The sequence below is a fragment of the Mesorhizobium sp. WSM4310 genome, from assembly GCF_007003935.1.
In the GTDB taxonomy this organism is placed as follows: Bacteria; Pseudomonadota; Alphaproteobacteria; order Rhizobiales; family Rhizobiaceae; genus Mesorhizobium.
This window is the reverse complement of the sequence record NZ_VFTA01000016.1, coordinates 1-115,343: the sequence shown is the minus strand read 5'-3', so window position 1 is coordinate 115,343 and position 115,343 is coordinate 1. Positions and strand designations below refer to the sequence as shown.

Here is a 115,343-nt window from a genome sequence, read left to right as displayed (position 1 = left end):
ACTGTTGAGGATGCGACAGTATAGGCCGCTTACCATTGTAGCAGGAACATATCGGTCGAACTCACCTGGCGGCAAGGTGAGGATCGACACTTTAGCGCCCGCCGGCCGACTTTGATATTGACAGCGGAACGCCCGGCCGGAATCTGGATGCGCTTGTGGGGCAATGATCCCGCTGGTGTGCGGCGACCACCCCTGATCGTCACGAGCAGGGCCGTCGCGGCCTCCAATAATGTTGCAGGAGACTTAGAAGCGGGATGTCCCGCATTGGCAATTGCTCTGCCTTGGGGCCATAGGGAAGAGGGGTAAGGTGCTGGCCCGACCACCGGAGAGCGCGTCTGTTACTACAAGGCTCGATCGCGGCCGCATCACGGCCCTCGGCGGCTGCCGATAACGCGCGCTTCGGGCGCTACCAGTACGCATTGGCGATAATCGCATCTGCTGTAGGAGAGCACTTGATTCGAGACTGACAGTGCGACGGTCAACAGGGTTCGCTATCATTGTCGAGCCGAGTTCAAGAATGGACACATACCTCAGGGAGGACCTTTCAGGGGGCAGACCATTGTCTGTCTCCTCATCCGAGAAACAAGCTAACCTCGCAGAGAGTGGCATCAGGGCAACACGTCATTGTCCTTCGATGCGACTGAATATCGACGACTTCAACGCGGCTTGCCGCCTTCGCGTATAGCCGCAGGACCTTGAATGCCGGGAACCAGCCGAGAAATGTTGGCGGTGGGTGAGCGCCTTTCATTTTTCAAGTCCGCTACATTCTGTCTGTCATATACCCGAAGGCGGCGATGCTTGTTGCCCGCCCGATGTGGTTAGCAGTTGACGTGCCTTCTTATGTATCTTCATTCAGCCTGCGGTGGCACGCTGGCCGTTTCGTTGAATGGCGGGGGAAAAAAGGCGTTGATGACTCAGGCTTGCGTGGAGCACTCGTGGGGCGCTCGATTGACAATGTTATTCGTGGAGAATGCTTTCCTTTGTGGAGGAGGATGATTCTCTCGTCCAGTTCCTTGTCGGCCTCGGTAAGGCGATGATTCAGGCGAAGGTAGTCGGTCCAGGTCGGCGTACGGAATGTCTCCGTCCATAGCACAGGCTCCTGAAGGTTGCGCTGGAGAGTCCAGTGCCGAGCACCAACGCGACTCTGTACATGCCGGCACCCGCGCATGGCGAGGAATTCTTCTAGATTTTCCACGAGTATGAGGTACTCGACTTTGACCACGATGGGGCCGCTTCTCGGCTTGAGACTGAGGGCGACTGCCGGCGCGTCGAATTCCTCCAAAGGGTCGGGCTCGGCCTCGCGACCCTCGCGAAGGGGAAACAGGACGCCGCTCGCAATGGAAGAGGCAGTGCCAGAAAAAGGGAGCACGCCGCACAGGCGACGCATGCCAGCGTCATTAGTTGCTCTTCTGACAAGCTCCGTCTTAATAGGCTGTTGGCGACGCCAGCCATGACGGCGCCTGTGCCGAAGCCGGCGATGATGGTGCCATAGGCGAGCGGTCCTTCGCCCAGCTGATCGCGGACAACCAATGGCAGCAGTGCGAGTATGGCGATGCCCGACAGGCCAAAGAAGGTTCCGCGGGCGATCGCCGTCTTGATTTCCGATGACATCGCTGTGAAGCGCAGCCTGTCATAGATGGCCGTCCTCATTGACTCACGTGGGAGAAGTGAGGAGCGAACCTTCCATTTGCATCGCCATATGGTGACCAAAGGGATCATATAGGTGAGTGTAAACATAGCGAAAGCCGTCATAAGTCCGAACGACGCAATCATGATGCCGCGAGCGCCGGTCCCACGGTCCGTGCAGTGTTGAAGCCAATGGAGAGGAGGGTGACGGCAGCGGGAACTTCGCGTCGGTCCACAATATCGCCAACAGAAGCCTGCCAGGCGGTATCGTTGAGCGCGGCACCACTTGCGATCAAGAAGCTGAAGCCGAAGATCATCCACGGGGCGATAAAGCCCAGCACCACTGAAGCCGTAGCATCGCGGATGCTATTACCATTAGGCATCGGCCGGCGAACATGACTCTTCGACGGCTGAAGTTGTCGGCGAGAACCCCTAGCGAAAATGGACAAAATGAAAGCGGGCAGGTTAGACGAAGCCTGCTCGAGCGCAACCATCAGATCGGAGGTCGGAACCGTTGCCATTAGCCAGCTGATAGCAACGGTCTGCATCAGCCAGCCAAGGGAAGAGACTTGAGAGGCTAAACCAGATTGAGCGAAATGTCGTATTCCTGAGCGGCGCAAACGTCTTCGGCGAAACTACATCCGCATCTGCGCCCGCCGCTTTGCTCATTGCTCCGACCGATTCGGTTCCGCCAAGCTTAACCACTTCGCGCGACACGATCCTCTTACACGTCGGATGCGCCAAATGCAGTCTTTGTATTAGTGTCATCTGGTAGCGAGATGCGGAGGTGGCGGCGGAGAGCCGTCGCTGGTGTCGCAGCGGCCTTACATCAGTGCAAACATGCTGTTGCGTGGCGCCGGCACAGTTCCCCCGGCGTCGGCGGCTTCGCCGGCAAGAATGCGAAGGCGCGCCGACTCGCTGCCAAGCTCAAGGTCGTCAGCATGGTTCTTCTGGCCGAGGCTGACGAGCTTGCCGAGCAACTCGGCGCCTTTGTCGGCGATCCTCTGGCGAGAACAAAGCTGTCGGAGACCAGCGTTGCCTGCATTGAGCGGCCGATGAAGGCACTATGCGCATCTCGCTGCGAGATGCAGCCGATATAAAAACAGCATTTGACGCTAGCCGCCAGGAAAGGGGATTGTCACCCCGCATGAGCCGGCGAAGCTTTTGTTCAATTTCGAACATGGACGCGATCGCGCGTTTTGCGCAACCAAACCACGACACACTGATTGAGGTGAGATATGGCGACGACACGCTCCGCAATTCCTCTGACTGGTGTACCGTTTCCGATATCAGAGTATGAGCGCCGGCAAAACAATGTGCTGGATGCGGTTGCTACGGCAGGCTTGGACGCAATCGTAGTAACGGCGCACGGCCACTTGAAGTATCTCAGCGGCTACGATGGGAGCGGTGGATATTTCGCGCCTTTCCCTCTTATTCTGATGCCGGGTCGGGTCCCGATATTTGTTGTCCGAGAATATGACGAGCAGGCAGTACGTTCATATAGCTGCATCGAGGAAATTGAAACCTATACACATCAGCCTGATTTTGGCAGGGTCTGCGCCGATGTATTGCGTCGACTCGGACTGGACAATAAGCGAGTCGGTTTCGAGCTTGGCTGCTGGAATCTCGCGCCCGCCGACGTGCGCGCAGTCCAAGACCAGCTCCCGGATCTGAAGATTACTGACGTCACCCGACTGGTCTCGTCAGTGTCAGCAGTGAAAGGAGAACTTGAGTTGGCGTGTATGCGCGATGCTGTTCGACTCACTGACGTGGCAATTCGAACCTTTCAGCAATCGCTTCGTCCCGGCATTACGGAGATCGAAATGGCAGCGGCCCTAGCTGCGGCGGTAACAAACGACCCCAGCAACGCCGCTGGGGATATCGGGCTTGCGCCGGGTACCATTTTGTTTGGAGAGCGAGTGAAGTTGCCCCATGCGCCAGCGACCCATCATCCTCTCAGCAACAACGAACCTGCCTTTCTGGAGATAGGGGCTTCGAAACACGGGTATACAGTGGGAATGGTTCGATGCGCAGTCCTTGGCAAACATCCCGAAACCGAATCTTTGCACGGCTTGGCTGAAGAGGTCATTGCGGCCCTTGTCTCCTCGATTCGACCAGGTGCTACGCCGGCGGACGTTCACGCTGCTGGGGGCGAGGTGTTGAAGCGATCTGGACGCAAGGGCGTCTTCCGCCAACGAACAGGATACCAAACTGGCATCAATTGGACTGAGCGCGGCGACCTAAGCCTGGAGCCCGATGTAAATGAACCACTCCGAGCTGGCATGACCCTGCACATGCCAAACATTTTGTGCAGCGAAAGTGGCTACCTATTTGGTGCCGGCGCACACGTGCTCGTGACAGAGCGCGGCGCGGAACTCCTGAGCGAAATCCCGCCAACACTTTATCGGGCGTGATGCTAGGCGGCGTGGACAAATTTGAGCCAGTATCTGGCGGTGGCTAGGTAGACCATTCCGAGGAAGCTATTGGCCAATTGATCGTAGCGGGTGGCAATGGCCCGGTTGATTTTGAGGTGGCCGAACATGCGCTCGATTCGGTTCCGCTGCTTGTAGAGCGCCCGGTCATACTCGATCTTCACGCGGCGGTTTGATCGGCCGGGTATGACGGGTTTAATCTTCCGCTCGGCGAGATCGGCGCGAATGGTATCGGCATCGTAGCCCTTGTCCGCAAGGAAGGCGTCCGGTGCACGAGTCCCCCTTTTCCGCCCGCTGCCGAGACATGGGCGCGAACTGTGGTGCTGTCGATGCTGTAGTGGCCGCTGTCCGCCATGACCTCGGCGAGCATTACCGCCACGGTCTCCCAGACCCCGGCCTCGCTCCAGCGTCGGAACCGACGATAGATGGTGTTCCAACTGCCGTATTTGGGCGGGACATCCCGCCATGGAGCGCCGCAGCGGAGCCGCCAGAGAATGCCGTTGATGATCGAACGATTCTGCTTGGGAGGTCTACCTCGGCCGCGTTTGTCAGGGTCGATGGGCAGCAAGCCCTTGAGAACACGCCATTCTGCTTCGGTGAGATCGCCCCTGCTCAAACCTGCCTCCAAAAAGCAGCCTTGAATCAATCCTCTTGGGCTACGTCAATCGCATCGACGTCCGAAATTCCGTAAGGCGGATATACTATTCCGCCAAGGTGATGGACAGTTCGAGAGGGCTGTCGCTATCCGCGAAAAATCGGCTGCCATCCTCAAACTCGATCACCACCTCTCCATCGCGGTGGCGCATGACACGGCGAACAACCTTGCCAATCAGCATCGACGTAGCTCGTTCGCTCTCTTCTTCCAGTGTCATTCCCAATGCTAACAACCCGATCGCAGGAAAGCGACCCTGCTAACATCGAATTTGTCCACGCCGCCTAGGGTCTGCGGTTTGCGGATTGAGTGGCAAAGCGCATGCAGTCCTGGAAAGTAGGTCGTGGGAGGGGGAGGAGTGTCGCGATGGTGACAGCTCTTCCTACTCAGACCTTTGCCATTGGCCGTTGCCAGCAGAGCCAGAGTTTATGATTGCCAGCACTTCGCAGCTGGTCCTCTAAGGCCGAAGCTTATCCATTTGAGGGCAAACGGCTTGTTATCGGGTCGCAGTCGCCGGCGCCAACACCGAGGCCTGAACGCGGGGCTATCTCGGTTCTAGATGGTTACGATATCCAAACTGCATTTGACGAAAACACCGGTGGCATCGATCATTAATTACGCACCGGCGCCTGATCCAAATTACTCAAATGCGGGAACGTGCCTATGGTTGGCGTTGACAGGTTCAAGGAGATCGAGATCGAAGCGATGACTTGGCGCCGGTACCTGCACGAGAATCCGGAGCTTGACTATCGGGTGAATGACACAGCGGCATTTGTGGCGGAAAAGCTGGCTTCCTTCGGGATTAACCACATCGAGTGCAGGATAGCTGAAACCGGCGTGGTTGCGTTGATCCAAGGTCAACTCGGAGATGGGCCCACTATCGGGTTGCGGGCCGACATGGACGCTCTGCCTATACTCGAAGCTTCAGGCAAACCTTGGACGTCGAAAAGGTCCGGACAGATGCACGCGTGTGGTCACGACGGGCATACTGCAATGCTCCTTGGCGCCGCGAAATACCTCGCCGCGACCCGGAACTTCAAAGGGTCCGTTGCCCTGATCTTCCAACCTGCCGAGGAAGATGGCCGCGGCGGCCAAAGAATGGTCCAGGAGGGGATCATGGACCGTTTCGGGATATCTCAGGTCTTTGGCATGCACAATTGGCCAGGCATGGAGGTTGGTGCGTTCGGCATTTGCGAAGGTTCGATTTTTGCCGCGCTCGACGAGTTCGATATTGTGGTCAAAGGCAGAGGGGGTCACGCGGCCGCTCCCCATCTGACAATTGACCCCGTCGTTGTTGCAGCTCAGATCATTTTAGGCTTGCAGACACTAGTCTCACGCAACACGGACCCCACCGAGTCCCTGGTGATCTCCGTCACAAAGCTGAACGCCGGACAAGCTTACAACATCATTCCCGAACGCGCGGAGATTGCCGGAACAGTCAGGACACTGTCACCGATTTTGCGCGACTTCGCTGAAAAACAGATTGAGGCGTGCGCGGAAAATATTGCACGCGCTTCCGGGGCGAAGGTCGAGTTTCAGCATCGCCGCCTGGAGCCCCTCACTGTCAATCATCCCGATCAAACGCGTCGGGCAACAGAGGTGGCGCGTGCTCTGGTCGGCCATTCATCGGTGAACCCCAAAGTCAAACCTAGTTTGGGGTCAGAGGACTTCGCGTACATGCTAGAGGCGCGGCCGGGGGCATGTATACTGCTTGGAAATGGATCGACTGCTGCTCTCCATAATCCAACCTACGACTTTAACGATGAAGCACTGCCATACGGCATTGGATACTGGGTCAACTTGGCCGAGGCTGCTCTAGCACCATGACATTGTCCAAGCAAAACAACCTTGGCTAATCAAGGCTGAGATCACAAGAAGAGGGTAACGACATGAAATACGAAATAAATCGCCGACGATTGCTGCAGGCGACATCGACCGCCATGGCGGCTGGCGCTCTGTCTTCAATTGCGGGCCGCGTTGCGGCCCAAACACCCAACCAGATCAACGTAGTGCTAGGCGGCGGCGATTGGGGAAAGGCTAACATTGAGGCTTACGCTAAGCCATTTGAAGCTGAGACCGGTATCAAGGTCAACCCAATCACCGACGACATGGGTATGGGACAGGTCGAGTTGATGGTAAAATCGGGCAATGTCACGGTAGATGTCGGGGCGCTTACGCAAGGGTCCGGCTTGGTCGCAGCTAAGAAAGGAATTCTTGAAGAAATTGATTACTCCTTGTTCAGGAAAGAAGAGCTAGACGGAATTTATGAATTTGCCAAGCAACCGTTTGGCGTGGCAAATTTGATTTACTCATATAATATGGTATATAGCACAGACGTATTCCCAGCTGATAAACCCCGGCCGACAAACTGGGCTGAATTCTGGGATGCTGATAAGTTTCCCGGCGTTCGCACCTTGGTGTCCGGCCAGTTTGGTTCAGAAGGACCCTGGGAAGAGGCCCTGTTAGCGGACGGTGTATCTCCCGATAAGCTCTACCCGATGGATATCGACCGGGTGTTTGCCAGTTTGGACAAAATAAAGCCGCACATCCGTAAGTGGTGGAGCAGCGGATCAGAGATTCAACAGATGTTGCATGATAAGGTCGTTGACATCGCTCAATCGTATGACGGAAGAGCTCTACTGTTGATCGATCAGGGCGCCGCGACGGAGATCAATCGAAACCAGGCGAAGCTGCAGTGGGATTATTGGGTCATTCCAAAGGGTTCACCCAACGCGAAGGCTGCGCAGAAGTTTATCGAATTCGCCACTCGCGCGGAACGTCAGGCAGCATTTTGCCAATTGTTTCCTGAGGGACCAAGCAACGGCAATGCGTTCAAACTTCTTCCCGAGAAAGTTGCGCGCAAGCTCCCTACCCACCCAGATTACATCAAGAGCAGCGTTTCCATCAACGGCAAATGGTACAATGAGGTAGGCCCCAGCGGTGTTTCCAACACTGAGATGCTTATCCAGCGGTGGAATGAGTGGATCCTGCAGTAGGGTTGGTTGAAGTGCGAAAGTCCGGTCGGGGTAACTCCATACCGGGCTAAAGTCGAAACTGATGCTGAAAATGTGACGGGGAGCGGGGTAGCCCACTAGCCTCTCCGCTCACGGCATCGGGTACGACGGCAGAAGGTACGGCAAATGCCTGCTAATGCACGCCAGCGATGGTGGAGGAGCCACAGTGAACATGCACGCAATGAATACCGCCCCCCGTTCGGAAGTTGACGCTGCAGATGTGAACCAATCGGTGCCACAAATTCAGTTCAGCAGTGTTACCAAGATGTACGGGAGTGTTCCGGCGGTCAGGGATCTGTCGCTGACCGTGCGTCGCGGCGAGTTCTTGACGATTCTCGGCCCGAGCGGCTCGGGTAAGACCACTACCCTGATGCTCTTGGCCGGCTTTGAGGCCCCGAGTTCGGGTGATATTATGATCGCCGGCCATTCAGTGGCTTCGGTCCCGTCCTACCGGCGCGATCAAGGAATTGTGTTCCAGAGCTATGCGCTGTTCCCGCATCTCACAGTGGCTCGAAACCTGGAATTCCCTCTCGAAATGCGGGGCATGGCTCCCGATCAGAGGAAGGTTCGGGTAGCCCGTATGCTTGAGCGCGTGCATCTAGGGGAATTCGGCGGTCGCATGCCATCCCAATTGAGTGGCGGTCAGCAGCAGCGCGTGGCGCTAGCCCGCGCGCTGATTGCCGATCCACCCTTCCTATTACTTGATGAACCGCTTGGCGCACTCGACCGTAACCTGCGTGAGCAGATGCAGATCGAGATGAAGAGCTTGCACAAGGAGTTCGGTATCACGACGGTGTGCGTTACGCATGACCAGGAGGAGGCGCTTACTCTGTCAGACCGGATTGTTGTAATGCGCGCAGGACGTGTCGAGCAAATCGATACACCAGAGGCCCTCTATGATCGGCCATCATCGTGCTTTGTCGCTAAATTTCTGGGTGAGGCGAACATTCTCGAGGATGCCTTGTTGCTGGCCAGAGGGGGCAACGCGCCGCAAATCGGCACCGTTGCGATGATAAGGCCAGAGCGCATCAGTGTACTTCCGAAGACTGCGGAGTGGGCTCAAACGGACCAGCGGCAATATGTTGCCGGTGCGGTCGACGATATGATTTTTGCCGGCCCTCTGCGAAAATACCATGTTCGCGTTGGCAACAATGTTCTCATCGTCCGGGAACATGTCGCGGCAGACCAACCTGTTTTCCAGCCAGGCGAGGAGGTTTGCCTCACGTGGCTGCGGTCAGACATTCGCTTCGTTTCGCCATAAGCGATTGATAAGGGATATCCATGAAGCTTTTGCGCAGAATGGCCAAGGTGCCACTTGGGTTAACCGCGCCCGCGTTCGCGCTTTTGCTTGTGGTTTTCGGTGCCCCTATAACCTTGCTTTTCCTAAGCAGTGTCAATGCCCCCGATTTCTCGTTCCAATACTACGGAGCGTTTTTCGCCCAGCCAGCTAATGTGCGGGTGCTCTTTCAAACGATAGAAATAAGTCTGGTCGCAACTGCCATCTGCTTAATCGTAGGCTATCCAACCGCGTATCTGATCGTCACGGCATCCAAGACTCTGCGCATGACGCTCATCGCTCTCGTGATCATCCCCTATTTGACCAGTGGGCTGGCGCGTACCTACGCATGGATTGTTATTCTTGGGGATCGCGGGGTCATCAACAACATCTTGCTGGACGTCGGATTGATCGATCGACCTCTGCAACTCATCTATAACCGAACCGCGGTCTATATTGGCATGGTCCACATCATGCTGCCGATGATGATACTTCCCTTGGTTAGTGCGATGATGGGGATCGATCGGTCCTTGATGGCTGCTGCACGCAGTATGGGAGCGGGACCTTTCACCGCTTTCAGGCGTGTATTTCTCCCCCTTAGCATTCCAGGCGCACGGAGTGGCTCGCTCCTAGTTTTTGTGTTCTGCCTAGGATTCTATATCACGCCGGCGGCACTTGGGGGATTGCGCGATGCCATGCTTTCAACCTTCATTGCGGCCGAGGTGAATAGCTCGTTCGATATTCCGCGCATTGCCGCTGCGTCCTTCATCCTTCTCGGGTTTGCCATTGTGGTGCTTTCCATGGTCGGGCTTGACCTCTCCGGCAAACAAGAGCAAAGCCAAACTCGAGCTCCGAAGGGCTCGATGTCCCGACTACCCATTGTTCTTGTTATCAAACGAAACTTCAGCGAAATTCTGCGTCCCTATCGTGTCAAACGGTGGACGGGACGGCGCTACGTGCCTGGGGCGGAAAGGCGATGGCCTAAAGTCGTCGCGATCGTTTTTATCGTTTTGGTGATGGCCTTTCTTTTATTCCCAGGGATAATCGTTGTCATCATGTCGTTCAGTTCCGGGGCATTTTTGCAATTTCCGCCTTCGGGCCTGTCGCTTCAATGGTATCGCTCGTTTTTCGGCGATGCATCTTGGAGCGGAGCAGCTTGGACCAGCGTCGAGATTGGTGTCGAGGTAGCTGTTATTTCTACTCTATTGGGAACACTTGCTGCTTTCGGATTGAGCCGAATAAGCGCAAGACTTCGCGGCGTGCTGACAATGATCATAATCACGCCTATCACCTTTCCAGTTATCGTGGTCGGTATCGCGACTTATCTGGGTCTCATCCAGATTGGTCTAATCGGCACAAAGGGTGGTATCGCCCTCGCTCACAGTATCGGCGCTGTTGGAATTGTGGTGGTGATCGTTTCTGCGACGTTGGCCAACTTCGATCGGACGTTAGAGCAGGCGGCCAAGAGTATGCGTGCCGGACCACTGCAAACGTTTTTTCGCGTAACACTGCCGTTAATCAGGCCGGGAGTGATCGGCGGCGCCATGTTCGCATTCCTCCAGTCATTCGATGAAGCGGTCATAACGTCTTTGGTCGGCGGTCTGTCGGTGCGGACGTTGCCCTTGAAGATGCTGGAGAATATCCGCCACCAAATCGACCCGACGATTGCTGCAGTCGCTTCTCTTTTGATGCTTCTGCCTTTAATCTGGATGCTTGTCCTCTATGCCGTCTGGTGGCGTTCTCGACCGAGCATGCAGCGAACATTACAGGAAGCCGCTGCCTAACTGGCGTGGCAGATCCACTTCCTGATGATGCGTCCGACCTATTCCTACGGACTGGCGACAAGCATCTGTTCGGGGCTTCAACGGGCGGATAAAATGGCCACCTGGTCCAAAACGGAAACCAGTAAAGCTCTTGCAATTATCATCTGGCACATGCGGATCAAGGATTCGGACTATGTCTGGGATCGGCCGGCCTTGCTCGCCAGCAAGCTCAGACCTGCCGATCCTCTTGCTGCGCGCCAGGATGGAATTCGAGGTCAACGGCGCTGACCGGATCGCACAGATCCTTCGCCCGTCTGAACAACGAACAGCTAGCCAACGTCAACCGGCTGATCGCGCGATTTCTGAAATCGGCTACCCACCGCGACTTTGACCTTCCTCCTCCCTTAGTGCACCGGGATCAAGGTGACGAACCAAGGGACAGGTCAGCAGAGCGAGCCCTGGTCATCTGAAAACGCGATGGTGCCGTCTCGGACATTATATTGGCGAAGTGGTGACCGCGTGTGCATAGTTCCAGGCGAAAAAAATAGCCGTGTACAAGACCATATGCCCGGTCAAAGTCGCCAGATCACCCGCAATAGGTTAAGCAATGAACGAAGCACCACATCTTACGTTTGATCTCGATGCGCATGGCGTGAGCAGAGGACACCTCGTTGTGCCGGGAGGCGCCGACCATGAAGAGTTCTCGCTTCCGGTTTTTAGTCTTAATAAGGGCGATGGACCGCGCCTTCTTATCACCGGTGGGAATCATGGCAATGAAATGGAGGGGCCATTAGTCGCGCGGCGGCTTATCGAGTGGCTGCCACAAGCGCAAACCAGTGGTAGGATCATCGTGCTGCCAGTGCTTAATCCATTGGCAGTTCAAGCATGGAGCCGCAATACTCCGCTTGATGGTTTGAATCTGAACCGCGTGTTTCCGGGCCGTGCCGACGGGTCTGTTACGGAACGAATCGCGGATGCGGTTTCACGCGTATTGTTGCCAAATGCCGACATCGTTTTCGATCTGCACAGCTTCGGCCCAACGTGGGATTTTCCCCCGGCGGTCATCACGCATCCAATTGCTGATGCGGATCTCATGGCTAAGACGCTCGCAATGGCAGCGGCATTTAAGCTGCCCGTAACATTGCTCTGGCAACATGACGACACGGCTGGGATGTTCGACAGTTGGGCACATAGCCTAGGGAAGGTATTCGTTTGCGCGGAATTCGGCGGTGGTACGGTTAGCGCAGAAGCTCTAGCGATTTATGAAGCTGGAGTTCGCAACGCGCTCGTTATGCTTGGACTCGTCGAAGGAAAAGTCGAGGACGTGTCTTTCCGTAACAAAAGGTCCAGTCAGACCCTTGAGACGCTGATATCAGACGAGTTGAAATCGCCCGCGCAGGGTATCTTCGAACCTCGCTGCTCTGTGTTGGATGAAGTGAGGTCGGGAGATCTTATAGGTATCCTACACTCTATGGATTCTGTTTCCGCTCCGTCCATTGACATCCGAGCGCCTGGGCCATCAATCGTCCTAGCCATAGGATCGGGCGCGCATGTCGACCGCAATGAAGGGGTAGCCATCCTTGCGCGGCCGCTGCATAACTAGAGGTACAGATTAGCCGCGCCTTGGCCAGCTGTAGTAACTCCGGTATGAAGGCACTGGCCTCGACTGGAGCTTATAGGCCAGCTCCTCGGATCGATCAGCGGCTGATCCTGTCTTCCAAAATCATGCCAAAAAGATTGCTTGATCCTTGATCGCTTGGTTTATACTAACCATGGTTGAAAGTGGCGGTCCGAGATGGGAGCTGGCCGGACGGATTGATCGCCTAGCTTCTGTTATGGAAGCAGGGGCGACGATCCGGCGCACCGCGACCAAGAGGGGAGGCGGACGGTGCCGTCCCCGCTGACGCCCGTAAAACAACTTTATCGTATCTTAAAACGAGATGGGCACGTTCGGGGCTTTATATTGGCAAAACCGATTCCGAACGGGGCATAACTTAGGACAGAGCGCGCAAATCCGGCCGCAGCTCATAGCTTGGCCAAACTCGAGTATAATTCAGTGCAGATCAAAGACGTCATTCTCACGCCCGGCAACGGCGCCTTCTTTTATGACGATCAAGCTGCCATTAGGGCAGGGGTTGGCCAGGACGGTTTTGTTTACGTCGGCGAGCCATTGACGCCCGGCTTCCGTGATATCCGTGTTCCGGCAGCTTGCTTAAGCGTCGGGCTTGTCCTGGAAGACGATATGGTCGCCTGGGGCGATATGATGGGAGTGCAATACTCAGGGGCTGGCGGGCGTGACCCCCTGTTTGACGTCGGAGCCATCATGGATCTCACGTCACGTGTTGTTGTCCCGCGGCTCTTAAACATTGATGCGTCCAGCTTTTTGACAGCCTGCTCCAGTGTCTTCGATCTCCATACTGGGAAACGACTCCCACTATGCATCGAATATGGGGTCAGCCAAGCCCTTTTAAGCGCTGCTGCCCATGCTGCGCGTCGTACCATGGCGGAGGTGGTTTGTTCGGAATTTTGCCTATCCATGCCGCATCGTCGTGTCCCAATTTATTGCCAGAGCGGTGATGCGCGCGAAATCAATGTCGATAAAATGATCCTGAAGGGGGTGGATGTGATCCCGCATGGCCTCATCAACTCGCGTAGCAAATTCGGCGTTGGGGGAGAAACCTTTCTGGATTTCGTCAAATGGGTGGCGCACCGCGTCAAGCAAATCGGCCAACCAGACTATTCTCCGGTGCTGCATTTCGATGTGTACGGCTGGATCGGTATGGAGATCGGGCTCGACGTCCAGCGCATCGCCGACTTCATCAGTAAGGTTGCTGACGCGGTTCCGGAGTTCACGGTGAATATCGAATCGCCAGCCGACTTCGGGTCTACGCCGGCGCAGGTCGAAAATTACGGGCAGATCGTCGGCATTCTGAATGCGCGCGCGTCACGTGCGCGCATCGTTGTCGATGAACGCTGCAACACCTTAGAGGATGTGCGTCTGTTTGCGGAGGCTAAGGCGACCCATCTCGTGCAGATCAAGACGCCGGACGTGGGCTCGATCGCCGACAGCGCCCGTGCGGTGCTTCTGTGCAAAGAGAACAACGTGGACGCCTATGTGGGAGGCAGCTGCAGCGAGACGGATCTCTCCGCGCGAGCGACGGTTCACATTTCGGTGGCAACACAGGCGGACATGATGCTCGCGAAGCCTGGCATGGGCATCGACGAAGGTCTTTCCATTGTAGGCAACGAACAAAATCGGTTGCTCGCCATGCTTGATCGGCGTCGGGCACAAAACCTGAAAGCCGCGTAGGAAGCGCCCTGATGCTAAACAGTCTCAAGGACATCACGGTTGTGGCGGTCGAACAGGCCGTTGCAGCTCCCTACGCATCGTCTCGCCTTGCTGACGCAGGCGCCCGGGTGATCAAGGTCGAAAGGCCCGAAGGGGACTTTGCCCGAAACTACGACAAGCTGGTGCGGGGGCAGAGCGCGTACTTCGTCTGGCTCAACCGGGGTAAGGAGTCGGTCTGTCTAGACCTGAGGTTGGAGGCGGATCGCGCCGTCCTCGACACGCTCATTGCCAGTGCTGATGTCTTCATCCAGAATCTAAAGCCGGGCAGCATAGAAAAACTGGGGTTCGCGTCCGCTGATCTGCGTCGACGATATCCGCGGCTGATCACCTGCGACATTTCTGGTTTCGGGGAGTCAGGGCCGTATTCCCATTTGAAGGCCTACGATCTGATCGTCCAGGCCGAAACAGGTCTATGCGCTATCACCGGCAACCAACAGGGGCCTGCGCGTGTAGGGGTCTCGGTTTGCGATATCTCGGCGGGCATGACAGCGCACAGCGCCATTCTTCAGGCACTGTACCACCGCGAGGTCACCGGCGAAGGGACCAGCATCCAGGTGTCACTGTTTGATGCCGTCGCCGACTGGATGAACGTGCCGGTTTTGCAAAATGATTACAGCGGCTACCAGACGGTACGCGCAGGCGTGAAACACCCGTCGCTCGCGCCGTATGGTGCCTATCGCTGTGCCGACGGCAAAGAGGTCATCTTTTCGGTTCAGAATGACCGCGAATGGGTGAATTTCTGCGAGAAATTCCTGAAGCAGTCCGGGCTCACACGCGCACCTGGTTTTGCTGACAATATGGAGCGCCTCGCTCATCGTGCGCAACTTGATGAGATCATTGAACAGCGGTTTTTTGAACTATCCTGCCACGATGCGATGCAGGAGCTCGAGGCGGCCGGCCTGGCATATGGCCGACTGAACGAAGTGGTGGATGTTTCAAAGCATCCACACATTCGCAGGGTGCAGGTTGGAACACCCGATGGAGCCGTCGAGACGATAGCGCCGGCGGCGATTTTCAACTCGGAGCTCCCCTCGCTTCGCCCAGTCCCGGCTCTTGGCTCTCATACCGAGGCTGTCCGCGAGGAGGTGCGGGCGCTTTTGCGCGAAAGAGCCGCGTCAGCGTGAGCGCGCGTTTCAGTAAGGTGAGACTGCTCGCGGTTTACAAAATGCCTGTGTACCTCGGATCATTTCAGCGCACCGGCCGCCTAGAAAGCTCACTGGCAGCGCCCGCGCTAAAATCGGCCGCAAAGGCGTCTCCATGATCAAGGACACCTTTGCGGCCGTTGAAGGCGCGATGTCTGTACCGCGCTGGAGATCCCTGCTCTTCGTTCCTGTTCACGTTCCGCGCTTTGTAGAGACGGCCCATGAGCGGGGCGCAGATGGCGTCATTCTCGACCTGGAGGATTCCGTGCCCCAGGATCGGAAAGGAGAGTCACGGCAGCAGCTTCCTGAATGCGTGGCAGAGGTGGGCCGGAAAGGCGCATCTGTTTTGGTCCGCGTGAATCATGGTCTGCGCGCCTTGGCGGCCGATCTCGATGCAGCCGTGATGGCGGGTGTTGACGCACTGGTTCTTCCGAAGACGGATTCGGCAGAGTGGGTTATAGAGATCGCGAATGCGGTTTCGGAACTAGAACGTGAAAGAAATCTTCCGCAGGGAGGCATCCGGTTCCTTGCCCAGATTGAGACCCCGGGCGCCTTGCAAAGGCTTGCGGCCATTGCGTCGGCGCATCCAAGGATGGTCGCAATGGCGCTTGGCCCTGAAGACTTCAGCGCCGCTGTTGGCGGCGCCCCAGGATTCGACCTTCTTTTGACGCCGAACCTTTCTGTTCTGTTTGCCGCCCGCGCGGCCGGCTTGCTCCCGCTGGGCTTCATAGGAAGCATCGGCGAGTTCTCGGACACGCATAAACTTCGTGAGGCCGCGGTGCGGGCGCGGCGGCTTGGCTTTGCCGGAGCTTTGGCGATCCATCCGACACAGGTGGCCATATTCAATGAGGCTTTCTCGCCAAGCGCCCAGGAGCTCGAGTGGGCCCATAAAGTTGTCGCGGCGGCAAATGATGCCGCCACGCGTGGACTGTCCGCATTCTCGTTGAATGGCAAAATGATAGATCCGCCAGTGGTGCGGCGCGCCCACGAGATCCTGATTCTTGTGGGCAACAACTGACTGGCCTGTTATCAGCGGCTGAACAGGAGCGAATGGCACTACACCGCGCCGGGCAAGCCGATGCAAAATGGCTACGCGATTCCCTCAACGGCCGAATGCGAGACGAGCTGTTGAACGATGGCCTGTTCTTCGGCCTCGACCACGCCCGCAGTGCCACTGCCGAATGGAGGCAGGACCTAAATCCTGTTCATAACACTCATCTGTCTATGTCATTTGAGTGAATAGGTTTTGCTGATCTGGATGCGATCCCATGGGGTATTTTGGGTTTTGCCGCGCGCGATGAACGATGCGCTGAGCCGCCGGTTCGTCAAGCGTTGATCGGCTGAAGACCCATGGACCGTCCGGCAGAGGATGAACGCCTTCGATCGACGCGAGTCCACCGAAGGCGATGCAACGCGGCTCGCCATTGTCAAGCAGACCACGCCAGCAGGAATAGCGCGGAATGTTGTGCTTGGTTCCCGTGTAGCGGACCGTCAGCTCGCGGCCGCAGCGCCGGCAGCGGACAAGGTCGGCGAGCAGAGCGTCGCCATGCTTGGGCGCCCCGTGATGCCGGCTCGTGGGCACGTGGTCGCTCACCATCTTGCGGATCGCTTCCGCCTTTCCCAGCCGACGTAGCCTTCGTGTGCACCCGGAATCAGCGCCAGCATCTCGCGCCTTACGGCGGCTGCGCGAGCGAATGGCGGCATCTGCGCGGTCTGCGCGTCGTGCGGGTTGGAGAAGATCGAACTGATATGTCGTAGGCTGGCGCGGTATGGACCTCTCCCCGGTTCGCTTCGTGAGGACCCGATGCTGCGCCCGAATCCTCCAATTGCGATGGGGTGTGGGAATTGGCCGTCGGGTCCTGCAGCAGTGTCACCAAGACGCCAAGCGTTCTGGGATCGATATGTGGGGCAGGGCAATGCGCCACGCGGTGCAGACCGCGATCAAACATCCAGGCCGGAACTTCCAGCCACCGATCGGAGGCGTGGCGGGAGAGACTGCAGCGGAAAACCTCCCGGTCGGCGTTCTCGATCACCTCATGAACGTGAACACAACGCCCGGCCCAAGGATGCCACGGATAAAGAAACTTGCGTTCCTCGGTCCTGTGGGTGTTCTTTCCTGGTGTTGTTCAACACCGTGAGGCCGCATTCCTCGCTCGCTATTTGACCCCGGCGGTCTTCGCCGGAACCCTCGCCGCAACCGGCTCCGACGCTGCACTCAATGAAGGCTTCGCGCCTCCGCCCGTTGCTCAAACCGCGCCATAACAGAAACGGCCGAGGCTAATCGCCACTGGTTGAAAGTTCAGTGGCAGGTCAGAGGGTCTGGCTCGACGGCCTTAGCTTCAGGCTATCCGGCCAATCCCGGCGATCACCCAGCGACACGATGACTGACCAGTGCTCAGCGCCACCGCCGGAGCTGCAAAAAGAGTTGCGTATGATTGAGCGTTCGACCACGTTGCTGTCGATCTTGATATGGCCTCGTCCAGGATGCGCGAGAGGCGCTTCCCAGCGCGAGAGCGTGTAGGGGATCGCCGCTGTGAGCTTGGTCTTCTGACTGATTTGGCCGAGCTTCTCTAGCCGCCCTGGGTCCAGTGCCGTGATGGTTGAGCACTTTTTGCCTGCGTGCAGCAAGGCCTCGTTGGCCTCGGCTACGGATGTCATCCTCGATCTTTTAGAGTTCGCGGATCCTTCTTAGCGCCTCGATCGGGCGCGGCATGGCAGAAGGCGAGCGTGAAGCCGCTTTTCGTCGGCCAGCAAGCGATGGCCCGCTATAGCCGTCGACCTGCAAGTTCCGGTAGAGAGCCTGCGAGATGAGCGATCGCACGCTGGGCCTTTTCGGTCCGGCGCATAGACATAAGACGCCCGGCGGTCCGCTCCCTCCCTAATCAGTCATCGCGGGCATAAATCCAGAGTAGGCCTGTCTTCGTCTTGCCGACCCCGGAACGAGCACCGGCGCGGTCGTCGCACGTCGGCGAAGAGTTTTGGCGAGGACTTCGGTTTTGCTAAAGCAACCGTTCATGGACCAGACGTAGGTGCCAGTCCGGCGCGGCCGACTACCGGCGCTGCCAGCAGCCTGGGCAAGCGAACCAAATTGTAGCCCGCCAAGTTATGCCGCGCCCGCGGTGGCACATCCTCGCAGCTTGACCTTGGCCATGCCGTCTGAGGTCTTGACTGACCGAACCCTCCTCTGACCCCTTAGGGCAGTGCTGACTGAGATCATAGCCCGGATGGCGCTTCGTGCGGTCATCGATCGCTATACGCGAGGCTTGTTGCTTTCTGCTCAAATGGGCGTTGAAGGCAACGCGCGGCGTGATCTTGCTCTTTGCAGGTCCTTGACTGGCGCGTCCTAGGCTTCGCCAGCGCCAGTCGATGCGCCGTCGCGGCGTCTGCGGTCCAACATAGCGAGAGCGGCATCACGCTCGCCTGTGCCAGGCCTGGGTATGAAACTTTCCAGTCAAGCCGGATTGGCCAGCACCTGGGTGCATAACCAACCTGTTGTCGCGGCTTCATTAGCATGAGGTGCCCGGAAACGAAGATACGTATGGACCCCGCCCCGCTTTCCAATTGAGCCTAGGGGCTGCTGATTCCTTCTTCGCCAAGGGTCGTGAACGGCGTGATCGACCAATGGATTAGGTTGATGGGACGATGAGTGTCGCCTCGGTCGAGCAATGGTGGATGAAACTGCGATGACATGTCCGATAGGATCTCTGTAATCGCCCTGCCTGACGCCCTGCCTTCAGGTTTTCGACATAAAATTTCACCTCGGTCACACCTGATCTTAATGTCGCCAGCGATCTAATCCAGTGTGCCAGGAATGAGGTACCGTACGGCCGCACTGCGAGAATGCCTTCTTCGCAAATCCCAGTCCTCGCCGTGACTGCTAGGTGCAATACTGCAAGCCAGCTGAACCAATTGAGGATCTGTCCCCTCATCGAGGCGCGGATTGACTTGGATGACGACGGGTCCAGGCTTCGTCCACGGAGTTCAATGTTCGTTGGCCCAGCTGAGGCCGTGAGCTTGCAAGCAATTCTGTGACACGTTGACGATACGATCATGCTCGTCATTAGTCAGCAGGGTTGGTTGGACAATTCACCTCTCGGAAGAGGAAATGGGGTGGCCGGCCGAAGTCCGCCAGCGGCAATAGCAATGACCTCCTTTCCCATCTTGTTAGCGCCGCTGGTTGCAATGGCGCTTGGTACTGAAGACTTCAGTGCAGCTGTTGGCGGTGCCCCAGAACTCGACCTGCTTTTGACGCCGAACCTTTCCGTTCTGTTCCCCATGCGGCAGTCTCGGCTCGATAGGAAGCATCGGCGATTCTTAGACAATGATAACTTCGTGGGGCCGCAGGCGATCCATTTAAACATCGATGGGGCTTTTCACCAAGCGCACAAGAACTCGAGGGACCCGTCGTGTCCTCGCGGCGAAAAAGATGCGACGGCGCAAGGCAAAGGCGCGTTCACATTGGACGGGAAGATGGTCGATCTACCGGTTATTCGAAGGGTCCGAGAAATCATCTCCATGGATCAGGGCGCCGAGTTGGCCGGTTGAAGCCTCGGCGGGTTGGGTCCATTCTGGACACATAGGTTACGGTTTTGGTCAAACCACACTGAGATGACACGACAGTTAGGCGTCATGTCGCTCTGCAATTATTGCTGTCGCGCCATCACATTTCGAGATAGATTACATCATTGCAGTCCGCCCTCGGAAGAGTACCCGTGGAAATCAGGCAGTTAAGATACTTTGTTGGCGTGGTCGAAGCAGGCAGTTTCACGAAGGCCGCTGGCTTTCTGAATGTCGCCCAGAGTGCGCTGAGTCTGCATGTGCGCCAATTGGAGGAAGGCTTCGGCACTCAGCTGCTGATACGCGACAGGACCGGCGTGAGCGTGACGGCGTCAGGAGCCAAACTCCTGGAGCGGGCGCGGGCGATTCTCAAAGAAATTCGAATTACCGAGGTGGAATTGACCAACACAGCCGCTTCCCCCGCCGGGGAGGTGACTATTGGCATTCCGTCTGGAGCTGCTCGCGTCCTGAGCGGTCCGCTGCTTGAGACGGTAAGACACGAACTGCCCAAGGTGTCCCTCAAGATGGTCGAGGGTATGACGGGACCGCTAGAGGAATGGATGGCGGCTGGACGCTTCAATCTGGCGGTTCTGTACCGCACTGCGGACAGTGTGGGGCGAATGACTGTGCTAGCGCGCGAAGACCTTTGTCTGGTGGTTCCGTCCGGCGAGCCACCGTTTGAAGATGCGATATCTCTGGCCGACCTGCATGCATTCCCCCTGGCGGTTCCCATGCGCAACAACAATGTCAGGCGTTCGGTGGCTGATGTCGTCGCACAACACGGTTGCGCGATGGACGTCAAGTTTGAAGTGGACTCGCTCTCAACGATCATCAACATGGTCGTAGAGGGAAAAGCGCATTCTATTCTCGCCCCGTCTGCCGTTCAGAAAGAAGCCTCTCAAGGGCTGGTCCGGACGGTCAAGATAGTCGATCCGGTAATTACCCGCTCCGTGGTGCTTGCTGTAAATCCCAAAGATGAGCGTTCTGCGGCCGTTTCTGCGGTCCGCAAGCTCATTCCGAAGGTCGCCAGAGAATTGATTGAGAGCCGGGGCTGGGTAGCATCGGCTCCTGACGCGACCTGAGAACCATCGATCTGTAAACAACGGCATGACTTCCTTCCTGTCGGAACAGATCGATCTGGATTCCAGATGGATTTAGGCACTAATCGATATTTGACCCGCTGCGACCATCGCGATGAAACTGGCTCAAGCGAGCTCAGCGGCTTCGAAAATTGAAACGGCGCTCGCATGGCCAGAATCACAAGTGGAGCCCGCGATGTCCCACGCCAGGAGCTACGAGCTCTTCATTAATGGCAAATGGCGAGCCGGTGGTAGCCGAGCCACTTTGCCGGTGATCAACCCGGCGACGGAGAAGGTATTTGCCTCAGTGGCCTCGGCTACGGTTCCAGACTTGGATGAAGCTCTTGCTTCGGCAGAACGCAGCCGCAAGGCGTGGTCCTCACGCCCCGCCAAAGAGCGTGGCGAGATCCTCGTCTCTGCCGCCAGCAATCTGGCTGAGAAAGCTGGCGCCGCAGCCAGGGACCTGTCGTCCGAACAGGGAAAGACGATTGCCGAAGCAACAGGAGAGTACGCGCGCGCAGTCGAAACGCTGGAATGGAATGGCCGGCATGCCGATGAGTTGTCGACCCCGATTCCGTTGGGTCCGAACAGGATGATCGTCCCGGAGGCCCTCGGTGTCGTCGCTGCCTTTACGCCGTGGAACTATCCAGCCGTTCTCATCGCCCGCAAGCTCGCCCCCGCGCTGGCGGCAGGCTGCCCGGTGATCCTCAAAGGGGCCGAAGAGACGCCAAGCGTGGCTGTCCATGTCGTGGAATCTTTGCGTCAAGCAGGGATACCGGAAGGCGTGGTCAACCTGGTGTTCGGTGTTCCTGTGCATATATCACGGCATCTGCTCAGTTCGCCAATTGTCAAAGTCTTGACGTTCACGGGGTCGACCGCTGTTGGGAAACAGCTGGCCACACTGGCCGCGAATAATCTGCAGCGCTGCATCCTTGAGCTCGGTGGACATTCCCCGGTTATTGTGTGCGAAGATGCCGACCTGGCAACGGCGATACCGGCTATTTCGGAATACAAATTCGAGTGCGCGGGCCAGAGTTGTAATGCGCCCAGCAGGATTCTTGTCGCCCGATCCCGCTATGAGGAATTCCTGTTCCGGATGACGGAGGCGGTCCGAAAAATCAGGATCGGTCCACCGGATGACCCTGCAACGCAGATGGGTCCCATGGCAAACGCGCGGCGAATCGAGGCCATGCAACGCCTGACCAAAGATGCGGTAGAGGGCGGCGCCCAAATCGAGACCGGTGGCATCCCCCTTGACCGACCGGGGTTTTACTGGCCGCCAACCATCCTGACTGGCGTACCGAAGGAAGCGAGAGTGCTTCATGAAGAGCCGTTCGGACCAATTCTCACCGTGGCTCCTTTCGATACGATCGAAGAGGCGATCGATGAAGCCAACGCCACGGAGTACGGTCTGGCCGCCTACTTGTTTACTGGCGCGGCCGATACGCAACAGAGGCTTGTGGGCGGTCTTTCTGCGGGCGCTGTTAGTGTGAATTACCTGAAAGGGGTTTCCGCTGATGCCCCTTATGGAGGAGTCAAACAAAGCGGCTATGGATATGAAGGCGGCGAGCAGGGGGTGCGAAGCTTCCAGATTCTGAAAATGGTCAATGGCCTCGGTTCATTTGGATAAAATCCGGTGGGAAACAGAACACGGACCATGGCCGGTAGCGACATCACAAGGAGCGTCGCCGACGCCCTTCAGTACATCTCGTACTATCATCCTCCAGATTATATCCGGTCTCTTTCTCACGCATACACGCGAGAACAGAGCCCGTCGGCGAAGAATGCCATAGGTCAGATTCTGCTGAACTCCCGCATGGCGGCCTTTGGGCGGCGCCCGATTTGTCAGGACACCGGACTTGTGGTTGTCTTCGCAAAGGTCGGCATGGATGCCCGCATTAAGTCAACAGCCAGTTTCGCGGATCTTGTGAATGAGGGCGTACGTCAAGCCTATCTCGATCCGGACAATCCCCTTCGGGCATCGATCGTTGCGGATCCCCTCGCTAGACGGGTCAACACCCGCGACAACACACCGGCAGTTGTCCATGTCGACCTGGTGCAAGGTAACCAGATTGAGATCACCATCGCCGCGAAAGGCGGCGGGTCGGAGAACAAGGCACGTTTTACCACCCTCAATCCCACCGCCTCCGTTTCCGACTGGGTGGTCAATACCGTTTCGACCCTTGGCAGCGGGTGGTGTCCACCTGGACTGATCTCTGTCGGCATCGGTGGTAGCGCTGAAAAGGCGATGCTGCTGGCCAAGGAGGCCATGAACGAGCCCATAGATATGGCGGAACTGATCGCAAGGGGGGCGTCAAGCGCAGAAGAGGGGCTGCGGATTGAGCTTTATGAGCGGATCAACGCGCTTGGTATCGGCGCCCAAGGCCTTGGTGGTCTGACGACAGTCGTTGACGTCAAGGTTGCGACCTATCCTACTCATGCAGCGTCCAAGCCTGTGGCGCTCATCCCGCAATGCGCCGCCAACCGGCACCTGAAGTTTACTTTGGACGGCTCTGGACCCATCAGCCTCCAGCCGCCCGATTTGCGCGAATGGCCCGACATCGGAGCCGACGAATTGAACCCAGCCGGCGTCCGGCGGGTCAATTTAGATACGCTTACGAAGGAAGAGACGGCATCGTGGCGCTGCGGTGAAACGCTCCTGCTTTCTGGAAAGATGCTGACGGGCCGTGACGCTGCCCACAAACGAATGGTCGAACTGATTGATGCCGGCAAGCCGCTCCCAGTCGATCTGAGGGGCCGCGTGATCTACTACGTCGGTCCCGTCCGGGCAGTGAGGAATGAAGTCGTTGGACCCGCCGGTCCAACAACCTCCAGCCGCTTGGACGATTTTACGGACAAGGTGCTCGCCGAAACCGGCCTTTTCGCGATGGTGGGCAAAGCGGAGAGGGGACCGGCGGCCATCGCGTCGATTGTAAGACACAGAACGCCATACCTTGCTGCAGTGGGTGGCGCTGCGTACCTGATTTCAAAGTCGATTAAGGCGGCGCGGATTGTCGCCTTTGAAGACCTGGGCATGGAAGCCATCTATGAATTCGATGTGCAGGACATGCCCGTCGTCATGGCTGTCGATGTTGAGGGAAACTCCATTCACAATTCCGGGCCTCTTGAGTGGCGTAAGCGTATGGCAGCCGACAGCATCGCACGCAACATCGGTGTTTGAGTCTTTCCGGTTGGGCGATTTCGGCCAGACCCGAGCGCCAAATTATCGGGCAAGCCATAAGACGAGCGGCATTTGCGGTGCCCTGCGCCTCGGCGAGCCGGCCAAGCAAGGCCTTCAATTCACCCTAATAGTTGAATGTGCGAGTGAATACTGCATTGAGTATGCCGTCCATGCGATCGAGGGTCGAATGCAGTCGCGCGTCTATCAAGTACGGCAGCGAGATTCAAGAAAATCGGTTATCTATTTATCATGGTCTCCGCCGCCGCCGACTATTCTCTCCAGCTGCACCATTGCCCCGTTGGGCGTTGGGGCGATAGCCAAATTACTTCTGCAGCTTTTCTCAGCGGATCGCTCACCCTCAGCTGATTTTCGTACCCCATTCTGGCACATCTCGGGCCTGGAACGGATGCCTTCCACTGCTACATTCGCTCGTTTCAATTGATGATAGAATTGATCGGCACACAACGCGATGTCATCGCTGAGAGCATAGGTTATGAAGTCGAAACCCGATCCCGTGCAACTCGACAGTTGGGACCTGCGGATCCTCTCCGAAATTCAGGCAGACGGTCGGATTTCAAAAAGTGAGCTTGCAAAACGAGTTCATCTTTCGGCGTCCGCCTGTTCGGAGCGGCTCCGAGCACTCAAGGCCGCGGGGATTATTGAGGGATTTTATGCGCGGCTGAGTCCTGCCCTCATCGGCGGCATGATCTTTGTGATGGTGGAGGTCGTGCTGGATCGTCATCGTCTTGAGGACCAACGACACTTCGAAACTGCTATCCAAGACATTCCGGAAATCCTGGACTGCTGGGCAATTGGGGGGCGCGTGGATTATCTGATGCGGGTCGCATCTCGTTCTATGGCCGCCTATCAGGATTTCATGGAGGGACTGCTGCAGGCAGGCTTGGGGATTGATCAATACTATAGCCTTGTCGTCACGAAACCAGTGAAGTCCAATTCACCGATACCTTTGTCCGCCCTGAGGCAACGGTAACCCAAAAGCTAAGTTTCAACGGCGTTTGGCACGGATCCCGTAGATTCGTCGGCAAAAGGCACCCATTCCGACGAAACTCAAGGGACATTTGCGGTATACTAATTGCTGGAAAAAGGTGGCCGAGCGCTATCCGCCAGTTGATCGCGAGCAAGGACGATGCGCTTGAGCAATCTGGAACCGATCTATTCCAGGAGAGGATCGAAGCAGCCATCGGACGCACTTGCCCAGCACGGTTACGGCGAGAAGCCAAACCGGATCGTGCCTGGTTGAGGAGGCGTCCATATCTAAGATGCGAAGTGCCGAAAAATGCCTCTACCGCTACTTCAAGGGGGGAACTTTCGCCCTGGATTGGCGATCAGTGGCGATTGAGCTTAGTCGCGGTCAGCGCATCCGTGTAGGGGGCGAAATCTACAGCGAGGGTTTGGCAAGCCGACGGGTAGCGGGAGTGCAAGCTGGCCCGCTCGGCCTTGGCGACCAACCCGGCCCTCGACGCCTGCGGACATTCGGAGATCGCGTTTTTACGTCCTAAGTTCGTTGCTGTTCGAGATTAGGAGATCGTCTGTCCTGTTTGACATTGCTGGTCTCCGCAGCCTTCTAAGCGAGGAGCATGGCTGTGCCGGGATCGCGTAGGTGGGTGACAAGGCCGGTCACTCCTGCCACCCGACGTGGTCTTTGAGAAGGTGGAGGTTGCGCTACCGGCTGGAGAGCATGGTGCCAGTTTTCACAAGACAAGGGTCGCTTAATCGAATGGGCGTCAAGTTCATAGATTGCGAACAGATCATGGGGGGATTTGAATAGTGCTACTGACCGAGGCAGAGCTGAAAAGAGTTGCGAATGCCAGTCGAGGACATAGAGCCGCATCGATCGTTCTAAAGGAAGAGACGGCCGCAGCTACAGCCAGATCGTCATTCGACGTTTTTCTGTCACATTCTTTCAAGGACGCAGAGATCGTTCTCGGTGTGAAGCGAATTTTCGAGGAGCTTGGGTTCACTGCTTACGTAGATTGGGTCGAAGATTCACAACTGGACCGCACAAAAGTCTCCTCGGCCACCGCCGAGTTGCTGCGGACCCGTATGAGGCAGTCAAAGACGCTAATCTATGTGCATTCAAACAATTCTCCAGGATCCAGATGGATGCCTTGGGAGCTTGGCTTTTTCGATGGGTTTCGGACCGCGGTAGCGGTTCTGCCCGTGGCAAAAAATTCTTCGGAAACATTCTCCGGGCAAGAATTTTTGGGCCTATACCCTTACATTGATGGGACAGGACCTGCATTCCTGTTTATGAACAGAGGGACCGCGCCTCGCTCAAGAATAGGCTCTGTAAGCTCGACTGCTAACCTCACGTTTGCCAAATCCTGGCTTAAAGAATTTACCGCCACAAAATAGACTGGTGTGCTTCAAAAATGAAATATCCTGGACTCTATAATAGCGCCGACGTGGCATCCAACGAGCAGCAGGCGACGTTTCTGCGCCTGATCCGGGCAGAGTACGTTCTTCTTTTTTTAGCGTCGGTGCTCTCTTTGGACTTGTCGCCATCAAAAGCCTATTTCGGTGTCTATGCTGCGGTATTTCTTTGCTCAATGGGAGTCCTCATTTTCCGGTCGGTCACAAAGCCCGAGCAGGTCTGGTATCAGGCTCGAGCTCTGGCAGAGTCGGTGAAGACATTGACTTGGCGCTTCGCGATGCGAGCACAGCCGTTCGATGACGCGCGCGCCGCTGACGCCAGAGCTGATTTTCGAAAGCTCATGGAAGGTATCCTTGATAGCAATCGTCACCTTGGTAGCGCGTTGAGCGGCACCGATTCAGCATCCCCCCAAACAACCGACCAGATGATGTCGATAAGGGACTCCCCGCTAAAAGAAAGAAAAGACCTATATCTGCAGAGACGAATCTGCGACCAACGGAAGTGGTACGAGAAGAAGGCGCGCTCGAACAAGAGGTCCGCGAAAGTCTGGATGGGCCTTGGTATTTTTGCATACGCTCTGGGATTCTCGTTCATCGTAGTACGCATCGCTGACCCCGCGATGCCAGGCTGGCCGACCGAGCCGCTAATTGTCATCGCCGCCTCCCTTATTGGGTGGACCCAGATCAAGAAATTTAACGAATTGGCATCGGCTTACACGTTGACAGCTCACGAGATCGGCTTGACTGCCGACCTTATTACGGACGCCAACTCGGATGAGGCATTCTCCGCCGCGGTGAACGAAGCCGAACTGGCTTTCTCACGGGAGCACACCCAGTGGGTTGCTCGTCAAAACAACTAAGAGACAACAATGGCATACAGCGATCCGACCTATGTAATATTTGACGGCGATGAAGACGCTTGGGCATACCGCTTTATGAAAGGGTGGAACGCCAGCGAGAATGTGAGTTTTGAATTCGCGAACGCTCACGATCTGGACAATATGACGAGCCGAGCACAGGACGAAGATTATGTTAAACGCAATCTTCGCAACAGAATGAATGGATCGAGCCAGGTACTTGTCCTGATCGGTGAGAAGACGAAAAACCTTTTTCGCTTCGTGCGCTGGGAAATGGAATTGGCTCTTGATCTAGGTCTGCCGATAATCGCAGCAAACCTTAACGGCTCGCGGCAACAAGATGTGAGCTGTCCGCCTATCATCAGGGACAAATGTGTTGTGCACGTGCCGTTCAAGATGAAGGCCATCAAGCACGCGCTAGCCAATTGGCCGAGCGAATTTCATCGGCTTTCAAACGCTCAGCGTGGCGATGGCGCCAGGAGCTATGGCGAAAGCACCTATCGCGATCTCGGCTTATAATCGCCACCTAAAAGCACTTAGCCGCCCAAACATCCTCGCCATCCGCTGGCGGCGACTAGCCTTAGCAACGTCCGCCAGCGTGTTCCGAGCTTGCCGAGCGATGATAAGAAGAGCACGACGTCCGATTTGCTGAGTTTGGCTGAAAGCTGCAGGTCATGTGCAACCTATTAGAGGAGCCCCGCTCGAAGCGTCGGATCGTCAGACAAGATCATGTCGCGCGAGGGCGCTGGTTTCGCGAGGAAAAGGAGCGGCTGTTCGATGTTTGAGGCTTGATCCAGCGTTTCGAGACTGCACGAGCGGCCAGCATTGATGGAGGCAGCTTTTCAGGCCGCGCAATTCTGTCGGCTCGCCCCCTCCTGCGAGCCGCAGCTCGGCTCGCCCTGCGCAGCAACCACGAATTTGCGATCGCAAGAAAGGCAACACGCTGACGATAGAACTTGGCGGCGCTGGTCGGCTGCGAATCAAGATGTCAATGGCAAGGAGCTCTCGCCGCGCGTCTTTGCCGGGCCGAACCTTCTGGCTATGCTCCTTCGAGAAGTCTGCCGAGCACCAGCCGCCGCACCGCCAAAGCTATCAATATGCGCGAGGGCACGACCTCAGCCTCTCAGCGCTGGCCAACCAGGTTGGAGCCTGTGCCGCGGCACGGAACCCGCTGCCTGCTGATCGAGGCGAATGTGCTTTGCCCCTGATCACCTCATTACCACCCTTGGGAAGGGCAAGACCGATCCGGACCGTCAGAATGTAAGGGATGACCGGCAGTTCGGCGGAACATGGCCGCCGGCGCTCTATCGTGCCTCGCGCGGCCGGCGGGAACAGCGTCCCGAGCGCTATTCATCCGTCAATATCGCCCGCTAATCGGGCACTATGCTGGGCGCATGCGCGTCGTAAGCTGTTCGTGTTTGCAGGACGCGCCCCCGACCCTCGGCTAAGGCGAAGGTGACGCCTTAGTTTTCACGGCAATTCGGGCCGATCCCGCGAATTTCACGGCGAATAACCTGCATTCCCGAGAAACTCAAGGGACGTTTCCGGTATGCTATTTGCTAAACAGGTGGCTGGCCGAGTGCCCTCCGCCAATTTATCGCGAGGAGAGGGACATGCGCTTGAGCAATCTGGGAACCGAGCAACTCCGGGAGAAGGATAGAAGCTTCGTCTTCCATCCTTCTACGCATCTGGCCAAGCACAGCCGAGGCGAAACGCCAAATAGGATTATGGCCGGTGCGGAAGGCGTCTATATCTGGGACACCGAAGGCCGAAGGAGCCTCGACGGTTTCGGAGGACTCTACTGCGTCAACATGGGATATGGATGCACGGAGATCGCCGAGGCCATTGCCAGGCAAGCACACGAATTGCCGTTCGCGCACGTCTATGCCAGCCAAGGTACGGAGCCGGTCGCCCTGTTGGCAGAGGCCGTGGTCGAGTATTTCGGTCAGAACATGCGAAGGGTCTATTTCGGCCTCTCCGGTTCCGATGCCAACGAAACCAACATCAAGCTGGTCTGGTACTATAATAACATTCTTGGCCGGCCCGAAAAGAAAAAGATCATCTCGCGAAATCGCGGCTATCACGGGTCTGGATTGGTCACGGGTAGCCTAACTGGCCTTCCCTTCTTTCACAATTTCTTCGACCTGCCTCTGGATTTGGTGCGCCATACAACCACGCCGCACTATTACCGCCAGGCGCGTGTCGAGGAGAGCGAGGAAGCGTTCTCCCGGCGCTGTGCCGATGAGCTTGAAGCCTTGATCCTGGCCGAAGGACCGGAAACGGTTGCAGCTTTTATCGGAGAGCCGGTACTTGGGACAGGAGGTATTGTGCCGCCCCCCAAAGGGTACTGGACGTCCATTCAAGCGGTGCTCGACAAATACGATATCCTTCTAATCGCGGATGAAGTGGTCTGTGGCTTCGCGCGAACCGGCGAGAAGTTCGGTTCCCACCTGTATAACATGCGTCCGGATTTCGTGACCATCGCAAAGGGTTTGAGTTCCGCCTACCTCCCCATCTCCGGGTCAATCATTGGCGACCGTGTCTGGTCGGTTTTGGAACAAGGAACTGAGAAGCACGGCGCACTCGGCCACGGCTGGACATATTCGGGGCACACGCTTTGTGCCGCAGCCGCGCTCGCCAATATTCGACTGCTTAAAGAAAAAAATATTCTGGAGCATGTCCGCGATGTTGGACCGTATTGGCAAGACCGGATGAAGGCCGAGCTGGCGGGACATCCCATCGTTGGTGAAGTTCGCGGAGTGGGTATCCTGTCGGCCGTAGAGATGATGCGGGACCCAAAACAAAGGATACCATTCGAACCCGACCTTCAGGTCGGGGTGCGCACTGCAGCTGCTCTGTTTGAGAATGGTGTCATCGGACGGGCCATGCCGCATGGCGACATCCTCGGTTATGCCCCCCCCCTGATCATTACCCGAAAAGAGATCGACATCATTGTCGACGCGACGGTAAAGTCGGTCGATACCACCTATCGCGCGCTGAAGGCCGAGGGTGCCGTATGATTTTGCGATCGCGAAGGAGCGAGTCCGGAGGCAGGCATGTCCCTGCGCGCTACTGCGCCGAGCAGACCCAAAACTGTTGAATTCCAGATATCTGATCTTGAGCATGCTCCGGGCTATTTCAGTCACGATTTGTAACCGAATCAGTTCTGCCGCCGCTGTCCTGTTGCCCAACGACCAGGACCTCTGTGCGGCGCGCCCTGCGGGTGTACCTCCCCGCCGGCAGGGCGCCCTTTTTGACCCACGTAATCAGTATCATTATGGCCCGTGCGGGATCGAGGGTCTGGTAAAGGTCATCTGCACGTTCCGATGCAGATTGAGCTTAGACGTGCCCTTTACATCATTGCAGCGGGCCATAATCATTGCGGTGAATTTTATCACGTCAGGTATATAGAAGGACGATACTCACACGCCACCCCGTTCACAAGGAAAGGCATTTTAATATTGTTGAGACGATTTGCCTATCAAAGAAAAGAAAGCATCGCAACACTTCTTTGCGGATCACGGCGCCCCGGGTGGGGGATGAGCGGCTATCCGAATTGTTATGCTAATGCCGACCCAAATTCCTGCAAAAGCTGGGGTCAATGATGGCTTTTGGTCAGCGCAGGATGATTTCTCCTGATTTGGTCGGTGCAGGGGCGGTCATGATTTAATGCATGGAGATTCTCTGATTGAGCTGTTGAGATCATGAGGCGTCTGCCAGACGCCCATCGGGTGAGCCCAGCATGATTGGGATGACCGACGAAGATCGAAAGTGTGGCAGCATTCTGGAGCCCGGTCAGCCCAGCGACGCCCGCGAATTCAATCACGTTTGTCGGGACATACACGACGCAGCCGGAAGGCGTGCAGAAAGAGGAAGAATCGAGCGCGACGATGACGAGGCACATGCCACTTGTTTTCGAGACATTCCTTGAAAGACTGTCACAGAGTATCGATGAGGCAGATTTCCGGGATGCCATGGCTGAGGCGGCCGGACGACTTGACCTAATCTTCTTTGCCTACCTCTCCTTGCCAGCACGGCCTTCCGGCAAACCGAGGTTAATTTCAAACTATCCACCCCGCTGGACCAGACAGTATCTGGAAAATCAGTATGAGAAACTCGATCCTGTGGTCTTGCGTGCTCGAAATGGCGGCTGCCCGTTTCACTGGGGATCGAATTTGGGAGGCGATAAAATGTCGCCGGCTCAACAGCAGCTATTCGATGAGGCGGCTCAATTCAGCATCTGCTGCGGTTTGACGATCCCAATTGTCGATCTCCGCGGCCGCATCGCTGCGGTTACTTTTGCCGCCGATGAGCCTCGTCCAGTATTTCTTCGGGTCGCTGAGCGGTACGAACAAGCTCTTCAACTGATGGCGGCCTGCTTTCATCGTTGCGTTCGCCGCAAATTGCCGAGCGATCGAACAGTGGATGGGGTTTCGCTGACATCCCGCGAATATGAGTGCCTGAGGTGGGCAGCGCGGGGTAATTCAGCCTGGGTGACCGGCCGCATCTTGGGTATCAAGCCACGCACGATCGCTTTTCATTTGGACAATGCCAAGAAGAAGCTAGGCGTGCGAACCCAAAATCAGGCTATAGCCCTTTTGGGGTCCGAAGGGTCCTCAATTGTCTGAGAAGCTTTTTGATCCCCTTGTGCTCGGGCCATTCGATCGCGCGCTTTGTATCGAGCGTTGACTGGATGCCGAGATCTTCTGTTCCGCCGGCTCGGGCGATGCAGCCGTATTCTTCCAGTCCGCGCCGGTGATCATAGTCTATGGGTGCTCGAGCGGGTGTGTCGTCGCTGACGAGCTAGTTGTGGAGCCTCAACAGGTTGTCCTCGGTTAGAGCGAGGCGACTGATAGGTGTTTTGGACTTTAGGCTCCCGTGGGGACGGTGCCAATTGTATCTGTGCAGCCAGACCGGCAACTCTGCGGCGCGGTGATCTGAAGTCGGATAAGCGATGGCATAAGCCCATTCGCGCAGTGCTGTCTGGATGAAGCGCTCGGCCTTGCCATTGGTCTTGGGTGTATAGGGTCTTGTCGTGACGTGCTTGAGGCCGAGATCGCGGCAGGCCTTGGCGAAGGCCTTTGATCTGTAGCAGGAGCCGTTGTCGGTCATGACGCGGGCTATCGTGACGCCGAGGCTGGCGTAGTAGGCCACCGCCGCCTTGAGGAAGGCGATGGCGCTTTCTTTTTTCTCGTCGGGCAGGATCTGCGAGAAGGCGATGCGGGAGGCGTCGTCGATGCAGACATGGACGAACTCCCAACTGCTGCCGCGCGAGCTGGCATTGCCGGTGCGCTTGCCGGTAATGCGATGACCGATGCGCTCGAAACGACCGAGCTTCTTGATATCGATATGGATCATCTCGCCAGGATGCTCGCGCTCGTAGCGTCGGATCGGCTCGGCCGGTTCGATATCCCGCAACCGCGACAGTCCGGCACGCTTGAGAACCCGGCTAACGGTGGCGGGCGAGACGCCGACCTCATGGGCGATGTGCTTGCCGGTCCAACGTTGCCGCCGCAGCGCCATGATGCGCTCGGCGATCAACGCAGCGGTGGCCTGCGGCATATTGGCGGGCCGCGAGGAACGGTCGATCATGCCGGCCCGCCCTTCGGACTTGTAGCGCTCGACCCAGCGCGCCACGATCTTGGCCGACACGCCGTAGACACGCGCCGCATGGGCTTTGGAGAAAGCGCCTTCTATCACCGACAGCGCCATCTCCTCTCGACGCAGCGGTGTGAGACGGGCATTCTTATGGATGTTCATTCGGACCCTCCGGTGAGTGCTGAAGCTTGGTAACTCCAGTCTCCCCGGTCCGGTCCGAATGGACAACCTCCCGAAAGCTCACAGCTAGTCGTGCGGTTATATAGTTTCCGAGGATGGCCCGCTTGCATACCTGCCTGCCGGTAATCTCTAACCCTTGACTTAGGGCGATGGCTATCGGTTATGCGGCTTGAAAGCGAAGAGGTGGACCCTTCGTCGAGCGCCGGTACGATATGGAGTGCTGCTCCGGGCTAATACCCATCCAGACAGAGCGGAACCTTCTATCACGTCAGACGCTCGGACAGTTGCCAAACCCCGATTTCCTGGGAACTGAATTGTGCTCGCCACCGGGTCCATTTTGCCGGCGCGTCTGTGGTGCAGGCCCCGATCAGCCTGACCAATGGCACAGGAACGCTTCTATGACCGAGCACTGCGAATTTGTCAGCTGGCGAACAATTCCTTGTAGCCGCTCGTCACCATCCAGTTCGCACGGTCGAGATGACTACGAAGCGCCTTCCTGGCGCGCTCCGGTTCAAGTGCCGGATCAATGCCGAGGATCAGTTGGGCCATTTCCTCTTCGGGCGCCTCATCGGCTGAGGCGTCCAGGAGCCTCATATAGATGGTAAAGTGCGCCCTGTCGTAGGCGGTAAGACGGTCAGACCAAGGGACTTCGTCGAGCAGTGTTGAGCTTTGAGTCCTATCTGTTCCCGTTGATTGATTCATGTCTGCCGCGAACCTCGCATGTTGATCGCTGGATCCAAGGCAGAATATCCCAAAATGGGATAATCCGAAACGGGGATTAGTCGCTGAGCCGGTCTCTACCTGCCGGTTCACCTAAATGCCCAAATCTCTTCGATCTCCCCGCCACCAGCGGTTTCTGGCCCAGTTGATCTCACTGCGCAATGTCAAAGGGCTGACGCAGGCGCAGGTGGCTGAGAAGCTTGGTCGTCCGCAATCTTTCGTGGCGAAATATGAGGGTGGCGAACGGCGTCTCGATGTCATTGAGTTTCTCGACGTAACTGCGGCCCTCGATGCTGATCCGTGTGAGATTCTGTTGAGCCTGCGCACGTAGTGGGCGCCCGCGCCCATCACCGCGCGTGCCGTGTGCCGGTGGGTCGAGCCCCGATTTTCTTGGCTCTGGCGTCTCGACCATTCCGCTGCGCCTCCTAGCGCGTCGTTAGACTCTCGCAATTCGCTCTGTTTTGTGCCTTTCTCAGCAGGTGGCGCCGCATCCTTCTAGGCCCGCCGCGGCGTCCCGCAACCCTTAGCCAGCTGTGAGCTTTCAGTAGGTTGTCCATCCGGCCCTTCGGATGCGGTGCGGCTCAGACGGCGGACCCGTTCCTGTCATGATTCGCCGCCGCACCCATTCCTGGGAAGCAGCCATTGGCGAGCGGAGGACAAAATGATGAGACAGCGAAGCGCTGGGCCATCCGCGCTGTGGTGATACGTCGATGCATGGCGGTTGCGCGACTTCGTTGCTTGAAGCGAAGCGACCGCACCGCCCATTTCGTCAACTGGCGAACAAATCCTTGTAGCCGCTCGTCACCACCCAGTTTGCACGGTCGAGATGACTGCGAAGAACGTTGCGTGCGCGCTCAGGTTCGCGTGCCGGATCAATGCCGAGGATCACTTTGGCCATTTCCTCTTCAGTGGCGTTGTCGGCCGAGGCGTCCAGGAGCCTCATATAGGTTGTAAAGTGGTCCTTGTCGTAGGCTGTAATGCGGTCCGACCAGGGGACCTCGTCGGCGAACGGCGTGTTCGATCTGGGCTGCAACATCGCTAATTCTATCTCCGGCCAATGGACCCGCGAAGCCCTGTGCCTGCTAAATGTGGATTACATATTATAGTTGATAAACTCAAGCCGCCTGATCCGCTGGCTTGCGTGCATGGATATGCGCAAGTTGGTCGGACGGAATGTGCAGAGGATCAGGCAAAGGAAGCGCCTGACGCAGGAGCAGCTTGCGGAGATTTCCGGGTTCAGTCAGCAGTACATCAGCGGCTTGGAGAAAGGCCGAAGAAATCCGACAATTATCACGATCTATGAACTGGCATTGGCCCTCGGCGTCAGCCACATGGATCTGGTTCGGCCCGACAAACAGGCATGATACACCCGCCCTCCAAGTAGCTGGCCGCCTGATGGCGCGCGCCGGGTGCTCGTGAACCCAGGCTTTTCTTAGGGTCCCCCGGCAGCCCCTGCCATTTGGCTCGCCCTGGCCCGGCGCACCCTATTGGACAGTCGGCCGCTGCGGTTTTTGTCAGCCTTTCCTGGGGCGGTCGGCATTGCCTTTTAGGCCCGCCGCGGCCTCCCGCAACCTTCGCTCTCGCTTCAGGTCCTTCTCTTGGTTACGATCCTTCGGATGCGGTTCGCCTCTTTCAGCGGGCCTAATCGCTTTCTGCCGCCCACCCCACGGGGACAGCCACGCGAGACTAGTATGGAGCGTTGCGGTTAGCGCACGAACAGCAAAGGAACTGAAAAAACAGGCAACTGTCGAAGCATGGCTGAACCAGCCATCGTGTCGGCATCTTGGAGCCGCGTGTTCGCCTTGAGGCCCTGCCGGTAGGATCCCTGCAGTTGAAGTCATTGTCGGCATTCTGACAACAATGGACATGAACCGCCGAACTATCAAGGCGACCAGGTTGTTGTCTAGCAATGGTTTTCCGAATCGGCACGGCACTTGCGTTACCAAAAACAAGTACGCCGCGGCACGGATCGCCCAAGAGGCTGAACGACCTGATCTGTTTGACCCTCGCAGCAGGGGTGGATGGCTAACACAAAGGAAACTTTGAAGGTGGACGTTTTCGAAAGTTCTCCAATACCTGTCAGGAAAACACGGACGCCATCTTTCTCGGTGGATCTAGCCTTGCTGGGAGTCGCATTCGTTTGGGGGGCGAGCTATCCGGTCGGGAAAGGCGCACTGTTCTACGCGCCGGTTTCGATACTTGTTCTTTATCGCTTCCTGATTACTACGATCATTACGGCAGTGGCTGCAAGACATGAGATCGCATTGGTCTCCTGGGGCGATTTCATCCGCGGCTTCGCATTGGGAACAATACTTTTTTGCATCTTTATTGCTGAAACTTACGGCGTTGCATCGACAAGCGCAATGAACACGGCCTTGATCATATCGCTTTGTGTGATTTTCACGCCGAGCATCGACTATGGGCTATCACGGCGACTTCCACCTACGGGCATTTTGGCAAGTGCTGCCATAGCGTGCATCGGTGTCGGCATTCTCACTGGCGGGATCAGCAGGTTCAGCCCGGGTGACGCGCTTGTCTTGGGGGCCGCGATTCTGCGAGCGGTTATGGTCGTTTCCACCAAACGCCTTCTGGCCGGCCGGCAGATTTCATCTGCAGCCCTGACGGCCATCCAAGGATCGACGGTGGCAACACTTACTTTCGTTTTGGCCGTCGCTCAGTTCGGAATTTCAGGCCTTGTTGTGAGGGCCACCCTTCAGTTTTGGGGCGCTGTTGCCTTCCTTGCACTCTTCTGCACCCTCGCTGCATTCTACATTCAAAATGCCGCAGTGAGAAAATCCACACCGACACGGGTTGGCTTCTTGATGGGAACAGAACCTTTTTTTGGTTTCGTTCTAGCGCACCTTCTTCTGAATGAGCCTTTGACAGTACCGAGCTTGATAGGCGCAGGCCTCGTCCTCGCTGCGACGTTTGCTGGCATCTGGTTTGAGAGCAGGACATCCAAATGAACCCCATCTTGGCTTCCACCAAACCCGCCATCGGCGGCATTTCGAGTTTTGAAGATCTGGAGGCTTTTCCGGACCGAACCGCACCAGTTGCAACCATGTTCAGCGGCGGTCTCGACAGCACCTATCTTCTCTACAAGCTGCAAAGCCTTGGCTTTGCGAACATTGAAGCTGTCGCAGCGGATGTCGGAACGCGCATCGATCAGCCTTTGTTGGAACGGACGGCAGCCATGTTCGGCGCGCGCTTTGTCTGCCTCGAAGGGCGGGATGCCTTTGTCGAACAAGGCGTGAAATCAGCCATTCGAGCCCACGCCAAGTACCTTGGCATCTATCCGTTGAGCAGTTCGTTGAGCCGTCCCATAATCGCATCTTTGGTTGTTAATCATGCTAGGTCAATCAACTCACGGCTGGTTCTTCATACAGCAAACCTTTCTCAAAACAGTCTTCCGCGCCTTAACAATAGCATTAAGCGCTCAGGATTTTCCGGCAACTTCGGCAGTCCGTATGAATGCTCTGTGATATCCCGACAACAGAAGACCTCCGACCTGTCCAAGTGTGGAGCGACTTTTGTGGCGGACCGCACGTGGAGCGCGGACGAAAACCTCTGGTGTCGGGAATTCGAGTCGGGGCCTTTGGAAGATCCCGAGAACTTTTCCATCCCCGAGGAGGCATTTGCTTGGACGCGCCACATTCCCGCAGAGCAGCCGGTAGAGATCAAACTCGGGTTTGCAGACGGAAGTCTCGTGTCAATTGATGACCGTGATGTTGCATTGGTCGACGCAATCCCGTTCCTGAATAACACGGTCGGCAAATTCGGGCACGGCCGCTTTGTCGGGCTTGAACACATCACAACCGGCCAAAAGGTTCTCGAAGTCCGCGAGGCCCCTGCCGCGGCCATTATCTTCGACGCGCTGCGTCACCTCGAAACCGCTTCTCTTGACGTGGCATCAATCGTTTTGAAGCAAGGGCTTGAGCAAGCCTGGTCCCAAGAGGCGGTTTCAGGTGCATGGGGCAGTACTATTCACCAGATGTGCGAACGGGCCATTGCATCCGCCCTCGAGGGCGTTAGCGGGAGCGTCAGCTACATAGTCGATCACACACGCTTTTTACCTCGGTCGATCCGAGCCAGGACGCCGAGATACATTAGGGACCGCGACCTTTGGGAATACCAAGCCGCAACCCACATAGCGTTGTCCAAAGCGTTCCGTCCTCGCCAAGTCACCAAAAGGGAGACACCCGTGGAAAACAACGCACCCCAGGCGCCGGCCAACCTCAGTCAACAATGCACTGACGGTCTGGTGACAAATGGATGGTGGTTTTCAAAAGGCGAGCGCGCCGAAGCCTGCTTTGGCATCGAAATTGATGCAGCCTGGAAGAACTTTGCTGACCATTGGAATCGACTTCTTCTCGATGAATACATGCGTGACGGCGGAACATATCGTTACCGGCGCTATAGCGCTTTTGAATATGACGCGACTGACGGAATCTTTAGGCTCCTACCCCACGCCCCCTACGAACAATCAAAAAGTGTCAATCATCTGAATGGCGGCTTCAAGCGCCACTTCGAGCCCCTTGAAAACTCCTTTATAGACCATCCCGTCTTAGAAAAGATTCTGACAGGTTTCTGCAGAATTCTATGTGAAGCCGCCCGACATGATCGTTGGAATATCAAGATCCATCCCTACCGGATTGTCGCGCGCGATGGTGTAAATGGCAAACCGGCACCCGAGGGCCTTCACCAGGACGGGGTGGACTTCATTGCTTGCTATATGATTGGGCGGGTCAACGTCACCGGCGGCATGAGCATGATCACCGACGCCTCAAAGGAGTTCCTCGGCGAGGTCGAAATGAACTCCCCGAATGATTTTGTGATCTGCAACGACCGCGAAACCTTTCACGATGTATCGTCGATTGTGGCCGAAAACCTGAAAATGCCGTACGCTTATCGCGACGTCCTTGTGATCGCCTTCGAGAAATTATAACGCCCAGCGCGCCGAGAGCATTTTCAACAAGGTTCAATACTGCTTGGTATCCTCTCGGGTGTTCCTGGTGCGGGAACAATGCAGGATTAATTTCTTGCATCTAAACACCTAGATAGCAGTTTCGCCTCTCTGGTATGATGGTTTTTGGCCTCGCGGATCTCGCGTAATACGAATGACCGTGGACACCCCCGATCTTCGCAAGAAAGTGAGAAATTATCCTCATGCTGTCCGACGAGGTGGTCTGCGGCTTCGGAGGCACCGGGAACTGGTTTGGTAGCCAGACATTTGGGATGGAACCGGACATGCTCTCGATCGCCGGGGGGCTTTCATCCGGTCACCTGCCCATTGGCGGCGTCATTATCTCGACAAGATTTATCAATGCGCCGCTGACGAGGCCCACAAGGTCGGCGTGTTCGGTCACGGTTTCACCTACTCCGGTCATCCGGTGATAGCGGCCGTCGCCGCCGAGGCGATCAGGATCTACAGCGAGATCGATTTCGTGACCCAGGCGCGTCGTCTCGGCGATCACTTGCATGGAGCCCTCGCGGACGCGCTCGGCGACCATCCGCTTGTCGGTGAAGCCCGCGGCCGCGGCTTCATCGCGGGGGTTCAGATCGTCGAGGATCGTGCGCCCGTCGCGTCTTCGCGCCCGAGCTGAGGATCGGCGATGTCGAGCGGCGGTGCCGCGAGCACGGCGTCATGATCCGCAATATGGGAGAAGTGCTTGGAATCTGTCCGCCCTATATAATCACCGAAAGCGAGATCGACCCCTTGGTTGACGGCATTCGTTCTGCACTCGACGGCGCCGCTGCTGCGAATTCCCGGGTCGGTCGGGTGGCATGAGTTCCAGCATTAAGACCGACTGCTTCACTTCAGTGGATATTATCGAGCAAACGCTCACCCGAGGGGTGCACTTCATCCGTGTCCGGTACAAAACGTCACCCATGTCTCAGGTCGGGCACGCCGCTCGCCAACGACACCGAGTTCGGCCTCGCGGCCTACTTCTACACCGGCGATCTCGGTCGCGCCTTCCGCGTGATGGAAGGACTGAAGTACCGGCGTCAATGAAGGCCTGATCACCACGCCGGAGGTGCCGTTCCGCGGCGTCAAGGAATCGGGCCTCGGCAAGGAAGGCGGCCTCCAGGGCATCGTGGATTATCTCGACACCAAACATGTCTGCATCGGCGGTCTCGGCGTCTAGTGGTTCCCGCCTGACATAGGAGTCCAATCAGAGATTCCCTTTCTGGCCTGCGCGTGCGAGTCTGGCGCATGCGCACAGGAAGATCGTTCACCGTTTCGTCGGCCGATCGCGTCCGTCTGACGGCGCTGATCAGGGATCGCAACGCCCCGCAAAAGCATGTCTGGCGCGCCGAGATAGTGCTTTTGCCCGCCGACGGCGTCGGCACCGGCGAGGTCATGCGCCGCATCGGCAAGTCGAAGACCGACGTCTGGCGCTGGCAGGAGCGCTTTGCCGCGGAAGGCTGTGACGGGCTGCTGCGCGACAAGACGCGACAGTGGCGCATTCCGCCGCTCGGTCCCGATGTCGGCGAGCGCGTCGTGGCACTGACGCTTGCCGATCCGCCGGGCGAGAGGACCCACTGGACCGCCGACATGATGGCGCAAGCCGCCGCAATCAGCGCCAGCGCCGTCAGGCGCATCTGGAAGGCGCATGGTCTCGCACCCCACCGCTGGCGCCAGGTTCAAGCTCTCCAATGATCCGAAGTTCGTCGACAAGTTGCGCGCCGTCGTCGGCCTCTATCTCGATGCGCCGGCCCATGCCATCGTTCTGTCGGTCGATGAAAAGAGCCAGATCCGGCGCTCGACCGCACCCACCCGGCCTGCCGATGAAGAAGGGGCGGCTCGGTACGATGAGGCACGACTACAAGCGCAACGGCACCACCACCCTGTTCGCCGCCCTCAACGTCCACTATTGTCCCGTTGACGAGAATATCATCTTAGTTGCTTGTAAAAATTTGTTCTCCACTTCCGTCTCCATCGTATCTCAGTCAACGCGATGGAGCAGGAAATGACTACAAACATTGTGAAACTGGAAGAAGGCAGGGCAATCGGCTCTAATCGTGACGTGCCGCTGTCAGATCATGAGGCGGAAGCCCTAGGGCATCTTGCGGTGGCGCTGAGTGGCATTTCGACGACCATTCGGTCCGCCGCCTACAAACACGCGCTAAACTCTAGTCACGCGATGAAGCCCCTAAAGGAGACGGAGGACGCGCTTACCGACTACGACGCCTTGGCGAGGGCGGCGGGCCGAAAGCAGCCGAAAGCGGCGGAGGAGGACGACAGGAAGGGGGACGCCCTAGCGAGAGAGGCCGCCGCACAGGTCAGCAGGGTCGATCAGACCCGATCTTCCCGCTGGAGCAGACCGCGAAGGGTACCGGTGGCATCAACGGACTACGTTCGGCAGGTGGTCATGGCAGATAGTCAGCTTGGAGCAGTGTCGGCACTGGTAAACGCGCGGCGAGTGGCTCCAGAACGCTTCCATGCTTCTGTTCCCAGTGTAGATAATAATCCGGATGCTCCGCTTCTGACCTCTTTTTCGGACTATCTGAGCAGGGTGTGCGGACTGGAGTCAAAGTCCCGCGAAGGCGTTCTCCTGGGCAGCCGCCGCTTTCTGGATTGGTTCCATCACCACCATTCCCGGCCAAGCCCTCGGCGCGTTGACGGCTGAGCATGTCCTTGCCGCTGTCGAACATCGGCTGTCACTATCGGCGACCTCCGGTACCCGCACCGGCAGCAACTTCTCACATCGTATTGGGCTGGCCACCACGACCAGAATCTCGCGCGCGTCGTCCCCAGGACGCCCCACTGGCGTTTGGCTCATCTAACCCTCGAACTCGGCTACGGCCCGTCGACGGTCTTCTTCACATGGGTCGGATTCGACGAAATGGACGAGGTCACAGGCGACGGCCATGCTGAACTGCTCGACGACGGCTCCATCGACATCACCTTCTATCACAACGGCGACGAGGCAATCCTCAAGGCCAAACGGGACACTTCTTCAACGGCCTGCTAGGAGATCCGTGTTCGCCTTGCGCTGACAAAGAAGCTCACACATGACGTCCGGGAGACGATGCTGGCAAATGGTCTGGCTGAAGCATTCCACCCACAATACCAAAGCCCGTCCCGATCCAAAGCGCTTCTAAGCACTCCACCTCAGGCGCAAGGCCGGTTGGCCAGTGCATCTTCTTGGTCCGCCGGAAGAGAACCCCGCCCGACAATAGCTTCATGAGGTCTTGCGCTGCAGTGTCGACCGTAAAAAAGGGCGCGCGAGGCGCCCTTCATTTAAACCGGCAGTCGGGAAGCAGACTTCACTCTGATATTCAAAAGCGGTAGGTGACACCTGCGCCTATCAGCCAGGGATCGAGCTCCGCCTTCCCCGTCAGCTTCGCGCCGGTCACCGTGACGTCGAAGTCCGGCTTCAGGAAAAGCTTCTTCACGTCGAAGTTGAGGCCCCAGTGCTGGTCCACCATGTAGTCGAATCCGACCTGCAGCGCCGTGCCGAACGTGTTCTTCACCTTGAGAGCATCAGCGCTGCCAGTGTCCTGGTTGTAGAAGATCGTGTAGTTCACGCCGGCGCCGACATAAGGCTTGAACGCGCCGAGATCGGTAAAATGGTACTGCAACGTGAGTGTCGGCGGCAGCAGCCAAACTTTGCCGATGTTGCCCAACCCTCCGATCGTCCCTTGGCCCGCGATGTTGGCATAAGTGGTACCGAGTATGAGTTCGGCGGCGATGTTGTCGGTGAAGAAATACGAGATATCGAGTTCCGGCGTCACCGTGTCCGAATACGAAAGACCGGAGCCGGGAAGCGTATCAACGTAGCCCAGATCTTTCGTAACGACGCCCAACGCCCGCAGGCGGACCTGCCAAGGGATTGGCGCTTCGGTGACCGAGGCTCCCGTCTCCGCCAGGACGGTCTCTGCTTGCGCAGGCTCCGCGGCGACGGCCTGCTGTCCCACCATGATCAGGGCCACCGCCGCTGCTGTTGCCCGCGCTACGCCCATTCGCGTTCTCGCCATGAGATTCACTCCTTGATGTTCAGAAAGGATGCACTGCACTATTTCGTCTCCTGCTCGAATGAATTGTTGATGGACCTCAAATGCCCCTCTTGCGTTGCAACGCGTTCCGCCGTCTCCGGAGGGTGATCGTTGAAGCCGATTGCGCTGCGGAGAAAATTGGTGCCTAGACTGATGAATGCGGCTTGCTCCCGATTGTCCTCGCCGCAGCCGTGCCCGCCTGCGCTGGCCTCGTAGAAGTAAGCGGGATAGCCAAGAGCCTGCAGTTTTGCGGCCATCTTGCGCGCATGGCCCGGATGGACGCGGTCGTCGCGTTTCGTGGTGGCGATCAGGATAGGCGGATAGGGCTGTCCCGGCGCTGCGGCGTGATAGGCGGAGATTTCCTTCAGGAAAGCCCAATCGTGAACCTTGTCCGGATCGCCATATTCGTCGATCCAGCTCGCGCCCGCCAAGAGCTTGGTGTAGCGACGCATGTCGATAAGCGGTGCTGTGCAGAACAGAGCCCCGAAATGCTCAGGATAGCGGGTCAGCATGTTTGCGATCAGCAGGCCGCCATTTGAGCCACCCTCGGCGGCAATCCGCCTCGGCAGGGTGATGCCCCTTCGCACGAGGTCGGAGGCAACGGCGGCGAAATCGTCGTGGGCGAGACGCTTGCCCTCCCTGCGCCCGGCTTCGTGCCAGCGGGTGCCGAACTCGCCGCCGCCGCGGATGTTCGCCTCGACACACGTGCCACCGCGCTCGAGCCACAGCTTGCCCAGCGGGGAGTTGTAGTAGGGCAGGAATGATACGCCGAACCCGCCATAAGCGGAAAGGTGAATCGGAGCATCTCCGTTCCCGTTCGCCGGACCAACCTGCGTATAGGGGATCAGCTCATGATCGATAGAGACTGCCTCGTGGCGCGTGACCACCAGTCCGGATGCATCGAAATTCTCCGGGCTGCGCTTCAGGATTGCTGAAGCGCTGAGAGACGGCGCGGCATTCAGATCGAACAGCAAGAGCTGCGGCGGCGTGATCGGATCCTGAGCACAGATCAGGACCTCTCCATTGGTCTCGTGAACTGCCGCATCGAATGACCAGACGTCGACAGTACCTTCGGCGGGCAGGGTGTTCAGGACTCGGCGCGTCCATTCCTGGTGGCCGGGAGTGAACATCTCGAAACGCGGTGCGAGATTGACGAGGTAAGAGATAATGAGCTTCCCGTCATTCCAGAAGAATGACTGCATGGAGCGCCTTTCCCCTGGTTGAAACAGGGTCTCAAAACGGCGTCCGCCGGCGAGGAAAGTGGAAAGCGAGATGACGATCAGCGCGTCGGCGGGATGGGTGGTGCCTCCCACCGTCCAGGGCTTGCGCGGCCTTACCGCCAGCCAGTCGCCGAAGACCCGCCACGACGCGTCGCGAGGAAGATCGATCTGCCTCCTCGGCCCGCTCCTATCGCCGATCCAGCTGATCTTCTCGAAGAAGGCCGGCTGCTCGATGAACCAAAGGCGCTCGCTGCGGCCGGTGCGGTCCGAATGACCAGACACTTGGAAGCTTTCGAACCCGGCCTCGAAGATTGCCGGCGTGGTGAGGGGATCCGCGTCACGCTTCCACAGTCGAACTGTGCGCGCATAGCCGGAGCGGGTGGCCATGCCATTACCAAGCGCACTGGAAAGCAGAAGCGTGTCAGGGTCCAGCCAATTAACGTAGCCTTTGGCCTCGGGGAGGTTGAAGCCGTCGGCGACAAAGCTCAGAGAAATCAGGTCGAATTCGCGATGCACGACCGCGTCGCTGCCGCCGCGCGACAGGCGCAGAACGGCTCTTTCCCGTCTCTCCGGCTCGATGGACGCGCCGTCCCAGATCCAGTCCTCTCCGTCGCTAGCCGCGAGAGCATCCAGATCGAGCAGTAGCTCCCATTGGGGATCCGCCTTCATGTAGGCGGCAAGGGTGGTCCGGCGCCACAGTCCGCGTGGATTACCGTCATCTCGCCAGTAATTGTAGAGGTACTGACTACGGCGCGCGATCAGGGGAAGATTGTCGCGATTGTCGAAAATGGCTGTCAGAGCCGCGCGGTCGCGCTCGAACTGCGTTCCACCGAAGTGCTTCAGAGTCCTTGCCGATTGGCCGGCGGCCCAGGCAAGTGCCCGCTCGCCCTCTACATCTTCAAGCCAGACATAGGGATCGTCGTCGGGAGCATCAAGCGTTGGACGGACATCAAATGCGTTCATGTCCGGACAGCCTTCAGAAAGAAGGGATAGAGGCTTCCGTCGGCTCGGGAACGCTCAGTGTCGGTAGCGGCGCCCACATGTTCGAAAAGCGTGATCATTGATGAGTTCTTCCAGTCGGTGCGGCATCGCAGTGCTTTTGCGCATAGGGCCGCAACCTTCGTGCCAACTGGGAAAATCGTTTCGGAACAATGCGATCGCTCTGGAAGCGTTGTGTCACATGTCCGACATCGTCGAGAATCCGACAACGAGTGCTCCTCCTAATCACCGGATCAACCTCCGGCGCCAGTCGTGGACACTGTGCAGAACTCGAGAAGTGAAGCTCATTGGAGTGAACCTGGTTGACGCCCAACATCTTCGCTCTGGAGCGCTTCACGCACACGGATTCATGGCAGACACCATGATGCGATCGATGCTGTTAGAGACCAAGCTGGCTGCGCCTGTGAGTTTCAGCCGCCAGCTGGAAGCAGCGGAGTTCTGAGGAGAAGGGTGGGGGGCCCAAGCCCTGCCGCAATCTTGGCCTGCACCGTCCCCTTGATTGTTGTGGGTCAACGTCTGCCTGCCCGCTGAATTTGGCACGCCTTACACCTACGTCACGACCAAGACCTTCCTGTTGCACTTCGGCCTCGACACACTGCGGGATTTGCCCGATTTCGAGGCGATTGAGGTTGCCGCGCTGCTCAGCAAGGAGAAGCTGCTGGCGGGCGATACTCCCATCGGGCTGGTGAGTGGTGGAGGAGGTGAGGAGCGACACTCCAAGGCCAGGACGGGCTAGCGCAGCAGATACATGGAAGTAATCGCTTGATATGAGCGGTTGAGAGTCGAATCAGGGAACTATGCGATCACTATCGATAAGAGGTGGCAATATCGATCGTGATTGTATCGGGCCACTCTACGGCGAAGGAGGCGGCAACTTGTGTCTCCGACCCGAAACGATTACCTTGCGGCCATTATGAGCAAGCATTTGGCATCCGTCTTGACGACGTGAACGCGCCCTGCAGCGTACAGCTGGACGACGCGGCGCTGGCCGATTGCTTTGCGGATCTCGATTTGGCCAAGCAGCATCCCGCTCATGTCAGCGCCTTTCTCGGCGAGGTCCCTCTCGCCCAGCAAGTCGAGTTCGCAACCGCGCACCACATTCGCGGTCGACGAGATGAAGGCTTTTGCCGCCAAGTTCTCTGCCTGGTCCGGCGAAAGCTATCCGCTCGCCGCATAATGGCTGGACATGATAGCCGACGCCCGTCCCGAATGGCGGCGGCTTTTTCGTATTATATCGACCTGATCGACAAGATGCGGCGGAACAGGGGTCCACGTGCGATGCGGCCAAAGCGGATCCAGCTCTCGAGCGCGACTACGGGGTAGGTGTGGTCGCTGGAGCCGCGGCCGACCTCGACCTCGCGCCAGCCGGTCTTGCCGCGCAGGGTGACCAGCAGCCCTTGCCGTCAAAAATCTCGATCCAGCTGGCGCCATCGCTGTTGTCGTCGCGCATGACGTCGAGACCGACGATCTCGGAGCGCCGCAGGCCGCCGCCACAGCCCAGGAGCAAAATAGCGCGGTCGCGCAGGCCCTGAGGTCGTGGCCGAGCGTGGCGATCATCGCCAGCAGATCGTCGCCAGGACCGCCTCTTTCTGCCGCGGTGGCTTTGCGTGCTTGCGGCGAATGCCGGCAAGAACCTTATAGATATGCCGCTCCGCGCGGTCCAACGGCCGGCCGCGCTGGGTAAAGTTCCAGGCGAGGCCGGAAAGCCGCCGCTCGATGGTCGCAAACTAAAGGGCAGGGGCGCCACGCTTCGGATCGCCGGCGGCGGTGCCCGAGGCACAGGCGCTGATATTGAGCCTGATCACCTTCGAGCCCGGAGGCAGGGGATCGAAGCCAGCGCGCCGGCACCAGGAGGAAAAATGCCGCCAATCCTTGGGGTAGGCGTCGCGCGTGTTCTCCGAGGTGGCGTTGTAGCCCCTCGCGGTCTCGACCAGTTCCTGGACATGCGCCGGGACTCTTTGAGCCGGGTCTCCATCTCCTTGTAGAGCTTGTCAAGCTCGCCATCGACTGGCTTCAGGTCGTCGATTGAACATTGCGTCATCATAGGCTTTGTGCCTTGTTGTAGCAGGCATCGTCCGTTCGCGCGGCGGACACAGACATCACCGTCGCTGAGCCGAGAACGACGGTAAAAGAAAATGCACTCACTGACTTCATAACCAATCTCTTTTGCGGGTGATTTAGAAACGGACGCCGAGCTTGGCGCTGAACCCGTGTGTCTGGGCATCCGAGGCGATCTGTCCCTGATAGGCGATGCCGAACGTCGCGTTCTCGGTGATGTTTACGTCAAGCCCAGCTTCGAGCAGAGCTGCGTTCTTTGCGATCGGCACGCCCTTGATGGCGAAGGAGGAACCGCCAGCAAAGGCAAGAGCGGTATCCGGCCTGACGTCGCCGAAGGCGTGGCGCCAGCCAAGACCGCCGCGCGCGGTAGCAGTCACGGTGCCGAGGGTCAGTACCGTCGACGCACGCAGACCTAGCGTGGTAAACGCCGTGTCGCTCGAGCGATCCCCGCTCGACAAGGCGGCTGCGCCGCCATTCTCGGTGAAGCCATCGGCGTCAAAATTCACATAAGCGAGATTAGCGTAGGGCTCGAAGGAAGCCGAAGCCGTATTGATACGGTAGCCGAGCTCGCCAAAGGCCTGGAACGTGCCGGCGTCGTAATCGGCCGAAAGGCTGTCGGCGAAGCCTGGAAAGACCACGGACCTGCCGGTCTCGATGCTGTGCCAGGTATAGGCAAGGCCGGAACGAAAACCGAGATTGCCGTTCTGCGTGCCGGCAAAAAGACCGAGATGGTAATTCTCGCTCGAGCCCGACGACGCGCGATCGTCCGCCTCCAAGGAGGTATGGCTGTAGCCGCTGATGAGGCCGAGCCGCCAGCTTTCGCCGACAGCCGCGTCACCGCCAGCCAGAAAGCCGCCTGTCGAGTGATCGAGACCGGCGGCATTGCCGTCGCTGTCGAGATGACCCCAGGCGCCGAAGCCACGGCCCCATACGGCGAAATTCTCACTCGTTGCCGGGGCCAGTTCCAGACCACCCAGCCCATAAGTCATCACCGGAACGCTGGAGGCACCGACGCCGTCGAACGCCGCACGGATCCGTTCGCTCGCGGCATCGCGTACAGAATGACTGTCCTCGATGAGGCCGCTATGAATGGAAGCATGAACCTCGCCTGATAGCATATCGAAAGCGTTGCGGGCTTCCGGCGCCGTCAGGAACAGGATGTTGTCCTGGATCGGATTACCGCTTCCAAGCGCCTGAGCCGCTGCGGCGACCGAGCGTTGATTGAAGGTGCTGGCTACATCGGCAAACGCCGTCGATGTGCGGCTGATATCGAGATAGACATTGTTGGCATCGTAGACGAGCTGGAAATCGACGAAGGGCGTCGCGTCTGTCGCCAGAGCCCCCGTCAGCCCGCCATAGGTGCCGCTTACGCCGCCTGCTGCGGAGAGCAGAGTATATCGGGCATCGACCGATAGCGTTCCCTGCCGCAGCAGCTCGATCTGCGCGCCGCTGTCGATCGCCGCTGCTCCGCCAACATCGATGAGATCGGACGACCTTGCGAGGTCGACCTGATAGATCGATCCGGACTGCTGCGCGAAATCGCCCGTGACAGTCAGTGTGGTGACGATCCTGCTCGGATCGGTCGCACTGCCAGGAGCGACCGTGCCGCCCTCGGAAATGGTGACCGCACCGTAGGTGCCGCCGCCTGCGACGACACCGCCGCTGTTTGCGATAGCCGTGCCCCCGATCTGCCCGTCATTCCCGAGAAAGCCGGACGTGGTCGCATCATGGGAAAGCACACCTGTATCGGCAAGCAGCAATCCCGCGCCGGAACCGACCGTCGTCATGCCGGAAAAATTGTTCTTTCCGCTCAGCGTTTGCACGCCACCGGCAACGAATAGTTTGCCGCCCATATTATTGTTATCAACGTCGAGGTCGTTGATGCTGCCGGCGAACGTGTCGTTCGAATCCGTTAGCACCAGGGTACGCTTGCCCAGTTCGACCGTTCCGCTGCCACTCAGGCTACGAATACGGGCATCGTTGTAGGCGTCGGAGATTCCCCAATAGTCGCTGCCATTTCCATGTTCGGAGATATCGAACGTGCCGTCTGCAACGACTTTCGCTGACCGTTGGATGTTGCCGAGCCCCGCAAGCGAGAGATAGGCATCCTGAGCAATATTCGTCTCGCCGGTGTAGGTGTTGACATTCGTCATCCGGACCACCGTCTTTGTATCAAGCGTCAGCGATCCGGAGCCGGAGACGACACCCGCTATGCCGAACCCGCCCTCATTCCCCATGCTCGTCGTGATCCTGCTCAGACCGGTCCCTTCGGGTGCGGATGAATCGGTAGAGAAGTTGCTGGCAGTGACGAAATGTGACGTATAAGCGGTATACTTCTTCTCCAGATCGAAAATGACCGATCTGTTTTTGAAGAAGTCAAGACCGGCAACAAAACTGGTCTGGTCATTGGGTTGTTCCGTCGTGCCGCTGGTGTAGGTGAAGTCGATATTGTCCAGCCTTACCGGATCGCCATCCGTTCCTGCGATTGTAACGCTCGGGATGTTGCCCGATGCGCTTACGATCTCGCGTTGCTCATTTCTCCGAACATTTTTAAGTTTGACGCCCGCATCCTGAAATTGCTTCAGCATCGCATCACTGATCTCCAGACTGCCACCGCCCGGTGTGCCGGTGTCGAGCAATACCGCGGTCTTGTTGGGGTCGGTGATTGGTGGGGCTCCATCCTTAACCGTGTACTGCAGATTGTAGCTGCCTTCGTATTCGGTCGAGGCATTGGCGCCAGAGCCAGGAAAATTCTGATAAGAATCCTGATCTTTTTCCTCGGGTTCTCCCCATGGCATGGCATTAGTATATTGGGCCCGGAGGCTTGGATTGAGGTTGACAATCGTGCAGGGGGAACAGCCAGGCGTTTGGTCGCTCTCGGAATCCGGATTCACATTGGCGGAGACCACGTAGCCAGACCTGGTGACACTGCCCATCATGCCCCAGACACTTGTCTTGCCAAGAAAATCGCCGGCCCCGAATGTACCTGCGAAATCGCCGCCTTCGTCTGCCATCTTGCCAGCGGTCATTTTCGCCCGCTGCTCCTTATCGGCGTGATAAGGTTCTTGGAGATCCTGACCATACATATCTTTAAGTCCATCCGTCACGGATCCCGGCGTGCACTTAAGATTGTTGTCCTTGCAATACGCATGGGTATAGACAAAATCGAGAATGCGAGCAGCCCGGTATTTCTTATCGCTTACAGACGGCCCGTCGATTGTTATCTTTTGATCTGGATCGACATATGTAAATTTATCAATTTCCACGTTCTGAAGCTTATTACCATACGTTCCGTCCCCGTACGTATATACGTAAGGCGTGTCGGCAATCGGGCGGACCCCGGTCACCTCTGACCCGATCTGCGTGTTGAGCTGGTCCGAGCCCGTGTCGAATACGTATCGCTGCGCGTTGCCATTGTTGATCTTGGCCCAGATGCCCAGGCGGTCATGGCCTTCCCCGACATACTCCAGCGGGATCGAAATCGGGTCGTCGGCCAACGCTTCTCCAGTTGGAAATGCTACCAGACCCACCCCGAGAGACACAGCCGGCAGGAATACCGTCGTCATCGCGGTGGTTGCCGCCAGAAAGTTCTTTGTCCTGAAACAAGCCTGCATACCTGGTCCTCGAAAAAGTCTCGCAAACTGATTGTTCATTGGAACGGCCTCCTGAATTGTTTAACGAGACCCTTTATGGCGGCCCTGGCTGACAACAGCCTGAAAGCTGCAAGCGGCCTGCGAGAATGGGGCGATCCTGAATGACGACAGGTGCTGTCAACAATGGATGAGTGCTCGGCCTGAAAGCTGAGCACGCTTTATGCTCAGGCTGCTGACAAGGCCAAAGCAGCGTAAGTGCGGAGTGAAATCCAAGGTCCACATGGGTCGTCGCGCTTCCCGTGCGCCTGGGAAGGCGCCGGCCCGGCCAAGCTTTCCCAGATCGTCCGGATGGCGCACAAGATACCGGTTCAGGTCGATCGAGATGGAGGCCGAGGCGTATGCCAAGGCGGTCGACTGCCTGACGAAAGATCAGAATGCGTCGCTGGCGCTCTACGATTTCCGCCGGCAGCGAGCTCAGCTCCTGCCGGGCATCCGTGTTTACTGGCGACGAGACACAAGATGTGCCCAAATTGCCACCAGACCGTCACCTGCGATGAGTTTCGGCAACTGATTTTGTCCTTTCAATCGTCGCCACTTCCTGGCCGCGGCCAACATGGGCCACTCGAAGGCAGCAGACTGGCGGCTATATGGACGGGCTGTGAGCCCGCACCGGAGACATTGGCGAAATCTACGATCTCTATAGCAACGTCAAGGAGAAGCGCGAGGTGTTGCAGATGTGGTCAAATCACATCGAATGGCTGATCAAGCAGGCTGCGGATGACGCTCTGGCGGCGTAGCTGCTGGCATGGGCGGAAGATGCGGCGCAACAATCGTCAGAGCCTCATCGAATTGGAGATCATGCTTGACCAGCAAATGCGCGGCCAATGCTTCGATGGCTGACCAGTGATCGAGTACTAGCCGGGCCGTGCGATCTTCGATCCGCCTCCAACGGGGGCGGCGCGGCATCAGGAACCGCAACTCACCATAGATTCGCTTGGCATCCGCGTAGTCGCTGCTCCCCTCATTCCCATCGGACGCATTCATCGCCATATCGCGCGGGTCCAGATAGCCTTCGAATGCGGATTCTGCAAAAGGACCTGCCAGACACGCAACTATCTCTTGGATCGCTTCATCGCGTTGGAAATGTCGATCCATATCGTTCTCGAAAATCGGCTTTAGCTCCGAGGTGAATCCTTGCGCTGAATAGAAAACCGTGCCTTCGACAAAACCACCGCACTCTCCGTCACCGGCGTCGGGGTAAATACTAACACTTGAGAAAGCAGGGAGTTCACGGTCGTCGTCGAACATCTGACGGTGCAAAACGATGGCGGCCACCGCGTGCCCGGCTTCGTGATGCGCCACAGACGGGAGAAGATATTGGGAGGCTACATTCATGCGGTGCGGCTCTCAGATCTAGTTTCCATCCAAGCCCTGATATCGGATTCAAGCCATGCGACTCGGCCGGGGGAGATGCGACGCCGCTTAGGGAACAGGCCTGCCTTCAGAGTCGCGCGGTCGCGCTCGAACTGCGTTCCACTGAAGTGCTTCAGGGTCTTTGCCGACTGGCCGGCGGCCCAGGCAAGTGCCCGCTCGCCTTCCACATCTTCAAGCCAAAGATAGAGATCGTCGTCGGGAGCATCCAGCGTTGGACGGACATCAAATGCGTTCATGTCCGGACAGCCTTCAGAAAGAAGGGATAGAGGCTTCCGTTTGATCGGGAACGCTTAGTGTTGGTAGCGGCGCCCACATGTTCGAAAAGCGTGATCATTGATGAGTTCTTCCAGTCGGTGCGGCATCGCAGTGCTTTTGCGCATAGGACCGCAATTGTCGTGCCAACTGGGAAAATCGTTTCGGAACAACGTGATCGCTCTGGCAGCGTTGTGTCAGATGTCCGACATCGTCGAGAATCCGACAACGAGTGCTCCTCCTAATCACCGGATCAACCTCCGGCGCCAGTCGGTGACACCGCATTCCTCTGTCTTTCCAGGAGACGGCGTGGACATCAATGCCGTTCCTCACCGAACCCGCCTCCTAGCCCTTCGCCCATACGTCACGGCCGCCCCCCGGTTTGGCTTCAACCTGAAGGATTACGGCGTCCTCTTCGCAGAGAAGATCGGGTTGTTCGTGGCGCGCGCAGCGGAGCCCAAGGAGCTTTTCTGGGTTGCGGATACTGGCATGTCGATATTACGACCGTGTGTCCTTCGACAAGCTTGGTGGCTTCTTCAACCAGAATCTCGCCGCGGAGATCGAATCGTTATCTGCGCCGCAAAGTGCGGCCGGTGAGCGGCGTGGCCCTGCGTTCCAGTTGGCCACGGTCCTCGCTGGGACGAGCAAGTAAATGGCTTGCGCAGCAACGGTGCGATCACACCTGGAGCACGGCGTCATCAGGAAAGCGCCATCCTTGTGCGCCCACGACACCCTGGTCGCCATCGGCCGCATCGCGGGGGGGCACTGTGGGCGATAACCATTCATTGATCTGGGCGATTGAGGGTTCTGCCGGGGCGCTATTGCTGCTCGGTAGGGCTGCGGGCTGGCGAGTCTACCAAGGCGAGCAACGACAGGCGAGACGGCAGACATTACGTGACGGAACTTGATATTGCAGTGCAGCAAGCGTAGAGCACCGCGCGCTTATCGGAGTGTCGTCCATGGCCCTTACCAATGCTGGTAACGAGGCAGAACCTGTCGAACAATCGAGCCATTCTGAGGTCGAGCAGCACAGCACCAAGGCGCTGATGTTGGGCGCACTAGGTGTCGTTTATGGCGATATAGGCACCAGCCCGATCTATGCATTTCGCGAGGCGTTGCATGCATCAGCGGGTGGCAACGTCGCCAGCCGTGGCGACATCCTCGGCGTACTCTCGCTGATCATCTGGTCCCTGACGATCACCGTGACGATCAAATACATCATGTTCGTGCTCCGCGCCGACAATCGAGGCGAGGGCGGAGTGCTGTCGCTTATGGCGCTGGCGCGCAACAGTTTCCCGACCTGCTCTGCGGTGATCCTCGGCATCGGCATCGGCATCGGCATCGTCGGCGCGGCGCTTTTTTTTGGCGACGCCGTCATTACGCCGGCAATCTCGGTACTGTCGGCGGTCGAAGGTATGAATGTCGTCACGCCGACGTTCCAGCCCTATGTGGTGCCGCTGACACTGGCCATCCTGGCGATCGTGTTTGCGGTACAGCGGTTTGGCACCGGCGGCGTAGGATTGGTGTTCGGACCCGTTACCGCGCTGTGGTTCCTGGCCATCGGCCTTTCCGGGCTCAACCACATCATGGACGACCCGGAAATCCTGCTGGCAATCAGCCCGCATTACATCGTGTCGTTCCTGGTCAACTCGCCTGACGTCGCCTTCGTTACGGTTGGTGCAGTCTTCCTCGCCGTCACCGGAGCCGAGGCGCTCTACGCCGACCTCGGCCATTTCGGCCGCAAGCCGATCGTGCTCGCCTGGCTGGCGATCGTGTTCCCTTGTCTGTTGCTCAATTATGTCGGGCAAGGCGCCTTCGTGCTGGCAAATGGCGGCGTTGTCGGTCATCCGTTCTTCGAGATGAACCAGGGCTGGACGCTTATTCCGATGGTCGTGCTTGCCACGGCGGCGACCGTGATCGCCTGCCAGGCGGTGATCTCCGGCGCCTTTTCGCTGACCAGGCAAGCGGTACAGCTCAACATGCTGCCGCGTTTCGTCATCCAGCACACGTCGGAAAAACAGTCGGGCCAGATCTATCTGCCGCGCATCAACCTGATGCTGGCGCTGGTGGTGATGCTGCTGGTGGTCGGCTTCGGCGAATCCAGCCGGCTGGCCTCGGCCTACGGTATTTCGGTGACCGGCAATATGCTGGTGACGAACATACTGCTTTTTGTTGTGATGACGCGCATCTGGAAATGGCCGCTCGGCGTCGCGATAGCCTTAATGGCGGTGTTCGTCTTCATCGATACCGGCTTCTTTGCAGCTAACATCGTCAAGGTATTCGAAGGCGGCTGGGCCTCGCTTGCCATTGCCGCAGTGATCGTGATGACCATGTGGACTTGGATAAGAGGCAGCAGGTATCTATTTGACAAGACGCGCAGGAACCAGATTCCGCTCGATTTCCTTGCGGGCAATCTGTTGAAGAAGAAACCGCAGCTGGTGTCCGGTACGGCCGTGTTCCTGACCAGCGATCCCGCCAGTGCGCCGACCGCGTTGATGCACAGCCTGAAGCACTACAAGGCGCTGCACGAACAGAACGTCATCCTCTCTGTGGTGACGGCGCAGCAGCCCGTGGTGCCCGACAGCGAGCGGATCAAGATGGAAACGATCAATGAGCTGTTCATGCGGGTGACACTGACCTTCGGCTACATGGAACAGCCTAACATCCCGCGTGCGCTGGCGATCTGCCGCAAGCAGGGTTGGAAGTTCGACATCATGACGACGTCCTTCTTCCTGTCGCGTCGCTCGCTCAAGGCGTCACCCAACTCCGGCATGCCGGTGTGGCAGGACAAGCTGTTCATCGGCTTGGCGCGCACGGCCGCCGACGCGACGGAGTATTTCCAGATCCCGACCGGACGTGTGGTCGAGATCGGAACGCAAGTGGCCGTTTAGGTATGCCCGGTTAAGCAGAATCAATTGGCATTTCGCGAGCCGGTGAATGCCTGACCGGGCGGAGGCCACGATGCTTGCGCCAAACTGGGGTCCGGTTCCAGGCCTGAAGCTTCCGGCCCCGAAAGCCGTCCTTTACGCCTGCGATCATTTCCGTTCCGCATTGTCTTGCCGACCCACCAGTCGAGATGCGCTGAAACGACCTCGCCGGGCAGCAACTTATCATTTGAACCTAATCGATGTGCCGCAAGTCCGACCTTCATTCTTCAGTTCACAGGCTAGCGTTGCCAAAATCGGCGTGCCGCCTAACCGGCGCCGCACCGTGACCTGTCAGGATGCTATGCAGGCGCGAGGCAGAAGCTGGCTCGAGGCCGCCGGCCTGGTGCTGGTCCGGCAGCGGCCGGGCTCGGCCAAAGGCTTCATGTTCCTCTGGAGGATGAGACGGGTGCGGCAAACGTCGTCGTCTGGGTCAAGATCTCTCGAGAAATTCCGGCGCGTGCTTCTTGCTTCGGCCATGCTCGGCGTCCGCGGACGCATCCGACGGAAGAGGAGGTGGTGCACCTCGTCGCCCACGAGCTGACCGATCTGTCGGCCGGGCTGGCCAGCGTGGGAAACCGCAAGACGCCGTTTCCGTTGCCGCACGGCCGAGGGACGAGGCTCATCACGGCGGATCGGGCATCGATCCGCGCGGCATGCCGAAGGGGCGCGACATCGTCGATGCAGTATGACCATATCGACCCTATCAAGTTCAAGACGCGTAACTTCCGGTAGCGCTTCCGGAGGCCACTTCAGCAGCATGTTGTGCACACTTTTGTCGGACCCTGTTAACTGCCGATTGGCAGCAGGTCACCCCGTGCCGGATCCCAAATGTCGTCGCTCTCAAGCGCAACGACTGCCCGCACCCTTTTTAAGTCAGCGAGCACCTCCACCGCCGGACGCCGCCCCGTTTCCTGAGCCGCGGCGTAACGGGTGTATTTGTGACTGTCCGGCTCAAACCACTTCAACGATTCCAAAGTAGCCATGGCATCGCCCTTGCGGCTGCGCGTGATGCGAATGATCGTGATCCCATCCTAAGCGCTCGCGTCGAATGGAGACACGCTGCCAACGCTTCATCTGCTCTACCCCATCTTTGTTCCAAGGCGGTCGGATCATCTCAATGAGCCCTGCCTCGGGGTGGCCAAAGCATGCATATTTATCGTTCGGCCCCGCATCGAATTATCATCTGCGATGTGGGACTCGATCTTGGGTTGGCGACGGCTTCGCTCCGGGAGTAGACGTCGGACCACTGATAAGTGCCGGACCTTCTCCACAATTTCTCGGCGGACTCATCGTGAACGCTCGATTGGACGTAAATGCGGTTCGCGGAAACGCAGGTCTGGCCGGCATTGCGGAACTTCGCCTGGACCGCACCGTCAACAGCACCGTCAATGTCGGCATCATCGAAGATGATGAAAGGTGCATTGCCGCCGGTTTCAAGGCTGACCTTCTTGATCTGGTCAGAGCACTGACGCATCAGCAGCCGTCCGACCTCGTTCGAACCGGTAAAGCTGATCTTTGGAATTGGTGCAGAGTTCACGGCCCACGCGATCACCTTCGGACGCATAGATCAGGTTGACCACGCCATCGGGAAAGCCGGCCTGATGGCGAGAGCAAACATTGCACCTAGCCACGCCACGATAAGATCGAGCGCGGCTTCGTTGCGTGCGGGTCTGTGGTCAGTGGAGGGCGGAGGAAAAGCGCTCGGCGTGCTCGCCCTCGCGATACCACTGGTTCGCGCCGGCAAGCGCCAGTTTCTGAGGCAAATCGCCGAACAGCTGGTAGAGCCTTACTCTCAGGGCTTGGCATCTATGTCGCCTACGACCGCCACATGCAGCCCGTCGCGTGCGAAAGCGGCTTTGTGGAAGGCGCTTAGATCGGAGGGCGTTACGCTAGTCAGCCTCCCTTGGGCGGTCTCGAATACGGATGCGTGCGTAGATTCCGCGCCGCCAGGCCAGCTCGGCGATCGCATGAGGTTCGCGCTCATTGGCAATGATTTCGGAGAGAAGCTGGGCGCGTATGCGGTCGAAAAGTGCTGGTGTAGCCGGATGCGGGTCCCGCCGCCGAGAATGTCGGCCAGCAGTCGAGCGCCGCGGCCCCGCACCAGGGACCGCCCATGAATGACTCATGCGAGGCGTCTCAAGGCTGTCCGCGATCCAGCGCCAGATCTCCGCCTCGCCCGAGACGCGCAGAGCTGGCCGGTTGTGCAGGAGCCGTCGGCAATATCCGCCTTCCTCGTTCGGATGGGTAACGCTTGCGATACGGAGTCTTGACTTTGGCAGTCGCTCTGTGACATTACCTATATAAAGTTCGAAAGAAGGCGATATGGATCATGCATAGGTCACAGAGACCCGAATGAAGGCAACGTATAAACGCACCTATTCGCGCTACGCGATGGAAGCGCTTGGCCTTTTCGGTAAGACCATCCGGCTTGGCCGGATGCAGCACCGGTTAACCGCACAGGAGTTAGCCGAGAGAATCGGTGTTTCACGCAGCACCCTGCAGCGCATCGAGAAGGGCGATCCCAAAGTCGAAATCGGACTGATGTTCGAAGCTGCTGCCATTGTCGGTGTGAAGCTGTTCGATGCCGACGGCAATGGCATCACAGCCCTCACAGGCCGCATGGACGATCGCATCGCGCTGCTGCCGAAGCACGTCTACAAGGCCGGCAAGCAGATCGTCGATGAGTTCTAAGGTCCCCAAGTACGACGAAGCCTATGTCTGGGTCTGGCTGCCGGGCGAGACCGCGCCGGTTGTCGCCGGGCGGCTATATGCCCATGACGGACTCGTCAGCTTCAACTATGGCAGGAGCTTTCGTGAACTGGGAAGCGCGATCCCGCTTTATCTCCCGGAACTGCCCCTGAAGGCAGGCGAATTGCCTTTGCTTCCTGGCCTAACCATGCCGGGATGCATCCGCGATGCTGCCCCTGATGCCTGGGGACGACGGGTTATCCTAAACCGCAAATTCGGTGTGAAGGGCGATGAAATCGCGCGGCTCGATATTTCAGAACTGACGTTCTTGCTGGAATCAGGCTCGGACCGCATCGGCGCGCTCGATTTTCAGTTTTCGCCAATGCATTACGAGCCGCGCGCACTGGCCAATGCCACTCTCGAAGAGCTTGTCCAATCGGCGGAGCGGGTAGAGAAAGGTATTCCGCTCACCCCCGAATTAGATCAGGCGCTGCATCACGGCAGCTCGATCGGCGGCGCAAGGCCAAAGGCGCTGATCGAGGGTGACGCCGTCAAGCATGTCGCGAAATTTTCCTCGTCTGCCGACCTTTACAGCGTCGTCAAAGGAGAATTCATAGCCATGCGGCTTGCCGCCTTGTGCGGCATCAGAGCGGCATCCGTCTCGCTCGTTCGCGCCGCAGGCAACGACGTGTTGCTCGTCGAGCGATTCGACCGGATCAAGGTCACGGGCGGCTGGCAACGCAAATCCATGGTCTCAGCGCTGACGATGCTCGCGCTCGATGAGATGATGGCGCGTTACGCCAGCTACCAGGATTTGGCGGAGATCATTCGCCACCGATTCACCGCGCCGTCGGAAACTCTGCGCGAGTTGTTCAGCCGCATTGTCTTCAACATACTTTGCGGCAACACCGACGATCATGCCCGCAACCATGCGGCATTCTGGGACGGCGCTAAGCTCACCCTCACGCCTGCGTACGATATTTGTCCGCAGGCCCGCAGTGGCCAGGAGGCCAGCCAGGCCATGCTCATCAGCGGCAATAACCGCATGAGCCGGATAGCGTCCTGCCTTGAAGCGGCGCATCACTTCCTGCTCAGCGCGCCGGAAGCTCTTGCGATTGTTGAAGGCCAGCTCCGATGCATTGCGGAGAATTGGCCGCGTGTCAGCGAGGAAGCTACGCTATCCGGCACAGATCGCAATCTGTTCTGGGGCCGACAGTTCCTCAATCCCTACGCTTTTACGGCGCTGGAAGGAAGCGCCGACGTTCTCCGCGCTCTGGCTGACGAACTACGCAACAGTGTTCACGCCTGATCCGGCGCTGGATTTCGGACAAGCTCGGCAAGCGCAAGACGCCCACAATATCGACAACCCTTGCCGTGCCAGGACGAAGATTGAACAAACGGCTCTTCAACAGTGACAACGTGCACTGCGGAGAGATGTGGAGCTGACACCGCAAAAGCCCAAGACGCGCGACTTCCCGCGATACAACTCCACATAACTGAGCGTCTACAAGCGGTGCAGCCAGCCAAACATCCAGCCATCAAAGCGATGATCGTCTGATCTTTTGCCGATGACATCACGTCGGGGAAGCCTTGTTCGAGCGCTTGCCGCTTCATATCGATACCGGCCTGGGCGTAGCGCATCGTTAGTTCAGCCCGAGTGGCCTGGCCATCGACTGATGGTGGCGATGTCAACACCCGCCTTGACGAGGTGGATGGCCGTCGTGTCCCGCAAAGGGCGATGATGGATGCTTTTTTCCGCCATGGTGGTTCCTTCGCCCGCAGCCATGTGTGCGCAGCAAGTATGGAACACCGAACCGGGTGAGCAGTGTGGGGCGGTCGTTGCTTTGCTCGGCGGGACAGGGCGATACCAGACGAAGGTCACAATCGAAGATTCAGGATCCCTGAACTCGTGCATCCGTATTGAACATCAGCGAAAACAGAGCGTAATCCCGCTGTCCAGAAGGCGTGCGGCGGACGATACGCGCCAGGACGCTCTTGATTTCCGGGCTCATCGAGATATTCGACAGGTGCCACCCACGCGCCCTCTTGAAGGGAAGTGTCACCACCAGTTGCAGCGTATCCTAATATTCGGGGTGCTCCGAAATCAGGAACCGCGCAAAGGCATGCATCGCCGCCAGCCTTGCATTGCGGGTCGCAACTGCCACGCTCGACCTCAAGTGATGTGAGAAAGCTGCCCATCCTGTCGGTATTGATGTCGGAGACCGCTTCTTCTTTCAAGAATATCTTCCCGCTCTCCCGCGGCATGAGCCCGTGGCATGCTTCGGCCCAATGCTGTGGATTGATGTTTCTTCATGCCACAACCTCGCTGACGAGACCGCCGAAAGCCCCTTCAAAGCGGTCGGTGGCGATCTCTCGCAGCTTTGGAAGGTAGTGCATTGATTTTTCGTGGAATGGGGACCCTGTTTAAAGGGTGATTTTCGTCCAAACGGGACCCCTTAACGATGGGGTCATCAAGATGCCTCCGGCTTGATCGGAGGCATTTGTGTTTTGGATGTTGGTTTTAGAGACGATTGCAAAGATACGTCGGCTGTCGCTGGTCCAGGGGAAGTCGATCAAAGCGATCTGCCGTGAGCTGAAGATCTCGCGCAAGGTGGTGCGCAAGGTCCTGCGTTCTGAGGAGACGCAGTTCCGCTACGAGCGCAAGCACCAGCCCTATCCCCGCATGGGAGCTCGGCGTGAGACGCGGGACCGGCTGCTGTCGGCGAATGCGGCCAAGCCGCAGCGGGAGCGGCTGCCGGTCGCTTCGACGGCTTCCATTGCATTCCCCCGTCGGTGTCGAAGACCTGCACGGTGCGCTTCGACAACAACAAATACTCGGTGCTGTCGAGTGCCGTCGGTCGGCCCATCGAGATCCATGCTTATGTCGATCGGATCGCATCCGCCAGAGGATGGCGTGGTCGTGGGAGAACACGTTCGCTCCTTTGGCCGCAACGAGGTCGCCTACGATCCCTGGCACACGGCGCGCGCCGTTCCTTGGCTGGGTCGTGCGGTCGGCAATGGAGAAGGTGCGGCGCAGCTCAAGGCGGTTGATGACGTCGACCGGCAGATGGTGTTGATCCTCACCTGGGTGCTGACCGACGGATTGAGCGCGGTCGAGGCCGCCTGTCAGGAAGCCATCGAGCACGGTGCATCGTCGGCGCCGGTGATCCTCAACATCCTGGCCCGCAGCCGCGATCCGGCGCCGGGCACGATCCTTTCCATTCCCCAAGCGCTGAAGCTAGCTCACGAGCGGTCGCCGACTGCACCCGCTATGACAGTCTCAGGAGGACAAACAGCCATGGAACGCACCGAGGTACTGGAACTGATGGGAGCGCTGAAGCTCTACGGAATGCGCAGAGCCTATGACGAGATCATGGGCGCGTCGCCATCAAGCGACGGCACGAGCCGCCCAGGATTGTCGGTGATCTCTTGCAGGCCGAGATATCGGAGAAGCAGGCCCGCTCCATCAAATACCAGTTCGCTGTCGCCAAGTTGCCGCTGGCCAAGGACATCGACGACTTCGACTTCGCCGACACGCCGGTCACCCCCTGATGCGCGATCTCGCCCGGCCGCGCCTTCGTCGCCGATCAGCGCAACATCGTCCTGGTCGGCCGCCTTCACGGGTCACCCAACTCGCGCGGAAGGTCGACCGCATTGCGACGGGCGCGTGTCGACTTCCCAACAATGTCAGACAGGAGACGCAACGCTATCGGAGCGATCGCATTGCCCGAAACGATTTTCCCAGTTGGCACGACAATTGCGGTCCTATGCGCAAAAGCAAACTAGACCTGAGAGCCGCACCGCATGAATGTAGCCTCCCAATATCTGCCGCTTGTGGCGCATCACGAAGCCGGGCACGCGGTGGCCGCCATCGTTTTGCACCGTCAGACGTTCGACGACGACCGTGAACTCCCTGCTTTCTCAAGTGTTAGTATTTACCCCGACGTCGGTGACGGAGAGTGCGGTGGTGTTGTCGAAGGCGCGGGTTTTTATTCAGCGCAAGGATTCACCTCGAAGCGAAAGCCGATTTTCGAGGACGATATGGATCGATGTTTGGAACGCGATGATGCGATCCGGGAGATAGTTGCGTGTCTGGCAGGTCCTTTTGCAGAATCCGCATTCGAAGGCTATCTGGACCCGCGCGATATGGCGATGAATGCGTCCGATGGGAATGAGGGGAGCAGCGACTACGCGGATGCCAAGCGAATCTATGGTGAGTTGCGGTTCCTGATGCCGCGCCGCCCCGATTGGGGGCGGATCGAAGATTGCACGGCCCGGCTAGTACTCGATCACTGGTCGGCCATCGAAGCATTGGCCGCGCATTTGCTGGTCAAGCATGCTCTCCAATTCGATGAGGCTCTGACGATTGTTGCGCCGCATCTTCCGCCCATGCCAGCAGCTACGCCGCCAGAGCGTCATCCGCAGCCTGCTTGATCAGCCATTCGATGTGATTTGACCACATCTGCAACACCTCGCGCTTCTCCTTGACGTTGCTATAGAGATTGTAGATTTCGCCAATGTCTGTCAAGGACGCCGCCTTGTGATTCAGTATGTGCTCGATGACGTGTGGCAATACCTGCCGCCTGCCGAGATTTGTCGCGAGCGTCCTGCGCAGATCGTGAAGGGTCCAGTTCTCCAAAGCCACCCCGTCAGTATTGACCTTGCCGTCTAGAGCCTTCTTGCCCTTCGCGTAGCCTGAGAAGTGGCTTCTTTCGTTGCCCCTCGCAGGGAAAAAAACGTGTCATTGGTCTTCGGTACCGTCTGGGGGACCGACACCGCCAGTGTGGACAGCGGAATAAGCGTAGGCTCTTCGTTCTTCGTGCGGTCACCCGATAGTTCCATGTTCCGGCTTCAAGGTTGAGGACCAACGCATCGCGGCAACTTCCGTACGCCTCTGTCCGGTCAGAATGAGCAGCTTGACGATGGAGCCGAACGAATAGCCGATATCGCCCGGTTCGGGCTCACAGCCCGTTCATATAGCCGCCAGTTCGGCATCGTTCACCACTCGCTTGCGCTTGACGATCGGGGCCGGATCCGGATTTTCCAATCCCTCGCGGGGAAACCGCGGATGAGCCGTTGCGGCGGTTTGCGACACCAGTTGAAAAATGCCCGCATACACCAGAAGGCCGTGTTAGCCGCTTGCGGGTGACCCCCGGCGACGATCTTCTTGGTGATGTTAGCAATGTCGGTGTCGATCACATGGTGGATAGAGCGACTCCCGAGGGCAGGCACAAGATACCGGTTCAGGCTGGCCTCGACCAGTGCGGTGTTTTGAGGGTCGTTACTCGGCGGCCTGGAGGTGACCGCCATCGCCGTCCTCGGTATCGTCAGCGCTGATATGCGCCTGATCGGCAAGGAAGGCTGGCAGTTCCGATGGAGCTATGCTGGAATTTGGGTGACGAGGCTGATCAAGCGGCGCTCTGCGGCTTCGTTTCGATGACCTGGATTCCGTCCAGGAACCTGGCACCTGCGATGAGTTTCGGCAACTGATTTTGTCCTTTCAATCGTCGCCACTTCCTGGCCGCGGCCAACAGCTTGAAGACCATCAGCTGGGCGGTTTTCGAGGATAGCGAGCCCTTGGTACGCACCGTGCGATAGCGAACGGTTGCAAAGACGCTTTCGATGGGATTGGACGTTCGCAGATGATCCCAGTGTTGGGCGGGGAAATCGTAGAGCGCCAGCGACGCAATATGATCTTTCGTCAGGCAGTCGACCGCCTTGGCATACGCCTCGGCCTCCATCTCGATCGCATGCGCAAGCAATTTGCGCGCGCCGCTGCGAAGTACATCCGTCAGGGTATCATCGATTTCGTCGGGCTGACGAAGGCGAACAATGTGTTGATAGTCTCGTTCATGGCGTATCACTCTCCTTGAGAGGTACTGGCAGGCTTCATCACCCGCCTCGATACGCCGCTCTCCTCAAGCCGCCATCATCCAGTTTCCGCCATGGCTCCCCCTGATTGATCCGCTTCACCTGTGCAACTGCACAGGCTGCCCTAGCGGGGAGATTGGCCTCCAATGGCGAAAGCTTGCCGCAGGAGACCCTCCGATGACCGTGCCTATGGCGCCGCCGCTACGACAACTTGCCGACAAGCAGCGTGCGATCCACTGCCGCGCTACTGCGCCTTCAAGGGACGTCTGGATCGCGACGCAGGAGCCGATGACCGTTACGGGATCAATTCCAGGTCGCGCTGGCCGTCGCTGTGCCAGTTCGACGGTCTGGTGGCAATTTGGGCACATCTTCTGTCGCCGACAGTGGCGATGGCTGACGCTTCAACGAAACGGGGTCTTCGACGTCTGCTGCCTTCGCCGATGCTTTGCGAAGTGGCATAATGTTTCGACGCACGCAGGCGCGGGCAGGGGATGTCAGTCATGAATCTCCTGACTGGCGCGGATCAGGCCGATTGGCGGGATGAAAGATCATACGACTACACCGCTGGCCTGACGCTGCGGGAGTGGGCTTGGGAGTTCTTACGCCGCAATCCAGCGTTCCAGCGCGATCTGACCGCTGCGCGCCAGCATTGCAAGACTTGGTCTCTCCAATCCTTTCTCGATATGGTCGCGTCGGCCGGCGACCTGTCACGCTGGGGTGTTCTGTTTCGCGGAGTCTTGTGGCCGCGCTTCGGTCGTATTCTGGTGTCCGCTCTGGTGCGTCCATGTGCTGCCGGTCATTGCGGAACGGTTGCCTGCCTCGTCGCCGACACCGCCGTTCGAACTCTCGGCATTGCCCTGTCGTGCAATCGTCCTGCTGGCGCCCGACAAGAGCCAGCATGTTCTTCTTCGCAATGCGGACCACGCGCTGCAGCTCGCCGTCTCGGGCGCGAATATCCTCCACCCTGTTTGCCTGCATACGCAAGCCATCTGGCCCGCGGTGCTTTTAAAGCATCGACTGAGGGGACTGGAGTGCCTCAATGCTCTCAGTCTAGGGCAACAGTTGCCCCCCCGCTTGTTTGCGCCGGAAAAGCGCGGCGTTCGTTTGTCCTTCGTTCTTCGTGCGCTCGACGGTTCGCTCGCCGGAGCACCTCATCGCGAGCTCGCCGAAGTTCTCATCGGTCAACGGCGCGTCCATGCCGACTGGGCGGATCCTCGCGATCATCTGCGCGACCGCATCCGTCGGGCCGTCTCGCGTGGCCGCGCGCTCATGAATGGTGGCTACAGAGATTTCCTAATTTGAAAAGCGACAGTCCGCGCTGTGCGTCGGTGGATGAACGTTCGCTCGCAGCTGTACCCGTCACCAACAGTTCGCCCGCCGACAGGACTGCATGGCGCCTTGCAAGTGCGCTCTGGTCTAGCTTGTCGATGCCGAAATGAGATGGGCGAGGGTGCCAAGGCGGTGGTTCATTAGGGCCGGCCTCGACCTGGACGCACATCATTGGTCGGAAAGCGGCGTGCACCGCAATGTCGCCATAGCAGCCAAGATCCTTTGAGGCCGGACCTGCAGTCCTGTTGGACCGGCGGGTGCAACAATATGGAGGGATCTGAGGCCTCACACCGTTCCCTGGTCGACAGCTCGGTCAACATAGCACCCACCGCTTGATTATGGAAATGGTGTGCCTGGAGTGCAGCGAGTAGCGGCTTGCTGCGCACTGTCCTAAGAATAGCAGTCATGACCCGTCTGGGGTTCTGCAACACGACGATTCAACCGCTTGGGCATTGTCGCATATCCCACAATGTAGAATGCGCAACAGGGCAAAAGCTGATCCATCGGCGGTTTATCAATGCTTTTTGGCTTGGCACGGCACATGCAACGCAATCGGCAAAAGGCGCACGAACTGAGTGGCCCATCGGCCCTAGGAGCGCTGACTTATGCCCTCCCAAGGCATGTCCGGCCCGACAGCGAGCTCAGTCTCCTGCCGGGCATCCGTGTTTCAGGTCAACGGCGTTTGGAACTTCCAATTAGGTGGCGGCATTGACCGCAGGCCGCCCCCCGGTGGGGCGGAGAGACAGTGCAGCAGGTTTCAAATCCCGCCCATGCAAAGATATTTCATTTCCAGATAGTCCTCGAGGCCATGACGGGAACCCTCCCGCCCGATGCCGGATTGTTTGATCCCGCCAAACGGTGCCGCCTCCGAGGACATGCGTCCCGTGTTGATGCCAACCATGCCATATTCCAGAGCCTCTGCCACACGCCAGACCCGCTTCAGGTTTGAGGCATAGAAGTATGCGGCGAGGCCGTATATCGTGTCATTGGCCTCGCGCACGACCTGATCCGCATCGTTGAAGCGAATGATCGGCGCGAGCGGCCCGAATGTCTCCTCTTGCGCGACTGCCATGACGCTGGAAATCTCGGTGAGGACCGTGGGTTCGAAAAACGTGCCATTCTTGCCGATACGCTGGCCCCCGCATCGTATTGTGCCGCCTTTCGCAATGGCATCTGCGACGTGAGACTCGATCTTGGCCAGAGCATGCTTGTCGATGAGCGGTCCGATGTCCACTCCGGCATCGAATCCGTCGCCAACCGACAAGTGCCGGATTCTTTCCACGAATTTCTTGACGAACTCATCGTGAACGCTCGATTGGACGTAAATGCGGTTCGCGGAAACGCAGGTCTGGCCGGCATTGCGGAACTTCGCCTGGACCGCACCGTCAACAGCACCGTCAATGTCGGCATCATCGAAGATGATGAAAGGTGCATTGCCGCCGAGTTCAAGGCTGACCTTCTTGATCTGGTCAGAGCACTGACGCATCAGCAGCCGTCCGACCTCGGTCGAACCGGTGAAGCTGATCTTTCGAATCTTGGAATTGGTGCAGAGTTCACGGCCCACGCGATCACCTTCGGACGCATAGATCAGGTTGACCACGCCATCGGGAAAGCCGGCCTGATGGGCGAGGGCGAACATTGCGCCAGCCACGAGCGGCGTCTGTTCAGCGGGCTTGAGCACGATTGTGCAGCCCGCAGCCAAGGCCGGCGAGATTTTGCGCGCCACCATGGAGGCCGGGAAATTCCATGGCGTGATCGTGCCAACAACGCCGATGGGCTGCTTGATCACTAGCATTCGGCGGTCTGTCGAGGGTGCCGAGATCGTCTCGCCATAGACGCGATTGGCCTCCTCGGCATACCATTGCAGATACGCCGCCGCATGCGATACCTCTGAAATGGCTTCGGCAAGCGGCTTGCCCATTTCCGCAGTCAGAATCGCGGCGAGATCGCCTGCATGGTCGATGATCAGCTGATGCCATCGCCAAAGAACGTCGCTACGTTCTCGGGCCGTCAACGCGGCCCATCCCGACTGCGCAACATAGGCCTTGTCTACCGCAGCACGTGTCTCCTCCACGCCCATATCGGGAAGCTCTGCCAAAACTTCGCCGGTCGACGGATTGACGACCTCGAACGTCTTATTGCCAACTGGTCTGCCGAGTGCCGGCAGGCGGTCGATGGCTCCAAACAGGTGCGGGGATTTCAGACGGCGGATCATCGGCAGGCACAGGGGCAATACCGGATTCCTCCTCAACGCAGCGAACATCCAGGTCGACAGGCCGTCAGTGTGTATTCTGCACCAGTGGGTTCGTCGTAGGGCCTCGGCAAAGCAGCTGGTAGACCACGCTAGCCCGATGAAAAGACAGCAGTTTCGTTAGTTTGAGTGCCCGCGGTTCATCAATTGATGGATTAAGCAGTCGGATGTTTGCTTCATCCACCATGCCTGCTGGTGGCATGCGACTGAATTCTGCAAAAAGGCGGCATACATGCTGAGGAGCGCCATTTCGGCGAGAGGCCGCCGGACCGCCAATGCCGCGCAAGGTCGGCGAAAACGACTCCGCGCGTCTGCATGATCTGCTTGGCCCACGGGCCTCCACATTCGCTCTTCCCACGAGAAGCCCCGATGAAGAAGGAAGGTGAGATGAGTTTCTTTACTCATCCTTGCCGCCCAGCGGCGGGCCGACCACCAAAATGGCGGGCTCGGCCGAAAGCAGCTTTTTGGCCGCCGCCTTGACCTGTTTGAGCGTCACCCGACCGATGCTGCGGGCGCGACGCTGGTTGTAGTCGACGTCGGCCTTGTGAATCTGCAAATCCAGGAGCCGGTCTGCAATCGAGCGGGTCGAGCCCAGTTGGTCGATGGCATAGGCGCCGATCAGGTGCTTCTTCGACGCCTTGAGCTCGGCCCCGGTCGGTCCTTGCTGCGCCATCTGCTTTACCACATCTCGCACGATGCTCAGTGTTTGGGCAGCGCAGTCCGAGCGTGTCTCTGTCGTAACCAGAAGCGAGTCAAGGGTTAGTTCAGAGCTGACGTGATAGGCAAGGCCGCGTTTTTGACGTACCTCCTCGTAAAGGCGGGAAGTCAAGTATGAGCCGCCAAGGATGTCGTTCAGCAGCACGGCCGCGTAGAAATCCGGCGCGCTAGGCTTCACGCCAGGCCAGGCCAACGTCAGCGAAGTCTGCGGCAGGTCGTAGTTCTCCTCCACCAGTTGACCGAGTTTCGGCGCGACATCGTAGACGGGGACGAGGGTTTGTTGCTCAGGCAAATCACCAAACAGCTGGTCAAGCCTTTCCCTCAACGTGTTCGCGTCAATGTCACCCACCACGGCAATATGGAGCCCGTCGCGAGCGAAAATGGCCTGGTGGAAGGCGCGGAGGTCGGACGGCGTGATGCCGGGCAGGCTCTCTTTTGTGCCTTCTCCCAGCCTTGAACAAGGATGCGCGCCATAGATCGCGCGCAGCCATTTGCGCTGAGCGATGGCGTTAGGGTCTCGCTCGCTGCCGACGATGCGGGAGACAATCTCGGCGCGGACGCGATCGATCGGCCCCTGCTCGAAGCGCGGCGCGTTCAGCGCGAGCCGAAGCAGGCCGAACGCCGCGTCCTGCTTTTTGGAAAGCATGCACATCGATCCGTAGATGTCGTCGCTTTGCGCGTCCAAACTCATTTCGGCGCCGGCATGGTCGAGCTTCACCTGGAAGGCACCGCTGTCGTAATGGCCAGCGCCTTCGATGAACAGGCCGGCCATCAGTTTGGCCATCCCCTCCTTCCCGACCGGGTCCTGCTTGGTGCCGCCCTTGAAGGCAAAGCCGATGTTGACGATTTCCACTGTGTGGTCCTCCACCAGCCAGGCGATGATGCCCTTTTCGGACTTCACCTCCTGGATGTTCATCGCAGCATGGGGCCGAGCGCCGAGCGTCATCTCTTGATTCTCCGTCTTGGGCAAGAGATAGCCCGTGGTCGAACGGTCGAACGCGAGATAGCGGGCGGCAACTGCTTTGATTTGCTCGGGGGTAACCTTGCGGATGCGATTCGGCCGTTCCTCGACATCCTTCACGGTACCGCCGGTGGCCAGCGTCGAGCCGTAGATGCTGGCGAGCCAGTCCAGGTTGTCTTCCGCAAAGATCATATTGAGCAAATAGTGGTCCTTGGCCTTGCCTAGTTCCTCGTTGCTGACACCATCCTCGGCAATGCGGGCAACTTCGGCAGCGGCCGCCGCTTCGAGATCAGCCAGCTTGGCATCGCCGCGCGGTGCGCCATAGATGGCGAACTTGGTGTCGTCGAGCATAGTGCCCTGGAAATAGACGCGGGCGCTGGAAGCGATACCTTGCTGGACAGCGAGCGCCTGGTAGAGCCGGCCGCGGTTACCGCCGCCGAGAATTTCGGCCAGCAGGTCGAGCGCTTCGGCCTCGCCCGGCTTGGCGGTGTGGTAGGACGGCACCACCCACTGCGTCGAAAAACTGGGCACGCTGACGCGGGCGTCTGAGAGCGTGACGGTGCGCCTGGTGTTCTGCTCGGGCTCAACCGGCCGGATGCGCGGCGGCAGGTCAGGTCCGCGCGCCACCTTGCCATAGGTCTTTTCGGCCAGCGCCCGCACCGTGTCCGGTTCGACATCGCCGGCCACGATCAGCACGGAGTTGTTGGGCCAGTAGTACTTTTCATAGAAGACGGTGGCGTCGACGCGGTTCAGCTGCTCGATCTCCTGCATCCAGCCGATGATCGGGATGCGATAGGGGTGGTTCTGCCACAGCGTCGCGTCGATCTCCTCATGGAGAACGTCCTGCGGGTTGGTGTCGGTGCTTGAGCGGCGCTCCTCGATGACCACATCGCGCTCGGTCTTGACGACATCGTCGGTCAGGATGAGGTTTCGCATTCGGTCGGCCTCGAAGCTCATCATCAGCTCGAGCGCCGACGGCGCCACTGTCTGATAGAAGGCGGTGTAGTCGGAGGAGGTGAAGGCGTTGTTGGAGCCGCCGATCTCGAACACTGCGCGGTCGAATTCGCCGCCCGCATGGTTGGTCGTCGCCTTGAACATCAGATGCTCGAAGAAATGGGCGATGCCGGATTTGCCCGGCGGCTCGTCGGCGCTGCCGATCTTGTACCACACCATGTGGGTGACGATCGGCGCCCGGTGGTTGGGAATGACGACCACCTCCATGCCGTTGTCGAGCACGAAATCCCTCGCCTTGCCGTCCTCCCATGCGACGGGGATCGGAGCCGGCCCCGCGCCGACCAACTCGGACGCAACGGACGTCCTGCGAAGCCCATGAGTGCGGGGCTTGCTTGGTAGTTCTGGTAGGGAGAGTGGGGTTATGGGCTGCGTTCCTGGCAAAGTGATCTGTTCCTCATTTTGAAGGATCTATGTCTCCCGAACGCCTATTGGGAGAAAGTGGATCGGCACGCGACGCCGAGCCACATGAGCCGTCAGCGTGTTGCTGGGCCTGACGCGAGCCTCATCTTTGGATGCGTCCGGGAAACTTTCGGCATGGTGAGGCCATGGGAAGTCTGCTCGTTATCCATTGGGTGTTTGCGGATACCTGAGCATGCCCCGTGCCAAGTAAGAAAGCCCCGATTCGCAAGGTTTGATCCAACCTTGATACTTGCGATATCCGACATTGTCGGGCATCCGACAGAAAGCGCCTTTCGCCGGCGCGCCGGCTATGACGCTCGCCTCCTCCGGCGTGACGACGATCCTTTGGCGGGCGCCGCGCACACCGATCTGCCCGCCTATCAGCACCGCGACATCGAAGGACAGCGCGATCGTGACTGGATGGGTCTTACGCAAACATGCAGCAGTGCCACCGCGATCAGGACTTCATCCGCCCCACAAAGACCCGAGCGCGAGGGACGACGTGTAAGGCAACATGTCATCCTCGATAATGATGCCGCGCATAAAGAGGTAAGGTCCCTCGTCGTACCGGCGAGCCCCTTCGCTGGGTCTCGCGAGGGTCTGGTTTGCGAACGTCGACCGACAGCATCACGGCATGGGCGGCCCCATCGGTAGGCAAGCATTGACCGTGCCATCAGCGTTGAGGCAGCGCAGAGCCCAATTTCCCGGTGCCAGCCGGTACGTTGGAGCTTCAACTGTGGCCAGCCAAGCGGGCCGAGGCCGTGAAACTCCTGATACCCTGGACCGTCCGGATTGCAACGCACGACGCCTTGGTCTCGCGCCAACGTCCATTGACGCTCAGCGAAGCATCATGCGGACGAGCTGGGAAAGCTTGGCCGGGCCGGCGCCTTCCCAGGCGCATGGGACGCGCGACGACCCATGTGGACCTTGGATTTCACTACGCACTTACGCTGCTTTGGCCTTGTCAGCAGCCTGAGCATAAAGCGTGCTCAGCTTTCAGGGCGAGCCTCTTTCATGTTGATAGCATCTGTCGTCATTCAGGATCGCCCCATTTTCGCATGCCGCTTGCAGCTTTCAGACTGTTGTCAGCCAGGGCCGCCATAAAGGGTCTCGTTTAACGCATTCGGGAGGCTTCATCACTCGACCACATTAATTTCGGGCCGTTCGCCGGCGCTCCGAATGGCACTTAACACCAGATCCTCTCCAAACCCGTGATGATCCAAGAGGAAAACGAAAAATCCCTAAATCATAAAAAAGCACCGATACGGTCGGCTCCAGGCTGATGAAATTGCGGTCTCACTGGCCACGCACGATACTTGCGATGGCGATGGCCATTGCAAAGGCCGGTCAAGCACCCAAGACGCTGACAAGCACGCCTCCGACCAAAGCTCGATCGTTGGCAGCCTTTCTAGCCGTATACTTGGGGCATTTTGGGACGGCGATCCGGACGCCGATTAAAACCTGCCGGTCGTCTAAATGGAATGGTTGGTCCGGGTCCTTACTGGACCTGCGCCAACCCGATCGGGCCGGCGCACAGGGGCACCCAGACAATTGGACACGTCGCCTTTGCGCGGCGGCTTGCACTTTCTCGGATGGCCTTTTTTCTCCCCGGGCGAAATCGAGCGAGCGGTGAGGCGGAGCCTTCGATTTTGCCGATCATGTCGTGTCGCTTCGATCGAACTGCTCAGACGATGATAGCGGCATTGATTGCCGCGGCCGAAATGCGTTGTGTGAAGTACGATTTCTACGCCGTATACATACTGCCGTACAGTTCGCCCTGTCAGCAGCCTTGCCAGCAATCCGCCCTGTGTCCAACTGTCGTCGAATTCACCGGTGTCATTGAGGAATTCGTATGATCGCCTCGAAACCATCATTGCGACCGCGGGCGGGCGACGCAAGCTCTAGACTGCCACCGATCCGCTGGATAACCATGTTAGCGATATGTAGACCAAGGCCTGAGCCCGCAGCAGGAGTAGCACCACGACTAAATCGCTTTGTAAGCCCTTCGAGGTCGGGGAGGGGCACCACCGGTCCGGCGTTTGCAATAGCGATGGTTCCATCAGTTTGGACGGAAACTGTTGTCGGAACAGTGGGCAGTCCATGTATCAGCGCATTCTCGATCAGGTTACGAAGGAGGATCCCAAACGCATCGACATCCACTTTGCGCATCAAAGTGGGGCAGCCGTCGACGTTAAGATGCAGGCGTCCGGCATATTGCGGCTTTTTCCTCAGGTCATCGATTTCCAGCCGAACCGATCGGACAAGATCGATCGCGTGATCCGCCATGCCAACCCCCGATTCGGCTTGAGCGAGCTGAAGCACTTTTTCGACAAGGCGGCCAAGGCTCGACAGCGCTTGCTCGATGCCGCGCGCACGCATTTTGGCCGACCCATTGGGAAGCTCGGCCACTAATCTCTGCATCTGAGCGATTGAACCTGCGATCGGCGTGCGCAGTTCATGCGCACTGTTTGCGGCGAACTCGCGTTCGGCCTCGAGAGCCGCCCGCAGACGATCGAGAAGCCGATTGACGGATGCCGCGATTGGAGCCAACTCTGCCGGGAAATCGCCCAAGTCCATTGGTGACAGATTGCCGCCGTCGCGCGATCCGATCTGCTGTCGCAGTACCTCGATTGGCCGCAGCGAGCGCCGGATCACGATCCACCAAACAGCTAAGCTAAAGGGCAGGAGCACGAGTGTCGGAAGGAAGACAAAAAGTGCGCCCTTCGCGATTGTGGTACGGCGGCCATCAAGCGGTTCGGCCAACTGATGATACACGCCGTCTTGGATCTCCTCTGTGTAGACGCGGTAATCAGCGTTTCGCCAAAAGCCGTTACTCAGGGGAGCATCAGGGAAGGGCTGCTGACCCTCTTCCGGTTCAGAAATAAGCACTACCCCGTACTTATTAATAACCTGCTCACGATAGGTCCAGTACTTTTCATAAGTTGGCAAGTGGTTATTGTATTGATCAACGTGTTTTCCATTCAAGACCTTGATCAGCTCTGGTTCTCTGTACTCTGCGCTCCCCTGGAGCAAGTCATCCGAACTTTCGTTTACATTATTGCAAAAAATGAACGCAGCAATGGTTGGGGCGGCGATCCAAACCAGGAGCGTTGCCCCGCCTAACCACGATATCAGCTTTCTCGTCATGCTGTTCGAGTTCGTCATGTGACCACGAGCCTGTATCCGGAGCCACGCACGGTTGCTATTCTATCCCCGCCGATCTTCTTGCGGAGCCGGCTGACATAAACCTCCACTGTGTTGCTCTCGAACTCCGAATTGAATGAATAAAGCGCGTGCTCGATCCTCCCCTTTGAAACGACCGAACCGGGCCGGCGTAGAAGGCAGTCGAGCACCGCCCATTCGCGTCCAGACAGGTGGACCTCCTGCCCGTCGCGGAAGAGGCGTCGCTCGGCTGCCTGTATGGAAAGCGTCCCAACCGAAAATTGCGGCTCCGGAAAATGCCCTTGGCGACGTGCCACTGCACGGATGCGTGCCGAGAGTTCCCCCAGATCGAACGGCTTGACCAAATAGTCGTCGGCGCCAGCGTTGAGCCCCTCGATGCGATGCGAAATCCGATCGCGGGCTGTCAGAATGATGACCGGCGTTGTATCAAGCCCCTTGATCAGCTCCCGCAGATAGTCGATGCCATTGCCGTCCGGCAGGTGAACGTCGAGCAAAATAACGTCGTAGCCGGCCACAGCTGCATGACCGCGCGCTCCGGACAGGCCCTCGGCCCAGTCGACCGCGTGGCCACCAGCCACCAAATGATCGTGCACAGCACTTCTAAGGTCGTCGTCGTCTTCAATGAGCAGTATTCGCATCAGGCTGCCGAGCTCCGGTATGAGGGCAAGGCTCCTGCCTTATTGATCGAAGCTGACAGTAGGCTGAACCGGCGCCAGCGAATATCTGGGGGCTTTCAGGCTGCTGTCAGCTACAATTGCAAGAAAGGGGTCGTTAACAAAGCCAAACGAAGAGGCCTTATGAAACCCCTCCTGATCTCGGCACTTTTGCTCAATGTGACCACCGGCGGCTGTACACTGGTTGGCGGGCAATTCGACGTGGCGGTCAACGAATGGCAGCCGCGCCACGCGTCAATGTCCAGGCTTGAAACTGACAGGTGTCTTAAATACGAGGGCACCGTAGCGGGTGCCTCCAGTTATCGAACAGTGCCTAGCAGGTCAGAAGTGCACTTTGACCATAGGGGTCGTCCGTATTTTCGGCGCTCGCGAACAGAGTCGACGGTCAATCGATGCGCCACTGCCAGAGTCTGGAACGGTCAAGTGTTTGTTATCCCCCGTCCGGGCCATATTCTCTGCCGAGGACCAAGAAGGCCCTATTTTCGGTGCCCACGAACAGAGCCAACGGTCAATCGATGCGCCACTGCCAGGGTCTGGAACGGTCAAGTGTTTGTGATCCCCTGTCCCGGCCGTGTTCTCTGCCGAACTCGCCCTTGTAGTCGGCACACCAAAGATCGTTAGGGCGACAGCCGTTTGAAAGTGGTGTCCCCGTCGCCCTGTTGCGCCTGCGCTTGCGGCGCTCGACCATGCCGTGGCGGTCGAGCACGGCATGCACGGCCGAGATCGCGGGCCGGTGCACATCCGGATACAGCCGGGCCAGCCGCTCGCGTATCTTCGGCGCACCCCATGTCGGCTTGTCTTGCTTGAGGCGCACAATCAGCTTCTCGATTTGAAACGGAAGCTGATTGGCGTGGCGATAGGGCCGCCGCGATCGGTCCGTCAGCCCTCCAGGCCGCTGTCGTTGTAGCGCGTGAGGATCTTGTAGCCGGTCTTGCGCGAGATATCGAACTCCCGGCAAAGCACCGCCATCTTCTCGCGTCCAGCAGCCGGGCGACGAACTTCAGCCGCTCTTCCATGACGTTACACTCCTTCCAAGGCACCTTGCTCTCCTTGCAAAGGGCCGAAAGTGTAACCCATCTATCCGGAATGAACTGTCACCCATCTCTCGGGAAGGAAAGTCATGGCCAAGGCAACTGGAAGCCGAATTTTCTTTTAGAGTATGAATCAGCGCCGTCTGCCGAAAAGCGCGTCCACGATCTTCCCTTTTGAAACGACCGTGCAGGGCTGGGGCAGACGGTAGTCGAGCACCGCCCATCCGCGTCAAGTCAGGTAGACCTCCTGCCCGTCGCGGAAGAGGCGTCGCTCGGCTGCCTGTATGGAAAGCGTCCCAACCGAAAATTGCGGCTCCGGAAAATGCCCATGGCGACGTGCCACTGCATGGATACGCGCTGAGAGTTCCCCCAGATCGAACGGCTTGACCAAATAGTCGTCGGCTCCAGCGTTGAAGCCCTCGATGCGATGCGAAATCCGATCGCAGGCTGTCAGAATGATGACCGGTGCCGATTCAAGTTCCTTGATCAGCTCCCGCAGATAGTCGATCCCATTGCCGTCCGGCAGGTGAACGTCGAGCAAAATAAGGTCGTAGCCGACCACAGCTGCATAATCGCGCGCTTCGGACAGGTTCTTGGCCCAGTCGACCGCGTGGCCACCAGCCACCAAATGATCGTGCATAGCACTTCCAAGGTCCTTATCGTCTTCAGTGAGCAGTATTCGCATCATGCTGCCGAGCTCCGGTATGAGGGCAAGGCTCCCATCTTATTGGTCGAAGCTGACAATAGGCTGAACCGGCGGCAGCGAATTATTTGGGGAGCTTTCAGGCTGCTGTCAGCTACAACTTGCAAGAAAGGGGTCGTTAACAAAGCCAAACGAAGAGCCCCTATGAAACCCGTCCTGAACTCGGCACTTTTGCTCAATGTGACCCCCGGCGGCTGCATCAGCAAATTGATTTGGGAAACAGGCGCGCCGGTTCTAATGACCGACGCAGGCCGAGGTCTGGAGCTGGACCAGCGAACGGCGTCTTCGGTTTTTCAGGCAACAGCCACATGGAAGAATATGATTGGCTCGACCATGCGCCGAGCTTTGTCGAACGGATTGGTCGCGGGCGCACTACCACAGATTATGGCAGGTTTACGCCCTGGCCTTGACACCCGGGGTGATCGTCACCGGCGGAGCCGCGGCGTACTGATCGGATATCTAACGTCGCTGAGTCTCTCGTCGGTGCAGTGGATCTCTCGGCTTAGCCATCATGCAAAAAACGACGGTTCCGCGACACCACTTTTCAGGTCCGTGACACAGGCTTTGTGAGCCGATCTGTTGTTCTTACCCCAGGCTAATGGCTGAACAGCTCTGTCGCCGGCTCGATGCGCCAGATGGCGCGATGTTTTGAACCCTTTCACGAGGCGACGGCAGCAGCCGACCGGCTCTCCTATCGCGGCTCCCGCGATCCACACACCCAACAAGGGAATCTACCATGGTAATGAAGGCACCGGTTGCCGACGCTAGGAATGGGTCGGTAGTAGATCGGCTGGTCGGCATCGACCTCGCTCGGGGCCTGGCTGTCTTCGGGATGTATGCCGCCCATCTCGGTCCCGACCCCGGCGAAGGAGGACTAGTCGGGTTTCTGATGGAACTAACCCATGGGCGGCCGTCGGCCCTGTTTGCCGTATTGGCCGGTTTTTCAATCCTCCTGATTACAGGTCGCAAGGCGCCGAAGTCGGGGATAGCCGGTAGACAGGCCATCGCCAGAGTCGCAATTCGTGCCCTTGTTTTGCTCGCGCTTGGCTCAATCCTGGGCTGCCTCGGTACCCAGGTCGAAGTCATCCTAGAATACTACGGAATTTGCTTCTTGTTGGTATTGCCGCTCCATCGGCTCAGCGCATATCAGCTGGGCTTGATCGCTGCCGCTACGGCATTAGTTCTCCCGCAAGTCCGTTCCTCCCTTCTGTCGGTTGCCCCCAACCTCCTCGACCCGGTCTTCAACCTCATGGTCAACGGCTACTATCCCGCGGTGACCTGGGTTCCTTTCCTCATCGCTGGCATGGCCATCGCGCGCCTTAATCTTAATACGCTAGCAGCGCATTGGCGCCTTGGTCTGGCGGGGGTCGCGCTGGCCGTGTTGGGCCATGGGGGATCCTTGCTCGCGCTGAGTTCCCGCGCTTTGACTGAAACCTCCTTGTGGTGGTCTGACGTTGACGGCGCTTTTGAGCCTTCCAAGTCGTCATTTATAGTCAAGTCGTCATGGATAGCCGCACCTCATAGCGAAACGACGCTTTCGATCGTGGGCAGCACCGGTTGCGCAATGATCATCTTGGCGGCTTGCATGCTCGCTGTGGATGCGCTCCCGCGTCTGCGAAAGCTGGTCTGGCCAATAATCGCAGTCGGCTCGATGTCTTTGACGGCCTATGTGCTGCACATTGCGGGAATAGCCTATCTTATGAAGATAAACATTTTCAAAGACGAGAGCCTGTCCACGCTCTTTGGCTTCGTTGTGGTTATCAGCACTTTTGCGGTGCTTTGGCTGCGCATCTTCCAGCGAGGACCGATGGAAGTGCTGATGGGTAGGGTCGCAGATCTCGCGCGTCACATCCGCTGAGCACCGCCGCGCCCCGGCCTCCCGATCACATTACGGACAAGGTGGGGCTTTGTCCAAAGCTTGTTCGCGGCAGGGGAGGGTACTTCCTCCCAGCCTGCCGCCTTGTTGATGGAAGCTAAAACGGTCGCGCAGGCGCTAGAGTTGCATCGGCATAATCAGCTTAAACTCGCGAAGTTAAACCCGCGGTTGGTCTATCTCGGCCCGCCTCACCTGAAAGGCTAAGGTATCCGTTTCGGTCAAGGGTTTTAGGGGCCATTTTCGCTGCGCCTTGAGGAGAGCGTTTGCTAGGATGAGGAGCTTTCGCAACAAGATGATGACCTTTGCGGGTTTGCCTGCCGCCTTTAGCGCCTGGTATTTTGCCTTGAGGTCGGGGTTGAAGCGCAGGGCGAAGGGCCGGGCATGTAGAGGGCCTGGCGAACATTGGCCCGGCCGCCCCGGATGAAGGCGCGGCCGCTCCATTTTGCCGAGGCCGGCGAGGCTTGCGGCCTTTGGTTCCGAGTTCCGGCATGTCGATGGTGAGTGTGCAGGCGGTGGCATCCGATGCGCCATATGCTGGTCAGGATTTCGCGGCGCTGGACAGCGTCGGGATCGGCTTTCATGAGGGTAAGCATCGTCTGATCGATATCGCTGAGTTCACGTGGATCTGCTTCCAGCCACTCGTTGTTGTGGCGCCTGAGCAAGGCAAGCGGTCAAGGTCTGGCTCTGGTGCTGGCTGCGGTGCGATCCCCGCACGGGCCAGGTGCCGATCGTGTCGACGATCCACCTCGCCGCGACCAGAGAGCTGCTACTCTCTTCCGCTGTTCATTCTGGCCTCTTCGCAATGAATGTCATAAAATCACCTGTCGCAATTAATGGTTTTTGATTTGGCTCCTACAGCTGGCAGATATCGCCGAGAGTTCCGCAGAGAGCGTCGAAAGTTTTGGCCGCCTTCTTCCGCAGCCGCGCCTTGAGTTTTGAGCAGACCTGTCTTGATCGGGTTGAGATCGGGCGAGCATGGCGGCAGGATCAGGAGCCAGTGCCCCTTTGGCCAACCAGTGGGCGGCGCGTACCTTGCCGACAATCTGGGGTTCCGAACCCGACAGTTGGTTTTCAACCCGACAGTGGCCCGCCTCAGAGCAGGCTACCGCCCTTCGGAGCAGGCAGAAGCTAATCGAGGTTCGCGGGTTCCGGTTTGAATGTGCAGGTCGCTGCGCGCCTGATCTTTCGGTCTGGCGGCACATGACAAAAACTCTCATTTTGGCCGACGATACCCGGTCAGGAGCGGGTATCGCAGTCGAGAAGCGACCCGAGCACGTCCACAAGATGTGCCGAGTTTGCAAGGTGTGTCATTGTTTCTGTCAACGTTCGAGCGACAGCGCACGACGAAACGTCTGGCATACGCCTCGTCTGGCACGCGCCTCGCATATGTTGCAGTTGCTGCTGGAGATCAGGCGATCGAGTGGGCCTTGCAATTTTCCGATTTTGATGCGCCTAAAGTCTCGTGTACAAATCAGGCTGGCGTGAATGGCCTGCCTAAGTTGCGACTTATTACAAAGGAATGGATATGGCGACTGGAACGGTGAAGTGGTTCAACAGCACGAAGGGTTTTGGTTTTATTCAGCCTGACAACGGCGGTCAGGATGTCTTTGTCCACATTTCCGCTGTTGAACGAGCGGGCCTGTCGACCCTTAATGAGGGCCAGAAGATCAACTACGAGGTGGAACAGGATCGCCGCACGGGAAAGTCCTCTGCAGGCAGCCTCAGCAAGGCTGGCTAACGGTCCGGGAAAGCCTTGGCAAGGTTCGTCATCGCCGGAACGCATTGACGGCTCGAAACCCGGGCCGGAGCATGCAAGTTAATGCCGCGGCAGGGATTGCTGGAGCCATCATGAATTACTCTGGAAATGAGGCTCTTGGACGGGAAAGGCGGGGCTCATCCCCGCCCTTTGATTCCGCGCAGATTGGGCCAACGGCTGCTGCGCGTCCGAACGACTGTTGATACGGATTTAGGCTGCGACCTTCTTGCGGGTCCGTTTCGCCGGCGCCGTGGCTGGGGCTTCCGGCTCTTTCGGTTTGCGGCCGAGTCCCATGGTCTTGGCCAAGGCGGAGCGCGCAGCGGCGTAATTCGGCGCCACCATGGGATAATCCGACGGCAGACCCCATTTGGCGCGATATTCGTCTGGGGTCAGACCATAGTGCGTCGCCAGATGGCGCTTTAGCGATTTGAATTTCTTGCCGTCTTCAAGGCTAATGATGTAGTCCGGTTCGATCGACTTTTTGATCGGGACAGCAGGTTTTTTTACAGGCACAGGCTCTTCTGCCGGTATGAGTCCAGCCGTGCCGTTTAGAGCCCCGTGCACTTGGGCGATCAGGGCAGGAAGCTCCCCCGCCGGGACGGGGTTGTTGGAGACGTAGGCTGATACAACATCGGCAGTGAGCTCGATGAGGATGTCGGTCTTGTGGGGTTCTTCTGTCATAAACTTCTCCGGGCAGCTTGAAACACAGTTGGGCGAAGTGTCGCTTCATAGTGGCGGTTGCCGCTGAAAGCAAATGGATCGACGGGTGCGCTGCTCCTCCACCATTGAAGTCTCGGCGACGCATCCCGTCATCGTCCATCGCTAAAGGCAGCGTATTGAATTATGGGAGCGGTCGCGCCCGCCCCACCATAGCGATACAGCAAGACAATCAAAAAAGCCGGTCTTTGCTTGGCCCCAAATCTTTTCTCCTTTCGTGAACGCTGAGCTGCCAAGCTGCTACAGTTCACCTCGCGGGGCAACCGTGCACAACACAGGAGTTGCCCGAGCGATACATTCTTCACTTGCCGCTTATCAGCGCTGGTGATTGCACTTTGCAGCCTGCCTCCGGACCCGCAGCGCTCACGCTGTTGGTTTTGCGCCTGCAGGCGTCGGAAGTCGGATCGCCGCAGCTAATTTCCTCAGGCGGACGAATTCAACAAATCGATTGTTTGGATCGAAGGCATCCACACCATCGATGCCTCTAGAATATGATCCAGCTACAATCACCGTGCTGTAATGGCAGGGACGGCCAGCACAAGCGCGACACGATCCGGCGGGTCCATCGCTGCGTTACGTATTCATGGCTACTGCATCGGGCGCTCGGTCGACCGCCTTAAGCCAGGTCGCCGCATTGCGAGACGGTGACCGGCGAGGGAGAGGGCGCTCTGGCAACGAAGCGAGGCGGGTGGCCTTGCGGGTGGCCGCGTGATGTCATCCGGCTCTCCTGCCGATCTCTGCCGGCCAGATCTGGAGCAACTGTTTTGCATAGATATGGCTCTCTTCAGGGGGCCATCTATGATGGGAGCCGAGCGCGTGTTCGAGCCGGGGAACAGGCTGCGCATGCACTGTGCCCACCTATTGCGATCGTGCTAACCTTGGTTGTTCGGACTTGCCGTTAAAGGCAAGCGACAGATTGAAGTTATGCTGCACCATCTGATTGCCTGGCTCGTTTTCGAGAGCTCGCCGATACAGGGCCTGTGCCGCGTCATGCCGCCCCTCAATGTCCAAAATCACGCCCTTCGCATTCAATGCACGTACGTTTCCTGGGGCTGCAACCAAGACGCTGTCGAGCACCTCAACCGCTTCGTGCGGGCGCTTCTGGCCCACCAAGGCATTTGTAAGTCGTATCGCCGCATCAACATTGTCCGGGTGCTGCTTCACCTCATCCCGCAAAGCCCGCTCTTGAACATCCTGACCAACTTCGCGCAAAATGCGTTCGCGCATAGCCGGATCGATTTGATCGGCGCTGAGCAACTCGGGGGAAGATGTCTCCTGCACGGAAAGAGCCGGCTTTTGCCAGCTGGCGCAACCGCCCAAAGGCAGAATGGCGAGTACGGCAAAAAGAAGTGAGTTCCGGCGCAGAAACATAGGCGATGGAGAAACTGTATTACTATTCATGTTATCTCTCAGTTATCGGGGAGGCGCGTGGCGTTCAGTTAGGAAAGGTGGGACTACTCTAACAATCCGCTGTTCGATCCGTGCGGGAGTGTGACGGATCCTGCGGGGCGAATTGTAAAGTCGGAGGCGAGGTCTTGATAAGACAGCACGGCGAGATCAACCCCGTTTCGCGTCAGAAAGCCGCGGACGAAACGTCGGACATCCATCGACGTCAACAGAATAGGGCGGGTTTGACCCGGTTCTGCGTTCGAAAGGACCTGACGTATCTGTGATAGCATCGCTTCGCTTTGCCGATCCTCCAGTGCGAGATAGGGGCCTGCATCCGAATCTCGAACCGCGCCACGCATCACATCCTCGCTCTCGCGCTCGACGACCAGGGCGGACACGATGCCCTCCGTGTTGGCATGGCGGTGGCAGATCTGTCGCTTCAAACCAGAACGGACATATTCCGTCAGCAGGGCAACGTTCTGCTCACGCTCGCTCCATTCGGCCAATGCCTCCAACACGAGACGGGTGTGGCGGATTGGGATACCTTCCTCCAGGAGGCGGCGCAGAACATCGGCAATCCGAGGAATCGGCGTCGTGCGTAGCACCTCTTTCACAAGCTCAGAATATTCCTGCTCCATTCGGCCCAGGAAATGTCGGGTCTCTTGGATGCCCACCAATCGCGGTGCGTAGCGGGTCAACGCTGCATGGACGCGCAAGGCGAGGAGTTCGCCGGGAGCCCTATGCTCCGTGCCGGCGCCCGTAAGGGCCTTTGCAGGGGTATGTTCAACCGGGAGTCTGTCCGTTTTCGGCTCACGTCTAAGGGGGACACCGCTCGAGTCGACGTGCGCTACATCGGCTCGGAGCGCCATCTGGTTTGGATCTAAGGCGTCCTGTTCGACTGGCACGCCCTCGACATCAATTCGGAATTGCGATTCAGGCAGCTGCTCGTCAACCAAGACAGGGATGCGAGGAACGATAATGCCCAGATCGGCTGTGACCAGGAGCGAAACGCGCCCAATATGTTTTTGCAATTCGGCTTGATCGACCGCCTGCATAAGATCTGGCGCTAGAAAAAATGCGATCGGGAATTCCTTCGCAGGCGCGGCTTGCTTAGGCTCCGCTGCAGTTCCACCTTTCGCATCGGCAGTGCCGGCGCCCAGCACATCAGCCTTGACAATGCTTACCGCAGCGAACACTGCGGCCAGCATCAGAAAGACGGGGAGGGGAAACCCAGGAACGAACCCCATTACAACCAGGACGCCGGCCGCCAGTCGCAAGGCTCGAGTGCTGGCCGTGAGCTGACTGACCATTTCTGTACCGAGGTTGATCCTCGCCGTCCCAGTCACACGGGTGACGATGGTCGCCGCAGTAATGGAGAGCAGAAGGGCCGGAATCTGCGATATCAATGCATCGCCTATCGTCAGCAGAGTGTAGTGATGCAGTACCTCGCCGAAGGACATGCCCTTGGAGAGCAGGCCGATCGAAATTCCACCCAGCATGTTGATGCAGATAACCACCAGCCCGGCGATGGAATCGCCCTTCACAAATTTCATCGCGCCGTCCATCGCGCCATAGAGTTGGCTTTCCTTCTCCAATTCGGCGCGCCGCCGGCGGGATTCGTTGGCATCGATGTGGCCGTTGCGTAGCTCTGCGTCGACCGCCATTTGCTTGCCCGGCAGAGCATCCAGCGTGAAACGCGCCGCCACTTCTGCCACCCGTTCGGCACCCTTCGCGAGGACCATGAATTGCACCATGGTGACGACCAGAAATATGACGAAACCCACCACGATATTGCCTGAAATGACGAAATCGCCAAAAGTATGAATAATGCTGCCGGCCTCCCCCTCGGCCAGGATCAGTCGCGTCGTTGCGACCGTGAGCGCGAGACGGAATACAGTGGAAATCAAAATAACGCCGGGCAAAGAGGAAAAATCAAGTGGAGTACTGACATACAGGGCAACCATCATCAGCAGTATGGCCAACCCCATATTGAATCCTATCAGGGCGTCGACCACCACGACCGGGATAGGCATGACCATCATCGCGACAGCCAGAAGCAGCATCAACGCAACCATTAAATCCGGGCTGGCCGGCGCACGCTTGATGAAGTCACGCAGGACGTTGGCCATCGAGACACCTTTGCAATCGGTTGAGACTTACTCTGCTGTTACGCCATGAAACGTGGCTTTCGAACTCCGAAGGCGCCTCAGCCTTGGCCAGCGCGTGACCCTGCATGAGAGCCACAAGCAGGCGCGAAATGGCTGGGCAGCAAATGTTTCCAACGCAGCCAGCTTGTCAGCACCGAGCGCGACAGGATGTTTGGCTGGCCATAGAGTGCTGCTTGATGGGGCCTGCGAGCTTTCAATATTGGAGAGCAGCAATGCGGCCATTCCTGCTCAGCAGCACACGGCTGTCCTCAATACGTTCGACCACCCATCCATCAGCCAAAATGGCGCCGACAAAATACTTCTCGCTGTCGATGACAATATATGGTTGGACCCCATGCCACACAGCTTCGACCGCGATTGCGGATGGCGCCTTCTCCTCTTTGATGAGCACTCCGTTCACCAGTGTTAGAGTACCCTTGGTGCGACGATCGAACGATTGCTGAAGCTTCTGCCAACTGATGACCGATTCAGACGTGACGGTGCCTTCGGCGGTCACAACACCCTTTGCCGACCCAATCTTGACGTCGAGAAGACCCGCTCGATCGACTTCCTCCTGCAGCTCTTGGGCCGCTGCCTCCGTAAGTTCATTGTCAGCGCGGTGACTGATCGTTCTGGACGCGACTTCAGCCCGAAGTGAATTGGGGCTCGATCCACTTGCATTGCCAAGATAGGAGATCGTGCCTGAAAGCGCGCCGATCCCGAGTGAGCTGATTATGACCATGGCGAGCACACCGATCGGTAGGCGCGGTATGCCGGTCGAACCAGGCGGCTCTGCATCCTGCACGGACAAAGCAATGGACATCTCGCCTACGAGCAGGACGACAGGAAGGGGCACAACAACGGACTGGCCTGCGGCGATATTCCGGTTGCCCTCGATACTGAGTCCGGGTGCAAGCGCCTCCAGTTCGATCGACTTGCCAAGAAGAGTTACACGAAGGTGATGCGGTGCCAGTCCCTGCTCGACAAAGACCAAATCGGCATCGAAGCCGCTGCCGATTAAACACTTTTGAAGATCCGTCTTGCCGGTCAGACCGCAATAGTGCCCCGAACGCACTTCGAAACGGAGGGAAACGGCGTCATCCACAGAGCATCTCTCAAACAGGATAGAAGCCGCATGGCAATTGCCATGCGGCTCATTTCGGGACTACGTCGCGTCAATAAGGAGACGCGCTAGGGGGCAGTCTAAAACCCGCTTCCGACATTACGAAACGCGTTCGTCGGCGGCCTTCTTGATGGTCTGGAGATTGGTCGTTAGAGTGCGCAACTGGACACTCCTTTTCGTCGCCTCCAAGCTAACATTGGTTAGTTCCTGCACTTGCGCCTGAAAAGCAGTAGCATCAGCTCCGCTTGTATTGCCGGGAGTGCCACTGTTAGTTTTATCGGTATTGCCGGCGCTACTGGTATTGGTATTGCCTGATTTTTTATTATTATCAACTGCAGCCATGATCATTCCTTTTTCTGTTGGAGTTGTGCCGTCAATAACGGCCTGTATGACCTCACGCCGGATTTCCCGCGTCAGGCATCTTCTGTGTCATCCAAAGCTTCATCGGCCTCAGCCATCGCATCGTTCGCGAATTGGAACGCGAACGATCGCAGGATACTTTGGAAGGCTTCACTTTGTGCTGCAGACTGTGAGTTGTCTTGAAGTTGATCATTTGAAACGGTCCGGTTATCCGCCCGATCGTTCCCGCCAGCTGCCTTGCCATCATTCCCACCAGCTGGCTTGCCATCATTGCCATCAGCCGGCTTGCCATCACCAGAATGCTCGGATTTCGAATCCCCATGGCCCTTTCGGATCAAGGAAGTCCCGAGGTTGCCAACTCCACTCCCAATTGCTGCTATCATCAGGTACTCCGGCATTTGCCATTGGCGGCGACGTGTTAAAGGTTAGCCTCGATCAAGCTAAGGGCGGGAGCTTTCGAGAACCTGACGGCTTTTGACAAAAACCGGCCAGCGCAAAAACGTATGCTCTGCAGGATGTTGCTCTCGCATCGAACAGTCGACCACGATCTCGGCTGTTCGGCCAATCCCGCCGTCCACGCATGCCGCGACCGAATGGCAGCCGCAGCAGCTCGTTTGCATCCTCGATGCTGTGGTGTCGAACAGGAGACACGGTCCACGTGCTGCATGACCGCAATGACCGTATTCTTGCTGGCTCCACGGGCGCACGCAACGAGCAGGAACTCGGTCTTTGCATCACCATTCTCTCGCCTGCACATCACGGCCCGGCGCGGTGAGCTCATTGGCTTCGAGAAGGTCGGCGACCGTACGAACATGGGATGGTCTGCCGGCTTTGGGAGGCCGGTGCGGATCCTCTTCTCACCATATCGAAAGCTTGAAGCGGTCGGATTTTCTTGCCCTGTTCGTGAGAACTCCCATCGTCAGCTAATCGTCAGCCAAGCGGTCTATCTAGGCCGGCCGTGCCTGACCTTCGGATCCAAAGGTCCCGTCTCGACACTTTTTGTAACTATAGATCGAAATGGTCCGCGTGATACGCAACGCACACGCTTCTCTGAAGCAAATGTGTGACTTTGTCGGTGGCGAACGAGAGGAGTGACGCATCAATAAAATCGTCAGGCACGTGTCTAGGAAGGGGAGCTAGCCGAGTTGGTCTGATTTCATTCGCTGTTCCTGGAAATCGGCGGACTGAAGCGCTGATAATCTCAGGACATCGATGGCAACGTTGCGAAAGTCCTGTGAGCTCGGGCCAATCTTGGCCTGCTACTGAGAAGCACTTTGGCGGGAACATTACGCCGTCGCGGGTCTGGCTGACCGTGACGTTAACCGAAAGATGCCGCTGGTCTCGTCAGCCGCCAGCACAATAGCAGCACATTCTCGCCTACTACGGAGACGCAATATGAAGGGCATTGGCCGACCACGGAAATCGCAGGCTGAAACTGGAGCCAGCCGCGCGGGGCGGGCGAGCAGTTCCCTTTCGCAATCAAGTCTTGCTGCGGGAGAAGGTGGACAGTCATTCGATTCCGTTGTGGAGCAGATGCGCTCTGGGGACGCCGATAGGAGGCCCTCCTCCCTTCCAGTTGCGCGCGGTCCAGGCGATGCCCGCGAAAGTCTGCCAGGCGCCTCGATTGGCGAAGATCAAATCCTGAACACACCGCCACGTGGAGCCGCTGCGCCACCACGCGGAACCGTAGCGCCACGTGGCGCAGCCGCAAGGCGGCGCGGTTCTCCCTCCATGTCTGAGGGCGAAGCCATGGCGCCGGTCGGTAGCCAACTATCAACCGCGCAGGTGGAAGGCACCAGCTCATCGTCAAATAAAGATATCAGTCCGACACAGCTCAGAATGAACAGTCTTGTTCAACAACTGACTGATTGCGAGGCTGCGGCCAGGAAAACCGACGTCCCCGAGGAGGCGGTGGAGCTGATCAGTGGGGTCGTCGATGCAGCCTCAGCAATTCTGGAGTACCGCGCTAGCCTGCCTGCGGCTGAGGCGCAGACAATTATGCCAGACGACAAGGTGCGTAGATGTTGCCAGATCGTGTGCGACGCCGCGAATGAAGTAGACAAACTTGGCCTGTCGACGATCACGAAATTGGACAAAAAGACCAAGAAAGCGGCAGGTATGGTCGATAAACTCTACTCCTACTCCCAGGCGGACCGGCAGGAGCTGTTGATTTTAAATGTGGAGAACCACCATACGGCGGCAATTAAGTGGTGGGAAAAAAAGGCATGGCGCTCCGAACGGCAGCGATCCGCCTGCGCTGCCACCGCTAGCCTATCCAGTGGAACGCCCGTGATGCGGGAAGCCGAGCGGTGCGCACTGCGGCTGCGTGCCGGCTCGGTACTGAGTGTCAGGATCTGGCTGGTCCGTGAGCGGATCGGTCTTGCGCGGGCCAAGATTGAACTGCGGGCGAGCAGGTTCGAGCCAGATTTGAAGGAACTCCTCGTCGGTCGAAATGGAGTGGTGCAGCTGATGGCAAGCGCCGCTCAAGAAGCTCTTCGCGCCCTCTCTTTGGCGAAGGGCATAATGGATGATGGCAAAACACTCAACGCTCATGATTGCGCGGTTGTAGAAAAAATCATGGAGCGGCTTTCGGATTTTGGATTGGCGTTGCACGAGGTGCATACCAAGCTAAGCCATACCTACCCAGATGCCGGCCTCCCATTGAAACTGTTCGAACGGATCGTGGACGATGCATGGATCACTGCGCACGATGCCATGCACTTGTTGAACCTGCAGTCTCCGCCGTCAGCCATCATGGCGCCACAGGCCCAGGCGGGCGCTGCGATGCCGGCCAGGGCAGGCGCTGCGATACCGGCTGACACTGCTGGTACGGCTGCAGTGTCAGAAGGCACTACAGCGCGAAGGAAAGGGAAGTCAAAGCATAAGTCGGCAGCTCGCGCCGGGACTTCTGCCGCCGGGCAGCCATCAACACCAGTCGCTGCGAACGCCGGCACAGTGCCAGCAGCCAAGGTTCTCGCGCGCTCGGATCAAGTTGCGAGTACACAGGTGAGAGCGCAAGAGGTGGCTGCGAGTTCGTCGGGGGCAGGCTCGACAATCGGGGGCGCCGCGTTGTCAATGGAGGTATTGACGGAGCGGCTCAAACGATTGGACGAACTTTTGCAGTTCGATCTGGCCGGTCAGCAAAGCGTCGTCTCCCAAGTGCGCCAGATGAAGCCTGAGGAGGCCGGTAAGGTCGTGGACGATGTGGCCCAGTACCTGCGAGCCCAGGCCATTGAGATGCAAACCTGTCTCGCCGGGTTGCAGGGGCGTAATGTACGCCTGCTACTCACCTCCACCCAGCTACCCAAAGTGCACGAACGCACAGACCAGCTCAAAGGGTTGCTGAACATGGTGCTGGGACAGGCCAACGCATTGAATGAAGGAAAAGCCGGCATTACGACTGATTGCATGAAGACCTACGCATTTCCGGCGCAAAAATACCTGGAACATTTGTGCAATGCCGACGAATTGATGCCGCCGGAGGCACCGGTCGCGCTGCGTGGCGAGCCAGGAAAGCTGTTTGAGATGAAGCTGCAGCCCAAGATGCTGGTCAATGGTGCGATGCCGAGCCCGATGTGGGTGCACATCCACACGAGTCGCCCCGTCATGGCCAGAAACTTGGAAGGGCTGGCTGATTCCGAATTCACCGCTTGCCACGTTAAATCCAACGAACAGCGCGGCTACAATCGAGAGCGAGAGGAAGCCGATGCTAGGTCCGGTCGCGAGAAGGTCATAATTCATCGCGGCAAACTCACCCCCGCTTTCTGTAAGTCCTTGTTGACCTCAGGGCTTGGCCGCCAACCACGCCATTCGCGTGCCGAGCTCCCGTCGGCGCAGGCTGCATGACAGGGCACTCAGAATGCGGCCGGCCACGCTGTGAGTCAGCGAGCATTTCTCCTGGCCAAACCGCGAATGCCGCTGCGCGAGTTGCGGTCCGGCGATTGGAGTCGATCGGCTACCGTCAGGGCCGATTTGCGATGTCGCGTTACCGGCTGTTGACGTGGCGGCGTATCTTGCCTCCCATCCAACTTATCGCCGAGATCGCGCCGCCAAGATCGAGGCGGAAGGTCTTCCTGCGAGCGCGGAGCAGGCATAGCCGATCCGATCGGGATCGGCGCATCGCAACGACCCAACGGTGTGGTGGAGAAAATTGGATTCGGGAGAGCTCGGTTCCAAGAGGCGGAGTTCCGGCCCGAATACAATCCGCTCGCAAGCACCCACGATGCGCATCCGCAGTTTATTGTCTGGGAGATGGGCTGGATTGCTCGGCGGCGCTGGCGCTAAGGCGGGGCTGTCGCCGGACAATTAGCATTCACTGCCAACAGCCTTGCAACCGTCACCAGTTGCAAGGCTCGGCGGCGGGTCGACAAATCACATGAAATCGTCGTCGGACCCGCTATCGCTGCTGTCGCTATCCTCGGTTTTGTGGAGATAGAGTGGAGGTTTGCCTGCACGCTGCCACTCACCGGCACTGTTCTTCGTCCATTTGTCGGGATGCTGCGTAGGGTCAAGCACCAGGTCGCCATGATCCACTTCAACAAACCCCATCGTCTGCGCGCGCGCTTGTGCTTCCGGATTAGCCGCACGCCAATTCAGCAACGGTCGGTCGCCGTCTATCCGAAGTTGATGCTCCAGCAGAATATCGCCCGCATTTTCGACGAGCGGATGGGCGACTTGAAGATCCACTATGGAAGTGACCTCAGTTCGACCAGGAAATTGTTCCCGCCAACTTTCCGATTCGAACTCGTTCATGCTGAATCCGCCTTCCATTCTCAGCAGTCCGGCACTCCGGTCTCCCAATTGGTAACTGAAATATCGCGCGTGCTCCGTATCTCGACGGATGCCATATTGCTGAGCAACGTCCGCGGTGCGCCTGGCTCGTGACGATACGAACTCCGAATACTCTTGAGGATTGTCGGCGATGTGCGTGATTTCATCACCATGAAATTGCCTCACCTGTCTCCTGAAGGAAGTCCTGTTGATCTCCACCACAGGAGGTCGGGAATTGAGGGAGTATGCTTGGGGAGCCGCCGATGATGAGGCGCCGCTACCTTCCGATCCGGATAAGTGCATTCGGGCAAATGTGTCCGCGAACCCTTCGCTTCCTGCATCCGATTGCTCGCCGGCATTATGCGCGCGGTAACTATCGGATGAGCCACCAATTCGACCATACATGACGATTCGTACTCCTATGTTTCGCAACCGAGCTCAAGTTAGCACGGCTGTTCAACATAGGGCGCTTAGTTGACGACTAGCTGACGAGGGCATTCCAACGGCTGCACCAATCAAATCCGCACTGCCGGCCTCAAAACCTCGGACTGCGCCACGCACCGGCCAGCAGAGGCTGCAAGGTCATGCCCGGAGGACTTGCCGTAGTTGCTGGGTGGCAGATCCGAGGGGAGTGATTGCCCCAGGCCCGCGGTTGCGCGGTTGGCCTGACAGAGACACTGGGGCACGGATGGCCAGCCGACATTTGCCACTAGCATGGAGCCAGGTCAGTTTTGAACTGGGCAGTCGTGGACTTCCATGACTAGGCCAAGCCTGCGGCAAAGAATGCTTTCGCGACAGGCTGGAAATATTGCATAGGAACCGCGTGGCCGAGTTTTGTAGTGCCTATCAGCTGACGCGCTAAGACATGGTCATGGACGATCGTCAGGCGTAGTGCCCGCGCCTCGCTCAACACATGTGAAACGCGCTCACCTTCGGCACGGCAAACTAAGAACGGCACCCCGGTTTCACCGCGAACGTAACGCAGACCGATCAGGACCGCCCTTCCTGTTAAGACCAGCGTGGCGCGATGCACGCCAAGCGCAGGCTCGTCGGCCGCCTCCTCGCGGATGCGACGCTGTTCACCTTTCAACTCTGGCGCTCCTTGCTGATCCTTCGACTCGCGCGTCACTTCGGTATTGGTCATGCGCATTTCGCGCAGATACAACGCGCGCTGGAGCAGAAGATCGATCAGTCCGCCGACCAGCAGTGCGCCGGCGCCAATTCCCATCAGCAATTTTGTCTCCATAAAGATGAGGCCAACACAGCCCATGCCGCAGATCGGCAGAGGGACCATTGTCTTCCACATCCCGAGAAGGACAATGGAAAAGGTTGCGCTGAGAACCAATACCTTGAACATGGTCTTGCAGACTTCGACCATGGAACGAGCAGACCCCAAGCGCTTCAGCCCTTCAAAGGGGTCAATTTTCTTAAAGCTGAGCTTCATCGGCTCCAGAGAGAAGACAAATCCACCATTGGCTAGCAGGCTGGCCAAAATCACCGCGGCGACAAGGGTTCCAAGCAGCGGGCCAACAGCCGCGACTGTGAGTTGGACGAGCACAACCAATGCCTGCGGCACCGCGGTATCGAAAGGTAGGCTCTGCAACTTGGTGGCTAATAGGAGCGCTTCCCGGCATTTGTCCTCGATCACGCTGCCTCTTAGCCAAAGGTAGCCGAGCCCAGCGCAAGTCCCGACCGCGCGGACGAAATCGGAGCTACGTGGCAGCTGTCCTTTTTTGCGCGCTTCACTTAACTTCTTCGGGCTGGCGGCGTGTGTCTTCTCTTCACTTGTGTCGCTCATGGCAGCAATTTGTCGAACCACTCCAGCACGCCGTTGGCACGTGTGACCTCCAGTTTCATGCTCTCCACCAGATAGGCAGCGTAGGTGACCATGAGAACTGGAAAGACAATGTTCTTGATTGCCGGAGACAGTTGGCTCGCCTTAAATTGCGGGGCAAAGCGACGCAGCAGCATCATCGATATATCAATCAGTATCAGGAAGAACACGACAGGCCCCGAAACCAATAATGCCGTGCGCATTATGCTGTCGAGAAGCCCCAACAACTCCATTGCTCCTGGCCCGCTCAGTGTCGGGTGAAACTGATACACCGGCCAGATCAAGTAGCTGCGGTACAGGACACTGATCAAAGTTTCCAGGCCTCCTGATCCGACGAATATGGCAATCGCAGTGATCCCCAGAAAAACGCCCATCGCGGAAGCCTGACTGTTCGTCGCGGGATCGGCCGAAGCGGTCGGGCTGCTGATGCCGCGTTGGTTGTCGATAAGCTCCCCGGCAGCCTGAAGGCCCCAAAGCGGAATGCCAAGAAAAGTGCCAAGGAGTACACCGACAAAAACTTCCTTGAATCCGAGCAGGGTTAGCTGGATCAGGCGCGTATCAGGATCCAGCGCCGGCAATCCGCCGCTGACGTGTGCCAGGCATGGTAGTGCGAAGCCAACAGCCAAACAGCCCCGGATCAGCCCACTGATCTGCGAGCGTGTGAATACGGGAAAGATCAGCATGATGCCCATCGCGCGGGCTGCCCCAAGACCTGCCGCAACGACGAGTTCGAAAGCCGTCTGGATCAGAATTTGAATATCGGCCGATGGCGCGTCCATGGGGCGGACTAGTAGCTAAGTGTCATTGCGGGAAACTCGGTGAAGATCTGATCGGCTAGCTCTATGAGCGGGGCGCTTAGCACAGGAGCAAACAGCCCAATCACCGCGACAACGACCAGAAGCTTCACGGTGAGCGGCAAGCTTTCATCCTGGATCTGCGTCGCCGCCTGGAGGATGCCGATGACGAGGCCGACAACCACTGATGCAATGAGCGGCGGTAGAATCCAGATCATGAAAACCACCAGTGATTGGCTCATAAGAGTAATGATGCTGGATTCAGTGATGATCAGCCTCCCGGTAACGTATAACTCAGCACAAGCCCATGCATCAATTTTGACCAACCATCAATGGCAACAAACAAGAAGATCTTGAACGGAACAGATATAACAGTTGGTGAGACCATCGACATACCCATTGCCATCAAGATAGTTGTCACTATCAGATCTATAACAATAAAAGGCAGATAAAGTAGAAATCCTATCTCAAATCCGCGCTTCAATTCTGATAGCAAGAAAGATGGTACAAGTATTGCAAAGTCATCAGGCGTGGCTGCAGCGTGCATTTCCTCTGGCCAGACCTTTTCTGTCGAAGATAGGAAAAATCGCCGCTGCTCTTCATTTGTGAATTTCTTGAGATGCTCGCGCAAGGGCTCACTTCCGGCTTTAGCGGCGCTTACCCAGTCGTCGAATGTCTGATAGTGGAGCTTGGGATCCGACATGCGGTCATAGGTCTGCTCAGCAACGGGCGCACTAACGAACATAGTGAGGATCATCGCCGCGGCGTACAGCACCACATTGGGTGGTATGGTCTGGGTCCCGAGCGCATTGCGGACGAGGAAAAGAACAATTGATACCTTTACAAAGGCCGTTGTCGTGGCAACTGCTAAAACCAGCAGACCGAGTCCGGCGGTAACCGCAAGAAGCGCCAGGATTGTCGGCTGAGCTTCACTCATTGCATGCAAACCCGCCACGGAGCCTGATGCCCAGCTCTTCTCCGATGCGGACAATGTCGCCACGCCCGATACGCTGACCATTGGCCACTATGTCGACCGGGCCGTCGATCGGCCATCCAAGTTCAAAAATATGCCCTTCGCCGGCACTTCTTAATTCCCCAAGAGAAATAGGCCAGCGGCCGCATTCAAAGACAAGCACGATCTCGACATCGTCGAGATCCTTAGTAAGCTCCAGTTGCGATCCGGGTTGTGTCATATGCGCACTCTCCAAAGGACACGGTCGCGGGCGGAAAGGCCCCCGCAAGATTAATTCATCGCCGTCAAGATCCGCCTCGGCGCACAACTGGCCGACAGCTAGGGTGATCTGGCCGCGGCCGAACGGCGCAATATCGGGCAACAATGCATCACCGACACATGCGCTTCGAAGAAGCGCCGCAGGAAGGCGAAGCGTGCCGACCTCTCCTGCAACAATGAGCGGGAGCTCTGGAGGCAGCCCGCCCAGCTGCCGCGGCAACTGGGCAAGCAGTTCGCCTAGCGCGCGAAACGCAGGCGGTACTAAGCCGTCAAGTGGCGTGAACAGGAATAGACGGCCCTTGCCCTTGACCGCGCCGAAAATGATGTCGAGTTCAAGATGAGGAGCCAGCATCGTGGCTTCGCATACCCGCACGAGTTGCACGTTCAGACGCGTCGTCTCCTCCAGTCGAGTGACAAGCGGCTCCAGAGCGAGTTCGAGAATTAGCGAAGCAGTTGGCTCGGAAGGGAAGGCCAAGCCGTTCTGCACTGTCGTGATGAACTCCTCTACGAGCGGGCGCGACAGTGACAAGATGACCGTTTCGGCTCCCACTCTCCAGACGCAGTCAAGCATCGGAATGGCAGCAGGTTCCTGCTGCCAGACAAGCCCTGCCGTTCGCACCGATAGCGGCACCTCGTTGATCCGGCTTTGAAACGGCGTGCGCGGCGCTGCTGTATCATTGAGCCACGAGACAACCGTGTGGGACAGTTTCAGAACTGGTTCGAACATGGCGGGTGTGACCGCAGCGCCTATCAAAGACTGCACGGTCGTGTCATTCGGACGACCTCTTGCGACCGTCGGATCCGGTTGCGCGGCATTTAGGCAAGCGACCCCCTCGCATATTTCAGCAGTATCTCATCGTCGGCCTCGATCTCGGCTGCGGCCTCCGAATGAGTCTCGACGGCGCGCCGCACGTCGTCCTCGATTTGTTGCCATTTGTCCCTTGCCGCCGAACATATGACCCATAGCTCCCTCGTCCTGGACGCCGCCATCTCAGCCTCCTCTTGAGCGATTTGGGTATCATCAAGCATCTGCCGTCTGGAATTGATCTCAGCGGCAAGTTGTTCAGTGTGAAGGCGGTGACGGTCGAGCGCTGCGCTAGACAAGTTGTCGAGTGACATCAGATGCTGATAGAGCGCTGCTTCTTTTCTTGAACAATGTTGCTGTATCATTGCAAGCTCCCTAGAGGCATTTTGTACGGCTGAGGCGGCCACATCGCGCTGGGCTTCCTTCTTGGACAGCTCGCCAAGGGCACGACGCTCTTGCATTTCCTTCAGAAGCCGTATACTCGAAGACTGAATCCAGTTTACGCGGTCAGACGCGACATCCATGCGACCGTCTCCTCGAAATCTGACGCGTCATCTTCGCTCTGGCGCAGAAACTCCCTCAGTTCGTCGATTGACGCGACAGCCCGGTCAGTCAGGGGATCTCCACCTGGCTTGTATTCGCCAACATTGATCAAGAACTCGGTCTCGGCATAGCGCGACAGGAGCTCGCGGAAAATGGATGCTGCCTTGCGATGTGTCCCCGAAACGACTGCATCCATGACGCGGCTGCGACTCTGCAGCACATCAATAGCGGGGAAATGCGATCGCGCCGCAATAGCGCGTGAGAGGATGACATGGCCATCGAGAATACCACGCGATTCCTCGGCGATTGGATCACCCGTGCCATCACCCTCTACAAGCACCGTATAGAAGGCCGTGATTGAGCCCCGCTCACCCATGCCGGCGCGCTCGAGCAGGCCTGGCAGCATGCCAAAAACGGAAGGAGGAAAGCCCCGTCGCGTCGGCGGCTCACCCGCAGCAAGGCCTATTTCGCGCATAGCGCGGCAGAAGCGCGTCAGCGAATCCAGCATGAGAGCAACGCGTAGGCCTTGATCGCGGAAATATTCCGCGAGCGCAGTCGCCATTGGAGCGCATTGCGCACGCTCTACCGCCGAGCGGTCGGATGTTTCAACCACGACGACCGTACGGAGAAGGCCCTCTTCACCAAGATTCCTTTCGATGAATTCACGAACTTCCCGTCCACGTTCGCCTATGAGCGCCACTATGACGACGTCAGCGGCGGCACCCTTTACGATCTGTGACAACAGCGTCGACTTGCCACCACCTGGCTCGCCATAAATCCCGATCCGCTGGCCCTCGCCGCACGTCAGCAGACCATCGAGGACACGGACCCCAAGCGGGAATGGCCGCTCAATCATGCGCCTCGTCATCGGATTGGGGGCTCTGCCATGCAGGGGCCGAGTTTCGACGGTCTTGATTTCGCCTTTGCCGTCCAATGGGCGGCAACGACTGTCGATCACGCGACCGAGCAAATCGCCGCCGACGGGCACCTCACGCATTCGGCCAGTGGCCACGACCTCTGCGCGGCTGGATAGGCCCACCAAGTCCCCGATCGGTGTCAGCAATACACCATCACCCGACAGGCCGATCACCTCGGCCTCGAGCGACAGCCCGGTTCGCGGGTCCTCTAGGAGGCAAAGTTCCCCAATACGAGTGTCTGGCAAGACGGCATGAACCAGTGTGCCGATAGCCCGCGTGATCCGACCGCGCACCGCACGCGTGTCAATTCGCTTGGCCGCAGCCCTCAAAGACGAGATTGCTGGAACGAGAGCTCGAGTGTGGGCGTCAGCGTTATGTTCTGGGACGGGCTTTCTCATAGCTCGCCTTTCTCACAGAGCGTCCCGAAACCAAGGCGCAGCGCGCGCATCTGGGCGTCAAGTCCAAGGTCAACATTGCCGTACTCGCTCCACAGCACGCAGCGTTGCGGCGACAATGTCGGGTCGGGCTCGATCCGCACCCTTGGTCGACCATCCTGGCCGTCGCATCGAGCAAACTCTCGTGCAAGCATGTCGACTTGCATGGGAGAAACATGAAGGCAAACGTCGGCGCCGCTGTATTGACACTCTATGGCGTGACGAACAGCCCTCACCAATAGCTCGCCCGGATCGAAAGCGCCGATAAGATCGCTCAATATTTCCATCACGAGCTGCGGCAATTCCTGCTCCAGAGCCGCCTTTCGTCGCGCGATTTCGGAGATTGTCTCCGCAATCAACCCTGCCATCTCCTCGGTGCCTGCATTCGAGCCCTCCATGTGGCCGCGCGCCCACGCCCGCTGGTAAACCGCGCGTGCCCAGTTTCGAACGCGCTGCCGATGCCGTTCTGCCGCGGCAAGGGCTTGCGCGGCGCTGTGCCAGGTTTCGAGCTCGCTCGCGGGTATCAGTGGTCCGACTGGACGCATCTGCGGCGCTATTGGCCCCTCGGAAAGTTCGACTGTCATTTCACCGGGGTCTCTGTCTCAAAATGAGCTACTACAAGTGAAAGCAATTGGCCGGCGGCGGTCCAATGCTCATGTGCTGGAGTCTCCGCGGCAGTCCCCTCGGGCAATCGAAGAAGCACGCGGTTACGCTCGGTCGCTGAACTGTCCTGGAGCCAAGCTCCAAGACATGCGTGTCCATCGTATTCGATTTGCTGAGCGAGTTTTTCTGGGTCCGAGATCAGTCTTTTGTCAACAGCATGCAGCAGGTGTCGGATTCCGAATGCGTGTGCATCCACGCCGATGCGTTTAACAAGGATGGCAAGCTCAGGCTGAGAGACAAACGCGACCAGCGAACGGGCATGCCAGATACTACCAGCAAGAAGGGTCGCTCGATATGGATCATGCCCGCGTAGAAGGTCCGGCCTGCAGCCGATGTGGTTCAGATCCACGTCATCGTTGCCCAGCAATTCTGCCAGCCTTGGATGCAGTCTGGAACACTTCTGCAACTTCACTAACGTTTCGGCCGATAACGCTGGATCAAGACGCGCCGCAAGACGGGTTGGATGGGCCGAAGCCGCAAGCTCGCTCGCGCCCGGAAAGTGCGGACCATCAGGTCGGGCGGTCTGTATAGGCATTGGCAATGAGATGTCACCCACGTCCAATTGCAGGCATTCTTTTGCGAATGGCCTCGACAGCAGAAGCATCCCGGCGCCCCTCGACCTTGGAAACGCCGGTTGATTGCTTGCGCCGACGCGTAACAACGCCGATCAAGAGATAACAGGCCACGGCGAATACGGCTGCGGCAAAACCTGTTACGGTCGCCAGAAGTGGCGCAGGAAGAGGTAGTGATGCTTGTGGCAAAACAGCAGTCGGATCGGGCCGTTGCTCGTGTGCGGAACGTTCTACCGGCACCAAAACCACTTCCACCTTATCGTAGGACAGGCCTTCGATGCTGTCGGCTACAAGCATCTTTATCTTTGGCAGCAGAGCCGCGACATTTGTTTTTGCGTCGTGCCTGATAAACACCGAGGCCGAGGATGGCGTGGCACCGGCTCGCACAAGGTCGTTATGCGGCAGCACGACGTGAACACGTACAGAAAAAACGCCATCGATATCGCTGATCGTCCGCGACAACTCTTCGCTCAGGGCATACACGTAACGGGCACGCTCTTCGGTCGGCGAGGCAATCAGGCCTGATCCTTGGAATATCTCACCGAGGTTCTTGAAGGATTGGCGCGGCAGCCCCTTGGCGTTCAGAAGGTTGATTGAGAAGGCGAGCAGCTTTTCGTCAACCTGGATCGTGCTGGTTCCATCCTTGGCGACCACCCGGATCGCGGCGACCCCGTTGTCTTCAAGAAGTGCGAGCATTTCATTTGCCTCACGCTCTTGCAATTGCGTGTAGAGGTCGGCTTTGCAAGCAGTGAGGGCGACGAGAACTGGCAGCATGACAAGTCTAACCGACCGCCACCCTGACAGGCCACGCATGATTTCGCCCTCGGCCAAGCCAATCATGCGCGCGGTTCAGCCTTCCTTCAAAAGTTTATTCACGGATGATGTGACGCCGCTGACGCCTTTGGAGATAAGCGCCACCTGGGTGACGCCGTTGTAAACATCCCGAAGACCAGCCATCATCGTTTCGAAGTCTTGCCCTTGTTGGGGAATGCCCGAGATTCCGGTTCCCGCCTCACCTGGAACGGGAAGCTTCTGCGCCGGTCCCGGTAGAGCGCCCTTCGAAAGGGCTATGTCATGGTCGAGCGCGGGGAAGGAAACAGTGTTGTGTGGATATAGGGAGGAAATCGTCTGCAACACGCGATCGCCCATGCCGCTCGTCGGCGCAGCCGCGCGCTGAACATCCATCGCCGCAGCAACTGGCGCCGCACTCGCTGGCCCCGCGGCGGCATCGTTTTTCAGCGAGTCGGCTGCATGCCCTAAGGCGCGCTCAAACTGGGCCTGCTCGACAATCGACGGTGATCCGACCCTGGGGAGGCCAGCCGTTAGAGTGGCAGAGATCGACGTGACAGGCATCATCATGTAAGGACTCGGTTGCTCTCTCTGACCGGGCGAGCCCCGCCCATTCATCACCCGGTGTCGGCGCAACACTCCTAGGGGGGCAAGCTGACAACAAGCTGACTAACGGCGGCGTCATTTCGACAATCTAAAATCTCTTCGGCAATTTAGTCACTTGTGATGATTTCAGCGTTTGGTTTATCAGTGCGACATGCCGAGAACGCTTATCCAACCCGTCACCCTGCATGTTTTGAGACTTCTTTGTGCCGGGTTTTTTCTGTCCACCGGGATTCACCCGGCGCATGCAGTCCCGCTGTCCCTTCCGGCGACACCCTATAGATACACGGTTCTGGATCAGGAGCTCGCTGCAGCGTTGCAGGAATTCGGCAACAACCTGAATATCAGGGTCAACATCAGTCCTGCGGTGAAGGGGCGAATTCGCGGACGTATGCCTGATTTGCCACCGCGCGCGTTCCTCGACCGCTTGACGAACCTTTACGGTCTACAATGGTACTATGACGGCCTTGTGCTCTATGTGTCTGCTGCACAAGAATCGCAAACTCGAATGCTTTTGATGACGTCGATTCGCTTCGATGCGTTCAAGGGGGCTCTCGACAAGCTTGATATCTCCGACGAGCGCTATGTGGTCAAACCCGTGCCAGGCAATGGCCTCGTCTTCGTTTCCGGTCCACCGCGCTTCGTCGCACTCGTGGAGCAGACCTTTAACGGCTTGGTGGCGCAGGCGCAGGCGCAGACTCACATAGCGGCAACGCCAAAGGAATCAGTGCTGATCTTGTTTCGCGGCTCCTCCACTACGGTCGTTCGCGACGGACGACCGGATGCTTCTTATTCTTCTGACATCCCACAACAGGATAGCGTTGGCGGGAAGCCTGAGCTGGGCAAGAAATGAACATTGAGGATTTCCCGCAGCTCTGAAGAACATGACTGCGGCTACCCCTTTGTGAACTCTTCGCAAACTCGTCAGTTTCTCGAAAGCTAATCCGCTCATGATGAGTCCCGGCAGCTCTCGCGGTGACTCCGGCCATTGTGTTGGACCGAACCTTGGAGCCGGCCCGGAACACAGCAATTGAAGGCAGGGCAGGCGCATTCGTGACCTGCCGACGCTTGGAATTGTCGAATTTTGTGAAACGCAAGGGATCTTCTGTCGGGGTCTCTTGTGGGGATTTCAACGTCACGTCTGAGGATGCATAATGTCGGCCAGTAATCTTTCAACTTTCTACCGCTCAAATTCGCTACAGTCCGCAAGGGGTTGGCCGGGCCTGAAAGTTTCCCATTTTGCGACCCAGCATCAGCAAAGTGCATCGTGCTTCGAAGCGATGCTGTCCACTTGTGTGCTGGCAGACAAGCCCGGCTCTTTCGCGCAAGGGGATCTGCCAGCGTCGAATCTTGATTCGACAATGGATAAATTGCGGCAGGACCCTTTGGGCCATCTGGCACCGGATGTCTTGACATTGAATGGCTTGGAGCAACACCCACTGGATCTGCTGCCGCCAAATATGAGGGCGGCTCTCAAGGAGGACCAATCGCAACGCTCCAAGGCGACTGAAGCCCAACATCTGCTCGGCGTCACTCCGAAGATCGAGCCGGCTCCCAGGCCGAGCCCCGGAATCACGTGGAACGGTGGGTCGCTGACCACGGCTGAGTTGCAGATTGTTGCGGTACTCAACCGTCACAAGGACCAATGCCCGCTTACTTGGAAGTCGTTGACCGACAAAGCCAATGATCCCTCTACGCCACCGGATCTGAAAGCGGCGATCCAGGGACTGCAGCAGGATTCGGGACTTTTTTATGCGATTGGCTCGCAGGGCGACGGCCGCTGTGGAGGCAAGATCAACGCCAAGGACTTGGCCGGATTTTCAAACCACCACCCACAAGTTGCTGCATTTCAGGAAGCCCAAGCGCGAAGCTACGAGCAGAACTACATACCATCCGACGGCAGCGGAGGTTTGCAGCCTTCGGTCATGACCTTGAGCGATGCCTTGCGGGAGTTTTACCGGTACTCCGAAAATCTGTCCAAGGACCTGAGTCTGGATGAGTTCAAGAAAATGGTCGGCGGCGAATCGAAAAACGGCAAATTTCCGCCCCAGGTCATTGCGGCGGCGCAATATTTCCTCGATCACCCCGATGCTTGGAACCAGTTGTGCGGTGGCTCGAAAGGGAAGATGCACAAAGAGGATTTCCTGCAAGTCGCCTCATCGTCGATGAGCCTCACGCAAACTGAGCTGAATACGGTCGAGATGATCAAGGACCATCAGGACACGTTCTTTGGAAGCGGTGTTCTGACTCGCGACAAACTGGCGAAAATGAAAGACGACAAGAGCCTTGATCCGAAAGTGCGGGAAGCAGCCTCTCAGCTCCTTTCAGATCCTCTTTTGTTTGGCCTCCTGAACAATTCGATCACGGGCTATAAGACCCATCATAAATTCTTCGACTTTGGCGGCGGGCATACGGTTGATTCCGGCAATATCAGCAAAAAAGACTTTGCCCATTTTTGCACAAACATGTCGTCTGCGAACCGCAACGTTCAGCAGCCAATCACCCACGGCGCCCAAACCGCAGAAGAGCAGAATGCCGTCGCGGACATGAAGATGGGCCTGATGGACCAGCCTGACATTAAGTCAGCCAAAAAGAACGGCGGGGCCGTCATGCACGTCGTCGACTCCGTGCTCAAAATCGAGACGAAAGTGCTCGACTTGGCGGCAACGGCGGTGGGACTGCTCAGCTTCATTCCGGGCCTCGGACAAGTAGCCGATCTTGCCTCGATGGTTCTCGAGGCTGAGTCGCAAGCAGCCAATCTCCTGCGTACGGCCATTAACGGAGGCGATATGAAGCGAGCGCTGGAGGAAGCTGGCCTCAATATGGCCGCGCAGGCGATCGGCCTTATCGCAGGCCCCGAGGTCAAGCTGGCCATTCGAAATGGGCTCGTAAAGCACCTGATGGAAGAGGCCTTGGCGGCAGGCATTGATCTTTCGGTCTCGACGGCGCAGGACTACGCAGAAGGCTATGTGAATAACCTCAAAGCGCGCCTTGCAGGCGGCCCTGAGCAAAGCCTAGGCCTTCCGAGCATGCCATCATTCCAGAGTGTGGCAAGCAATGTGCCCTTCGTCGGCATTGCCTTATCCTAGCCGTCGCCTTGCGCGGAAGCTTTGGCTCGCGCGCTGACATAAGGGTCATTGTGGCACAAGCAGGGGTTCATCCGCATCAACGCAAGCGGTGTTCCTGACGCCATCTGGATCGGACTGTGAGGGGGATGTCCGAAGTCTGTGAAGACTTCGGTATATGACGACTTCAGAGTTACGCTGAGCCCAGCCATCTCGAGCCGGTGCGCCGGGTCGAGGTTTTCACGGGCGCCGGCCGGTAGCGGGAATGGTCTCCGGAAGGCACGGCGCGGATGGTGGCGGAGCGGCGCAGCCGAAGGAACGGCTGTCGCGCGCCCAGGGCGGCCTCCCGAACAGCAGACGATGATCTCCTGCCTTGGGCCTATATCCTCGTGCCACGCTCAAGGCAGTCGGCTGAAAACAGCGCTGATTTAAAACAGCATTATCCTGCACTGCACCCTCGATCCTTGCGCTCACCGATCGCTCGTCGACACGCACGCGGTCAAGTCGTTATCGGCGCTATGCCGATGGGCTTCGAGAGCAAGGTGGACGCTGAGCGGTGCGTCAGCCTCAGGGCGCGGCTGGCCAGCTTTGGGTCTCACGCTCTATGACGGCAACACCCGGCTGATCCACTTGGCCTGTTCGCGGGCTCCCGGCAGCGGCGCGGAAGCCACGGTCCGCCTTCCTCGGCTTCAGGCCAAAGATACCGCAGCATGCTCCAGAGCTATGTCTGCCGCCTTCGCCCCATCGTCGCTGGTCATGTGGAAAGGACAAGCAGGCTACGCACCCTATAATCCCGTCGGGCAGGATTCGACAGTCGACGGCGAGACATTCGCCAAACCTCCCCCTTGATTCTCAGCAACGTTAAAAAAAATTCACATAATGTTCGTGAGTGTAGTCTCCTGTCAGGTGGTACATTAGCCCCAATATCTGGCGTCTTAGTCGTAGAAAGGACTGTGATCTATCTTCCATTAGCATCCATACCAGCGGATTTACAGCAAATGACGAGAGAGGTCTCATGCGGATTGATGGGGATAGAAGGGCTAGCGGCTTGCTGCATCCCGTCCGGGTTGATGCTAACCAATGTTGACACTGGTAAATCGCCTAAGGACGGCAGCGCATCTTGATCGCCTTCGAATCCTGGGCCTTTGCGCGCATGCGGATCTAACCGTCGGCGAGCTGGCCGATATTACCGGTCTGCCTCGCGAGCAGGTTCGACGCCACGTTCGGCGGCTGGTCAGAGCCAACTTTCTTTGCTGCAACGAACAACGTCCGCAGTCTTCGTACCATATGCAAGCAGGAGGCAAGGATGGCGAGCTGGCTCAATTGGTGGTCGATCTCCTGCCCCACGATGATGGCCATCATAAAAGAGACCTACAACGCCTGGAAGCAATACAAGACGCGCGGTTGAAGGGACCGCCTGCTTGATCGTGAAATAGATCAGTCCAAATGGAGCGCGACTACCATGGATAACTCCGCCGGCGGCGCCATCGCGCAGCCCGACACTTACGGGCGGCCTCACTTAGCCGCCGTCGACTCCCGCGTTCACGAACTGCTTCTAAGACAGGAGCGTCAGGAGCGGACAACTCTCAAACTGATCGCCTCCGAGAACTTTGCCTCCTCGGCGGTGTTGGAAGCGACCGGGTCGATTTTCACCAACAAGTATGCCGAGGGATACCCCGGTGCGCGCTACTACGCCGGAAACGAGATCGTCGATGAGCTTGAGACCCTCGCGATCGAGCGCCTGAAAGCGCTATTTGGCAGTGAACATGCCAACGTCCAGCCTTATTCAGGCTCGCCAGCCAACCAGGCTGTCTATCGCGCGCTTTTGAGCCCCCGTGACAAAGTCATGGGCTTGCCTTTACCCGAAGGCGGCCATCTGACTCACGGTTGGTCCGTCAATTTTTCCGGCAGCGATTATCAGCGCGTCCCGTACAGGCTGCACGAAAAGACACAGCAAATTGACTATGACCACTTGCGCGAGACCGCCAAGCGGGAACGCCCGAAGCTAATTTGGGTCGGCGGAACTGCTTATCCGCGTATTTTTGACTACGCGGCAATGGCCGAAATTGCTTCGGAGGTGAACTCGTATCTGGTGGCTGACATCGCCCACATCTGCGGCCTGGTTGTCGCAGGAGTGCATCCGAACCCCGTGTCCCATTGCGATGTGGTCACCAGCACCTCTCACAAGTCGATCCGCGGTCCCCGGGGTGGCTTCATTTTATCAAGGAATGAAGACCGTTATCAGCCCCTCCATCATCCGAAGAGCAAACACAATCTGGCCAAACGTATAGACCGCGCCGTGTTCCCTCTTCTGCAAGGCGGACCGCATATGAATACTATCGCCGCGCTTGCCGTCGCTTTGCAGGAAGCAGCGAACTCGTCCTTTCGTGTCTACGGTCAGCAGATCGTCCACAACGCCAAGGCTCTGGCCCAGGCACTTCTGGAGCGAGGTTATGAACTCGTCACCGGGGGCACTGACAATCACATGCTGATCCTTGATCTTCGGGACCGGTCGCTGTCAGGCAAAGCCTATGCGGAGCGCTTATCGCGTGCAGGCATCATTGCGAATTTCAATATGGTCCCGGGCGACCGGCGGCATCCGGCGCTGACAAGCGGCATCCGCTTAGGGACACCAGCGGTGACGTCCATGGGCATGCGCGAAACGGAGATGGTGCAGATCGCCGCTTTCATCGACTCGGTCTGCCGCCAGCCCGATGACCAGGAAGTTCATGCGAGCGTACGAAGAGACGTTGCCGACTTCTGCACTGCGTTCGATGTTCCCGGCATCCCCGACCGATAAGCCACCCCAATCCAGAAACTCCTCACTAACTCCAGCACTTGAAGCGAGGGCATTTTTATGACCAGGCAGTTCGTGTTCTCTTCCGAATCCGTCGGCGCGGGACACCCCGATAAGATGGCAGACAACATCTCCGATGCCATTCTCGATGCGGTCCTGCGCACCGATCCGAAGGCGCGCGTCGCCTGTGAAGTGTTGGTGAAGACGGGGATGGTCGTTGTGGCTGGCGAGATCACCAGCCATGCCCACATCGATTACAGCCAAGTCGCCCGCGATACGATACTCGATATTGGCTACGACGATGATGCGATTGGCTTTGATGGTCGACGTTGCGCCGTCGTTCTGGCCCTCACCGAGCAGTCGCCCGACATAAGCCAGGGCGTTGATGAAGGACGAGGGCAGGATCTCGGGCAAGGGGCAGGGGATCAGGGCATCATGTTTGGATTCGCATGCAACGAGACGGATACATTGATGCCCCTGCCGATCCAACTCGCTCACCATTTGACGAAAAGACAGGCCGAGGTCCGGAAAGCGGGACAGCTTGGCTGGCTGCGTCCGGACGTGAAATCTCAAGTGTCGGTACGCTACGAAGGGCTCCGCCCGGTGGCGCTGGATACCATAGTCCTGTCAACGCAGCATGACGAAGCGGTCTCACAAGCCACGGTCCGCGAAGGCGTCATTGAGGAGATCATAAAACCGGTCCTGCCGGCCCACCTGGATACTTCGGGGATCAGATTTCTGGTCAACCCAACAGGGCGGTTCGTGGTCGGTGGGCCTGCCGGCGACTGCGGCCTCACAGGACGGAAGATCATCGTCGATTCCTACGGTGGGACCGGGCGTCACGGCGGCGGTGCCTTTTCGGGCAAGGACCCATCCAAGGTTGACCGCTCGGCGGCCTATGCCGCCCGGTATGTCGCGAAGAACATCGTTGCCAGCGGCCTTGCGGAGGTCTGCGAGGTTCAGCTTGCCTACGCGATCGGCGTGGCCAGTCCGGTTTCTGTCATGGTCAATACCTTCGGAACCGCAAGGATCGAGGAAAAAAGGATCGAGCGCCTTGTTCTCGAGGTTTTCAATCTCCGACCGAAAGGCATCATCAAGATGCTTGATCTCTTACGGCCGATATACCGCAAGACGGCGACATACGGACACTTCGGGCGTGAAGAGCCTGAGTTCACTTGGGAGAAGACGGACAAAGCTGACGATTTGCTGCGTGAAGCCGGACCGGCAGCTGCGTGAGGGCGGCTGGATCAAGCGCATGCGGCAACCCATTTCAACTCGCGAGACCACGCCCGGCCGGCGTGGCAAGAAGCCGGCTCGGGTTTTGGCGGAGATTTTGATGCCGGATTATGACGTGCTTTGCATCGGCAATGCCATTGTCGACATCATCGCCCAGTGCGACGAGGAATTCCTCGAGACCAACGGCATCATCAAGGGCGCGATGAACCTCATCGACACACAACGCGCCGAACTGCTCTACAGCCGCATGGGCCCGGCGATCGAAGCGTCCGGCGGCAGCGCCGGCAACACGGCGGCCGGCGTCGCCAGCTTTGGCGGCCGCGCGGCCTTCTTCGGCAAGGTCTCCAACGATGCGCTGGGCGAAATCTACGCCCACGACATCCATGCGCAGGGCGTCGCCTTCGGCACCACGCCGCTCAAGGGTGAGCCGCCGACGGCGCGCTCGATGATCTTCGTCACGCCCGACGGCGAGCGCTCGATGAACACCTATCTCGGCGCCTGCGTCGAGCTTGGCCCTGAGGATGTCGAAGCCGACAAGGCGTCCGGCGCCAAGGTCACCTATTTCGAAGGCTATCTGTGGGACCCGCCGCGCGCCAAGGAGGCAATCCGCCAGACGGCGAAGCTGGCGCACGCGGCAGGCCGAGAAGTGTCGATGACGCTGTCGGATTCGTTCTGCGTCGACCGCTACCGCGACGAATTCCTCGACCTGGTGCGCTCGGGCACGGTCGACATCGTCTTTGCCAACAGCCACGAGATCAAGTCGCTCTACCAGACATCGTCGTTCGACGAGGCGCTGGCCCAGATCCGCAAGGATTGCCGGATCGCCGCCGTCACCCGCTCGGAAAAAGGCTCGGTGATCGTGCGCGGCGACGAGACCGTGGTGATCAAGGCGACCGCCATCAAGGAACTGGTCGACACGACGGGCGCCGGCGATCTCTATGCCGCCGGCTTCCTGCATGGCTACACGCAAGGCCGCGACCTGCAGACTTGCGGCGACCTTGGCTCACTGGCAGCCGGATTGGTGATCCAGCAGATCGGCCCCAGGCCCCGTCAGAATTTGCGCCGCGAGGCTGAGCAGGCGGGGCTGACCATTCCGGACGTTCAAACGAGTTAGTGGCCTACCTTCCCGTTGTGCAGGCTATCTCGCCAGAAGCGCAATCACGGAATAGGGAAATCCTGATGTCGAACATGATGAAGGCGCTTGTGAAGGCCAAGGCCGAACCGGGCATCTGGATGGAAGAGGTGCCGGTGCCGGAAATCGGCCCCAACGACGTGCTGATCAAGATCAAGAAGACGGCGATCTGCGGCACCGACGTGCACATCTACAATTGGGACCAGTGGGCGCAGAAGACGGTGCCGGTGCCGATGGTGACGGGCCATGAATTCGTCGGCACCGTTGCCGATTTCGGCGCAGCGGTCACCGAATACAAGGTCGGCCAGCGTGTATCGGGCGAAGGCCACATCGTCTGCGGCCATTGCCGCAACTGTCGCGCCGGGCGAGGGCATCTGTGCCGCAACACGCTCGGCGTCGGCGTCAACCGTCCAGGCGCCTTCGGCGAGTATCTGGCGATCCCGCAGCACAATGTCGTGCCGATCCCCGACGATGTGCCCGATGAGATTGCCGCGATCTTCGATCCCTTGGGCAATGCCGTCCACACCGCATTGTCCTTCGATCTGGTCGGCGAGGACGTGCTGGTGACTGGCGCCGGGCCGATCGGCATCATGGGCGCGCTCGTCGCCCAATGCGTCGGCGCGCGCAAAGTGGTCATCACTGACATCAACCCGGTGCGGCTGGCGCTAGCCAAGAAACTCGGCGTCCAGCATGTCGTCGACGCCTCGAAGGAGAAGCTGCGCGACGTCATGCCGGTGCTCGGCATGACCGAGGGGTTCGACGTCGGCCTCGAAATGTCAGGCGCCGCCCCCGCTTTCCGCGACATGATCGACACCATGAACAATGGCGGCAAGATCGCCATTCTGGGCATCGCGCCGACCGGCTTCGAGATCGACTGGAACAAGGTCATCTTCAAGATGCTGCATCTCAAAGGCATCTACGGCCGCGAGATGTTCGAAACCTGGTACAAGATGATCGCGCTTGTGCAGGGTCCGCTGGATGTCTCCGGCCTGATCACCCACCGCATCGGCATCGACGATTTTCAGATCGGTTTCGATGCGATGAAGAGCGGCAGTTCCGGCAAGGTGGTGATGGACTGGTAGGGATTGCCTTGGCCGCTATTCAGGAAAAGCTGACGACAGCACCTCTGGTCCGCCGGACATTTTCCAACTAGGGGAACATGGCTGGGTGGAGAGCTATGGCTCCGCTACGTGCGCTCGCTAATCATATACGGCGACGTATCGCGGCCCACCCGGTGACGGTCGATGGGGCAATTCGCTTCAGTCGATGACGGAAACCCGGTGAACCGATGCTGAGGCCCCGACGCGATCGTCTATTTCCTATGATCTGCGATTGAGGTCGAGGTGTTGCCGCTTTCAGCGGGTAAGATGCGATAGACGACTTCCGGTACCCTTCCGGTCAGCGAAAAGGAAGGCAACGAGCCGCATTGCCTCAAGCAAAATGTTACCAATAGTGTCCTGTTCCAAAGGGGATGGACAGGTCGTGCCATTCCGGTTCGGGGGAAGGATGGCGCGGCTCAGCATGGCGACACGGTGAAGCGGCGATCGTGGAGCTTTATTGCGGCGTTGACAAGCGGCGCATTCTGGATGAGTTCGAGGCGGTAACCGGCTATTATTCGCAAGCGCGCGATCCGTCTTATGAACCGTCGTGAGCAGAGGCCGTCTGCGGGCAAGAGCCGCAGCCGCTGTTACGGCAGCGATGTCCGCGACGCGCTCATCGTGTTGTGGGAGGATTCGGAGCGGCTGGGTCCGCATCGACGCTCGCGGCGGCCAGCGCCGCCGGGCAGGAATGAGTTCGCAGTTCGCCGCTCGGTGCCAGCCCGCACCTTCGGCGATTGGAAAGATCCGCCGCCCGGCTTTGTTGAGCGCATTCGGGCACGTCTTCGTCAGGGAGCTTCGTGCAGACGATGGTGCTGACCGGATTGCCGCCGGCTGGACCGATTGCATTCCGCTCCGCACGCGCGACAGCGGCAATGTGATCATGGCGATCAAGCAGGCCCGCTCCCGGTTTCGCTGACCCTGTGCTGCTGTTTGCCGGCATCCGCCCGCACAGGAAGAGCTTGTAAAAGTGCGGAAATCGAGGAGCCGTTGGTCGTCGATCTTCAGCCTGAACGCGGTCGTTTGCTGGTGCCGCAAATCGGCTGTTGCATGTACATCCCTGTCAGACGTCAGTTTTCCTCGCCTATTTTGGTGTCGAGCGCGAAGTGCTCCAACCAGATTGCAAGGCTTTTTGGAAATGAGAGCGGCTTTGCGCAGGGCGCTCCGTTGTTGAGCATTCAAGCTACCAAGCCAATGACGCGCAGGTTCCACCAGGCTCGCCAGCCTTGAAGGACAGCGAAAAAAGCAGAGCACGACAGACACAACAGTGCATCAGGACGCCGCAGTCGTTGAAGATGGTGCGCTGCATCCATACCGTGGATGCATTCGATCCAAATAATCGATTTGTTCAATCAGTTTCTCGAAAGCTAACCCTACCCTCTGTGGGAATCGGGCTCTGAGCCGCGACGCTGCCTTGCGAGCGCAGGGGCTGCACGTAGGAGAGATGATGCAACGAGAAATCGCACGCGGGTTGCTGGCCTCGTGGGTTCGCCGACCGGCGTATTTGAGCCCGTCAGTTGGTCCTCACCCGCGCCTATTGCCACCGAGCGACTTGCATGTCCCTCCGACTCGGACCAGTTCCGAGAGCTGCGACGAGTTGCGCGCCGTGTGCTCCGATCAGATGGCCGCCGGTGACGCGTTCGATGGGCCGTCCCTCTTCGAGAGGAGATGAAATGCGAACGCTGCTCGTGGATCATCATGCGGATCTTGCGCGCGCCATGCGACTTGCGCTCGGGGATGGCGGCTTCGTCGTTGATGTCGTTGGTACTCTGGAACTGGCTTCGAGTGCATTTTCTTGCGCCAGCTATGAAATTCTCCTGCTGGAATTGGCTCTGCCAGATGGCGATGGCTTGGGTTGGCTGAGGCAGTTGAGGACCCACGGGCATTCAGTTCCTGCCGTCATTATGAGCAGCCTTAACGATCTCGATAAGCGAATTGCGATCTTCAACGGTGGTGCGGACGACTTTCTGCTCAAACCCATCTCTACCGATGAGCTTATTGCCAGAATGAGAGCCATTCTGCGCCGGGCGACACAGATGACCGACCTGAGGCTCGTATTTGGCAATCTCGACTTTGATCCGGTCGCCCGCCAGGTTTTCGTTGATGGGCACCCAATGATGATCGCACGTCGCGAACTCTGTGTTCTAGAGCACCTGCTTAACCGGGCAGGCCGCATCGTGCCCCGTGCGCAATTGGAAGATCACCTCTATTCATTCAACGACGACGTGTCTGCCAACGCGCTTGAAGTCGGAATTTATCGTTTACGGGGACATCTGACCAGATCAGGTGCAACGCCACGGATCAAGACCATCCGAGGCATTGGTTACATCCTAGAATTGACTGACGCCTCGTCCGCATAGTTTGTCGAATCGAAAGAAGATCTATTTTGCTGATCCTTCAACATCCTTGCGCTGCGCTCAATTGGCGGGCGATCGCCAACAAGGTTACAAGACCTGCAGTGCCCCGTTACCTGGGCCATCTCCTCTGCGCGCTTATTGTGACTTTCCCACTTGGTGTCGCGGCGCAAAACAAGCAGGACAAAGGCCCGCCGCATGCGGCTTCGAATAGCATCAACGCCACGCTGACCCTTTCCTCTTCGCTCGGGGAGACCGTTCATCTGCCCGGGCCAGCCACGACCATCTTTGTTGCTGACCCCACGATCGCGGATTTTCAGGCGCCATCGAGCAAAACAATCTTCGTCTTTGGCAAGAAATCGGGGCGGACCAGCCTATTCGCCTTGGATGGCAATGGCGAGCCTCTCGCCGAATTGCGTATCGTTGTCACGCAACCGATCGGGGATTTACGCGCCATGTTGCGGGAGCAGGTCGGCGACTATCCCATCCGCGTCAACTATACGCCGCGCGGCGCAATCCTTAGCGGGACGGCGCCCGACGCAGAGGTCGCCGACACCGCAAAAAGAGTCACTGAGCAATATCTGGGCGACGGAGCGCAAGTCGTCAACAACATCAAGGTCGCTGGATCCCTGCAAGTTAACCTCAGCGTGCGCGTAGCCGAAGTCTCACGCAGCGCCATGAAGTCACTCGGCGTCAACTTGTCCGCCTTCGGTCAAATCGGCAATTTCAAAGTGGGCGTTCTAAGCGGAAGCGCTGCAAGCGCTGGGTCTGGTTCAACCCAGGGTGGCGGTACAGCAGAAATCGGATTCGACAACGGTGCCGTCAACGTCAGCGCGGTTCTCGACGCGCTCGCCAAGGAGCATATAGCTTCCGTCCTGGCTGAGCCGAACCTCACCGCTATGTCGGGTGAAAAGGCCAGCTTTCTCGCGGGCGGCGAATTTCCCATTCCTGTCCTGCAGGAAAACAGGCAGGTATCGGTTGAATTCCGTCACTTCGGCGTCAGTCTGGAATTTGTGCCGACAGTTCTCAGCAACAATCAAATCAACATTCACGTAACGCCCGAAGTCAGTGAACTGTCGACGCAAGGTGCCGTGCAAATCAACGGAATTTCCGTGCCGGCAGTTTCCACGCGCCGAGCCGATACGGTCGTCGAACTCGCCAGCGGCCAGAGCTTCGCAATCGGCGGTCTAATCAGGCGGAACGTCAACAATGATGTCAGGGCCTTTCCCTGGCTCGGAGAACTGGCGATCCTGGGACCGCTTTTTCGCTCGACCTCGTTTCAAAAAGAGGAGTCAGAACTGGTCATTCTAGTTACGCCTTACATTGTAAGACCAGGCTCCAACCCAAACCAGATGAGCGCACCGACCGAGCGGGCGGCACCGGCTTTGAACGGAGGGGGCGCTCCGACGAATTCCGTGACAAGTCCCCCGCGAGACCGCGCTGCTATCCGTGCGGGCGCGCCAAGCGCCCAGGGCGGTCTCGGCTTCATCATCGAATAGTGTCATCCAAAGATGTTGCGTTTTATAATCCTCTTTGTCGCTCTGGCACCAAGCGTAAGTGGCTGCACAAGCACTACGCCAGTTGATGTCGAACCATCGGCACCAATGCTTGTCCGAGAGGAGACCACCGTCCTGACGTTGCAAAGCCTGCGCGCTTCCGAACGGCAGCGTTTGCGTGTTTTCCTAGACAAGGCCAGTCGCGGCCGGTTCGATGCCATCCACCTCCTCATCAGCGGTTCGCCCCAGCTCAGCGCAGGGGTAGCCCATCAGGCCAGGCAGTTGGCAATCGAAGAAGACAACATTCAATTGCGCGATCAACACGACGCCGGCTCAGTGCGAATTGAGGCGATTGTCTATCACGCCCGTCCGCCGGTCTGTCCCTCATATGGTGCCTTACCCAATGAAGAATCCTTCAAACAGCCGCTTGGTTGTTCGACAGGACATAACCTGGCCGTGATGGTCAACGATCCGCGCGATCTGCTCGACAATCAGGCCGTCAAGGCCGGCGATGGCGATCGTGCTTCTGTACCAGTTGCAACTTACAGAACATTCGGGACGGATAAAGGTGGCTGATACCGCCCTTATCTCGGCAGCACTCCTACCGGAGATTGAAAGCTTCCAATCGCGTCCTGATCTAAAATAAAAGGAACCGCTGGATGCAATATAGGCGCTATATCGAGGGCCTTAGGGCCGTTGCTGTACTTCCGGTCGTACTCTTTCATTTCGGAATTTCGGCGATCCCGGGTGGCTTTAGCGGGGTCGATATCTTCTTCGTCATCTCCGGCTACCTAACCAGCGGAAGCCTCCTGGATGACCTTGAACGCGGCCAATTTTCCATCGTCAACTTCTACTGGCGCCGTGCCCGGCGCATTCTGCCGGCGCTCGTCTTTGTGATGCTTCTCACCTGCATTGCGGCATTGTTCATTCTTCTGCCACCGGATCTGCGCGGATTCAGTCTTAGCATCATAGCTACCTCGACCTTCTGGTCGAACGTTTTCTTCTGGAAAACGTCAAGTTACTTCTCTATCGATGCCGCGCTTCTACCACTGTTGCACACTTGGCCGCTTTCCGTAGCGGAGCAGTACTACATCTTCGCACCAATCCTGATGTTCCTAATCTATCGCTACATCGGGAAGCGCTGGCTGACGACACTTCTTCCGATAATTCTCTGCAGCTTCGTAGTGGCGGTGATGGCGACATCGCTGGCACCCACCGCCGGATTCTATCTGCTGCCGACCCGAATCTGGGAACTCATGTTGGGCGCCCTGCTCATGCTCAAATGCCCCTCGCCGCTGGGCAACCGACTCCTGATGGAGTCGGTGGGGGTGGCCGGATTTGGCCTTCTCGCCATCGGGTTCTTCGCGATTTCGGCGAGTGATCCGTTCCCAGGCTACAACGCCTTGTATCCATGCATCGGAACGGCCCTTCTGATCTATGTTGGCCAAAATACCCCCTCGACGGTCGCCACCCGCATGCTCGAAGTCAGGCCGCTGGTCTGGATTGGGCTCATCTCGTATTCGTTGTATCTTGTTCACTGGCCTCTCAATGCGTTCGCGCACTATCTTTCGTTCCAAAAACTCGATCCGTTGATGACCGGTGCGATGTTGGTGGCAAGCCTCGCATTGGCTGCATTCTCCTGGAAGTTTGTAGAGCAGCCGTTTCGACAGAAGAGGGCCTTCACCTCCCCGGGGCCTATCTTCGCCTTTTCAGCGCTCGCGATCGTTGTCCTTTGTGCCGGCGGAGCGGCGGGGGCGCTCGGCAACGGCTTTCCGCAACGGTTTCCGGACTATGTCCAGCGGCGCATTTCCGTCGGGGACTGGAGGAATGGCATCTGTTTCAACGAGGGCACCAGCCGGATCGAAAGCTGGAATATGGAGGATTGCACGCGCACCAGCGGTTTTCCAACAACGGTTTTTTTGTGGGGCGACTCCTTCGCCGCGCACTATGTTTCCGGCTTGGGTGCTAACATAAATCGATTGCAGGCGAACATCGTTGAATATACGTACGCCAGCTGCGCGCCGATACTCTATTACTACCCGTACGATCGTCTTGATTGTGTCCGGTTCAATCGCAAGGCCTTGGACGTCATCTTGGAAGCGGACATCAAGACGGTTATCCTCAGCGGTAGATGGAGTGACTATGAGGTCAGAGGTTTCGACGGTCTTCAGCAAACAATCGCTACGCTTCGTGCCCTGGGCGTGCGCGTGTTTGTCATCGGCCAGTCTCCGCAGTTCCCAACTGACGTCCGGAAAATTGCGTTCTTCGCCAAGCGCCAAAATCTGGACGATACGTCCTGGCCGATCGCGATGGACCCCGACGTCAACGAACGTGTGCGCTCATTTACCAAAGGCGCCACATTCATCGATCCGCTGAAATTCCTGTGCAGCGCAGGACGCTGCGCCTATTTCGATAGAGGAGAGTTTTTATATTTCGACTATGGTCATTTCTCTTCAGCCGGCGCCACACTGGCAATCTCGAAATACTGGCCGGCTTTTGGCAAGGACAATGCTCTTCCTAAGACGAAGTAGCGGCTCAGCGGCTGACAAGCACCAGTACGGGTCCCAGTGATAGCTCCTGCTTCCGCAGCAGCCGCGACGATGGAGCTGTTCAGGTTTAAGGCCCCCCGATAGTGACCTAGGTGTGGAGCTTCAACAGGTTGTCCTCGATCAGGGCGAGGCGACTGATAGGCGTTTTTGACTTTAGGCTGCCATGTGGA

The 115,343-nt window shown here is 58.1% G+C and carries 86 protein-coding genes and 17 pseudogenes (1 of these 103 running past the window's edge); 58 read left to right on the top strand and 45 right to left on the bottom strand.

The annotated features are described in order from the left end of the window. On the top strand, nucleotides 1-8 hold the 3' portion of the coding sequence (locus FJV80_RS18605) for a penicillin acylase family protein (protein ID WP_063170375.1). Its footprint begins 2,332 nt before the window's first position; 8 of the gene's 2,340 nt are visible here — the last part of the coding sequence; the start codon falls outside the window, past its left edge; the stop codon is at nucleotides 6-8. Between the two features lie 830 nt (nucleotides 9-838). Here the strand turns inward: FJV80_RS18605 and FJV80_RS18600 are convergent. Both FJV80_RS18600 and FJV80_RS34580 read right to left on the bottom strand, forming a co-directional pair. Then, nucleotides 839-2,295 (bottom strand): annotated as a pseudogene (locus FJV80_RS18600) (MFS transporter). A 155-nt stretch (nucleotides 2,296-2,450) separates the two neighbouring features. Continuing rightward, nucleotides 2,451-2,606, bottom strand: a complete 156-nt coding sequence (locus FJV80_RS34580; RefSeq protein ID WP_164548527.1) for a hypothetical protein — start codon at nucleotides 2,604-2,606, stop codon at nucleotides 2,451-2,453. Nucleotides 2,607-2,864: 258 nt separating this feature from the next. On the opposite strand from FJV80_RS34580, the gene FJV80_RS18590 reads away from it, so the two are divergent. After that, nucleotides 2,865-4,040, top strand: a complete 1,176-nt coding sequence (locus FJV80_RS18590) for a Xaa-Pro peptidase family protein (RefSeq protein ID WP_063169317.1) — start codon at nucleotides 2,865-2,867, stop codon at nucleotides 4,038-4,040. Nucleotides 4,041-4,042: 2 nt separating this feature from the next. On the opposite strand, the pseudogene FJV80_RS18585 reads toward FJV80_RS18590, so the two are convergent. Continuing rightward, a pseudogene (locus FJV80_RS18585) lies at nucleotides 4,043-4,674 on the bottom strand (IS5 family transposase). Between the two features lie 85 nt (nucleotides 4,675-4,759). Further along, nucleotides 4,760-4,930 (bottom strand): hypothetical protein, encoded by a 171-nt coding sequence (locus FJV80_RS34575; RefSeq protein WP_164548526.1) that lies wholly within the window; start codon nucleotides 4,928-4,930, stop codon nucleotides 4,760-4,762. Nucleotides 4,931-5,373: 443 nt separating this feature from the next. Between FJV80_RS34575 and FJV80_RS18580 the strand changes: the two genes are divergently transcribed. The 10 genes and pseudogenes from FJV80_RS18580 to FJV80_RS18535 all read left to right on the top strand — a co-directional run. Next, the gene (locus tag FJV80_RS18580; protein ID WP_063169316.1) at nucleotides 5,374-6,537 is read left to right on the top strand and encodes a M20 aminoacylase family protein; all 1,164 of its coding nucleotides are present in this window, start codon (nucleotides 5,374-5,376) and stop codon (nucleotides 6,535-6,537) included. A 62-nt stretch (nucleotides 6,538-6,599) separates the two neighbouring features. Continuing rightward, nucleotides 6,600-7,706 (top strand): ABC transporter substrate-binding protein, encoded by a 1,107-nt coding sequence (locus tag FJV80_RS18575; protein ID WP_063169315.1) that lies wholly within the window; start codon nucleotides 6,600-6,602, stop codon nucleotides 7,704-7,706. 190 nt (nucleotides 7,707-7,896) lie between these two features. After that, on the top strand, nucleotides 7,897-8,985 hold the full coding sequence (locus tag FJV80_RS18570) for an ABC transporter ATP-binding protein (RefSeq protein WP_224570037.1): 1,089 nt from the start codon (nucleotides 7,897-7,899) through the stop codon (nucleotides 8,983-8,985). Nucleotides 8,986-9,005: 20 nt separating this feature from the next. Further along, complete coding sequence (locus FJV80_RS18565) at nucleotides 9,006-10,784, top strand: ABC transporter permease subunit (protein WP_063169314.1); 1,779 nt, start codon at nucleotides 9,006-9,008, stop codon at nucleotides 10,782-10,784. 24 nt (nucleotides 10,785-10,808) lie between these two features. Then, a complete protein-coding gene (locus FJV80_RS18560; protein WP_127273917.1) occupies nucleotides 10,809-11,051 on the top strand; it encodes a hypothetical protein in 243 nt (80 codons plus the stop codon). A gap of 319 nt (nucleotides 11,052-11,370) precedes the next feature. Then, complete coding sequence (locus FJV80_RS18555) at nucleotides 11,371-12,366, top strand: succinylglutamate desuccinylase/aspartoacylase family protein (protein WP_063169313.1); 996 nt, start codon at nucleotides 11,371-11,373, stop codon at nucleotides 12,364-12,366. Nucleotides 12,367-12,819: 453 nt separating this feature from the next. After that, nucleotides 12,820-14,073, top strand: coding sequence for a methylaspartate ammonia-lyase (locus FJV80_RS18550; RefSeq protein WP_063170371.1), 1,254 nt, complete (start codon nucleotides 12,820-12,822; stop codon nucleotides 14,071-14,073). Between the two features lie 11 nt (nucleotides 14,074-14,084). Then, nucleotides 14,085-15,236: a CaiB/BaiF CoA-transferase family protein gene (locus tag FJV80_RS18545; RefSeq protein WP_063169312.1), complete on the top strand. Its 1,152-nt coding sequence runs from the start codon at nucleotides 14,085-14,087 to the stop codon at nucleotides 15,234-15,236. Between the two features lie 133 nt (nucleotides 15,237-15,369). Further along, nucleotides 15,370-16,272 carry a CoA ester lyase gene (locus FJV80_RS18540; RefSeq protein ID WP_210326668.1) on the top strand — a complete coding sequence of 301 codons (903 nt, stop codon included), beginning with the start codon at nucleotides 15,370-15,372 and terminating at the stop codon, nucleotides 16,270-16,272. 24 nt (nucleotides 16,273-16,296) lie between these two features. After that, nucleotides 16,297-16,421 (top strand): annotated as a pseudogene (locus tag FJV80_RS18535) (integrase core domain-containing protein); the annotation flags it as partial. Nucleotides 16,422-16,476: 55 nt separating this feature from the next. On the opposite strand, the gene FJV80_RS35110 reads toward FJV80_RS18535, so the two are convergent. Continuing rightward, nucleotides 16,477-16,851 carry a zinc ribbon domain-containing protein gene (locus tag FJV80_RS35110; protein WP_063169311.1) on the bottom strand — a complete coding sequence of 125 codons (375 nt, stop codon included), beginning with the start codon at nucleotides 16,849-16,851 and terminating at the stop codon, nucleotides 16,477-16,479. 528 nt (nucleotides 16,852-17,379) lie between these two features. Here FJV80_RS35110 and FJV80_RS35105 point away from each other — a divergent pair. Then, nucleotides 17,380-17,516: pseudogene (locus FJV80_RS35105) on the top strand (IS3 family transposase); the annotation flags it as partial. Between the two features lie 48 nt (nucleotides 17,517-17,564). On the opposite strand, the gene FJV80_RS18525 reads toward FJV80_RS35105, so the two are convergent. Beyond that, on the bottom strand, nucleotides 17,565-17,912 hold the full coding sequence (locus FJV80_RS18525) for a transposase (RefSeq protein WP_063169310.1): 348 nt from the start codon (nucleotides 17,910-17,912) through the stop codon (nucleotides 17,565-17,567). A 1,485-nt stretch (nucleotides 17,913-19,397) separates the two neighbouring features. Between FJV80_RS18525 and FJV80_RS18520 the strand changes: the two genes are divergently transcribed. From FJV80_RS18520 to FJV80_RS18475, 10 genes and pseudogenes are all read left to right on the top strand, one after another. Beyond that, entirely contained in the window at nucleotides 19,398-19,799 is a 402-nt protein-coding gene (locus FJV80_RS18520) for a hypothetical protein (RefSeq protein ID WP_063169309.1), read from the top strand. A gap of 167 nt (nucleotides 19,800-19,966) precedes the next feature. Next, entirely contained in the window at nucleotides 19,967-20,893 is a 927-nt protein-coding gene (locus FJV80_RS18515; RefSeq protein ID WP_063169308.1) for a LysR family transcriptional regulator, read from the top strand. 193 nt (nucleotides 20,894-21,086) lie between these two features. Next, nucleotides 21,087-22,520: an NAD-dependent succinate-semialdehyde dehydrogenase gene (locus FJV80_RS18510; RefSeq protein WP_063170369.1), complete on the top strand. Its 1,434-nt coding sequence runs from the start codon at nucleotides 21,087-21,089 to the stop codon at nucleotides 22,518-22,520. 27 nt (nucleotides 22,521-22,547) lie between these two features. Further along, entirely contained in the window at nucleotides 22,548-24,071 is a 1,524-nt protein-coding gene (locus tag FJV80_RS18505) for a fumarate hydratase (protein ID WP_063169307.1), read from the top strand. A 493-nt stretch (nucleotides 24,072-24,564) separates the two neighbouring features. Continuing rightward, nucleotides 24,565-25,062 (top strand): Lrp/AsnC family transcriptional regulator, encoded by a 498-nt coding sequence (locus FJV80_RS18500; protein WP_063169306.1) that lies wholly within the window; start codon nucleotides 24,565-24,567, stop codon nucleotides 25,060-25,062. A gap of 1,402 nt (nucleotides 25,063-26,464) precedes the next feature. After that, on the top strand, nucleotides 26,465-27,325 hold the full coding sequence (locus tag FJV80_RS18490; RefSeq protein ID WP_063169305.1) for a DUF4231 domain-containing protein: 861 nt from the start codon (nucleotides 26,465-26,467) through the stop codon (nucleotides 27,323-27,325). A gap of 9 nt (nucleotides 27,326-27,334) precedes the next feature. Next, complete coding sequence (locus tag FJV80_RS18485; RefSeq protein WP_063169304.1) at nucleotides 27,335-27,841, top strand: TIR domain-containing protein; 507 nt, start codon at nucleotides 27,335-27,337, stop codon at nucleotides 27,839-27,841. Nucleotides 27,842-28,324: 483 nt separating this feature from the next. Further along, a pseudogene (locus FJV80_RS35100) lies at nucleotides 28,325-28,745 on the top strand (transposase); the annotation flags it as partial. A gap of 190 nt (nucleotides 28,746-28,935) precedes the next feature. Beyond that, entirely contained in the window at nucleotides 28,936-30,342 is a 1,407-nt protein-coding gene (locus tag FJV80_RS18480; RefSeq protein WP_063169303.1) for an aminotransferase, read from the top strand. An 870-nt stretch (nucleotides 30,343-31,212) separates the two neighbouring features. Further along, on the top strand, nucleotides 31,213-31,950 hold the full coding sequence (locus FJV80_RS18475; RefSeq protein ID WP_082826574.1) for a LuxR family transcriptional regulator: 738 nt from the start codon (nucleotides 31,213-31,215) through the stop codon (nucleotides 31,948-31,950). 175 nt (nucleotides 31,951-32,125) lie between these two features. On the opposite strand, the gene FJV80_RS18470 is transcribed toward FJV80_RS18475, so the two are convergent. Both FJV80_RS18470 and FJV80_RS18465 read right to left on the bottom strand, forming a co-directional pair. After that, nucleotides 32,126-33,082 (bottom strand): IS481 family transposase, encoded by a 957-nt coding sequence (locus FJV80_RS18470; RefSeq protein ID WP_140671221.1) that lies wholly within the window; start codon nucleotides 33,080-33,082, stop codon nucleotides 32,126-32,128. A 438-nt stretch (nucleotides 33,083-33,520) separates the two neighbouring features. Beyond that, nucleotides 33,521-33,802 carry a DUF2285 domain-containing protein gene (locus tag FJV80_RS18465; protein WP_063169301.1) on the bottom strand — a complete coding sequence of 94 codons (282 nt, stop codon included), beginning with the start codon at nucleotides 33,800-33,802 and terminating at the stop codon, nucleotides 33,521-33,523. 115 nt (nucleotides 33,803-33,917) lie between these two features. Between FJV80_RS18465 and FJV80_RS18460 the strand changes: the two genes are divergently transcribed. Beyond that, nucleotides 33,918-34,151, top strand: a complete 234-nt coding sequence (locus FJV80_RS18460) for a helix-turn-helix transcriptional regulator (RefSeq protein WP_082826573.1) — start codon at nucleotides 33,918-33,920, stop codon at nucleotides 34,149-34,151. 438 nt (nucleotides 34,152-34,589) lie between these two features. Here the strand turns inward: FJV80_RS18460 and FJV80_RS18455 are convergent, their stop codons facing one another. Next, nucleotides 34,590-34,856 (bottom strand): DUF2285 domain-containing protein, encoded by a 267-nt coding sequence (locus FJV80_RS18455; protein ID WP_063169299.1) that lies wholly within the window; start codon nucleotides 34,854-34,856, stop codon nucleotides 34,590-34,592. Nucleotides 34,857-34,965: 109 nt separating this feature from the next. Between FJV80_RS18455 and FJV80_RS18450 the strand changes: the two genes are divergently transcribed. The 9 genes and pseudogenes from FJV80_RS18450 (at nucleotide 34,966) to FJV80_RS18415 (ending at nucleotide 41,796) form a co-directional block, all read left to right on the top strand. Then, nucleotides 34,966-35,184, top strand: a complete 219-nt coding sequence (locus tag FJV80_RS18450) for a helix-turn-helix transcriptional regulator (RefSeq protein ID WP_029354714.1) — start codon at nucleotides 34,966-34,968, stop codon at nucleotides 35,182-35,184. 657 nt (nucleotides 35,185-35,841) lie between these two features. Next, on the top strand, nucleotides 35,842-36,786 hold the full coding sequence (locus tag FJV80_RS18445; protein ID WP_082826572.1) for a DMT family transporter: 945 nt from the start codon (nucleotides 35,842-35,844) through the stop codon (nucleotides 36,784-36,786). Beyond that, on the top strand, nucleotides 36,783-38,765 hold the full coding sequence (locus FJV80_RS18440) for an argininosuccinate synthase-related protein (protein WP_063169298.1): 1,983 nt from the start codon (nucleotides 36,783-36,785) through the stop codon (nucleotides 38,763-38,765). Before FJV80_RS18445 ends, FJV80_RS18440 begins: the two co-directional genes overlap by 4 nt. Before the next feature lie 221 nt (nucleotides 38,766-38,986). After that, complete coding sequence (locus FJV80_RS35600) at nucleotides 38,987-39,214, top strand: aminotransferase class III-fold pyridoxal phosphate-dependent enzyme (RefSeq protein WP_263485461.1); 228 nt, start codon at nucleotides 38,987-38,989, stop codon at nucleotides 39,212-39,214. Next, complete coding sequence (locus FJV80_RS35595; RefSeq protein WP_063169297.1) at nucleotides 39,175-39,423, top strand: aminotransferase class III-fold pyridoxal phosphate-dependent enzyme; 249 nt, start codon at nucleotides 39,175-39,177, stop codon at nucleotides 39,421-39,423. The genes FJV80_RS35600 and FJV80_RS35595 overlap by 40 nt, the downstream gene beginning before the upstream one ends. A 308-nt stretch (nucleotides 39,424-39,731) precedes the next feature. Then, a pseudogene (locus tag FJV80_RS18430) lies at nucleotides 39,732-39,966 on the top strand (aldehyde dehydrogenase family protein); the annotation flags it as partial. A gap of 68 nt (nucleotides 39,967-40,034) precedes the next feature. After that, nucleotides 40,035-40,690: pseudogene (locus tag FJV80_RS18425) on the top strand (IS630 family transposase); the annotation flags it as partial. A 101-nt stretch (nucleotides 40,691-40,791) separates the two neighbouring features. Next, complete coding sequence (locus tag FJV80_RS35095) at nucleotides 40,792-41,451, top strand: hypothetical protein (protein ID WP_063169296.1); 660 nt, start codon at nucleotides 40,792-40,794, stop codon at nucleotides 41,449-41,451. Nucleotides 41,452-41,595: 144 nt separating this feature from the next. Then, complete coding sequence (locus tag FJV80_RS18415; RefSeq protein WP_244514237.1) at nucleotides 41,596-41,796, top strand: hypothetical protein; 201 nt, start codon at nucleotides 41,596-41,598, stop codon at nucleotides 41,794-41,796. Nucleotides 41,797-42,103: 307 nt separating this feature from the next. On the opposite strand, the gene FJV80_RS18410 is transcribed toward FJV80_RS18415, so the two are convergent. Beyond that, nucleotides 42,104-42,802 carry an OmpW family protein gene (locus FJV80_RS18410; RefSeq protein ID WP_063169295.1) on the bottom strand — a complete coding sequence of 233 codons (699 nt, stop codon included), beginning with the start codon at nucleotides 42,800-42,802 and terminating at the stop codon, nucleotides 42,104-42,106. 38 nt (nucleotides 42,803-42,840) lie between these two features. Further along, the gene (locus FJV80_RS18405; protein ID WP_082826571.1) at nucleotides 42,841-45,003 is read right to left on the bottom strand and encodes a prolyl oligopeptidase family serine peptidase; all 2,163 of its coding nucleotides are present in this window, start codon (nucleotides 45,001-45,003) and stop codon (nucleotides 42,841-42,843) included. 217 nt (nucleotides 45,004-45,220) lie between these two features. Here FJV80_RS18405 and FJV80_RS18400 point away from each other — a divergent pair, with 217 nt between their 5' ends. Both FJV80_RS18400 and FJV80_RS18395 read left to right on the top strand, forming a co-directional pair. Continuing rightward, a complete protein-coding gene (locus tag FJV80_RS18400) occupies nucleotides 45,221-45,481 on the top strand; it encodes a hypothetical protein (protein WP_095769041.1) in 261 nt (86 codons plus the stop codon). 93 nt (nucleotides 45,482-45,574) lie between these two features. After that, nucleotides 45,575-45,775 (top strand): annotated as a pseudogene (locus FJV80_RS18395) (SMC-Scp complex subunit ScpB); the annotation flags it as partial. Between the two features lie 161 nt (nucleotides 45,776-45,936). Here the strand turns inward: FJV80_RS18395 and FJV80_RS34570 are convergent. The 5 genes and pseudogenes from FJV80_RS34570 to FJV80_RS18370 form a co-directional block, all read right to left on the bottom strand. After that, nucleotides 45,937-46,173, bottom strand: a complete 237-nt coding sequence (locus FJV80_RS34570) for a hypothetical protein (protein WP_063169293.1) — start codon at nucleotides 46,171-46,173, stop codon at nucleotides 45,937-45,939. 116 nt (nucleotides 46,174-46,289) lie between these two features. Further along, a pseudogene (locus tag FJV80_RS35090) lies at nucleotides 46,290-46,973 on the bottom strand (integrase); the annotation flags it as partial. Between the two features lie 243 nt (nucleotides 46,974-47,216). Next, nucleotides 47,217-50,750 carry an autotransporter domain-containing protein gene (locus tag FJV80_RS18380; RefSeq protein ID WP_082826570.1) on the bottom strand — a complete coding sequence of 1,178 codons (3,534 nt, stop codon included), beginning with the start codon at nucleotides 50,748-50,750 and terminating at the stop codon, nucleotides 47,217-47,219. A gap of 702 nt (nucleotides 50,751-51,452) precedes the next feature. Then, nucleotides 51,453-52,085, bottom strand: a complete 633-nt coding sequence (locus tag FJV80_RS18375; RefSeq protein ID WP_063169290.1) for a hypothetical protein — start codon at nucleotides 52,083-52,085, stop codon at nucleotides 51,453-51,455. Beyond that, a complete protein-coding gene (locus FJV80_RS18370; RefSeq protein WP_063169289.1) occupies nucleotides 52,082-52,360 on the bottom strand; it encodes an AlpA family phage regulatory protein in 279 nt (92 codons plus the stop codon). Before FJV80_RS18370 ends, FJV80_RS18375 begins: the two co-directional genes overlap by 4 nt. Nucleotides 52,361-53,335: 975 nt before the next feature. Here FJV80_RS18370 and FJV80_RS18365 point away from each other — a divergent pair. Together FJV80_RS18365 and FJV80_RS18360 are read left to right on the top strand one after the other, a co-directional pair. Further along, nucleotides 53,336-55,267: a potassium transporter Kup gene (locus tag FJV80_RS18365; protein WP_063169287.1), complete on the top strand. Its 1,932-nt coding sequence runs from the start codon at nucleotides 53,336-53,338 to the stop codon at nucleotides 55,265-55,267. A gap of 307 nt (nucleotides 55,268-55,574) precedes the next feature. Beyond that, a pseudogene (locus FJV80_RS18360) lies at nucleotides 55,575-56,035 on the top strand (OB-fold nucleic acid binding domain-containing protein); the annotation flags it as partial. 512 nt (nucleotides 56,036-56,547) lie between these two features. Here FJV80_RS18360 and FJV80_RS34565 read toward each other — a convergent pair. Further along, nucleotides 56,548-57,044: pseudogene (locus FJV80_RS34565) on the bottom strand (aldehyde dehydrogenase family protein); the annotation flags it as partial. A gap of 611 nt (nucleotides 57,045-57,655) precedes the next feature. Here FJV80_RS34565 and FJV80_RS18345 point away from each other — a divergent pair. Both FJV80_RS18345 and FJV80_RS18340 read left to right on the top strand, forming a co-directional pair. Beyond that, nucleotides 57,656-57,994, top strand: a complete 339-nt coding sequence (locus tag FJV80_RS18345; RefSeq protein WP_063169282.1) for a helix-turn-helix transcriptional regulator — start codon at nucleotides 57,656-57,658, stop codon at nucleotides 57,992-57,994. Then, the gene (locus FJV80_RS18340) at nucleotides 57,984-59,300 is read left to right on the top strand and encodes a HipA domain-containing protein (RefSeq protein ID WP_063169281.1); all 1,317 of its coding nucleotides are present in this window, start codon (nucleotides 57,984-57,986) and stop codon (nucleotides 59,298-59,300) included. The genes FJV80_RS18345 and FJV80_RS18340 overlap by 11 nt, the downstream gene beginning before the upstream one ends. 569 nt (nucleotides 59,301-59,869) lie before the next feature. Here the strand turns inward: FJV80_RS18340 and FJV80_RS18335 are convergent. Further along, nucleotides 59,870-60,229 carry a hypothetical protein gene (locus FJV80_RS18335; protein ID WP_126066776.1) on the bottom strand — a complete coding sequence of 120 codons (360 nt, stop codon included), beginning with the start codon at nucleotides 60,227-60,229 and terminating at the stop codon, nucleotides 59,870-59,872. Nucleotides 60,230-60,745: 516 nt separating this feature from the next. On the opposite strand from FJV80_RS18335, the pseudogene FJV80_RS35085 reads away from it, so the two are divergent. From FJV80_RS35085 to FJV80_RS18320, 3 genes and pseudogenes are all read left to right on the top strand, one after another. Then, a pseudogene (locus FJV80_RS35085) lies at nucleotides 60,746-61,279 on the top strand (IS21 family transposase); the annotation flags it as partial. A gap of 10 nt (nucleotides 61,280-61,289) precedes the next feature. Further along, a pseudogene (locus tag FJV80_RS18325) lies at nucleotides 61,290-61,603 on the top strand (ATP-binding protein); the annotation flags it as partial. 192 nt (nucleotides 61,604-61,795) lie between these two features. Continuing rightward, nucleotides 61,796-62,425 carry a hypothetical protein gene (locus FJV80_RS18320; RefSeq protein WP_063169279.1) on the top strand — a complete coding sequence of 210 codons (630 nt, stop codon included), beginning with the start codon at nucleotides 61,796-61,798 and terminating at the stop codon, nucleotides 62,423-62,425. On the opposite strand, the gene FJV80_RS35590 is transcribed toward FJV80_RS18320, so the two are convergent. Then, the gene (locus FJV80_RS35590; protein WP_135907184.1) at nucleotides 62,391-62,519 is read right to left on the bottom strand and encodes a hypothetical protein; all 129 of its coding nucleotides are present in this window, start codon (nucleotides 62,517-62,519) and stop codon (nucleotides 62,391-62,393) included. The two genes, FJV80_RS18320 and FJV80_RS35590, sit on opposite strands and share 35 nt — an antisense overlap. Nucleotides 62,520-63,399: 880 nt before the next feature. Then, on the bottom strand, nucleotides 63,400-63,855 hold the full coding sequence (locus FJV80_RS18310) for a transposase (protein ID WP_256748481.1): 456 nt from the start codon (nucleotides 63,853-63,855) through the stop codon (nucleotides 63,400-63,402). 793 nt (nucleotides 63,856-64,648) lie between these two features. On the opposite strand from FJV80_RS18310, the gene FJV80_RS18305 reads away from it, so the two are divergent. After that, nucleotides 64,649-65,164 (top strand): DUF2285 domain-containing protein, encoded by a 516-nt coding sequence (locus FJV80_RS18305; protein WP_224570032.1) that lies wholly within the window; start codon nucleotides 64,649-64,651, stop codon nucleotides 65,162-65,164. Nucleotides 65,165-65,948: 784 nt separating this feature from the next. Here FJV80_RS18305 and FJV80_RS18300 read toward each other — a convergent pair. From FJV80_RS18300 to FJV80_RS18270, 7 genes and pseudogenes are all read right to left on the bottom strand, one after another. Continuing rightward, complete coding sequence (locus tag FJV80_RS18300) at nucleotides 65,949-67,424, bottom strand: NAD-dependent succinate-semialdehyde dehydrogenase (RefSeq protein WP_095769043.1); 1,476 nt, start codon at nucleotides 67,422-67,424, stop codon at nucleotides 65,949-65,951. Nucleotides 67,425-67,839: 415 nt separating this feature from the next. Further along, a pseudogene (locus FJV80_RS35710) lies at nucleotides 67,840-68,565 on the bottom strand (pitrilysin family protein); the annotation flags it as partial. Nucleotides 68,566-69,114: 549 nt separating this feature from the next. Continuing rightward, nucleotides 69,115-70,419: pseudogene (locus FJV80_RS18290) on the bottom strand (pitrilysin family protein); the annotation flags it as partial. 1,950 nt (nucleotides 70,420-72,369) lie between these two features. Then, nucleotides 72,370-73,698, bottom strand: a complete 1,329-nt coding sequence (locus tag FJV80_RS18285; RefSeq protein ID WP_063169275.1) for a HAMP domain-containing sensor histidine kinase — start codon at nucleotides 73,696-73,698, stop codon at nucleotides 72,370-72,372. Then, nucleotides 73,695-74,354 (bottom strand): response regulator transcription factor, encoded by a 660-nt coding sequence (locus tag FJV80_RS18280; RefSeq protein ID WP_024505389.1) that lies wholly within the window; start codon nucleotides 74,352-74,354, stop codon nucleotides 73,695-73,697. Before FJV80_RS18280 ends, FJV80_RS18285 begins: the two co-directional genes overlap by 4 nt. Before the next feature lie 619 nt (nucleotides 74,355-74,973). Then, a pseudogene (locus FJV80_RS18275) lies at nucleotides 74,974-75,406 on the bottom strand (helix-turn-helix domain-containing protein); the annotation flags it as partial. A 244-nt stretch (nucleotides 75,407-75,650) separates the two neighbouring features. Then, nucleotides 75,651-76,109 carry a response regulator transcription factor gene (locus FJV80_RS18270; protein ID WP_224570033.1) on the bottom strand — a complete coding sequence of 153 codons (459 nt, stop codon included), beginning with the start codon at nucleotides 76,107-76,109 and terminating at the stop codon, nucleotides 75,651-75,653. Between the two features lie 751 nt (nucleotides 76,110-76,860). Between FJV80_RS18270 and FJV80_RS18265 the strand changes: the two genes are divergently transcribed. Both FJV80_RS18265 and FJV80_RS18260 read left to right on the top strand, forming a co-directional pair. Then, nucleotides 76,861-77,982: a DUF418 domain-containing protein gene (locus FJV80_RS18265; RefSeq protein ID WP_063169274.1), complete on the top strand. Its 1,122-nt coding sequence runs from the start codon at nucleotides 76,861-76,863 to the stop codon at nucleotides 77,980-77,982. A 1,543-nt stretch (nucleotides 77,983-79,525) separates the two neighbouring features. After that, on the top strand, nucleotides 79,526-79,738 hold the full coding sequence (locus tag FJV80_RS18260; protein WP_008874821.1) for a cold-shock protein: 213 nt from the start codon (nucleotides 79,526-79,528) through the stop codon (nucleotides 79,736-79,738). 228 nt (nucleotides 79,739-79,966) lie between these two features. On the opposite strand, the gene FJV80_RS18255 is transcribed toward FJV80_RS18260, so the two are convergent. The 6 genes from FJV80_RS18255 to FJV80_RS18230 all read right to left on the bottom strand — a co-directional run bounded on the left by FJV80_RS18255 (nucleotide 79,967) and on the right by FJV80_RS18230 (nucleotide 85,875). Further along, complete coding sequence (locus tag FJV80_RS18255) at nucleotides 79,967-80,437, bottom strand: MucR family transcriptional regulator (RefSeq protein WP_024505385.1); 471 nt, start codon at nucleotides 80,435-80,437, stop codon at nucleotides 79,967-79,969. Between the two features lie 894 nt (nucleotides 80,438-81,331). Further along, the gene (locus tag FJV80_RS18250) at nucleotides 81,332-81,874 is read right to left on the bottom strand and encodes a tetratricopeptide repeat protein (protein ID WP_082826568.1); all 543 of its coding nucleotides are present in this window, start codon (nucleotides 81,872-81,874) and stop codon (nucleotides 81,332-81,334) included. Between the two features lie 53 nt (nucleotides 81,875-81,927). Further along, a complete protein-coding gene (gene sctV / locus FJV80_RS18245) occupies nucleotides 81,928-83,991 on the bottom strand; it encodes a type III secretion system export apparatus subunit SctV (RefSeq protein WP_063169272.1) in 2,064 nt (687 codons plus the stop codon). 232 nt (nucleotides 83,992-84,223) lie between these two features. Beyond that, nucleotides 84,224-85,114, bottom strand: a complete 891-nt coding sequence (locus FJV80_RS18240) for a hypothetical protein (RefSeq protein ID WP_024505382.1) — start codon at nucleotides 85,112-85,114, stop codon at nucleotides 84,224-84,226. 117 nt (nucleotides 85,115-85,231) lie between these two features. Beyond that, nucleotides 85,232-85,474, bottom strand: a complete 243-nt coding sequence (locus tag FJV80_RS35080; RefSeq protein WP_224570034.1) for a nodulation protein NopA — start codon at nucleotides 85,472-85,474, stop codon at nucleotides 85,232-85,234. A gap of 71 nt (nucleotides 85,475-85,545) precedes the next feature. Next, entirely contained in the window at nucleotides 85,546-85,875 is a 330-nt protein-coding gene (locus FJV80_RS18230; RefSeq protein ID WP_081714433.1) for a hypothetical protein, read from the bottom strand. A gap of 1,348 nt (nucleotides 85,876-87,223) precedes the next feature. Between FJV80_RS18230 and FJV80_RS18225 the strand changes: the two genes are divergently transcribed. Then, on the top strand, nucleotides 87,224-89,338 hold the full coding sequence (locus FJV80_RS18225) for a hypothetical protein (protein ID WP_224570035.1): 2,115 nt from the start codon (nucleotides 87,224-87,226) through the stop codon (nucleotides 89,336-89,338). Between the two features lie 525 nt (nucleotides 89,339-89,863). Here FJV80_RS18225 and FJV80_RS18220 read toward each other — a convergent pair. The 12 genes from FJV80_RS18220 to FJV80_RS18165 form a co-directional block, all read right to left on the bottom strand. Beyond that, nucleotides 89,864-90,667, bottom strand: coding sequence for a hypothetical protein (locus tag FJV80_RS18220; protein WP_024505378.1), 804 nt, complete (start codon nucleotides 90,665-90,667; stop codon nucleotides 89,864-89,866). Between the two features lie 355 nt (nucleotides 90,668-91,022). Continuing rightward, nucleotides 91,023-92,060, bottom strand: a complete 1,038-nt coding sequence (locus FJV80_RS18215; RefSeq protein ID WP_024505377.1) for an EscU/YscU/HrcU family type III secretion system export apparatus switch protein — start codon at nucleotides 92,058-92,060, stop codon at nucleotides 91,023-91,025. Next, nucleotides 92,057-92,875, bottom strand: a complete 819-nt coding sequence (gene sctT / locus FJV80_RS18210; protein WP_063169270.1) for a type III secretion system export apparatus subunit SctT — start codon at nucleotides 92,873-92,875, stop codon at nucleotides 92,057-92,059. The genes FJV80_RS18215 and sctT overlap by 4 nt, the downstream gene beginning before the upstream one ends. An 8-nt stretch (nucleotides 92,876-92,883) precedes the next feature. Continuing rightward, complete coding sequence (locus tag FJV80_RS18205; protein WP_024505375.1) at nucleotides 92,884-93,159, bottom strand: EscS/YscS/HrcS family type III secretion system export apparatus protein; 276 nt, start codon at nucleotides 93,157-93,159, stop codon at nucleotides 92,884-92,886. A gap of 2 nt (nucleotides 93,160-93,161) precedes the next feature. Continuing rightward, nucleotides 93,162-93,827 carry a type III secretion system export apparatus subunit SctR gene (gene sctR / locus FJV80_RS18200; RefSeq protein WP_029354851.1) on the bottom strand — a complete coding sequence of 222 codons (666 nt, stop codon included), beginning with the start codon at nucleotides 93,825-93,827 and terminating at the stop codon, nucleotides 93,162-93,164. Next, a complete protein-coding gene (sctQ, locus tag FJV80_RS18195) occupies nucleotides 93,820-94,848 on the bottom strand; it encodes a type III secretion system cytoplasmic ring protein SctQ (RefSeq protein ID WP_095769044.1) in 1,029 nt (342 codons plus the stop codon). The genes sctR and sctQ overlap by 8 nt, the downstream gene beginning before the upstream one ends. 89 nt (nucleotides 94,849-94,937) lie before the next feature. Then, nucleotides 94,938-95,450: a hypothetical protein gene (locus FJV80_RS18190; protein ID WP_063169269.1), complete on the bottom strand. Its 513-nt coding sequence runs from the start codon at nucleotides 95,448-95,450 to the stop codon at nucleotides 94,938-94,940. Then, nucleotides 95,426-96,784, bottom strand: a complete 1,359-nt coding sequence (sctN, locus tag FJV80_RS18185; protein WP_063169268.1) for a type III secretion system ATPase SctN — start codon at nucleotides 96,782-96,784, stop codon at nucleotides 95,426-95,428. Before sctN ends, FJV80_RS18190 begins: the two co-directional genes overlap by 25 nt. Next, the gene (sctL, locus tag FJV80_RS18180) at nucleotides 96,781-97,404 is read right to left on the bottom strand and encodes a type III secretion system stator protein SctL (protein ID WP_024505371.1); all 624 of its coding nucleotides are present in this window, start codon (nucleotides 97,402-97,404) and stop codon (nucleotides 96,781-96,783) included. The genes sctN and sctL overlap by 4 nt, the downstream gene beginning before the upstream one ends. After that, nucleotides 97,401-98,087 carry a nodulation protein NolU gene (locus FJV80_RS18175; RefSeq protein WP_210326671.1) on the bottom strand — a complete coding sequence of 229 codons (687 nt, stop codon included), beginning with the start codon at nucleotides 98,085-98,087 and terminating at the stop codon, nucleotides 97,401-97,403. Before FJV80_RS18175 ends, sctL begins: the two co-directional genes overlap by 4 nt. Next, nucleotides 98,032-98,895 (bottom strand): type III secretion inner membrane ring lipoprotein SctJ, encoded by an 864-nt coding sequence (sctJ, locus tag FJV80_RS18170; protein ID WP_024505369.1) that lies wholly within the window; start codon nucleotides 98,893-98,895, stop codon nucleotides 98,032-98,034. Before sctJ ends, FJV80_RS18175 begins: the two co-directional genes overlap by 56 nt. 9 nt (nucleotides 98,896-98,904) lie before the next feature. After that, nucleotides 98,905-99,414 (bottom strand): nodulation protein NolB, encoded by a 510-nt coding sequence (locus FJV80_RS18165; protein WP_024505368.1) that lies wholly within the window; start codon nucleotides 99,412-99,414, stop codon nucleotides 98,905-98,907. A 187-nt stretch (nucleotides 99,415-99,601) separates the two neighbouring features. Between FJV80_RS18165 and FJV80_RS18160 the strand changes: the two genes are divergently transcribed. The 12 genes and pseudogenes from FJV80_RS18160 (at nucleotide 99,602) to FJV80_RS18105 (ending at nucleotide 115,155) form a co-directional block, all read left to right on the top strand. After that, a complete protein-coding gene (locus FJV80_RS18160; RefSeq protein ID WP_024505367.1) occupies nucleotides 99,602-100,300 on the top strand; it encodes a secretin N-terminal domain-containing protein in 699 nt (232 codons plus the stop codon). Between the two features lie 301 nt (nucleotides 100,301-100,601). Continuing rightward, nucleotides 100,602-102,536, top strand: a complete 1,935-nt coding sequence (locus tag FJV80_RS18155) for an HrpF/NolX family T3SS translocon protein (protein WP_024505366.1) — start codon at nucleotides 100,602-100,604, stop codon at nucleotides 102,534-102,536. Between the two features lie 1,056 nt (nucleotides 102,537-103,592). Further along, nucleotides 103,593-103,937, top strand: a complete 345-nt coding sequence (locus FJV80_RS18150; RefSeq protein WP_082826567.1) for a helix-turn-helix domain-containing protein — start codon at nucleotides 103,593-103,595, stop codon at nucleotides 103,935-103,937. A gap of 37 nt (nucleotides 103,938-103,974) precedes the next feature. Next, nucleotides 103,975-105,312 (top strand): serine hydroxymethyltransferase, encoded by a 1,338-nt coding sequence (gene glyA, locus FJV80_RS18145; protein WP_063169266.1) that lies wholly within the window; start codon nucleotides 103,975-103,977, stop codon nucleotides 105,310-105,312. Between the two features lie 57 nt (nucleotides 105,313-105,369). Continuing rightward, nucleotides 105,370-106,545: a methionine adenosyltransferase gene (metK, locus tag FJV80_RS18140; protein WP_063169265.1), complete on the top strand. Its 1,176-nt coding sequence runs from the start codon at nucleotides 105,370-105,372 to the stop codon at nucleotides 106,543-106,545. Between the two features lie 100 nt (nucleotides 106,546-106,645). Beyond that, on the top strand, nucleotides 106,646-107,659 hold the full coding sequence (locus tag FJV80_RS18135; protein ID WP_063170366.1) for an adenosine kinase: 1,014 nt from the start codon (nucleotides 106,646-106,648) through the stop codon (nucleotides 107,657-107,659). Nucleotides 107,660-107,724: 65 nt separating this feature from the next. Beyond that, nucleotides 107,725-108,759: an L-threonine 3-dehydrogenase gene (gene tdh, locus FJV80_RS18130; protein WP_063169264.1), complete on the top strand. Its 1,035-nt coding sequence runs from the start codon at nucleotides 107,725-107,727 to the stop codon at nucleotides 108,757-108,759. 714 nt (nucleotides 108,760-109,473) lie between these two features. Then, a pseudogene (locus tag FJV80_RS35075) lies at nucleotides 109,474-109,642 on the top strand (transposase); the annotation flags it as partial. Nucleotides 109,643-110,447: 805 nt separating this feature from the next. Further along, nucleotides 110,448-111,134 (top strand): response regulator transcription factor, encoded by a 687-nt coding sequence (locus tag FJV80_RS18120; RefSeq protein ID WP_063169262.1) that lies wholly within the window; start codon nucleotides 110,448-110,450, stop codon nucleotides 111,132-111,134. A 71-nt stretch (nucleotides 111,135-111,205) separates the two neighbouring features. Beyond that, complete coding sequence (locus FJV80_RS18115) at nucleotides 111,206-112,627, top strand: type II and III secretion system protein family protein (protein WP_063170365.1); 1,422 nt, start codon at nucleotides 111,206-111,208, stop codon at nucleotides 112,625-112,627. A gap of 12 nt (nucleotides 112,628-112,639) precedes the next feature. Then, nucleotides 112,640-113,200 carry a CpaD family pilus assembly lipoprotein gene (locus FJV80_RS18110; RefSeq protein WP_063169261.1) on the top strand — a complete coding sequence of 187 codons (561 nt, stop codon included), beginning with the start codon at nucleotides 112,640-112,642 and terminating at the stop codon, nucleotides 113,198-113,200. Nucleotides 113,201-113,283: 83 nt separating this feature from the next. Then, nucleotides 113,284-115,155: an acyltransferase family protein gene (locus FJV80_RS18105; RefSeq protein WP_063169260.1), complete on the top strand. Its 1,872-nt coding sequence runs from the start codon at nucleotides 113,284-113,286 to the stop codon at nucleotides 115,153-115,155. Nucleotides 115,156-115,343 lie beyond the last annotated feature (188 nt).

Excerpts from the sequence above, each read along its gene's own strand:
- FJV80_RS18590 (WP_063169317.1), top strand. The coding sequence starts at position 2,865 with ATGGCGACGACACGCTCCGCAATTCCTCTGACTGGTGTACCGTTTCCG.
- FJV80_RS34575 (WP_164548526.1), bottom strand. The coding sequence starts at position 4,930 with ATGACACTGGAAGAAGAGAGCGAACGAGCTACGTCGATGCTGATTGGC.
- FJV80_RS18580 (WP_063169316.1), top strand. The coding sequence starts at position 5,374 with ATGGTTGGCGTTGACAGGTTCAAGGAGATCGAGATCGAAGCGATGACT.
- FJV80_RS18575 (WP_063169315.1), top strand. The coding sequence starts at position 6,600 with ATGAAATACGAAATAAATCGCCGACGATTGCTGCAGGCGACATCGACC.
- FJV80_RS18570 (WP_224570037.1), top strand. The coding sequence starts at position 7,897 with ATGCACGCAATGAATACCGCCCCCCGTTCGGAAGTTGACGCTGCAGAT.
- FJV80_RS18565 (WP_063169314.1), top strand. The coding sequence starts at position 9,006 with ATGAAGCTTTTGCGCAGAATGGCCAAGGTGCCACTTGGGTTAACCGCG.
- FJV80_RS18560 (WP_127273917.1), top strand. The coding sequence starts at position 10,809 with ATGATGCGTCCGACCTATTCCTACGGACTGGCGACAAGCATCTGTTCG.
- FJV80_RS18555 (WP_063169313.1), top strand. The coding sequence starts at position 11,371 with ATGAACGAAGCACCACATCTTACGTTTGATCTCGATGCGCATGGCGTG.
- FJV80_RS18545 (WP_063169312.1), top strand. The coding sequence starts at position 14,085 with ATGCTAAACAGTCTCAAGGACATCACGGTTGTGGCGGTCGAACAGGCC.
- FJV80_RS18540 (WP_210326668.1), top strand. The coding sequence starts at position 15,370 with ATGATCAAGGACACCTTTGCGGCCGTTGAAGGCGCGATGTCTGTACCG.
- FJV80_RS35110 (WP_063169311.1), bottom strand. The coding sequence starts at position 16,851 with ATGGTGAGCGACCACGTGCCCACGAGCCGGCATCACGGGGCGCCCAAG.
- FJV80_RS18525 (WP_063169310.1), bottom strand. The coding sequence starts at position 17,912 with ATGACATCCGTAGCCGAGGCCAACGAGGCCTTGCTGCACGCAGGCAAA.
- FJV80_RS18520 (WP_063169309.1), top strand. The coding sequence starts at position 19,398 with ATGACCTCCTTTCCCATCTTGTTAGCGCCGCTGGTTGCAATGGCGCTT.
- FJV80_RS18510 (WP_063170369.1), top strand. The coding sequence starts at position 21,087 with ATGTCCCACGCCAGGAGCTACGAGCTCTTCATTAATGGCAAATGGCGA.
- FJV80_RS18505 (WP_063169307.1), top strand. The coding sequence starts at position 22,548 with ATGGCCGGTAGCGACATCACAAGGAGCGTCGCCGACGCCCTTCAGTAC.
- FJV80_RS18500 (WP_063169306.1), top strand. The coding sequence starts at position 24,565 with ATGAAGTCGAAACCCGATCCCGTGCAACTCGACAGTTGGGACCTGCGG.
- FJV80_RS18490 (WP_063169305.1), top strand. The coding sequence starts at position 26,465 with ATGAAATATCCTGGACTCTATAATAGCGCCGACGTGGCATCCAACGAG.
- FJV80_RS18485 (WP_063169304.1), top strand. The coding sequence starts at position 27,335 with ATGGCATACAGCGATCCGACCTATGTAATATTTGACGGCGATGAAGAC.
- FJV80_RS18480 (WP_063169303.1), top strand. The coding sequence starts at position 28,936 with ATGCGCTTGAGCAATCTGGGAACCGAGCAACTCCGGGAGAAGGATAGA.
- FJV80_RS18475 (WP_082826574.1), top strand. The coding sequence starts at position 31,213 with ATGACGAGGCACATGCCACTTGTTTTCGAGACATTCCTTGAAAGACTG.
- FJV80_RS18470 (WP_140671221.1), bottom strand. The coding sequence starts at position 33,082 with ATGAACATCCATAAGAATGCCCGTCTCACACCGCTGCGTCGAGAGGAG.
- FJV80_RS18465 (WP_063169301.1), bottom strand. The coding sequence starts at position 33,802 with ATGAATCAATCAACGGGAACAGATAGGACTCAAAGCTCAACACTGCTC.
- FJV80_RS18460 (WP_082826573.1), top strand. The coding sequence starts at position 33,918 with ATGCCCAAATCTCTTCGATCTCCCCGCCACCAGCGGTTTCTGGCCCAG.
- FJV80_RS18455 (WP_063169299.1), bottom strand. The coding sequence starts at position 34,856 with ATGTTGCAGCCCAGATCGAACACGCCGTTCGCCGACGAGGTCCCCTGG.
- FJV80_RS18450 (WP_029354714.1), top strand. The coding sequence starts at position 34,966 with ATGGATATGCGCAAGTTGGTCGGACGGAATGTGCAGAGGATCAGGCAA.
- FJV80_RS18445 (WP_082826572.1), top strand. The coding sequence starts at position 35,842 with ATGGCTAACACAAAGGAAACTTTGAAGGTGGACGTTTTCGAAAGTTCT.
- FJV80_RS18440 (WP_063169298.1), top strand. The coding sequence starts at position 36,783 with ATGAACCCCATCTTGGCTTCCACCAAACCCGCCATCGGCGGCATTTCG.
- FJV80_RS35600 (WP_263485461.1), top strand. The coding sequence starts at position 38,987 with ATGCTGTCCGACGAGGTGGTCTGCGGCTTCGGAGGCACCGGGAACTGG.
- FJV80_RS35095 (WP_063169296.1), top strand. The coding sequence starts at position 40,792 with ATGACTACAAACATTGTGAAACTGGAAGAAGGCAGGGCAATCGGCTCT.
- FJV80_RS18410 (WP_063169295.1), bottom strand. The coding sequence starts at position 42,802 with ATGGCGAGAACGCGAATGGGCGTAGCGCGGGCAACAGCAGCGGCGGTG.
- FJV80_RS18405 (WP_082826571.1), bottom strand. The coding sequence starts at position 45,003 with ATGAACGCATTTGATGTCCGTCCAACGCTTGATGCTCCCGACGACGAT.
- FJV80_RS18400 (WP_095769041.1), top strand. The coding sequence starts at position 45,221 with ATGTCCGACATCGTCGAGAATCCGACAACGAGTGCTCCTCCTAATCAC.
- FJV80_RS18380 (WP_082826570.1), bottom strand. The coding sequence starts at position 50,750 with ATGAACAATCAGTTTGCGAGACTTTTTCGAGGACCAGGTATGCAGGCT.
- FJV80_RS18375 (WP_063169290.1), bottom strand. The coding sequence starts at position 52,085 with ATGAATGTAGCCTCCCAATATCTTCTCCCGTCTGTGGCGCATCACGAA.
- FJV80_RS18370 (WP_063169289.1), bottom strand. The coding sequence starts at position 52,360 with ATGAACGCATTTGATGTCCGTCCAACGCTGGATGCTCCCGACGACGAT.
- FJV80_RS18365 (WP_063169287.1), top strand. The coding sequence starts at position 53,336 with ATGGCCCTTACCAATGCTGGTAACGAGGCAGAACCTGTCGAACAATCG.
- FJV80_RS18345 (WP_063169282.1), top strand. The coding sequence starts at position 57,656 with ATGAAGGCAACGTATAAACGCACCTATTCGCGCTACGCGATGGAAGCG.
- FJV80_RS18340 (WP_063169281.1), top strand. The coding sequence starts at position 57,984 with ATGAGTTCTAAGGTCCCCAAGTACGACGAAGCCTATGTCTGGGTCTGG.
- FJV80_RS18320 (WP_063169279.1), top strand. The coding sequence starts at position 61,796 with ATGAATGTAGCCTCCCAATATCTGCCGCTTGTGGCGCATCACGAAGCC.
- FJV80_RS18285 (WP_063169275.1), bottom strand. The coding sequence starts at position 73,698 with ATGACGAACTCGAACAGCATGACGAGAAAGCTGATATCGTGGTTAGGC.
- FJV80_RS18280 (WP_024505389.1), bottom strand. The coding sequence starts at position 74,354 with ATGCGAATACTGCTCATTGAAGACGACGACGACCTTAGAAGTGCTGTG.
- FJV80_RS18270 (WP_224570033.1), bottom strand. The coding sequence starts at position 76,109 with ATGATGCGAATACTGCTCACTGAAGACGATAAGGACCTTGGAAGTGCT.
- FJV80_RS18265 (WP_063169274.1), top strand. The coding sequence starts at position 76,861 with ATGGTAATGAAGGCACCGGTTGCCGACGCTAGGAATGGGTCGGTAGTA.
- FJV80_RS18260 (WP_008874821.1), top strand. The coding sequence starts at position 79,526 with ATGGCGACTGGAACGGTGAAGTGGTTCAACAGCACGAAGGGTTTTGGT.
- FJV80_RS18255 (WP_024505385.1), bottom strand. The coding sequence starts at position 80,437 with ATGACAGAAGAACCCCACAAGACCGACATCCTCATCGAGCTCACTGCC.
- FJV80_RS18250 (WP_082826568.1), bottom strand. The coding sequence starts at position 81,874 with ATGAATAGTAATACAGTTTCTCCATCGCCTATGTTTCTGCGCCGGAAC.
- sctV (WP_063169272.1), bottom strand. The coding sequence starts at position 83,991 with ATGGCCAACGTCCTGCGTGACTTCATCAAGCGTGCGCCGGCCAGCCCG.
- FJV80_RS35080 (WP_224570034.1), bottom strand. The coding sequence starts at position 85,474 with ATGGCTGCAGTTGATAATAATAAAAAATCAGGCAATACCAATACCAGT.
- FJV80_RS18230 (WP_081714433.1), bottom strand. The coding sequence starts at position 85,875 with ATGATAGCAGCAATTGGGAGTGGAGTTGGCAACCTCGGGACTTCCTTG.
- FJV80_RS18225 (WP_224570035.1), top strand. The coding sequence starts at position 87,224 with ATGTCTGAGGGCGAAGCCATGGCGCCGGTCGGTAGCCAACTATCAACC.
- FJV80_RS18220 (WP_024505378.1), bottom strand. The coding sequence starts at position 90,667 with ATGTATGGTCGAATTGGTGGCTCATCCGATAGTTACCGCGCGCATAAT.
- FJV80_RS18215 (WP_024505377.1), bottom strand. The coding sequence starts at position 92,060 with ATGAGCGACACAAGTGAAGAGAAGACACACGCCGCCAGCCCGAAGAAG.
- sctT (WP_063169270.1), bottom strand. The coding sequence starts at position 92,875 with ATGGACGCGCCATCGGCCGATATTCAAATTCTGATCCAGACGGCTTTC.
- sctR (WP_029354851.1), bottom strand. The coding sequence starts at position 93,827 with ATGAGTGAAGCTCAGCCGACAATCCTGGCGCTTCTTGCGGTTACCGCC.
- sctQ (WP_095769044.1), bottom strand. The coding sequence starts at position 94,848 with ATGTTCGAACCAGTTCTGAAACTGTCCCACACGGTTGTCTCGTGGCTC.
- FJV80_RS18190 (WP_063169269.1), bottom strand. The coding sequence starts at position 95,450 with ATGGATGTCGCGTCTGACCGCGTAAACTGGATTCAGTCTTCGAGTATA.
- sctN (WP_063169268.1), bottom strand. The coding sequence starts at position 96,784 with ATGAGAAAGCCCGTCCCAGAACATAACGCTGACGCCCACACTCGAGCT.
- sctL (WP_024505371.1), bottom strand. The coding sequence starts at position 97,404 with ATGACAGTCGAACTTTCCGAGGGGCCAATAGCGCCGCAGATGCGTCCA.
- FJV80_RS18175 (WP_210326671.1), bottom strand. The coding sequence starts at position 98,087 with ATGCTTCTGCTGTCGAGGCCATTCGCAAAAGAATGCCTGCAATTGGAC.
- sctJ (WP_024505369.1), bottom strand. The coding sequence starts at position 98,895 with ATGATTGGCTTGGCCGAGGGCGAAATCATGCGTGGCCTGTCAGGGTGG.
- FJV80_RS18165 (WP_024505368.1), bottom strand. The coding sequence starts at position 99,414 with ATGATGATGCCTGTCACGTCGATCTCTGCCACTCTAACGGCTGGCCTC.
- FJV80_RS18160 (WP_024505367.1), top strand. The coding sequence starts at position 99,602 with ATGCCGAGAACGCTTATCCAACCCGTCACCCTGCATGTTTTGAGACTT.
- FJV80_RS18155 (WP_024505366.1), top strand. The coding sequence starts at position 100,602 with ATGTCGGCCAGTAATCTTTCAACTTTCTACCGCTCAAATTCGCTACAG.
- FJV80_RS18150 (WP_082826567.1), top strand. The coding sequence starts at position 103,593 with ATGTTGACACTGGTAAATCGCCTAAGGACGGCAGCGCATCTTGATCGC.
- glyA (WP_063169266.1), top strand. The coding sequence starts at position 103,975 with ATGGATAACTCCGCCGGCGGCGCCATCGCGCAGCCCGACACTTACGGG.
- metK (WP_063169265.1), top strand. The coding sequence starts at position 105,370 with ATGACCAGGCAGTTCGTGTTCTCTTCCGAATCCGTCGGCGCGGGACAC.
- FJV80_RS18135 (WP_063170366.1), top strand. The coding sequence starts at position 106,646 with ATGCCGGATTATGACGTGCTTTGCATCGGCAATGCCATTGTCGACATC.
- tdh (WP_063169264.1), top strand. The coding sequence starts at position 107,725 with ATGTCGAACATGATGAAGGCGCTTGTGAAGGCCAAGGCCGAACCGGGC.
- FJV80_RS18120 (WP_063169262.1), top strand. The coding sequence starts at position 110,448 with ATGCGAACGCTGCTCGTGGATCATCATGCGGATCTTGCGCGCGCCATG.
- FJV80_RS18110 (WP_063169261.1), top strand. The coding sequence starts at position 112,640 with ATGTTGCGTTTTATAATCCTCTTTGTCGCTCTGGCACCAAGCGTAAGT.
- FJV80_RS18105 (WP_063169260.1), top strand. The coding sequence starts at position 113,284 with ATGCAATATAGGCGCTATATCGAGGGCCTTAGGGCCGTTGCTGTACTT.